The organism is Amycolatopsis xylanica (assembly GCF_900107045.1).
Lineage (GTDB): Bacteria > Actinomycetota > Actinomycetes > Mycobacteriales > Pseudonocardiaceae > Amycolatopsis > Amycolatopsis xylanica.
This window is the reverse complement of record NZ_FNON01000005.1, coordinates 401795-517137: the sequence shown is the minus strand read 5'-3', so window position 1 is coordinate 517137 and position 115343 is coordinate 401795. Positions and strand designations below refer to the sequence as shown.

The 115343-nt window shown below is 68.7% G+C and carries 100 protein-coding genes and 1 riboswitch (2 of these 101 running past the window's edge); of the genes, 47 read left to right on the top strand and 53 right to left on the bottom strand.

The features are described from left to right. The 4 genes in view from BLV57_RS25265 to BLV57_RS25250 are tightly spaced (at most 31 nt apart) and all read left to right on the top strand, a layout consistent with a single transcriptional unit that may run on beyond the window. Positions 1-309, top strand: partial view of a GNAT family N-acetyltransferase gene (locus BLV57_RS25265; protein WP_091292702.1) — the 3' portion only. The gene continues 216 nt to the left of window position 1, outside the view; only the last 309 of its 525 coding nucleotides appear in the window; the start codon falls outside the window, past its left edge; its stop codon occupies positions 307-309. A 31-nt stretch (positions 310-340) separates the two neighbouring features. Beyond that, positions 341-976, top strand: coding sequence for a GNAT family N-acetyltransferase (locus BLV57_RS25260; RefSeq protein WP_091292701.1), 636 nt, complete (start codon positions 341-343; stop codon positions 974-976). A gap of 10 nt (positions 977-986) precedes the next feature. Beyond that, entirely contained in the window at positions 987-1430 is a 444-nt protein-coding gene (locus BLV57_RS25255) for a nucleoside deaminase (protein ID WP_091292699.1), read from the top strand. After that, positions 1427-2392, top strand: a complete 966-nt coding sequence (locus BLV57_RS25250) for an isopenicillin N synthase family dioxygenase (protein ID WP_091292698.1) — start codon at positions 1427-1429, stop codon at positions 2390-2392. Before BLV57_RS25255 ends, BLV57_RS25250 begins: the two co-directional genes overlap by 4 nt. An 11-nt stretch (positions 2393-2403) precedes the next feature. Here BLV57_RS25250 and BLV57_RS25245 read toward each other — a convergent pair whose 3' ends face one another. Together BLV57_RS25245 and BLV57_RS25240 are read right to left on the bottom strand one after the other, a co-directional pair. Continuing rightward, positions 2404-3723 carry a GGDEF domain-containing protein gene (locus BLV57_RS25245; RefSeq protein ID WP_245757509.1) on the bottom strand — a complete coding sequence of 440 codons (1320 nt, stop codon included), beginning with the start codon at positions 3721-3723 and terminating at the stop codon, positions 2404-2406. Positions 3724-3902: 179 nt separating this feature from the next. Further along, positions 3903-5129: an MFS transporter gene (locus tag BLV57_RS25240; protein ID WP_245757508.1), complete on the bottom strand. Its 1227-nt coding sequence runs from the start codon at positions 5127-5129 to the stop codon at positions 3903-3905. Between the two features lie 235 nt (positions 5130-5364). Here BLV57_RS25240 and BLV57_RS25235 point away from each other — a divergent pair, with 235 nt between their 5' ends. After that, positions 5365-6315 (top strand): chitinase, encoded by a 951-nt coding sequence (locus BLV57_RS25235; RefSeq protein WP_091292696.1) that lies wholly within the window; start codon positions 5365-5367, stop codon positions 6313-6315. Between the two features lie 123 nt (positions 6316-6438). Here the strand turns inward: BLV57_RS25235 and BLV57_RS25230 are convergent, their stop codons facing one another. Next, positions 6439-7437, bottom strand: a complete 999-nt coding sequence (locus BLV57_RS25230; RefSeq protein WP_091292694.1) for an NADP-dependent oxidoreductase — start codon at positions 7435-7437, stop codon at positions 6439-6441. Between the two features lie 97 nt (positions 7438-7534). Between BLV57_RS25230 and BLV57_RS25225 the strand changes: the two genes are divergently transcribed. Then, the gene (locus BLV57_RS25225; protein ID WP_176968799.1) at positions 7535-8893 is read left to right on the top strand and encodes a purine-cytosine permease family protein; all 1359 of its coding nucleotides are present in this window, start codon (positions 7535-7537) and stop codon (positions 8891-8893) included. 75 nt (positions 8894-8968) lie between these two features. Here BLV57_RS25225 and BLV57_RS25220 read toward each other — a convergent pair whose 3' ends face one another. The 9 genes from BLV57_RS25220 to BLV57_RS25180 all read right to left on the bottom strand — a co-directional run bounded on the left by BLV57_RS25220 (position 8969) and on the right by BLV57_RS25180 (position 19082). Further along, positions 8969-9229, bottom strand: coding sequence for a hypothetical protein (locus BLV57_RS25220; RefSeq protein WP_091292691.1), 261 nt, complete (start codon positions 9227-9229; stop codon positions 8969-8971). A gap of 86 nt (positions 9230-9315) precedes the next feature. Next, positions 9316-9921 carry a TetR/AcrR family transcriptional regulator gene (locus BLV57_RS25215; RefSeq protein WP_091292690.1) on the bottom strand — a complete coding sequence of 202 codons (606 nt, stop codon included), beginning with the start codon at positions 9919-9921 and terminating at the stop codon, positions 9316-9318. Then, a complete protein-coding gene (locus BLV57_RS25210) occupies positions 9918-10745 on the bottom strand; it encodes an SDR family oxidoreductase (RefSeq protein WP_091292688.1) in 828 nt (275 codons plus the stop codon). The genes BLV57_RS25215 and BLV57_RS25210 overlap by 4 nt, the downstream gene beginning before the upstream one ends. Positions 10746-10755: 10 nt before the next feature. Next, positions 10756-11913: an acyl-CoA dehydrogenase family protein gene (locus BLV57_RS25205; protein ID WP_091292687.1), complete on the bottom strand. Its 1158-nt coding sequence runs from the start codon at positions 11911-11913 to the stop codon at positions 10756-10758. A 2-nt stretch (positions 11914-11915) separates the two neighbouring features. Next, positions 11916-13850: an acetyl/propionyl/methylcrotonyl-CoA carboxylase subunit alpha gene (locus tag BLV57_RS25200; protein ID WP_091292685.1), complete on the bottom strand. Its 1935-nt coding sequence runs from the start codon at positions 13848-13850 to the stop codon at positions 11916-11918. Between the two features lie 7 nt (positions 13851-13857). Further along, complete coding sequence (locus tag BLV57_RS25195) at positions 13858-15456, bottom strand: acyl-CoA carboxylase subunit beta (RefSeq protein WP_176968798.1); 1599 nt, start codon at positions 15454-15456, stop codon at positions 13858-13860. Further along, positions 15453-16601 carry an acyl-CoA dehydrogenase family protein gene (locus tag BLV57_RS25190; protein WP_091292682.1) on the bottom strand — a complete coding sequence of 383 codons (1149 nt, stop codon included), beginning with the start codon at positions 16599-16601 and terminating at the stop codon, positions 15453-15455. Before BLV57_RS25190 ends, BLV57_RS25195 begins: the two co-directional genes overlap by 4 nt. Before the next feature lie 13 nt (positions 16602-16614). Next, complete coding sequence (locus tag BLV57_RS25185) at positions 16615-18297, bottom strand: acyclic terpene utilization AtuA family protein (protein ID WP_091292680.1); 1683 nt, start codon at positions 18295-18297, stop codon at positions 16615-16617. Beyond that, complete coding sequence (locus BLV57_RS25180) at positions 18294-19082, bottom strand: TIGR03084 family metal-binding protein (RefSeq protein WP_091292678.1); 789 nt, start codon at positions 19080-19082, stop codon at positions 18294-18296. The genes BLV57_RS25185 and BLV57_RS25180 overlap by 4 nt, the downstream gene beginning before the upstream one ends. An 89-nt stretch (positions 19083-19171) precedes the next feature. Here BLV57_RS25180 and BLV57_RS25175 point away from each other — a divergent pair, with 89 nt between their 5' ends. Further along, positions 19172-19546, top strand: a complete 375-nt coding sequence (locus tag BLV57_RS25175) for a PH domain-containing protein (protein ID WP_091292677.1) — start codon at positions 19172-19174, stop codon at positions 19544-19546. A gap of 516 nt (positions 19547-20062) precedes the next feature. Then, the gene (locus BLV57_RS42960) at positions 20063-23851 is read left to right on the top strand and encodes an AAA family ATPase (protein ID WP_342741221.1); all 3789 of its coding nucleotides are present in this window, start codon (positions 20063-20065) and stop codon (positions 23849-23851) included. A 269-nt stretch (positions 23852-24120) separates the two neighbouring features. On the opposite strand, the gene BLV57_RS25170 is transcribed toward BLV57_RS42960, so the two are convergent. Beyond that, complete coding sequence (locus BLV57_RS25170) at positions 24121-24432, bottom strand: hypothetical protein (protein WP_143047143.1); 312 nt, start codon at positions 24430-24432, stop codon at positions 24121-24123. Between the two features lie 177 nt (positions 24433-24609). Between BLV57_RS25170 and BLV57_RS25165 the strand changes: the two genes are divergently transcribed. The 3 genes from BLV57_RS25165 to BLV57_RS43410 all read left to right on the top strand — a co-directional run bounded on the left by BLV57_RS25165 (position 24610) and on the right by BLV57_RS43410 (position 26895). Beyond that, positions 24610-25260 (top strand): TetR/AcrR family transcriptional regulator, encoded by a 651-nt coding sequence (locus tag BLV57_RS25165; protein WP_091292673.1) that lies wholly within the window; start codon positions 24610-24612, stop codon positions 25258-25260. 10 nt (positions 25261-25270) lie between these two features. Then, positions 25271-26032, top strand: a complete 762-nt coding sequence (locus BLV57_RS25160) for a hypothetical protein (RefSeq protein ID WP_091292671.1) — start codon at positions 25271-25273, stop codon at positions 26030-26032. A 116-nt stretch (positions 26033-26148) separates the two neighbouring features. Further along, entirely contained in the window at positions 26149-26895 is a 747-nt protein-coding gene (locus BLV57_RS43410; protein WP_176968796.1) for a hypothetical protein, read from the top strand. Here BLV57_RS43410 and BLV57_RS25150 read toward each other — a convergent pair. Then, entirely contained in the window at positions 26880-27332 is a 453-nt protein-coding gene (locus BLV57_RS25150; protein ID WP_091292670.1) for an RICIN domain-containing protein, read from the bottom strand. The genes BLV57_RS43410 and BLV57_RS25150 overlap by 16 nt on opposite strands. A 100-nt stretch (positions 27333-27432) precedes the next feature. Between BLV57_RS25150 and BLV57_RS25145 the strand changes: the two genes are divergently transcribed. The 8 genes from BLV57_RS25145 (at position 27433) to BLV57_RS25110 (ending at position 40711) form a co-directional block, all read left to right on the top strand. Further along, complete coding sequence (locus BLV57_RS25145; RefSeq protein WP_091292668.1) at positions 27433-28272, top strand: enoyl-CoA hydratase-related protein; 840 nt, start codon at positions 27433-27435, stop codon at positions 28270-28272. Next, on the top strand, positions 28269-28874 hold the full coding sequence (locus tag BLV57_RS25140; protein WP_091292666.1) for an acetoacetate decarboxylase family protein: 606 nt from the start codon (positions 28269-28271) through the stop codon (positions 28872-28874). Before BLV57_RS25145 ends, BLV57_RS25140 begins: the two co-directional genes overlap by 4 nt. Positions 28875-29107: 233 nt before the next feature. Further along, positions 29108-32020 carry a ribonucleoside-diphosphate reductase subunit alpha gene (locus BLV57_RS25135; RefSeq protein WP_091292665.1) on the top strand — a complete coding sequence of 971 codons (2913 nt, stop codon included), beginning with the start codon at positions 29108-29110 and terminating at the stop codon, positions 32018-32020. Positions 32021-32097: 77 nt separating this feature from the next. Further along, on the top strand, positions 32098-33177 hold the full coding sequence (locus BLV57_RS25130) for a ribonucleotide-diphosphate reductase subunit beta (protein WP_091292663.1): 1080 nt from the start codon (positions 32098-32100) through the stop codon (positions 33175-33177). Between the two features lie 802 nt (positions 33178-33979). Further along, positions 33980-34199: riboswitch (cobalamin riboswitch) on the top strand. A 97-nt stretch (positions 34200-34296) separates the two neighbouring features. Next, entirely contained in the window at positions 34297-36546 is a 2250-nt protein-coding gene (gene metE / locus BLV57_RS25125; RefSeq protein WP_091292661.1) for a 5-methyltetrahydropteroyltriglutamate--homocysteine S-methyltransferase, read from the top strand. Between the two features lie 156 nt (positions 36547-36702). Continuing rightward, positions 36703-38136 carry a cytochrome P450 gene (locus BLV57_RS25120; protein ID WP_091292659.1) on the top strand — a complete coding sequence of 478 codons (1434 nt, stop codon included), beginning with the start codon at positions 36703-36705 and terminating at the stop codon, positions 38134-38136. 188 nt (positions 38137-38324) lie between these two features. Continuing rightward, on the top strand, positions 38325-40178 hold the full coding sequence (locus tag BLV57_RS25115; RefSeq protein ID WP_245757507.1) for a diguanylate cyclase domain-containing protein: 1854 nt from the start codon (positions 38325-38327) through the stop codon (positions 40176-40178). 71 nt (positions 40179-40249) lie between these two features. Further along, positions 40250-40711, top strand: coding sequence for a peroxiredoxin (locus BLV57_RS25110; protein ID WP_091292655.1), 462 nt, complete (start codon positions 40250-40252; stop codon positions 40709-40711). Here BLV57_RS25110 and BLV57_RS25105 read toward each other — a convergent pair. From BLV57_RS25105 to BLV57_RS25090, 4 genes are all read right to left on the bottom strand, one after another. After that, a complete protein-coding gene (locus tag BLV57_RS25105; protein WP_091292653.1) occupies positions 40680-41234 on the bottom strand; it encodes a GNAT family N-acetyltransferase in 555 nt (184 codons plus the stop codon). The genes BLV57_RS25110 and BLV57_RS25105 overlap by 32 nt on opposite strands. Before the next feature lie 51 nt (positions 41235-41285). Then, a complete protein-coding gene (locus BLV57_RS25100; protein WP_091292651.1) occupies positions 41286-42467 on the bottom strand; it encodes an LCP family protein in 1182 nt (393 codons plus the stop codon). Between the two features lie 99 nt (positions 42468-42566). Then, complete coding sequence (locus BLV57_RS25095; protein WP_176968795.1) at positions 42567-43808, bottom strand: SAM-dependent methyltransferase; 1242 nt, start codon at positions 43806-43808, stop codon at positions 42567-42569. Between the two features lie 56 nt (positions 43809-43864). Further along, entirely contained in the window at positions 43865-44560 is a 696-nt protein-coding gene (locus tag BLV57_RS25090) for an alpha/beta hydrolase (protein WP_091292647.1), read from the bottom strand. Positions 44561-44683: 123 nt separating this feature from the next. Here BLV57_RS25090 and BLV57_RS25085 point away from each other — a divergent pair, with 123 nt between their 5' ends. The 3 genes from BLV57_RS25085 (at position 44684) to BLV57_RS44425 (ending at position 47132) form a co-directional block, all read left to right on the top strand. Further along, a complete protein-coding gene (locus BLV57_RS25085; RefSeq protein ID WP_091292645.1) occupies positions 44684-45412 on the top strand; it encodes an SIS domain-containing protein in 729 nt (242 codons plus the stop codon). Between the two features lie 112 nt (positions 45413-45524). Beyond that, positions 45525-46685, top strand: coding sequence for a serine hydrolase domain-containing protein (locus tag BLV57_RS25080; RefSeq protein WP_091292644.1), 1161 nt, complete (start codon positions 45525-45527; stop codon positions 46683-46685). 132 nt (positions 46686-46817) lie between these two features. Further along, positions 46818-47132, top strand: a complete 315-nt coding sequence (locus BLV57_RS44425) for a pentapeptide repeat-containing protein (RefSeq protein ID WP_143047142.1) — start codon at positions 46818-46820, stop codon at positions 47130-47132. Positions 47133-47630: 498 nt separating this feature from the next. Here the strand turns inward: BLV57_RS44425 and BLV57_RS25070 are convergent, their stop codons facing one another. After that, positions 47631-49490 carry an ABC transporter ATP-binding protein gene (locus BLV57_RS25070; protein WP_091292640.1) on the bottom strand — a complete coding sequence of 620 codons (1860 nt, stop codon included), beginning with the start codon at positions 49488-49490 and terminating at the stop codon, positions 47631-47633. 180 nt (positions 49491-49670) lie between these two features. On the opposite strand from BLV57_RS25070, the gene BLV57_RS25065 reads away from it, so the two are divergent. Then, complete coding sequence (locus BLV57_RS25065) at positions 49671-50951, top strand: glycosyltransferase family 87 protein (protein WP_091292639.1); 1281 nt, start codon at positions 49671-49673, stop codon at positions 50949-50951. On the opposite strand, the gene BLV57_RS25060 is transcribed toward BLV57_RS25065, so the two are convergent. The 3 genes from BLV57_RS25060 to BLV57_RS25050 all read right to left on the bottom strand — a co-directional run bounded on the left by BLV57_RS25060 (position 50938) and on the right by BLV57_RS25050 (position 53992). Further along, the gene (locus tag BLV57_RS25060; RefSeq protein WP_003071237.1) at positions 50938-51147 is read right to left on the bottom strand and encodes a helix-turn-helix domain-containing protein; all 210 of its coding nucleotides are present in this window, start codon (positions 51145-51147) and stop codon (positions 50938-50940) included. The two genes, BLV57_RS25065 and BLV57_RS25060, sit on opposite strands and share 14 nt — an antisense overlap. A 178-nt stretch (positions 51148-51325) precedes the next feature. Then, positions 51326-52954 carry an ABC-F family ATP-binding cassette domain-containing protein gene (locus tag BLV57_RS25055; RefSeq protein ID WP_091292637.1) on the bottom strand — a complete coding sequence of 543 codons (1629 nt, stop codon included), beginning with the start codon at positions 52952-52954 and terminating at the stop codon, positions 51326-51328. A gap of 141 nt (positions 52955-53095) precedes the next feature. Then, positions 53096-53992, bottom strand: a complete 897-nt coding sequence (locus tag BLV57_RS25050) for an SMP-30/gluconolactonase/LRE family protein (RefSeq protein WP_091292635.1) — start codon at positions 53990-53992, stop codon at positions 53096-53098. A gap of 65 nt (positions 53993-54057) precedes the next feature. On the opposite strand from BLV57_RS25050, the gene BLV57_RS25045 reads away from it, so the two are divergent. Then, positions 54058-54507 carry an Lrp/AsnC family transcriptional regulator gene (locus BLV57_RS25045; RefSeq protein ID WP_091292633.1) on the top strand — a complete coding sequence of 150 codons (450 nt, stop codon included), beginning with the start codon at positions 54058-54060 and terminating at the stop codon, positions 54505-54507. 49 nt (positions 54508-54556) lie between these two features. Here the strand turns inward: BLV57_RS25045 and BLV57_RS25040 are convergent, their stop codons facing one another. Together BLV57_RS25040 and BLV57_RS25035 are read right to left on the bottom strand one after the other, a co-directional pair. Next, the gene (locus BLV57_RS25040; RefSeq protein WP_091293234.1) at positions 54557-56821 is read right to left on the bottom strand and encodes a helix-turn-helix domain-containing protein; all 2265 of its coding nucleotides are present in this window, start codon (positions 56819-56821) and stop codon (positions 54557-54559) included. Then, positions 56814-57992, bottom strand: a complete 1179-nt coding sequence (locus BLV57_RS25035) for an Hsp70 family protein (protein WP_091292631.1) — start codon at positions 57990-57992, stop codon at positions 56814-56816. The genes BLV57_RS25040 and BLV57_RS25035 overlap by 8 nt, the downstream gene beginning before the upstream one ends. A gap of 193 nt (positions 57993-58185) precedes the next feature. Here BLV57_RS25035 and BLV57_RS44260 point away from each other — a divergent pair, with 193 nt between their 5' ends. From BLV57_RS44260 to BLV57_RS25010, 3 genes are all read left to right on the top strand, one after another. Then, positions 58186-59274 (top strand): IniB N-terminal domain-containing protein, encoded by a 1089-nt coding sequence (locus BLV57_RS44260; protein ID WP_176968794.1) that lies wholly within the window; start codon positions 58186-58188, stop codon positions 59272-59274. 90 nt (positions 59275-59364) lie between these two features. Then, positions 59365-61158: a dynamin family protein gene (locus BLV57_RS25015; RefSeq protein WP_091292623.1), complete on the top strand. Its 1794-nt coding sequence runs from the start codon at positions 59365-59367 to the stop codon at positions 61156-61158. Next, entirely contained in the window at positions 61155-62288 is a 1134-nt protein-coding gene (locus BLV57_RS25010) for a GTPase family protein (RefSeq protein ID WP_091292620.1), read from the top strand. Before BLV57_RS25015 ends, BLV57_RS25010 begins: the two co-directional genes overlap by 4 nt. Before the next feature lie 27 nt (positions 62289-62315). On the opposite strand, the gene BLV57_RS25005 is transcribed toward BLV57_RS25010, so the two are convergent. The 4 genes from BLV57_RS25005 to BLV57_RS24990 all read right to left on the bottom strand — a co-directional run bounded on the left by BLV57_RS25005 (position 62316) and on the right by BLV57_RS24990 (position 68094). Beyond that, entirely contained in the window at positions 62316-62708 is a 393-nt protein-coding gene (locus BLV57_RS25005) for a hypothetical protein (protein WP_245757506.1), read from the bottom strand. Positions 62709-62758: 50 nt separating this feature from the next. Further along, the gene (locus BLV57_RS25000; RefSeq protein WP_091292617.1) at positions 62759-63424 is read right to left on the bottom strand and encodes an acVLRF1 family peptidyl-tRNA hydrolase; all 666 of its coding nucleotides are present in this window, start codon (positions 63422-63424) and stop codon (positions 62759-62761) included. A 15-nt stretch (positions 63425-63439) separates the two neighbouring features. Next, positions 63440-66325: a S8 family serine peptidase gene (locus BLV57_RS24995; RefSeq protein ID WP_245757505.1), complete on the bottom strand. Its 2886-nt coding sequence runs from the start codon at positions 66323-66325 to the stop codon at positions 63440-63442. A gap of 209 nt (positions 66326-66534) precedes the next feature. After that, complete coding sequence (locus BLV57_RS24990) at positions 66535-68094, bottom strand: deoxyguanosinetriphosphate triphosphohydrolase family protein (RefSeq protein WP_091293232.1); 1560 nt, start codon at positions 68092-68094, stop codon at positions 66535-66537. Positions 68095-68136: 42 nt separating this feature from the next. On the opposite strand from BLV57_RS24990, the gene BLV57_RS24985 reads away from it, so the two are divergent. After that, on the top strand, positions 68137-69234 hold the full coding sequence (locus BLV57_RS24985; protein ID WP_091293230.1) for a lycopene cyclase family protein: 1098 nt from the start codon (positions 68137-68139) through the stop codon (positions 69232-69234). A gap of 73 nt (positions 69235-69307) precedes the next feature. Then, positions 69308-71014: a GGDEF domain-containing protein gene (locus BLV57_RS24980; RefSeq protein WP_245757504.1), complete on the top strand. Its 1707-nt coding sequence runs from the start codon at positions 69308-69310 to the stop codon at positions 71012-71014. Here the strand turns inward: BLV57_RS24980 and BLV57_RS24975 are convergent. The 3 genes from BLV57_RS24975 to BLV57_RS24965 are packed head-to-tail and all read right to left on the bottom strand — an operon-like array spanning position 70998 to position 73438. Next, positions 70998-71654 carry a response regulator transcription factor gene (locus BLV57_RS24975; protein ID WP_091292614.1) on the bottom strand — a complete coding sequence of 219 codons (657 nt, stop codon included), beginning with the start codon at positions 71652-71654 and terminating at the stop codon, positions 70998-71000. The two genes, BLV57_RS24980 and BLV57_RS24975, sit on opposite strands and share 17 nt — an antisense overlap. After that, positions 71648-72865 carry a sensor histidine kinase gene (locus tag BLV57_RS24970; RefSeq protein ID WP_091292612.1) on the bottom strand — a complete coding sequence of 406 codons (1218 nt, stop codon included), beginning with the start codon at positions 72863-72865 and terminating at the stop codon, positions 71648-71650. The genes BLV57_RS24975 and BLV57_RS24970 overlap by 7 nt, the downstream gene beginning before the upstream one ends. 51 nt (positions 72866-72916) lie before the next feature. Then, positions 72917-73438, bottom strand: a complete 522-nt coding sequence (locus BLV57_RS24965) for a snapalysin family zinc-dependent metalloprotease (protein WP_091292611.1) — start codon at positions 73436-73438, stop codon at positions 72917-72919. A 228-nt stretch (positions 73439-73666) separates the two neighbouring features. On the opposite strand from BLV57_RS24965, the gene BLV57_RS24960 reads away from it, so the two are divergent. Then, positions 73667-75583 carry an ABC1 kinase family protein gene (locus tag BLV57_RS24960; RefSeq protein ID WP_091293227.1) on the top strand — a complete coding sequence of 639 codons (1917 nt, stop codon included), beginning with the start codon at positions 73667-73669 and terminating at the stop codon, positions 75581-75583. A 4-nt stretch (positions 75584-75587) separates the two neighbouring features. Here BLV57_RS24960 and BLV57_RS24955 read toward each other — a convergent pair whose 3' ends face one another. Beyond that, positions 75588-76049 carry a hypothetical protein gene (locus BLV57_RS24955; protein ID WP_091292610.1) on the bottom strand — a complete coding sequence of 154 codons (462 nt, stop codon included), beginning with the start codon at positions 76047-76049 and terminating at the stop codon, positions 75588-75590. 79 nt (positions 76050-76128) lie between these two features. Between BLV57_RS24955 and BLV57_RS24950 the strand changes: the two genes are divergently transcribed. Together BLV57_RS24950 and BLV57_RS24945 are read left to right on the top strand one after the other, a co-directional pair. Then, positions 76129-77334 (top strand): HNH endonuclease signature motif containing protein, encoded by a 1206-nt coding sequence (locus tag BLV57_RS24950; protein WP_091292608.1) that lies wholly within the window; start codon positions 76129-76131, stop codon positions 77332-77334. Between the two features lie 46 nt (positions 77335-77380). Continuing rightward, a complete protein-coding gene (locus BLV57_RS24945; protein ID WP_091292606.1) occupies positions 77381-77824 on the top strand; it encodes a VOC family protein in 444 nt (147 codons plus the stop codon). Positions 77825-77860: 36 nt separating this feature from the next. Here the strand turns inward: BLV57_RS24945 and menC are convergent, their stop codons facing one another. Further along, positions 77861-78970 carry an o-succinylbenzoate synthase gene (gene menC / locus BLV57_RS24940; protein ID WP_091292604.1) on the bottom strand — a complete coding sequence of 370 codons (1110 nt, stop codon included), beginning with the start codon at positions 78968-78970 and terminating at the stop codon, positions 77861-77863. Then, positions 78967-79755 carry a chorismate synthase gene (locus BLV57_RS24935; RefSeq protein ID WP_091292602.1) on the bottom strand — a complete coding sequence of 263 codons (789 nt, stop codon included), beginning with the start codon at positions 79753-79755 and terminating at the stop codon, positions 78967-78969. Before BLV57_RS24935 ends, menC begins: the two co-directional genes overlap by 4 nt. 108 nt (positions 79756-79863) lie before the next feature. On the opposite strand from BLV57_RS24935, the gene BLV57_RS24930 reads away from it, so the two are divergent. Continuing rightward, positions 79864-81426 (top strand): PucR family transcriptional regulator, encoded by a 1563-nt coding sequence (locus BLV57_RS24930; protein WP_218134873.1) that lies wholly within the window; start codon positions 79864-79866, stop codon positions 81424-81426. On the opposite strand, the gene BLV57_RS24925 is transcribed toward BLV57_RS24930, so the two are convergent. Both BLV57_RS24925 and BLV57_RS24920 read right to left on the bottom strand, forming a co-directional pair. Beyond that, a complete protein-coding gene (locus tag BLV57_RS24925; protein WP_425426038.1) occupies positions 81407-82765 on the bottom strand; it encodes an amino acid permease in 1359 nt (452 codons plus the stop codon). The two genes, BLV57_RS24930 and BLV57_RS24925, sit on opposite strands and share 20 nt — an antisense overlap. 251 nt (positions 82766-83016) lie before the next feature. Further along, entirely contained in the window at positions 83017-83550 is a 534-nt protein-coding gene (locus BLV57_RS24920; protein WP_091292600.1) for an RNA polymerase sigma factor, read from the bottom strand. Between BLV57_RS24920 and BLV57_RS43695 the strand changes: the two genes are divergently transcribed. Together BLV57_RS43695 and BLV57_RS24910 are read left to right on the top strand one after the other, a co-directional pair. Then, complete coding sequence (locus BLV57_RS43695; RefSeq protein ID WP_342741220.1) at positions 83442-85031, top strand: serine/threonine-protein kinase; 1590 nt, start codon at positions 83442-83444, stop codon at positions 85029-85031. The genes BLV57_RS24920 and BLV57_RS43695 overlap by 109 nt on opposite strands. Positions 85032-85111: 80 nt before the next feature. Beyond that, positions 85112-85603 (top strand): hypothetical protein, encoded by a 492-nt coding sequence (locus BLV57_RS24910; protein WP_091292597.1) that lies wholly within the window; start codon positions 85112-85114, stop codon positions 85601-85603. A gap of 64 nt (positions 85604-85667) precedes the next feature. On the opposite strand, the gene BLV57_RS24905 is transcribed toward BLV57_RS24910, so the two are convergent. The 7 genes from BLV57_RS24905 to BLV57_RS24875 are packed head-to-tail and all read right to left on the bottom strand — an operon-like array spanning position 85668 to position 91988. Then, on the bottom strand, positions 85668-86075 hold the full coding sequence (locus BLV57_RS24905) for a metal-sulfur cluster assembly factor (protein ID WP_091292595.1): 408 nt from the start codon (positions 86073-86075) through the stop codon (positions 85668-85670). Then, entirely contained in the window at positions 86072-86521 is a 450-nt protein-coding gene (gene sufU / locus BLV57_RS24900) for a Fe-S cluster assembly sulfur transfer protein SufU (RefSeq protein ID WP_091292593.1), read from the bottom strand. The genes BLV57_RS24905 and sufU overlap by 4 nt, the downstream gene beginning before the upstream one ends. Next, positions 86522-87808: a cysteine desulfurase gene (locus BLV57_RS24895; protein ID WP_091292592.1), complete on the bottom strand. Its 1287-nt coding sequence runs from the start codon at positions 87806-87808 to the stop codon at positions 86522-86524. A gap of 39 nt (positions 87809-87847) precedes the next feature. Further along, positions 87848-88618 carry a Fe-S cluster assembly ATPase SufC gene (gene sufC / locus BLV57_RS24890; protein ID WP_091292590.1) on the bottom strand — a complete coding sequence of 257 codons (771 nt, stop codon included), beginning with the start codon at positions 88616-88618 and terminating at the stop codon, positions 87848-87850. Positions 88619-88654: 36 nt separating this feature from the next. After that, entirely contained in the window at positions 88655-89821 is a 1167-nt protein-coding gene (gene sufD / locus BLV57_RS24885; protein WP_091292588.1) for a Fe-S cluster assembly protein SufD, read from the bottom strand. Continuing rightward, positions 89821-91269, bottom strand: a complete 1449-nt coding sequence (gene sufB / locus BLV57_RS24880) for a Fe-S cluster assembly protein SufB (RefSeq protein WP_091292587.1) — start codon at positions 91267-91269, stop codon at positions 89821-89823. The genes sufD and sufB overlap by 1 nt, the downstream gene beginning before the upstream one ends. After that, complete coding sequence (locus tag BLV57_RS24875; RefSeq protein ID WP_091293222.1) at positions 91266-91988, bottom strand: helix-turn-helix transcriptional regulator; 723 nt, start codon at positions 91986-91988, stop codon at positions 91266-91268. The genes sufB and BLV57_RS24875 overlap by 4 nt, the downstream gene beginning before the upstream one ends. Before the next feature lie 122 nt (positions 91989-92110). Here BLV57_RS24875 and mptB point away from each other — a divergent pair, with 122 nt between their 5' ends. Genes mptB through BLV57_RS24860 form a run of 3 tightly spaced genes read left to right on the top strand, consistent with a single transcriptional unit; the run spans position 92111 to position 95451 of the window. After that, positions 92111-93742 (top strand): polyprenol phosphomannose-dependent alpha 1,6 mannosyltransferase MptB, encoded by a 1632-nt coding sequence (mptB, locus tag BLV57_RS24870; RefSeq protein ID WP_425426032.1) that lies wholly within the window; start codon positions 92111-92113, stop codon positions 93740-93742. Positions 93743-93760: 18 nt separating this feature from the next. Continuing rightward, positions 93761-94681: an ABC transporter ATP-binding protein gene (locus BLV57_RS24865; protein WP_091292585.1), complete on the top strand. Its 921-nt coding sequence runs from the start codon at positions 93761-93763 to the stop codon at positions 94679-94681. Continuing rightward, complete coding sequence (locus BLV57_RS24860) at positions 94678-95451, top strand: ABC transporter permease (RefSeq protein WP_091292583.1); 774 nt, start codon at positions 94678-94680, stop codon at positions 95449-95451. Before BLV57_RS24865 ends, BLV57_RS24860 begins: the two co-directional genes overlap by 4 nt. On the opposite strand, the gene BLV57_RS24855 is transcribed toward BLV57_RS24860, so the two are convergent. Then, on the bottom strand, positions 95444-96472 hold the full coding sequence (locus BLV57_RS24855; protein ID WP_245757503.1) for a hypothetical protein: 1029 nt from the start codon (positions 96470-96472) through the stop codon (positions 95444-95446). The genes BLV57_RS24860 and BLV57_RS24855 overlap by 8 nt on opposite strands. Before the next feature lie 90 nt (positions 96473-96562). Here BLV57_RS24855 and BLV57_RS24850 point away from each other — a divergent pair, with 90 nt between their 5' ends. Next, positions 96563-97567: a COX15/CtaA family protein gene (locus tag BLV57_RS24850; RefSeq protein WP_091292581.1), complete on the top strand. Its 1005-nt coding sequence runs from the start codon at positions 96563-96565 to the stop codon at positions 97565-97567. 92 nt (positions 97568-97659) lie between these two features. Next, positions 97660-98592, top strand: coding sequence for an acyl-CoA desaturase (locus tag BLV57_RS24845; protein WP_091292580.1), 933 nt, complete (start codon positions 97660-97662; stop codon positions 98590-98592). Here the strand turns inward: BLV57_RS24845 and BLV57_RS24840 are convergent. Together BLV57_RS24840 and BLV57_RS24835 are read right to left on the bottom strand one after the other, a co-directional pair. Further along, the gene (locus BLV57_RS24840; RefSeq protein ID WP_091292578.1) at positions 98579-99160 is read right to left on the bottom strand and encodes a TetR/AcrR family transcriptional regulator; all 582 of its coding nucleotides are present in this window, start codon (positions 99158-99160) and stop codon (positions 98579-98581) included. The two genes, BLV57_RS24845 and BLV57_RS24840, sit on opposite strands and share 14 nt — an antisense overlap. A 64-nt stretch (positions 99161-99224) precedes the next feature. Then, positions 99225-99539, bottom strand: coding sequence for a hypothetical protein (locus BLV57_RS24835; protein WP_091292576.1), 315 nt, complete (start codon positions 99537-99539; stop codon positions 99225-99227). Positions 99540-99632: 93 nt separating this feature from the next. Between BLV57_RS24835 and BLV57_RS24830 the strand changes: the two genes are divergently transcribed. Continuing rightward, positions 99633-100604, top strand: a complete 972-nt coding sequence (locus BLV57_RS24830; RefSeq protein ID WP_091292575.1) for a quinone oxidoreductase family protein — start codon at positions 99633-99635, stop codon at positions 100602-100604. Beyond that, the gene (locus BLV57_RS24825; protein WP_091292573.1) at positions 100601-101134 is read left to right on the top strand and encodes a GNAT family N-acetyltransferase; all 534 of its coding nucleotides are present in this window, start codon (positions 100601-100603) and stop codon (positions 101132-101134) included. The genes BLV57_RS24830 and BLV57_RS24825 overlap by 4 nt, the downstream gene beginning before the upstream one ends. Before the next feature lie 3 nt (positions 101135-101137). Here the strand turns inward: BLV57_RS24825 and BLV57_RS24820 are convergent, their stop codons facing one another. The 5 genes from BLV57_RS24820 to BLV57_RS24800 all read right to left on the bottom strand — a co-directional run bounded on the left by BLV57_RS24820 (position 101138) and on the right by BLV57_RS24800 (position 107605). After that, a complete protein-coding gene (locus BLV57_RS24820; protein WP_091292571.1) occupies positions 101138-103420 on the bottom strand; it encodes an ABC transporter permease in 2283 nt (760 codons plus the stop codon). Further along, the gene (locus tag BLV57_RS24815; RefSeq protein ID WP_091292570.1) at positions 103417-104106 is read right to left on the bottom strand and encodes an ABC transporter ATP-binding protein; all 690 of its coding nucleotides are present in this window, start codon (positions 104104-104106) and stop codon (positions 103417-103419) included. The genes BLV57_RS24820 and BLV57_RS24815 overlap by 4 nt, the downstream gene beginning before the upstream one ends. Beyond that, a complete protein-coding gene (locus BLV57_RS24810) occupies positions 104103-104627 on the bottom strand; it encodes a PadR family transcriptional regulator (protein ID WP_091292568.1) in 525 nt (174 codons plus the stop codon). The genes BLV57_RS24815 and BLV57_RS24810 overlap by 4 nt, the downstream gene beginning before the upstream one ends. A 127-nt stretch (positions 104628-104754) precedes the next feature. After that, on the bottom strand, positions 104755-105336 hold the full coding sequence (locus tag BLV57_RS24805; RefSeq protein ID WP_091292566.1) for an FKBP-type peptidyl-prolyl cis-trans isomerase: 582 nt from the start codon (positions 105334-105336) through the stop codon (positions 104755-104757). Positions 105337-105346: 10 nt separating this feature from the next. Beyond that, the gene (locus tag BLV57_RS24800; protein WP_091292564.1) at positions 105347-107605 is read right to left on the bottom strand and encodes a HelD family protein; all 2259 of its coding nucleotides are present in this window, start codon (positions 107603-107605) and stop codon (positions 105347-105349) included. A gap of 181 nt (positions 107606-107786) precedes the next feature. On the opposite strand from BLV57_RS24800, the gene BLV57_RS24795 reads away from it, so the two are divergent. After that, positions 107787-108623 carry a peptidoglycan-binding domain-containing protein gene (locus tag BLV57_RS24795; RefSeq protein ID WP_091292563.1) on the top strand — a complete coding sequence of 279 codons (837 nt, stop codon included), beginning with the start codon at positions 107787-107789 and terminating at the stop codon, positions 108621-108623. A 59-nt stretch (positions 108624-108682) separates the two neighbouring features. On the opposite strand, the gene BLV57_RS24790 is transcribed toward BLV57_RS24795, so the two are convergent. Continuing rightward, positions 108683-109132 carry a hypothetical protein gene (locus BLV57_RS24790; RefSeq protein ID WP_091292561.1) on the bottom strand — a complete coding sequence of 150 codons (450 nt, stop codon included), beginning with the start codon at positions 109130-109132 and terminating at the stop codon, positions 108683-108685. 86 nt (positions 109133-109218) lie between these two features. Beyond that, positions 109219-110196 (bottom strand): heme o synthase, encoded by a 978-nt coding sequence (locus tag BLV57_RS24785; RefSeq protein ID WP_091292559.1) that lies wholly within the window; start codon positions 110194-110196, stop codon positions 109219-109221. A 273-nt stretch (positions 110197-110469) separates the two neighbouring features. On the opposite strand from BLV57_RS24785, the gene tkt reads away from it, so the two are divergent. The 4 genes in view from tkt to zwf are tightly spaced (at most 27 nt apart) and all read left to right on the top strand, a layout consistent with a single transcriptional unit that may run on beyond the window. Continuing rightward, entirely contained in the window at positions 110470-112572 is a 2103-nt protein-coding gene (gene tkt / locus BLV57_RS24780) for a transketolase (RefSeq protein WP_091292558.1), read from the top strand. 27 nt (positions 112573-112599) lie between these two features. Next, complete coding sequence (gene tal / locus BLV57_RS24775; protein WP_091292556.1) at positions 112600-113715, top strand: transaldolase; 1116 nt, start codon at positions 112600-112602, stop codon at positions 113713-113715. A 6-nt stretch (positions 113716-113721) separates the two neighbouring features. Continuing rightward, positions 113722-115341, top strand: a complete 1620-nt coding sequence (locus BLV57_RS24770; protein WP_091292554.1) for a glucose-6-phosphate isomerase — start codon at positions 113722-113724, stop codon at positions 115339-115341. Continuing rightward, on the top strand, positions 115338-115343 hold the 5' end (the start) of the coding sequence (zwf, locus tag BLV57_RS24765; protein ID WP_091292552.1) for a glucose-6-phosphate dehydrogenase. Its footprint extends 1521 nt past the window's final position; the window shows 6 of its 1527 coding nt (coding positions 1-6); the start codon lies at positions 115338-115340; the stop codon falls past the right edge of the window. The genes BLV57_RS24770 and zwf overlap by 4 nt, the downstream gene beginning before the upstream one ends.

The window sequence follows — 115343 nt, the reverse complement described above, 5'->3', positions numbered from 1 at the left end:
CTGTCGCAAAGCCGTCCCGGCGAGAGCTACGTCCACTTTTCCGGCGTCTCACCGGACTATCGCGGGCGCGGCATCGCCCAGCACCTGTACACGAGGTTCTTCGCCTACAGTGTCCGCAATGGACGGTCGGTGGTGCGCGCCGTGACACCGGCAGGCAACGCCGGGTCCTACGCGTTCCACACCGGCATCGGCTTCGTGGCGGAACCCGGGCCCGCCGAACTCGACGGCAGGCCTTACCAGCCGGACTACGACGGCCCCGGGTTCGACCGCGTCACGTTCCTCCGGCGGCTGGACGATTTAACCGCCTGAAGTTGTCGGTGGCCCGTGTCAGGATGACTTCATGGAAGATCACCTGGTGCGGGCCTGGGTGCATGGCTGGGCGGCGTCCCGGCAGACCAGCGCCCCCGTGACGGAGCCCGACGGCTGGCGCATCGACGTCGGCCTGCCCGACCACCGCGTGCGGTACATCCTGCCCTCCGCCGACCCGGATCTGGTGCGGGCCAGGGTGGCCGGGCTGAGCGAGCAGGGCACGTGGCTCAAGGTCTTCGGGAACGTGCAGGCCACGCTCATGCCCGGCTGGACGAACGACGAGCCCGGCTACCTCATGACCATCGGACTCGGCCACGTCGAACAGGCCGCCTTGCCGGACGGCTACCGGCTGGAGGTGAAGGACGGCGGCGACCGGGCCGAGGCTGTCGTCTACGCCGCCGACGGCGAGATCGCGGCACGCGCGCAGACCGGGCTCGCCGGCGACGCCGCCGTGCTCGACCAGGTGGTGACCGAGCAGGCGCACCGCAGGCGTGGGCTCGGCCGGGTCGTGATGGGCGCGCTGAGCGGGTTCGCCCATGACGCGGGCGCGAGGACGGCCGTGCTGGCGGCCACCGACGACGGGAGGGCGTTGTATCTGGCACTCGGCTGGACGGAGGTCCGGCCGCTGACCGGGGCGTGGCTTGCCAAAGCGAGGGGCGGGCACTAACAGTGGACCCATGAACGAGTCACTGCTCGCCGTCGCCCGTGAGGAGGCGCTGCTCGGCAAGGCCGAAGGCGGCGTCCCGATCGGCGCCGCGCTGTTCACCCTGGACGGCAGGCTGCTCGGCCGCGGCCACAACCGGCGGGTCCAGGACGGCGATCCGTCGCTGCACGCGGAGACGGCCGCGTTCCGCGACGCCGGGCGGCGGCCGCACTACCGCGACACGATCATGGTCACCACGCTCTCGCCGTGCTGGTACTGCAGTGGCCTGGTGCGGCAGTTCGGGATCCCGCGGGTGCTGATCGGCGAGGCGCGCACGTTCCACGGTGGCCACGACTGGCTCGCGGAGAACGGCGTCGGCGTGACCGTGCTCGAGGACGAGGTGTGCGTCGGCCTGATGACCGAGTTCATCAAGACGCGCCCGGAACTGTGGTTCGAAGACATCGGGGAGGAACTGTGAGCGAGGCCGTTCCGCTGGTCGACCTGACCCCGTGGTTCGAGGGAAGCGCCGACGGCAAACGGGAGGTGGCCGCCAGGATCGACGAAGCGCTGCGTGAGTCCGGGTTCCTGATGATCACCGGCCACGGTGTCTCGTCCGAAGAGCGCGCCACGACCAGGAAACTCGCGCGGGCGTTCTTCGGCCTGCCCGCCGAAACCAAGGCGCCGTACGCCGTCTCGGTCGGCGGCCGGGGCTGGCTGCCGCCCGGCGTCGAGGCGAACGGGTACGCCGAGGGCACGCCCACTCCCCCGGACCTCAAGGAGTCCTACTCGGTCGGCGCCTCCGACCAGGTCGGTGTCCCCGAGATCGACGCGTTCTGGTTCCAGCCCAACGTCTGGCCGTCCGAAGTGCCCGGCTTCGCCGACGCGGCCACCGGCTACATGCGACGGATGCGCGCGCTTTCCGACGAGCTCCTGACCATCTTCGCGGCCGCATTGGACCTGCCTGCCGACCATTTCACCCGGCACACCGGACACCCGACGTACACGTTCAACATCAACTGGTACCCGCCGATGACCCACGTCGGCACCCCGGAGCCCGACCAGTTCCGCATCGGCCCGCACACCGACTTCGGCACGGTCACCATCCTCGACCGCCAGGCAGGCGTCGGCGGACTGCAGGTCTACACCTCCGACGGCCGCTGGGTCGACGCCCCCTTCGACCCCGACGCCTTCACGGTCAACATCGGCGACCTGATGGCCCGCTGGACCGGCGACCGCTGGCGCTCGACCCGGCACCGCGTCCTCCCGCCCGACGCCTCGGCCCCCGACGAAGACCTGGTCTCGCTGATCTTCTTCTACGAGACCGATCACGACGCGCGGATCTCTTCACTGGGACCGCCCTTGGGCCACACGGCCTACCCGGAGGTCGTCGCTTCCGAATACCTGCACGAAAAACTGGCGGCCATCACGGTCTCGGACTGATCCCGGTCCGCTCAGGCGACGTCTTCGCGGATCGACGGCTCGTGCCTGTCGTAGCCGACCGTGCGGTTGCGGCCCGCGGTTTTGGCTTGGTACAAGGCTTTGTCGGTGACCTTGATCAGCCCGTCCAAAGTGCCCGCGTCGCGCGGGTGCGCGGCGACGCCGATCGACACCGTCACGCCCACCTTGTGCGGATCGCCCGCCGCGACCGAAACCGTGGTCGCCGCGACCCGGCACCGGATCCGTTCCGCGATCGCCAAGGCGTCGAACCGGCTCGTGTCCGGCAAGAGCACGACGAACTCTTCGCCGCCGAAGCGCCCGACGAGATCGCCCGCCCGCAACTCGGCGCGCAAGGTGTCCGCGACCGCCCTCAAGACACTGTCCCCGACCAAATGTCCATGCCGGTCGTTCACCAGCTTGAAATGGTCGAGGTCCAGCATGAGCACACTCGTGGTCCCGCCGGGACGCCGTGGCCGGGAAAGCTCCACAGCGGCGGCCTCGGCCCACGAGGAAGCGTTGAGCAGACCCGTTTTGGCGTCGGCGCGGGCCTGGTCTCGCAATTGCCTGATCAGCACACTCCGGTGCAGCACCAGCGTGATCCCCAAGATGAGCAGCAGCGCGACCGGCCAGTCCACGAGCGCCCAGGCGAGCACGATGCCGAGCGCGATGGTCGCCGACTCGAGCGCGTAGTCGGCGGGGGTGCCCATCGCCTCACGCAAGCGCACTTCGGGAGTCGTGCCGAACACCGCGAGCGTGATCAGGATCGTGTTGCTCACCAAGAAGATCGCGCCCGCGCCGACCAGGCGCAGGAAGGTGCCCAGGTCGTGCGGCCAGACCTCGGCGAAGGCGTGCCCGCCTGTCGACACCAGGAACCAATCCGCCAGAATGGCCGCGACCACCGCGGCGGCGGTGCTGAACATCCGGCGGTGCAAGGGATTGTGCTGGACCCTCGTCCACCGGTAGAAGTACGAGGTGCTGATCACGACTGCGGCGAGGCCGGGGTGCAGCAGCACCACGGCGGCGAACATCCAGACGGAGTTCAGGTCGATATGAGGCGTAGCGGCATAACGTTCTCGGATTCTTTCGATCGGCCTGGACATTTCGGTATAGACCAGGCTGCAAGTCATCAGCACCATGAAGGGCAGCAGGTTGCCCACACCGACTGGAGACGAGGAGAACGCGAAACCGGTCGCCACCACGGCCAGCACGTCGATGGCGAGGACATACCCCAGCACCACGCGGCCCGGTAGCTCCCACAGCGCCCATCGGCGTACGCGGAACGGCATCAGCCGTCCCGTGAACCCCTGTCCGCCACGGAGTCCGTGCGCGGTCATGACCTTTGGCTCCCCGCCATTCGAGCAACGTAGCCGAACGTATATCAACTGTCACTCGGTCATCCGGGGGCTTGCCAGACCGGTACACGGGAACGCTCCGTGAGCCATGAAAGGAGGTGAAGTGCCATGCGTGGACAGAACTGGTGAGCGCCGCCGATTACAGTGAGTCAAAGAGGCAGCTAGGGAAAGGTGCGGCGGGCTCGTCGCCAAGCGGCCGCCACCGGGAGCGCGACGAGCACTCCCACGGCCGCGACGACAGCCACCGTGAGCGCGGGTGAGCGCAGCACGGCGGCCAGCAGACCGCCCACCACCAAACCGACTCCCTGTGCCGCGATCAGGCCTGATCCGGCCAGCCCGAACGCCTGACCGCGTTCGGCGTCCGGCACCAGGCGCATGAAGGTGGCGGCCGCGGTGACCTGATACGCCGCACAGGCACCGGACGCCAGCAGCAGGCCGATCGCGGGCAGCAGACCCGGACGCAATGCGTAACCGACCAGCGGGACGATGGCCAAGACGGCCAGTACGCCGATCAGGCGTTGCCGCGTGCCGGGTGCGACCAGACGGCCGAACAGGAACACCCCGACGACGATCCCGGCGGGGTGCGCGGCGAGTAACAATCCGGCAGTGGCGGCCGTTCCGCCGATCTCGGCGGCATAGGGGACGGCCAGTCCTTCCGGGACGATGACGAAACCGGCGAGCCACGCCAGCATCACCAGCGACCGCAGCCGGGAGTCGCGCCAGATCGTGCGCGCGCCCGCCACCAGGCCCGCGAACAGCGAAATCCTTGTCCCGTCGGCGTTCGCTCCCGCCGCCGGGCGCGACCGGACCCCGAAGCGGATCACCAGCGCGGACACCGCGAACGTCACCGCGTCCACGGCAAGACCTTTACCCGGCCCGATGGCGGCGATGACCGCGCCGCCGAGCGCGAAGCCCGCGAGCTGTCCGGTTTGGCCGGTCATCTGCCGGATGGATTGCCCGGCGACGTACAGGTCGCCGCTGAGCACCGTCGGCATGATGGCCGCCTGCGCGGCGGTGAACGGCGCGTTGAGCAGCTGCGTCAGCACGAGCAGCGTCGCGAGCAGCCACAGCGGCAGCCCCGGGATCGCCATCAGCCCGACCAGCACCGCGCGCCCGGCGTCGGCGTTGACCATGACCGCCTTGCGGGGAAAGCGATCCGCGAGCCCGGACAGCAGCGGGCCGCCGATCAGGTCGGGCAGATAGGTCAGCGCGTACGTCAGCGCGGGCCAGGCCGCCGAGCCGGTACGGGTATAGACCAGCACCGACAGCGCGACGCGCGCCAGCTGGTCGCCGAAGACGGATTGCAGCTCGGCCAGCCAGATCGCCCGGAATTCGGGCACGGCCAGCACCGACCCGAAGCTCGCCGGTCGTTCCACCCCATCGGCCATGCACGTCTCCCAAGCACCGTGCCCACCCGGAACTCCCACGCATGGTACGCAACCGGACGCGCTAAGTGAACCTCCTTTAGTACGGTCAGCGCATTCGTTAAGAGCCTTGACATTAGATATTGGTCCAGTCCACTGTTAGGGCGCTCGCTTCGTTTGATACCGCCGGATCAAGCAACGAGGGCTTCCAACTGATGCACGTCGACGCTGACGTGCCGTTACTTTCCTTGGAGGACCGTTGAAGAAAGCACGCCGTCTGCTGACCGTCGCGAGTGCGGCTGCCGCCGCGATCGCCACCACCGTCGGCCTCGCGCCGTCGGCTTCGGCAGCACCGGACCCCATTCTCGCGTCTCCCTATCTGTACCAGTGGGAGGGACAGACGAGCCCCACCGCGGCGATGGACGCGACCGGCGTCAAGACGTTCACGCTCGCGTTCATGCTGTCCGACGGCGGCTGCAACCCCAAGTGGGACGGCAGCCGCTCGCTCACCGGCTCGGACAAGACGATGATCGACAACATCCGCGCCAAGGGCGGCGACGTGGTGCCGTCGTTCGGCGGCTGGTCGGGCACCAAGCTCGGCGCCAAGTGCACCTCGGCCTCGGCGCTGGCCGGCGCGTACCAGAAGGTCATCGACGCCTACAAGCTCAAGGCCATCGACCTCGACATCGAGAACACCGACGAGTTCGAGAACAACACCGTGCAGGACCGGATCCTCAACGCGGTCAAGCTGACCAAGGCCAAGAACCCGGGCCTGCGCGTGGTCATCACCATCCCGACCGAGGTCAACGGCCTGTCGGCGACCGGCAAGCGGCTGGTCAACCAGTCCAAGGTGATCGGCGCGAACATCGACGCGTGGTCGGTCATGCCGTTCGACTTCTCCAGCGGCGGCGACATGGTCGGCAAGACCAAGAGCGCGGTGGACGGACTGAAGAACCACCTCAAGTCCACGTTCGGCCTGTCCGACGACGCGGCCTACCGCAAGAGCGGCCTGTCCTCGATGAACGGCAAGACCGACAACGCGGGCGAGGTCGTCAGCGTCGCGAACTTCAAGTCGATCAGGGACTACGCGACCAGTCACCACCTGGCGCGCTTCACCTTCTGGGCGACCAACCGCGACTGCAACAACTGCGCGGGCATCTCCCAGGGCAAGTACGACTTCACCAAGGTCGTCGCCGGCTACACCGGCTGACCCCGGCTAAAAAAATCCCAATGTGGCATTGGTCAGTTTTCTGGCCGCCAATGTGGCTTTCGTCAGCTCGAAGCTGACGAAAGCCACATTGGGATTTTTTTCCGCGTCCGGGTGGGTGGGGCGTCAGAGGCGGACGATCATCTTGCCGGTGTTGGCGCCGTCCAGCATGTCGATGAACGCCTGCGGCGCGTTCCGGATACCGTCCACAAAGGTCTCGGTGTACTTGAGCCTGCCCGACCGCACGAGCGGGCCGACCTCGTCGAGGAACCGCGGCCGCAGTCCGAAGTGGTCGAGCACCAGCACGCCCCGCAGGGTCAGCCGTTTGCCCGTGATCATCCGGTAGTTGCGCAGCCCGTCCGGCTCGGCCGAGTTGTACTGCGAAATCGCGCCGCACAACACGATCCGGCCGTGCAGGTTCATCGTCTCGATCGCGGCTTCGAGGTGATCGCCGCCGACGTTGTCGAAGTACAGGTCGATCCCGTCCGGCGCGGCTTCGGCCAACTGGTCGAGCACGGGTGCGTCCTTGTAGTTGAACGCGGCGTCGAAACCCAGGTCCTCGACGAGATGGCGGACCTTCTCGGCCGAGCCCGCGCTGCCGATGACCCGCTTGGCGCCGCGCAGTTTCGCGAGCTGGCCCGCGACCGAGCCGACGGCGCCCGCCGCGCCGGACACGAACACCGTGTCGCCCTGCGCGAACCCGCCGACCTCGAACAGGCCCGAGTACGCGGTCAGCCCCGGCATGCCCAGCACGCCGAGATAGGCGCTCAACGGCGCGGCGTCACCGTCCACACTGGTCGCTTCGGACGCGTCGAGCACCGAATGGGTACGCCATCCGGCCCAATGCTGGACGAAATCACCGGCCGCGAACTCCGGGTGGTTTGAAACCACCACCTCGCCGACGGCACCGCCCTGGTACATCACGACACCGAGCTCATACGGCTCGGCATAGCTCTTGGCCGTGCTCATCCGGCCCCGCATGTACGGATCCACGCTCAGCACGTGGTTGCGCACGAGCACCTGACCGGGCCCGGCGACCGGGACATCCGTGTCCACAATGGAGAAATCGGACGGCACCGGTTTGCCATCCGGCCGCCTTACCAGACGGACCTCTGTTGCCACCACCGCAAAACCCCCAACCAGTTCGTGAAGCTCTCACCAGCGATAACATTCCTGCTGCGGCATGCTATTCCCGTACTCTTCGTCACCTATCATGTGCCGAATGTCGACCACCCCACCGGCTGAGGCCGAATACGGCGAAAAGATCGTCGCCGTCGAACCGGGCGGAATCGAGCAGGTCGATGCCGCCGACCGGCACGGCTCCCCCCGCCAGCTGTTCTGGACCTGGGCCTCCCCCAACCTCGAGTTCGCCACGATCTTCGTCGGCGTGCTGGCCGTTTCGGTCTTCGGGCTCACCTTCTGGCAGGCGGTGCTGGCCGTCGTGCTCGGCAACGCGCTCGGCTCGGTCACGCACGCCGTGCTCTCGGCCCGCGGTCCGGACCACGGTGTCCCGCAGATGGTGCTCGGCCGCATCGCCTTCGGCTATCGCGGGAACATCCTGCCCGCGGCGCTGATGTCGGTGATGGCCGGGATCGGCTGGTTCTCGGTCAACAGCGTGAGCGGCGCGTTCGCGCTGAACTCGCTGACCGGGCTGCCGGTGCTGAGCTGCCTCGTGCTGGTGGTCGCGCTGCAGGTGGTGATCGCCTTCTTCGGCCACAATCTGGTGCAGGCCTACGAGAAGTACGTTTTCGTGCTGCTCGCGGTCGTCTTCGCGGTGACCTCGGTCGTCATCTTCGTCAAGGCCGAGCCGAGTGCCGCGGCGGGCGGCGGTGGCATCGGCGGATTCCTGCTCACGCTGGGCGCCGCGTTCGGCTACACGGCGGGCTGGAACCCGTACGCCGCCGACTACACCCGCTACCTTCCGTCCACTGTGAACAGACGAGCCGTCGGCCTGTACGCCTCGCTCGGCCTGTTCCTGTCGACGACCATCCTGATGATCGTCGGCGCCGCGTCGGCCACCATCGGCGAAGGCGGCGAGGCGAACCCGACCACGGCGTTCACCCACCACCTGCCCGCCTTCCTGGCCGCGGCGACGCTGCTTTCGGTCACCCTCGGCGCGGTCGCCGCGAACGTGATCAACGTGTACTCGGGCGCGCTGTCCTTCCTCGCGCTCGGCATCAAGCTGCCGTTGAACTGGCGGCGCGCCGTCGTCTCGGTCGGCTACGGCGCCATCGGCTTCGCGCTCGCGTGGGCCGGGCTCGCCGACGCCGGGCACGCCTACGAGAGCTTCCTGCTCGTGGTCGCCTATTGGGTGAGCCCGTGGCTGGCCGTGCTGCTCGTCGACCAATACCTGCGGCGAGGCCAGGACGTCAGCGGGCTGTTCGCGGACCCGCGGCACAGCAACTGGCCGGGGTTCATCGCGTTCGTGGCCGGGCTGGTCGTGTCGATCGGGCTCTTCGCGAACCAGACGCTCTACACCGCGCCGATCCCCAAGGCGGTGCCCGCGATCGGCGACCTGACGTTCCTGGTCGGCTTCGTCATCTCGGGCGGGCTCTACGCCCTGCTTCGCCGCTCCCGCTAGCCGGGAAAGGCACAAGGGTGGCCCTTGTAACGCTCAGGGTTACAAGGGCCACCCTTGTGTGGTCCAGCCGCTCGGTCAGGCGGCGGTGGTGACGGCCAGCGCGGCGCGGCCTGCTTCGGTGAGCTCGGCGGGGACGCGGCCGGACACGGTCGTGGTGTCGGCGGGCTTGATGTAGCCGGCGCGGGCGAGGTCGTGCGCGGTGATCTGGTCGCAGCAGGCGAATCCGTCGATGAACAGGTCGGGCTCGCAGCTGCACGACATCTGCGCTCGGTGTGCGGCCACCGCCCTCAGCATCGCCATGGCACGGTGGGAAAGCTCGACTGCTGAACCGGACACCGGACTGAACCCTTCTCGTTCACCTAGCTACTTACAACGAGTTATCGCTCGCTGCGCCGAAAGTGTTAACGAGAATACGACGTTGTCTAGACCGAGGTGGTTCCGGCTACGTTCTGTTCCAACATGCGGGCCCACTGGCGCACGATCTGCTGACGTCTTTTCGTGTCGTCCGTAAGGAGATTAGCCAGGCCTAGGCCCCTGGCAAGATCCAGAGTGGCCTGAACCATTTCGCGGACGCCGTCGTGGGACTCGTCGACGCCCAGCAGGTCAACGGCCACTCTGTGTGCTTCCCGGCCGACCCGCGCCTCCAACGGCACGAGCGTGTCCCGCAGCGCCTGGTCAGTGGACCCGGCCACCCAGAGATGCAGTGCCGCGCGGAACATCGGGCCCGCGTAAAGGTTCAGCAACACCGAAGCCACGGTCTCGATACGGGACGGGCCCTCGGGCAGATCGGCCACCTGCGACCTGAGTTCCGACAGCTGGACCTCGCCGACGAGCTCGACGGCCGCGACCAGAAGGTCCTCGCGGGTGGGGAAATGATGCTGTGCCGCTCCCCGGGACACCCCGGCGCGCTCGGCGATGACCGCCACCGTCGTGCCGGTCCAGCCCAGCTCGCCGATGCACTCGACGGCGGCCTCGATCAGCCGCCGCCGCGTGGTCCGGCTGCGTTCCTGCTGCGGTTCGCGGATCATTCGACCCAGAAGTCCTTCTGCAGGTCCTCTTCGCGCTCGCAGAGGCGGTACTTCGCGAAGTCGGTGACGCCCTCGGCGGCGAGCACCTCGTCGTCGATGAAGAAGTGGCCGGTGACCTCGCGGCTGGGTTTCGTGAGGATCACGTGCGCGGCGTCGGCCATGATCTCCGGCGTCCGCGACCGGTCGGCCAGCTCGGCGCCGACCACGTTGCGGATCGCCGCCGTGTCGATGGTCGTGCGCGGCCACAGCGAGTTCGCCGCGATGCCGTCGCCTGCCAGTTCCGCCGAGAGGCCGACGGTCACCAGGCTCATCGAGTACTTCGCGATGCTGTACGCGAGGTGCCCGGCGGTGAACCACTTCGGGTCGAGGCTGATCGGCGGCGACAGCGTCAGGATGTGCGCGTTCGCCGACTTCTTCAGGTGCGGGATCGCCAGCTTCGACAGCAGGAACGAGCCGCGCGCGTTGATGTCCTGCATGAGGTCGTAGCGCTTCATGCTGACGTGTTCGGTCGGCGTCAGGTCGATGGCGCTCGCGTTGTTCACCACGATGTCGAGCCCGCCGAACTGCTCGACGGCCTTCGCGACCGCGGCGGCGACGCCCTCGTCGTCGCGGACGTCGCCGACGATCGGCAGCGCCTGGCCACCCGCCTCCTCGATGGCCTTGGCGGCGGTGTAGATCGTGCCGGGCAGCTTCGGGTGCGGCTCGGTGGTCTTGGCGAGCAGCACGACGTTCGCGCCGTCGCGGGCCGCGCGCAGCGCGATGGCCTCGCCGATCCCTCGGCTGCCGCCGGACATGATGAGCGTCTTGCCTGCGAGCGTGGTCAAAGCGGTCTCCTCAGTAGGACTTGGGCAGGCCGAGGCTGTGCTGGCCGACGAAGTTGAGCACCATCTCGCGGCTCACCGGCGCGATGCGGCCGAGCCGGACCGCGCCGACCAGCGTCCCCAGCCCGTACTCGGACGCGAGGCCGTTGCCGCCGTGGGTCTGCACGGCCTGGTCGACGGCGTGGATCGCGACCTCGGCGGCCGCGTACTTGGCCATGTTCGCGGCCTCGCCTGCGTTGAAGTCGTCGCCGGAGTCGTAGAGCGAACCGGCCTTCTGCGTCATCAGCTTCGCGAGTTCCAGCTCGATCTTGACCGCGGCGAGCGGATGCGCGAGCCCCTGGTGCGTGGCGATCGGGGCGCCCCACACTTGGCGTTCCTTGGCGTAGTTCACACCCTTGTCGAGCGCGTACCTGGCGATGCCGAGCGAGAACGACGCGCCCATGATCCGCTCGGGGTTGAGCCCGGCGAACAGCTGCGCGATGGCCGCGTCCTCGTCACCGACCAGCGCCTCGGCGGGCAGGTGCACGTCGTCGATGAACAGCGAGAACTGCTTCTCCGGCGAGACGAGATCCATCTCGATCTGCCGGTACTCGAAGCCGGGGCTGTCGGTCGGCACGATGAACAGCGCGGGCTTGAGCTTGCCGGTCTTGGCGTCCTCGGTGCGGCTGACGACCAGCACGGCGTCCGCCTCGTCGACCCCGGAGATGTAGACCTTCCGTCCATTGAGGACCCACTCGGAGCCGTCGCGCTGGGCGGTGGTGGTGATCTTGTGCGAGTTCGAGCCCGCGTCGGGCTCGGTGATCGCGAAGACCATCTTCGTGGTGCCGTCGGCGATCCCCGGCAGCCAGTGCTTCTTCTGGCTCTCCGTGCCGAACCGCGAGATCACCGTGCCGCAGATGGCGGGCGAGACGACCATGAGCAGCAGCGGCGCGCCCGCGGCGGCGAACTCTTCGAGCACCGCCGCGAGGTCCGCGATGCCCGCGCCACCGCCGCCGTACTCCTCGGGCAGGTTGACACCGAGGTAGCCGAGCCGCCCGGCCTCGTCCCACAGCTCGTTCGTCTTGCCGCCCGAGCGCGCCTGCTTGAGGTAGTACTCGTGGCCGAAGCTGGAGGCGAGCTCGAACGCCGCCTTGCGAAGCTCGGCCCGCTCGACCGGCTCATGGAAGTTCATCGTCATTGCTTCTCCTCGACCACTACGAGAACCGTGCCCACTTCTACCTGCTGTCCGGTTTGGACGCTCAACGCACTGACCACGCCGTCGGCGGGTGCGGAGATCCGGTGTTCCATCTTCATGGCTTCCAGCCACAGCAACGGGTCGCCCGCCTTCACCGCGTCCCCTGTGGACACCGCGACGCGCACGACCGTGCCCGGCATCGGCGCGACCAGCGACCCGGCGGCGAGCGCCGCGTCCGGGTCGGCGAACCGCGGCTCGGCCCGCAGCGTGACCGGCCCGAGCGCGGAGTCGACGTAGACCGTGTCGCCGTACTTCGCGACCTCGAACACCCGGCGCACACCGGCCACGTCGAGCACGACCCGGCCCGGCTCGGCACTGACGAGCGCGACGTCGTCGAATCCTTCCGCGCGCAGCCCGTCGCGGGTGAGCGCGTAGCCGATCTCGATGTCACCGAACCGCTTGCGCTGCAAGGCCGACCGCACGTTGCGCCAGCCGCTCGGCAATCGCCCGAGTGTCTTCGCCTCTGCCCGGTTGGCCGCCGAGTCCGCCAGCGCGGCGGCGAGCGCGGACAGTTTAGGGTCACTGTTCAGCGGCTGGGCGAGCGTGTCCAGGCCGTGCCGGTCGAAGAACGCCGTGTCGGTCTCTCCGGCCAGGAAAGAGTTGTGCCGCAGGATGTTCACGAGCAGGTCACGGTTGGTGACCAGGCCGTGGATCTTGGCGCCCGCGAGTGCCTTGGCGAGCCTGCGTGCGGCCTCGTTCCGGGTCGGCGCCCAGGCGATGACCTTGGCGAGCATGGGGTCGTAGTGCACGCCGACCACCGAGCCGTCGACGAAGCCCGAGTCGAGCCGGAGCCCGGGTCCGTGCTCGAACTCCAAGTCGACATCCGGCACCGCGAACCTGTGCAGCGTGCCGCTCTGCGGCTGCCAGCCTTCGGCCGGATCCTCGGCGTAGAGCCGGACTTCGATCGCGTGACCTGTCGACTGTGGAGGGTCGGCCGCGAGCTTCAGGCCTTCGGCGACCTGCAGCTGCAGCGAGACCAGGTCCACGCCGGTGGTGCACTCGGTCACCGGGTGTTCAACCTGCAGGCGGGTGTTCATCTCCAGGAAGTAGAAGCGGCCGTCCGGCCCGGCGAGGAACTCGACCGTCCCGGCGCCGACGTAGTCGATCGCCTTGGCCGCCTTGCGTGCCGCGTCGAACAGCTCTTCCCGCATCGCCGGGTCGACAAGCGGGGATGGCGCTTCCTCGACGACCTTCTGGTGCCGCCGCTGGATAGAGCATTCCCGCTCCCCCAGCGCCCACACGGTGCCGTGCTGGTCCGCGAGGATCTGGACCTCGATGTGCCGTCCGGCTTCCAGGTACGGCTCGCAGAACACGGTCGAGTCGCCGAACGCGGAACCGGCCTCGGCCCGCGCTCCCTCGACGGCTTCGGTCAGCTCGGCGAGCGCGCGGACCACGCGCATGCCGCGGCCGCCACCCCCGGCGGAGGCCTTGACCAGCAAGGGAAGATCGCGCTCGGTGACCTCGGCCGGGTCCAATTCGGACAGCACGGGCACGCCCGCGGCTGCCATCAGGCGTTTGGACTCCACTTTGGAGCCCATCGTCTCGATGGCCTCCGGCGGCGGGCCGACCCAGGTCAGGCCCGCGTCGAGCACGGCACGGGCGAACCCGGCGTTCTCCGACAGGAACCCGTAGCCGGGGTGGACCGCGTCGGCGCCTGCGTCGGCGGCCGCCTTGATCAGCAGGTCCGACCGCAGGTACGTCTCGGACGGCGCGTTGCCCGGCAGGCGCACGGCCGTGTCGGCCTCGTTCGCGTGCGGCAGCCCGGCGTCGGCGTCGGAGAACACGGCGACCGTGCCGATCCCGGCGTCGCGGCAGGTCCGGAAGACGCGGCGCGCGATCTCGCCGCGGTTGGCGACCAAGAGGTTCTGGATCACTGCGCCCTCACATCCGGAAGACGCCGAAACCGTCGGCGCCCTTCACTGGTCCATTGTGGATCACGGACAGGCTGAGCCCGAGCACCGTGCGGGTGTCACGCGGGTCGATGATGCCGTCGTCGTAGAGCATCCCCGACAGGAACATCGGCATGGACTCGGCTTCGATCTGGCCCTCGACCATGGCTCGCATGGCGGCGTCGTGCTCCTCGTTGTACTCCTGGCCCCGCGACGCGGCCGCCTGCCTGGCCACAATGGACAGCACGCCGGCGAGCTGAGCCGGGCCCATCACCGCGGACTTGGCGCTGGGCCACGCGAACAGGAACCGGGGATCGAAGGCGCGGCCGCACATCCCGTAGTGCCCGGCGCCGTACGACGCTCCCATGAGGACGGACAGGTGCGGCACCTTCGAGTTCGACACCGCGTTGATCATCATCGCGCCGTGCTTGATGATGCCGCTCTGCTCGTACTCCTTGCCGACCATGTAGCCGGTCGTGTTGTGCAGGAACACCAGCGGCGTGTCGATCTGGTTGGCCAGCTGGATGAACTGCGCCGCCTTCTGCGACTCCTCGCCGAACAGCACGCCCTGCGCGTTGGCGAGGACGCCGACCGGATACCCGTGGATGGTCGCCCAGCCGGTGGCCAGGCTCGACCCGTACAGCGGCTTGAACTCGTCGAAGTCGGAGCCGTCGACGACCCTGGCGATCACCTCGCGCGGGTCGAACGGCACCTTGAGATCCGTCGGCACGATGCCGAGCAGATCCTCGGGGTCGAACAGCGGCTCGGCGTAGTCGAGCGCCGGGGTCTGCCCCTGCTTGCGCCAGTTCAGGCGCTTGATGATGCTGCGGCCGAGCCGGATCGCGTCCTGCTCATCGTGGGCGAGGTAGTCGGCGAGACCCGAGGTGCGCGCGTGCATCTCCGCGCCACCCAAGGATTCGTCGTCGGACTCCTCGCCGGTCGCCATCTTGACCAGCGGCGGCCCGCCGAGGAACACCTTCGCGCGTTCCTTGACCATCACGACGTAGTCCGACATGCCCGGCAGGTACGCGCCGCCCGCGGTCGAGTTGCCGAACACCAGCGCGACGGTCGGCACCTTGGCCGCCGACGACCGCGTGATGTCGCGGAAGATCCGGCCGCCGGGGATGAAGATCTCCTTCTGCGTGGGGAGATCCGCGCCGCCGGACTCGACCAGGTTGATCACCGGGAGCCGGTTCTGCGCGGCGATGTCGGCCGCGCGGTAGCTCTTCTTGGCCGTCCACGGGTTGCTCGCGCCGCCCTTGACCGTCGGGTCGCTGGCCGAGATCAGGCATTCGACGCCTTCGACCACGCCGATGCCGGTGATCACGCTCGCGCCCACCTGGTAGTTCGAGCCCCACGCCGCCAGCGGCGACAGCTCGAGGAACGGCGAGTCCTCGTCGATAAGCAGCTCGATGCGTTCGCGGGCAAGGAGTTTGCCGCGTTTGCGATGCCGCTCGACGTATTTCTCGCCACCGCCCGCGATGGCCTTCGCGTGCTCGCCGTCGATCTCCGCGAGCTTACCGAGCATGGCCTCACGGTTCGCGGCGAACTCCGCGCTCCGAGAGTCCACAGTGGACCTGATAGCAGTCATGCCGTGTATCCCAATCGCTTGGCGGCCAGGCCGGTCAAGATCTCGTTGGTGCCGCCGCCGATGCCGAGGATCCGGACATCGCGGTAGTGCCGTTCCACTTCGGACTCCCGCATGTAGCCGAGCCCGCCGTGCAGCTGGACCGCCTCGTTGACCACCCATTCGGCGGCCTCCACGGCGGTGTTCTTCGCGAAGCAGGCCTCGGCGATGACCTCTTCGCCCGCGACGTGCCGCAGCGCGACATCACGGGTGTACGTCCGCGCGACGTCGATCTTGCGCGCCATCTCGGTCAGCTTGTGCTGCACCAGCTGCCGCGAGATCAGCGGGCGGCCGAACGTCTCCCGAGCCCGGCACCAGTCCAGCGTGAGGTCGAGCGCGCGCTGCGCGTGCGCGTAGCCCTGGATGGCCAGCGAGACCCGCTCGGTGACGAACTGGGTGGCCACCTGCGCGAACCCGCTGTTCTCGGCGCCGACCAGGTTCTCCACCGGCACCCGCACGTCCACGTAGGACAGCTCGGCCGTGTCGGAGCACAGCCAGCCCATCTTCTCCAGCTTCCGCGTCACAGTGAACCCGGGCGTCCCACGCTCGACGACGATCAGCGAGATCCCGTGCGCGCCTTTGTCGCCGGTCCTGACCACCGTGGTCACGAAATCGGCACGGCAGCCCGAGGTGATGAACGTCTTGGCGCCGTTGATGACGTACTCGTCACCCTCGCGCACGGCCGTGGTGCGGATCCCCGCGACGTCCGAGCCGCCGTCGGGCTCGGTCACCGCGAGCGAGCCGATCTTGGCGCCCTCCAGCGTCGGCCGGACCCAGCGTTCGATCTGCACCGGGTCACCGGCGGCGGCGATATGCGGCACGGCGATCCCGCAGGTGAACAACGACGCGAACAGCCCGCCCGAGCCGCCCGCGTAGTGCATCTCCTCGGCGACGACCAGGGCGTCGAGGAAGTTGCCGTCCCCGCCGCCGACCTCCTCGGGGAAGCCGACCCCGAGCAGCCCGATCTCTCCCGCCTTGCGATGCAGGTCGCGCGGCAGCTCGCCCTCGCGCTCCCAGTCGTCGAGATGCGGCAGCACCTCGGTCTCGACGAACCGCCGCACGGTCTTGCGCAGCTCATTCCGTTCGGGAGTCTCGAAGATCTCTTTCACAGCACGATCTCTTTCACAGCAGGCTCTCCGGAACGTCGATTTCCCTGGACCGCAGCCATTCGCCGAGCGCCTTGGCCTGCGGGTCGAACCGCGCCTGCGACGCGACGCCCTCGCCGAGGATGCCCTCGACCACGAAGTTCATCGCCCAGAGGTTCGGCAGCAGGTGCCGGGTGACCTTCAGGCTCGCGGTCTCCGGCAGCAGCAGCTGGAACTCGGCCACGGTGAGCCGGTGCGCCAGCCACTTCCAGGCGTCCTCCGAGCGCACCCAGACCCCGAGATTCGCGTTGCCGCCCTTGTCACCACTGCGTGCGCCGATCACGCGTCCCAGCGGAACCCGTGTCATCGCACCGGCGAACCGCGGCTCCGGCAACTCCGGCTCATCCACTTCGGACAATTCGAGGGTCTCGGACGCCTGCGCGATGTCCACTCGGGAGCCATCGGGCAGCACCGCGATGTGCGGTACCTGCTGAGCGTCCACAAAGGCCGCTTCGTAGACCCCGTACGGCGACGCGGCCGAAGGCGGCGCGGTGACGTGGAAACCGGGGTAGCTCGCCAGCGCGAGTTCGATGGCCGCGCCGCTGAACGCCCGCCCGGCGATGTTCGGGTCGGCGTCCTTGACCGCGCAGTGCAGCAGCGCGCTCGCGAGCTGCTCGCTGTCGGCGTCCGGGTGATCGGTGCGCGCGAGGGTCCAGCGGATCTCGGCGGGCGGCTTCTCCTTCAAAGCGCCTTCGAGTTGTTCCCTGACCAGCAAGGCTTTCCGCTCGATGTCGAGTCCGGTGAGGACGAACGTGGTCTCGTTGCGGAAGCCGCCGAGCCGGTTGAGGCAGACCTTGAGCGTCGGCGGTGGCGGCTCGCCTTTCGCGCCGGTGATCCGGACGCGGTCGGGCCCGTCCTGCGTCAGCGTCAGCGTGTCGAACCGGGTGGTCACGTCGGGTCCGGCGTAGCGCGCGCCGGTGATCTCGTACAGCAGCTGGGCGGTGACCGTGCCGACGTTGACCACGCCGCCGGTGCCCTCGTGCTTGGTGATCACGCTCGACCCGTCGGCCTCGAGCTCGGCGATCGGGAACCCGGGCACGCCGATCTCGTGCTCGGTGAAGAACGCGTAGTTCCCGCCGGTGGCCTGGGCCCCGCATTCGATCACGTGTCCCGCGACGACCGCGCCGGCGAGCGCGTCGTAGTCGTCACGCGCCCAGCCGTAGTGCGCGGCGGCCGGTCCGACGATCACCGAAGCGTCGGTGACGCGGCCGGTGACCACGACATCGGCCCCGGCGTTCAGGCATTCCGCGATCCCCCACGCGCCGAGATAAGCGTTGGCGGTCAACGGTTTTCCGAACTCCTCACCGCGACCGATGAGGTCGTCGCCCTCGACATGCGCGATGCTGACGTCGAGCCCGAGCTTCGCGACGAGCTCCCGCAGCGCTTCGGCCAGCCCTGCCGGGTTCAAGCCACCGGCGTTGGCGACGATCTTGACGCCCTTTTCCTTGGCCAGCCCGAGGTTTTCCTCCATCTGGCGCAGGAACGTCTTGGCGTATCCGCGCGCGGGGTCCTTCATCCGGTCCCTGCCGAGGATGAGCATGGTCAGCTCGGCCAGGTAGTCGCCGGTCAGGTAGTCGAGCGGCCCGCCGGTGAGCATCTCGCGCACGGCGGAGAACCGGTCGCCGTAGAACCCGGACGCGTTGCCGATCCGCACGGTCATGCGCGCTGCCCCGGCTCACGCCCGCCACCCGGCGCGCCCGCGAACGCCTGTGCGATGGTGAGCCATTCTTCGACACCCTCGCCCTTGGCGACGAGGTCGCTGTCCGACGGATGCAGCCGCTGCGTCACCACCAGGCAGAAGTCGAGCGCGCTGCCGGTGAGCCGCTGCTCGGCGTCCTCCGGCCCGAAAGCCCAGGTGGTGCCATCGGGCGCGGCGAGCTCGACCCGGAATTCCTCGGCAGGCGGCGCGAGCGAGTGCAGCTTGAAGGCGAAGTCCCGCGTCCGCGTGCCGATCCGCGCGACATGCCACAGCCGGGGCGTCGCGGGGTGCTCGAGCCCGAAGGTGTCGAAGATGTCCTGGCCGTGCGCCCAGGTCTCCATCAACCGCGCGGTCGCCATCGACGCGGCCCGCATCGGCGGCCCGTACCAAGGGATCTTCTCCCCCTCCGGCAGCGCGGCCAGCGCGTCCGCGAGCTGCGCGCGCCCTTCACGCCACTCGGCCAGCAGCACGCGAGGCGGCTTCTCGGCGCCCTCGGCGGCGCCGACGTCGACGAAGTTCTCGGTGGTCAGCGCCTTTTCGATCTCGGACTGCCAGTCACCTGGCCTGGTCACGGCGATCAGCGACTTCTGATCGGTCCAGGCCAGATGCGCGACCTGATGCGCGACCGTCCAGCCCGGCGCCGGTGTCGCCCTGGCCCAGTCCGACGCGGGCAACCCGGCCACGACGTCGTCGATCGTCTGTGTTTCGGCCGCGAGATCACCCAGGATCACGCCGAGGTCAGCCATACCCGCCTCCTTGCGTCGGTGACCACACTGGCACCGTCCGCAGTAAAAATCAAGCGCGCATGATTGTTTCTGCTCCGTACCCTGGCGAGGTGATCGACTTCGAGAAAGCCTCAGTCTTCAAGCTGTCGCCGTGCAAGCCGGACGCCATCGCTGCGACCGTCGCACCGCTGATCATCCCCGGCGAGGAGCTCGTCTCGGCCTTCAAGGGCGCCCGCGACTTCGTGGTCTTCACGAACAAGCGGCTGATCGCGGTGAACGTCCAGGGCATGACCGGCAAGAAGAAGGACTTCACTTCCCTGCCGTACAGCCGGATCCAGGCGTTCTCGATCGAGACGGCCGGGACGTTCGACCTCGACGCGGAGCTGGAGCTGTGGTTCAGCGGGCTCGGCAAGGTGCGGTTCGAGTTCAGGGGCGGCTCGGGGATCCGGCAGCTCGGTCACCTGATCGCTTCGTACGTGCTGTAGATCATCGGACACAAGCGAAGGTCGCGAACAATGTTCGCAATCCTCCTGAAGCTTGGTACAAACTCGCAGCTGAAGCGACCGACCCTCTCCATGGGTGAACTGCATCGGACCACTGACTAAGACGCAGAGTCTTACCCTATCTATCGCAGCTGCCTGCGGTGCCTGCGTACAGGCACCGCAGGTAGGATCACCCCTTGTTTCGTTTTTCCTGGCGACTCCGCCGAAATCGCACTGCTGCCTCGCCGAGCTTCACACTCAGGTTCAGACATGTGAGCAGCTGCGCCACGATGTCAAGCAGGTCACGAATTCCCATGACAGTCACATCCTTCATCCGGTTTGCGATAGGTCCGGTATAGGTCCGGCGCGCAGCGTTCGGGGAAGTCTGCGAACGATCGGCGAACGACGTTGATTTGACGGCGTGTTCGCCGTTCGTTCGACGTTCGGCGACGAACAGTCAAAGGGGTGTCGGTGGCAGGCAATAGACTTGAGCCGTTGGACCGTGCCACTCCTCCAGCAATGCGCGCGTTGGCCGAAGGCCTGCGTCGAGCGATGGTCGACGCCGACTACACCGTTCTGAGAACCCTGGCAGGCGACGCACAGCTAGCCGCCTCGACGGTGTCTAACGCTCTAAGCGGGAAGACTGTCCCTTCCTGGCGTACGACGCAGTTTCTATTGCAAACGTGTGGCATACAACCCAACGCACACTGGCGGAAAGTCTGGGAAGCCGCGAGGGATGCCGAGCAACCACCTGACGCCCTGCCCCAGGATGATGAGCCTCGACAGGAGCCAGACACAGTTAGGTCTCACCAACCTGGACTATTCTCAATTCGGCCACCAGTAGGGAGCCTTCCTGCCCGAGTCCGCGGCCGAGCCGCCATAGTCTCCCGACTAACAACTCTTGTGGCCAAGCCGCGGCCGATGCTCCAGGTACTGCACGGCCTCGGCGGCTGCGGCAAGACCACGATCGCGCTCGAGGTTGCTCGTCTAGTCCAGGAGTCTGGCCACCCGGTCTACTGGGTGTCAGCAGCTGAGCGAGGCGGATTCGTTGCCAGTATGCGTCAGGTAGCTCGTGAGATCGGGATACCCGCGGGTGACATCGAGCAGGCTTGGTCAGGACGATCAAGCGCGATGGACATGTTATGGAGGCATCTCGATAGCGCGCAGCAACCGTGGCTGCTCATAGTCGACAATGCAGATGTGCCGGAAGTGCTCGCCTCACCTGGTAGAATCGCCGGCGACGGCACGGGTTGGGTCAGGCCGAGCAGGTCAGGCACAACGATACTCACCTCACGAGTTGGAACGCCGGCCACCTGGGGCAGCCAGGCCGAGCGACACCATGTGGGCGTACTAGGCGAAAAAGACGCAGCAGATGTCCTTGTCGACCTTGCTGGCCACGCAGGTGACAAAGAAGAGGCAAATGCGCTAGCCGAACGTCTCGGGGGACTTCCCCTTGCACTTCGTTCAGCTGGGAGCTACCTCAGTCGCACAGCCCGGGGCGCAGGCCTGTTACGCCGACCTGCTCGTATTACCACATTCGACGCCTATCGGCTGGCCCTCGGCAACCTTGGCACAGAACTCCTCGATGAAGGTCAGCCATGGCCAAATGAGAGCGAGCGTCTCGAACGGCTACATCGTGGCCTTGTAGGACGCACCTGGGAGATGAGCCTCGACCTACTTGAAGCTCAGGGGATCGCTCAAGCACGCCCGCTTATGCGGCTTATCTCGTGCTTCGCCCCGGCGCCGTTGCCCGTTGAATTGATCGCCGAAGACGAATCCTACCTACCCTCACTAGAGCAGCTCGACCGCGCACTTGAGGCATTGGTAGATCTCGACATGCTGACGGTGACCCGAACCAGTCCAAGCGCGGATGACAGTGCCCAGTCCACCTGTTTGGTCGGCCATCGGCTAGTTCTTGAAGCAACCGCGAGCCGCCTGCGGGAGCTGCCCGCCGCAGAACAGGCAATCACTTGGCGGGCAGCAGCACGTCTAATCACTGTGGCGGGCGCACCCGCTCCTGAGGAACCGCAGAATTGGGACTGGTGGAGGCTTATCTTGCCTCACGTGGCCACCCTCGTTTCCGTGATACCTAGCAATGACTCGAGCGTACTTATTGAAGCACTTCACCAGGGCTTACGGGGTTACGCGTACATGTCGTTCTCCAGCACATTCGACGGCGCGACCACCTATAGCCAGATGCTTTTGGATCGATCTCTCACACTGCCAGATAGCCATCCGGTACGGCTCGCAGCCCGCCATCGCGAGCTCCTCGCCAGCTCCCGGCCGGCTGCAGATCTAGCTAGGGAATACGAGGACGTCTTGAGCCGACAAGTCACCGTGCTTGGCCCAGATCATCCTGACACCTTGATCACCGACCACCAACTGGCTACCGTCCTGGCAGAAACTCATGGCAAAATAGCGAGCCTCCGAGAGATACGCCGAGTGGCGGAGCGTCGCGCCATATTGTTTGGCCCAGCGAATCCCTACACACTCGTATCTCAAGACGAGCTTGTTGATCTACTAATTAGCCTAGACCACAAAGATGAAGCGGAGGCGTTGCTTCGAACAGTAGTCGAAGACTGCGAGCGGTTCCTCGGCCCAACCAACCACTACACACTCATGTGGACAATGAAGCTGACCCGAGAGCTCATAAACCAAGGACGGGTCGACGTTGATCTCGACGAAATGCTTCAAGGACACAATCGACAAGCGACACCGTTAGCCGCGCAAGTCGAGATCGCCCGCGTGTTAGCTTTACTCGAACGACATACTGAAGCAGAACTAGAATACAAGACAATTCTCGAACGACTCCAAGCGACAGGACAGGAGAGAACCGGCCGCTACCGGCAAGCCCTACGCTCCTTATGCTTCAGTTTACATGAACAAGGTCGACTCAAGGAAGCATTCGAACTACACTCGAACGCAATTCGCAACTGCGGCCATTCCGATGATCTTCGTATTTACAATTTACGACTACGCTTGGACCACGTCGAGCTACATACTTGGGCGAAACAATGGGACGAAGCCGAAGGTGAACTCCGAAAATTATTGAGCGACCTCACATTAACCGCTACCAGCGACCCAACTTTAGAACTCGACGTCCGCCGAAAACTTACTTTCGTGCTAGCAGCACAAGACAAAGACGCGGCGACAGAAAGGGAAGAAGCTGTACTCGCCGAACTCTGCGAACAAAGCTTTGGAGCTACGTACTGGCGAACCCGCCGAGCTCTTTGGAACCATGCACAAAGCCTTAAACTTTTGGGCCGGAACCGCGCCGCACTCAAGGTCTACCGCAAATGCTTACAGGTCGAGGAGATTATATTCCCCGCCAATCATGACGACATTACGGCAACCCGAACTCGCATTGTAGAGATGCGTCTCAAAATTGGTGAGATGAGCGCAGATCAAGCGGTATCTGAATTCTTTGCGATACCATGGAAAGACGCACAAACGCGCGATTCCCGATACCTGCAACTGGCTTCCGCGGTCGCCACCGCGCGGCGACTAAACGGCGACGCCGACGGCGCACTAGAAGCACTTACCGAACTGGAAGAGCAGTACCGCCAGCAAGATTCTCCTGGACACGAATCATTGCTGACAGTACTACGGAGCATTTCCTCATTGCTGATTGACCTAGAGCGCCCACGAGACGCACTCGACAAATGCTACGAATACCGCAAACTACTAGAAAATAAACACGAACAAGACGCATCTCGCAAATTGTTCGCAGCTCGACGCATAGTCAACCTCCAACTTATGCTCGGTGAGATTTCAAACGAAGAGGCGCTCGGTAAAATCGAATCTCTACTCTCCGAATACTCAGAGGAGTTTGCACCCTTTTCGGACCGCATCCTGCATCTTCGTCGCCGAATCGCATTACTACAGCACGCCATGGGCGAAATTGACCGCGCCGAGATTGAATTACGATATATTGTCACAGTTTGCCAAATGCGACGCGAGCCAGAAGATGCGATCCACCGAATTGCAACCTGGAACCTATCAGTGTTACTAATGGACCATGGACGTTTCGATGAAGCTTTACCACTACTGGAAGGCTGCCTGGCAGCCGAACGTGCAACCTACGAGGAAGCTGACAATCGGGACATCCTCAGGACACGAAGGCGCATCGCATGGTGTCGCCGCGAACTGAACGTCGCCAGTATCGTTGACACGATCGCGGAATACACGGATATACTCAAGGGGTTGATCCTTCACGATGGCGAAAACGGCACCTTGCCAACCGCAATTCGGAACGCATTACACGAGCTGAAGGGCACACCAAGCAAACATAGCCCGCTAACACATTGAAAGCCGTGCAAGCCTAAACATGCGCAAATGACCAACGTTTTGCATAACTTCACTCCGAGAGGAGGTCGACGAAGGGAATAGAGCAGGTCACGCACGCTTACCGTCACCTCGGTTGCAGCACTCACCGACGACAGGTTCGCCTGAACATGCACGATCGTCGCAGGCACCCGCAGTTGCCACCGGCGACGAGGTCCTGCCATCGCGACCAACCCGAGGCACCGCCGTCTCAGTTAGTCAGTGAGCGAGCTGAGAGCCACAACTCGCGACGGTCAGGAATCCACCCGCTGCGCGGTGATGAGGTCGAACACCTCGCTGTACTCGATCGACAGCCGGTCCACGACCTCGGACAGATCGGCCAGCCCCTCGGCGGCCGGGTCCTGCCGGTTCCACTGGTCGACGAGCCTGCGGTACTGCGGGATCTCGGCCGCCGTGTCCCGGTAGGTCCGCTCGACCTCGGCCAGCATGGCCGCGTCGAGGCCGCCGGGCACCGCGCGCAGCAGCCGCTGCTGGTCGAGTGTGGCGCCGAGCAGCTCCCTCGCCAGCGCGAGCAGGACCGGCGGTGTCGCCGTCTGCTTGTTCACCTTGCTCACCCTTTCGCCGCAGCCCCTACCGAAGGTATCGCCGAACGGCCGTGAAATGTGACCTCGCACAGGTCGCGAACCGATACCGAACGCCCCGATCCCCGACCCAGTCTTGAGCGGTCGCTCAATCTTGAGCTACGCTTCGTTTTGAGCGAGTGCTCAAAACCAGGAGGGCGCATGGGTGGCTCTACGGTGTCCGGCACGGCCAGTACCCGGCAGCGCCTTGTCGACGGCACGATCGAGACCATCCGCGAACACGGCCTGACGGGCACGTCGGCACGGAGCATCGCGGCCGCCGCCGGGGTGAACCAGGCACTCGTCTTCTACCACTTCGGCAGCGTCAACGACCTGATCAAGGCCGCCTGCCTGGCCGAGACCGAGTCGCGGGTCGCCCCGTTCGCCGCCCGCCTCGAGCAGGTCGCGGACCTGCGTCAACTGCTCGCGCTCGGCCGTGCGCTGCACACCGAGGAACGCGCGCGCGGCAACGTCCGGGTGCTGGCGCGCATGCTCGCCGCCGCTCAGTCGGACGCGGATCTGGCCGCGACCACGACGGCGGCGCTGCGACTGTGGATCACCCCGATCGAGCGGGCACTGACCAGGTTGCTGGCCGGCTCGCCGCTGTCGGGGTCCACCGACGTCGGCGGACTCGCCCGCGCGATCTGTGCCGGGTTCATCGGGTTGGAGCTGTTCGAAGGCGTCGATCCCGATGGCGCGCACGCGGCACTCGACGCGCTGGATCAGCTCGCCGTGCTCGTCGAGGTCGTGGAAGGCCTCGGGGTCGTCGCGCGCCGCGCCTTGCAGTCGAAGCTTCGCAAGACCAAGAGATAAGGACGGATCCATGGGGGAATACCGGAAATGGCTGCTCGGCGCACTCGCGCTGGCGGGGGTGATCGCCGTCGTGGTGGCGTTCAGTGGCGAACCCCCCGAGTGGACGACCTTCACCGCGGAGGTCGTCGGCGTGCACCGTACCGGCGAACGCACCGCGGCGATCGAGGTGAGCCTTCCGGCAGGCGACTCCCTGTGTGCCCGCGACCCGCACATCGAACTGCTCCAAGACCAGGAACCGGGACGGCCGGACATCATCTACGCCAACGTGGTGTACTCCTCGGCGCGGGCGAACGTCGTCGGCGGCTGCCCCACGACCGCCCCCGCGGAGGTCCCGTTGACCGTCGCCGCACCGCTGGGCGACCGGGTACTGATGTTCAACTCGCTCAACCCGCCGTGGACCGCCGACGGCGATCACTACCGCCGCTGCCACCCGCGCCTCGGCTGCCATCCGCCCGCCGACCGCTGCGATCAGGCCTGGATCACCCAGTTCACGTTCAGCCTCGACGTGCCGACCAGGCACGCGGACTCCATGACGACCACGCGCGGCTGCGACGGCCAGTGGCTGGTTCTCGACTTCAACCGTGCCGCGGGCGAATGTCCGGCACTCGACGGCGCACCGACCTGCCGGTCGGACGCACACCCGGTCCGGTTGTTCCTGCGGTCCGCTCCCGCCGGCTGGGAAACGGTTGCCAGCACTCGAGAAGCGGGCTGCGCGGAGGTACCCGCGGAATTCCCGCGCACGCTGTGCCAAAACCTGCCCGCCCCGGCCTGAGCTGCCCGTTCGGGCGGCCTTTTGCGCGGCAAGCCGAGCCCTCAAGCCGGTGTCGCGCCGAGCCGGAAACTGATCTCCTTGACCATCAAGAATTGTCATGGCCGGAGGAGGAAGTCATGGGCTGGCGGGTCGCCCGATCACTCGATGTCCTATTAGGACAGCTCAACACCTTGGCGCCCCAGCGCTCCAAGGCCTCCGACGGCTCCATCGGCGACGCGGCGCACGCCAGCAGGGACTCCGACCACAATCCCTGGTACGGCCCCGGAATCGTCACCGCGCGGGACTTCACCCACGACCCGGCGGGCGGGCTCGACGGGAACTGGCTCGCCGAGAAGCTCGTCGCGTCGCGGGATCCGCGGATCAAGTACGTGATCTGGAACCGGCGGATCGTCGACTCGCGGCCCGGCAACAACCCGTGGCGCTGGGTTCCCTACAACGGGACGAACCCGCACACGAAACACGTGCACGTCTCGGTCATGCCGAACGCGAGCGCCGAAGACCAGCGCGCGTGGGCGCTCGGCGGTGACGCGAACGTGCAGCACATCGAAGACGAGGAGGTGCTGACCGGACCGCTCGACCACGCCTACGAGGCGAGCGGGGAACGGCAGTACCACCATCGCACGATCGAGACGCGGTCGATCTCGTCGGTCGTCGGTGACGTGTGGTTCTCGGTGTCCGCTGGCTACGCGGACATGGAGAACCTGTTCCTGTTCTTCAACGGGGTCCAGGCGCCGATCCACGTGCCCAAGGTCCCCAGTGACACCCGCCAGGTGTGGGCCGTGCCGGACGGCTGCGGCTCGATCTCGTGGGAGTACGACTGCGCGGGACCGTCGAGCTCCGCGGTGATCTACGGCAACCGCTGAATCCCGAACACCTGCCGCGGCTGCCCGTCCGCGCACAGCTGGACGCGCACGAGGCCGCTGTCGGCGACGGACCAGCACCAGGGCGCGAAACCGCCGGACGAGATCTGCCCCGTGTGCACCCAAGGCTCGGCGGGACACCCGCCGAGCAGCAGTATCGTGCCCCGGTTGGCGACGTCGGCAGTGCGAGCACACTGGCCGCTGCCGGCGTTGCGGAGCACGCGGGTGGCCGGGTCCCAGCGCCACCACTGGGCCCGGCCGCCCGAGCACGCCGTCACCTGCACGGTCGCGAACCCGTCGAGCGGATGCGGACCGCCGGCACAGCGCTCCCCCGCCTTGATCAGGAACGGTCCCGCGCCGGGGAAAGCGGCCTCCGCCGGAGCCCCGGCGAGGCCCATGGCCAGCACCGATGCCACCACGCCGAGCCGCCGCAAGATCATGGGTCGACGGTAGTACCGGCCCGGCCGCGCACCTGTCACACGAACGGGTACCGCTATTGACACCTTGCCAGTAGCGCGGGGCGTGCCCTAACGTCGAACCATGGCCGACTATGCCGAGATCACCTACGCGGTCGACGAGCGCGTCGCGACGATCACGCTCAACCGCCCGGAAGCCCGCAACGGCTACACGATCCGGATGTCCGACGAGCTCGGCGCCGCGATGGACCGCGCCGACCGGGACGAGGACGTGCGGGTCGTGGTGCTGACCGGCGAGGGCAAGGACTTCTGCGTCGGCGCGGATCTCAGCCAGGGCGGTTTCGACTTCGACCCGGCGCGCGGGCCGGACCCCGAATGGCAGGAACCGGCCGGGCGCTGCGCGAAGCGCGTCTACACGATGAACAAGCCGGTCATCGCCGCGCTGCGGGGCGCCGCGGTCGGCGGCGGCATCACCATCACGCTCCCTTGCGACTACCGGCTCGCGTCGACCGACTCGAAGTTCGGCTTCGTCTTCACCCGCCGAGGCATCTACCCCGAGGGCGCGTCCGCGTGGTTCCTGCCGCGGCTCGTCGGCATGGGCACCGCACTCGACTGGATGATCAGCGGCCGCGTCTTCACCGCTGACGAAGCGCTTGAGAAAGGCCTCGTGCACAGCGTCCACGAACCGGACGAAGTGCTTAATAAGGCCTACGAGCTGGCGCGCGAGATCATCGCGACCACGTCGCCGGTGTCGGTGGCGGTCACCCGGCAGCTGCTCTATCGCATGGCCAGCGCCGAAACCCCGTTCCCGGTGCACGCGCTCGACTCGAAGCTCATCGGCGGCCTCGGCACGAGCCCGGACGCGATCGAGGGCGTCATGTCCTTCCTGCAGAAGCGCCCGCCCGAGTTCGGGATGCGCGTCGACAAGGATCTGCCACCCTATTTGCCGTGGCTGAGCGAATGACGTACCCGCCCGAACCCTGGAACCTCGCGGGCCAGGCGTACCTGTCGATCTGGCGGGTGCCCGCCGATCGCCTGCCCGAACTGCCCGAAGGCGTCAAGCCGGTGCTGCTCGGCGGCCGCGCGCAGGTCTTCACCGCCTGGGTCGACTACCAGCCACCGGGGCAGCTCTCCTATCACGAGCTGCTGGCGACGGTCGCCGTGCACGGGCCCCGGGTGTCCAGCTCGATCACCGACATCTGGGTCGACAGCGAGATCTCACTCGCGGGCGGGCGCGAGCTGTGGGGCATCCCGAAGGATCTCGCCACGCTCGCCTTCACCCACGGCAAGACCTTCACCGCCTCTGCGGCCCTCGAAGACGGCTGGATCGCCACCGCCGCCTTCACCCCGCGGCTCGGGCTGCCGGTCGCCGCGCCCGCCGCGTTCGATGTCGTCCAAACCCTCAAGGGTGACTTGAAGCGGAGTCCGGTCCGGGCGAAGGCGCGTCCGCATCTGGCGTCGGCGGACTGGTCGGTCAACCCGGACGGGCCGCTCGGCTACTTAGCCGGTCACCGACCGGCACTGAGCCTCCACGTTCGGGATTTCTCGCTGCGCTTCGGCGGCTGAACGACCGCCTGATCAGCTTCTCTGTGTGATCGTGTAACCCGCCGGGGTGAGAACGACACGCCATCCCTTGGGTCGCGTGCGAGCTTCCACCCCTACATGTAGTCTCTGTGGACCGGCAGCGCCCAGCGACGGGAGACCGCTGAGGAGCGGGGCCGGCCAACACTTTGATGTAGCAGCAGCACACGGTCCGACGGGTCCCTGTGCCGATCGAACGCGCCCTTTTGGAGACACGCATGTCAGTGGAAACGAACCAGCGGCCACCCTCTTCGCCGGACTCCGCGCCCGCCTCGGTGCGGGTCATCCGGCGTGACGGCAGCGTGTCGCCCTTCGACGCGAACAAGATCTCCGTGGCGATGACGAAGGCGTTCCTCGCGGTCGAGGGCGGCGACGCGGCCGTGTCCTCCCGCATCCACCACGTCGTGTCCGAGCTGACCCAGCAGGTCGAGGCCGCGCTGCTGCGCCACGCCGGTCCCGAGACCGCGCTGCACATCGAGCAGATCCAGGACATGGTCGAGCTCTCGCTCATGCGCGGCGAGCACCACAAGGTCGCCCGCGCCTACGTGCTCTACCGCGACGAGCGCGCGAAGGCCCGCAAGGCCACCACGCCGGTCCCGGCCGAGCTGGCGATCAGCGTCAAGGGCGTCGACGGCAAGCTCCGCCCGCTCGACTGGGCGCGCGTGTCCCACGTCGTGGGCGAGGCCGTCGCCGGGCTCGACGACGTCAACGCCGAGGCCGTGCTCGCCGAGGCCAAGCGCAACCTCTACGACGGCATCTCCGCCGACGAGCTCGCGCTCGCGCAGATCATGGCCGCCCGCGTGCTGGTCGAGCAGGAGCCGAACTACTCCTACGTCAGCGCCCGGCTGCTCGCCGACAAGCTGCGCTCGGAAGCGCTGTCCTACCTCGCCGGCGCGCCGCGCCTGGCCAGCCAGGACGAGATGGAGACGCTGTACGCGCCGTACTTCCGCGACTACCTGCGCCGCGCCGTCGAGCTGGAGCTGGTCGACGCCGAGCTGCTGAGCTTCGACCTCGACAAGATCACCGCGGCCATCAAGCCCGACCGCGACCTCGACTTCGGCTTCCTCGGCCTGCAGACCCTGTACGACCGGTACTTCCAGCACCACAACGGTGTCCGGTTCGAGCTGCCGCAGGCGTTCTTCATGCGCGTCGCCATGGGCCTGGCCATCCGCGAGGACAACCGCGAAGCCCGCGCGATCGAGTTCTACGAGCTGCTGTCGTCGTTCCACTTCATGGCTTCGACGCCGACGCTGTTCAACTCGGGCACCACGCGCCCGCAGCTCTCGTCCTGCTTCCTGACCACTGTGGACGACGACCTGGACTCGATCTTCCAGGCGTACAAGAACAACGCGCTGCTCGCCAAGTACTCCGGCGGCCTCGGCAACGACTGGACCCCGGTCCGCGGCCTCGGCGCGCACATCAAGGGCACCAACGGCCAGTCGCAGGGTGTCGTGCCGTTCCTCAAGATCGCCAACGACACCGCGGTCGCGGTGAACCAGGGCGGCAAGCGCAAGGGCGCGGCCTGCGCGTACCTCGAGACCTGGCACGTGGACATCGAGGAGTTCCTCGACCTGCGCAAGAACACCGGTGACGACCGCCGCCGCACCCACGACATGAACACCGCCAACTGGGTGCCCGACGAGTTCCTCCGCCGCGTCGAGGCCGACGCCCAGTGGACCCTGTTCTCCCCGAACGAGACCCCCGACCTGCACGACCTCTACGGCACCGCGTTCGCCGAGCGCTACCGTGAGTACGAGGCCGCCGCCGAGCGCGGCGAGATGAAGGTCTTCCGCCGGGTCCGCGCCGTGGAGCTGTGGCGCCGGATGCTGACCATGCTGTTCGAGACCGGCCACCCGTGGATCACCTTCAAGGACCCGTGCAACCTGCGCTCGCCGCAGCAGCACACCGGCGTCGTGCACTCGTCCAACCTGTGCACCGAGATCACGCTGAACACCAGCGTCGACGAGGTCGCGGTCTGCAACCTGGGCTCGGTCAACCTGCTCAAGCACGTCACGCCCGATGGCCTCGACACCCAGCGTCTCGAGAAGACCGTGCGCACCGCGGTCCGCATGCTCGACAACGTCATCGACATCAACTTCTACACGATCCCGGAAGCGCGCCGGTCCAACCTGCGCCACCGCCCCATCGGCCTCGGCCTGATGGGCTTCCAGGACGCGCTGTTCGAGCTCGGCCTGCCGCTCTCGTCCGACGCGGCCGTGCAGTTCGCCGACCAGAGCATGGAGCACATCTCCTACTACGCGATCTCGGCGTCGACCGACCTCGCCGAGGAGCGCGGCCAGTACCAGACCTTCGAGGGTTCGCTGTGGAGCCGCGGCATCCTGCCGATCGACTCGCTGCAGCTGCTCATCGACGCCCGCCAGGGTGACGCGCTCGACGTCGACACCTCGTCCACTTTGGACTGGGCGCCGCTGCGCGAGCGCGTCAAGACCGTGGGTATGCGCAACTCCAACGTGATGGCGATCGCGCCGACCGCGACGATCTCCAACATCTGCGGGGTCGGGCAGTCGATCGAGCCGCTGTTCCAGAACCTGTTCGTCAAGTCGAACATGTCCGGCGACTTCACCGTGGTCAACCCGCACCTGGTCAAGAGCCTCAAGGAGCGCGGGCTCTGGGACGAGGTCATGGTCTCGGACCTGAAGTACTTCGACGGCAGCCTCGGCCAGATCGACCGCGTGCCCGACGACCTGAAGGCCTTGTACGCCACCGCGTTCGAGGTGGAGAGCCGCTGGCTGATCGACGCGGGCTCGCGTCGCCAGAAGTGGATCGACCAGGCGCAGTCGCTCAACCTCTACATCGCGGCGCCGAGCGGCCGCAAGCTCGACGAGCTGTACCGTTACGCGTGGCACAAGGGTCTCAAGACGACCTACTACCTGCGCGCCCAGTCGGCCACGCACGTCGAGAAGTCGACCCTGCGCGGCACCGACGGCAAGCTGAACGCCGTCTCGGCCACCCCGGCCCCCGCCGCCGCTCCGCCCGCCGTGGTCCCGGTCGCGGCCCCCGCGGTGAAGGCGGAGCCGAAGGAGATGCCCGCGGTGTCCGATGTGGACTTCGTGGCTGCCGAAGGCGCCGCCTGCCGCATCGACGACCCCGACTGCGAAGCCTGCCAGTAACAACTGCTCGTGAGTGATGCCGACGGTCAGAACCGTCGGCATCACTCACGACCCTCAACGCCTTCTGGAGCCTATTCATGACCACAGTGGACCCCCAGCTCGCCGACGCGACGGGCCTCGGCGAGATCGAGGTCGGCGCCGCGCGCATCAACGTCGACGACAAGCGCATGATCAACGCCCGCGCCGACGTCAACCAGCTCCTGCCGATGAAGTACACCTGGGCCTGGGAGAAGTACCTCGCCGGCTGCAACAACCACTGGATGCCGACCGAGGTCGCCATGCAGGCGGACATCGCGCTCTGGAAGTCCAAGGACGGCCTGACCGACGACGAGCGCCAGATGCTCAAGCGCAACCTCGGCTTCTTCGCGACCGCGGAGTCCTTGGTGGCCAACAACATCGTGCTCGCGGTGTACCGCCAGATCACCAACCCCGAGTGCCGCCAGTACCTGCTGCGCCAGGCGTTCGAGGAGGCCGTGCACACGCACACCTTCCAGTACATCTGCGAGAGCCTCGGCCTGGTCGAGGGCGAGCTGTTCAACATGTACCGCGAGGTCCCGTCGATCTCCGCCAAGGACGCCTGGGCGCTCAAGCACACCCAGAACCTGGAGAACCCGGACTTCGAGACCGGCACCCCGGAGGCCGACCAGGCCTTCCTGCGTGACCTCGTCGCGTTCTACGTGATCTTCGAGGGCATGTGGTTCTACACCGGCTTCGCCCAGATCCTCTCGCTGGGCCGCCGCAACAAGATGATCGGCATCGCCGAGCAGTACCAGTACATCCTGCGTGATGAGTCGATCCACCTGAACTTCGGCATCGACTGCATCAACCAGATCAAGATCGAGAACCCGCACCTGTGGACCCCGGAGTTCCAGGCCGAGATCCGCGACATGCTCACCGAGGCCTGCGAGCTCGAGGTCGCCTACGCCCGCGACACCATGCCCCGCGGCATGCTCGGCCTCTCGGCGGAGCTGTGCGAGCAGTACATGCACTTCATCACCGACCGCCGCGCCCAGCAGATCGGCCTCGCGCCGATCTTCGGCCAGGAGGAGAACCCCTTCCCCTGGATGTCCGAGGCGATGGACCTGAAGAAGGAGAAGAACTTCTTCGAGACCCGCGTCATCGAGTACCAGTCGGGCGGCGCCCTCGACTGGGACTGAGCCTGACGGACTCGTGAGCGTTGCGGGCGGTTCTATTGAGGGGGAACGCAAAGGTGGCGTGACTGTCGGCTTGGGCTCGGGGGTCGTGAGTGGTACGGCCGGTTCTAACCGGCCTAAACACTCACGACCCCCGAGGGACCCGCCTCGCAGTCGGTGGGCTTGGGTCAGGGCCTCCCTCACCCGAACCCACCGAGTCAGGGCCTCCCTCACCCGAAATGTCGGGTGAGGGAGGCCCTGACCACCTGCAACCGGGTGAGGAAGGCCCTCACCCAGCCGCATCGGGCACGCCACATTTGCCCTTCCCCTCAACAACCGCCCGCAACGCGCACGACCCCCTGTGAACTGCCAGGCGCGGAAACGAACGCCACGTTCGCCATGGTCACCGTGACGAACGTGGCGTTCGTTTTTGGTGACGTGTCGTCCATCTGTGCACGCGTGTCGTCCGTCCATGCACGCGTGTCGTCCATCTGTGTACGGGTCCCGTCCGTCCGCGTACGTCGGCTCGGCTGGAAGCTCACTACGGTCGAGGGTCGTGAGTGTTCCGGCCGGTTCCACTTGCAGGCAAGGCAACTGTGGCGCGGCGGATGAGTTGATCTTCGCGAGTGGTGGAATCTGGACGTTGAGCGGCCAGATTCGTCCATTGGCTGCGGTTGATCACCTCGTGTGCTCCGCCAGGGCGAGGTGACTGAGGGGGTCGTGAGTGTTTTCGCCGGTTAGAACCGGCCGCAACACTCACGACCCTGGACCTGACGGATCCTTCCACGGACTGGGAGTGATCAAGACCCAGGCGGCGAGAACCGCTACGCTCGGCTACGCCACTGGTTCCCCTTGGCGTGGCAAGTCGTGCCAAGGGGAGGCAACAGGGAACCCGGTGTGAATCCGGGACTGCCCCGCAGCGGTATGTGGGAACGAAAGCCGTCACCGAGAGGTCAAGCACTGGACGCGAGTCCGGGAAGCGACGGCGAGTAGGACCGAGCGTGACGCCCACGAGTCCGAAGACCTGCCCGTGGTGCGTGTGCCGACGGCATGCGCGAGTCCGGGCCTCGCGGGAGGGCACGACACGTCATGGTGTCTTTCCGCGCGCACGGGCTCCTTCGACGAGCTCGCGAGGAGAGAGCTGTGACCACACGCATCGGCACGACCGTGCTGGGCTACCCCCGGATCGGTCCCGACCGGGAACTCAAGAAGGCCGTCGAGGCCTACTGGGCGGGCCGGATCGACGAGACCACACTCCAAGAAACAGCCGCGAGGCTGCGCACCACCACGGTCGACGAGCTGCGGGCGGCCGGGCTGGACACGGTCCCGTCGAACACCTTCTCCTTCTACGACCAGATGCTCGACACGACCGTGCTGTTCGGCGCGCTGCCGAAGCGGTTCACCGACCTCGGGCTTTCGCCGCTGGACACCTACTTCGCCGCCGCGCGCGGTGTCCAGGAAGCGCCCGCGCTGGAGATGACGAAGTGGTTCGACACCAACTACCACTACCTAGTGCCCGAACTGGGCCCGGACACCTGCTTCGCGCTCAGCGGCACCAAGCCGCTCGACGAGTATCGCGAGGCGAACAGCGAGACCCGGCCGGTGCTCGTCGGCCCGCTCACCTACCTGCTGCTCTCCAAGCCGACGACCGAGGGCTTCGATCCGCTGCGGCTGCTGGACCAGCTGCTCGTCGCCTACACCGAGCTGTTCGCCCAGCTGCACCAAGCGGGCGTGCAGTGGGTCCAGCTCGACGAGCCCGCCTTCGCGGGTGACCGCACGGACCGGGAGCTTCAGCTGCTGTCGTACGCCTACCGCGTGCTCGGCGGGCTGACGCTGCGGCCGAAGGTGCTGGTCGCGGGATACTTCGGCAAGCTGGGTAAGGCGCTGGGAGTGCTGGCGCGCTCGCCCATCGAGGCGCTGGCCGTCGATCTGGTGACCGATCCGTCCGAAGTGGACGCTGTCGCGGCCGAAGGTGCGCTCAGGGACAAGGAAGTCGTCGCGGGTGTTGTCGACGGGCGCAACATCTGGCGCGTCGACATCGACGCCGCGCTGAGCAAGGCGGCGACGCTGCTCGGGACGGCCGGGCAGGTCGGCGTGTCGACTTCGTGTTCGCTGCTGCATGTTCCCTACGACGTCGAGCGCGAGGACCTCGGCCGGGTCAGCGAGTGGCTGGCGTTCGCGCGGCAGAAGGTCGGTGAGGTCGTGCTGATCGGGCGCGCGCTGCGCGAGGACGTCGACCTCACCCAAGCGCGCGCGGCCACGAAAAGCCGTGCCACGGCGAAGGATCTGGTCGACGACCGCGTCCGCGCGCGGTTGCGGGCGCTGCGTCCCGAGCACACGCGGAGGCCGCCGTACGCCCAGCGCGCGGCCGCCCAGCAGAAGACGCTGCGACTGCCCGCGCTGCCGTCCACGACCATCGGCTCCTTCCCCCAGACCGCCGAGGTCCGCAAGGCCCGTGCCGCGCACCGGGCGGGCAAGCTCGGCGACGACGACTACCGCGCCGCGATGCACGCCGAGATCGACAAAGTGGTGCGGCTGCAGGAAGATCTCGGCCTCGACGTGCTCGTGCACGGCGAGCCCGAGCGCAACGACATGGTCCAGTACTTCGCCGAGCAGCTGACCGGGTTCGCCGCGACGGAGTTCGGCTGGGTCCAGTCCTACGGCTCGCGCTGCGTCCGGCCGCCGATCCTGTACGGCGACGTCTCGCGCCCGGCGCCGATGACCGTCGAGTGGGCGCGCTACGCCCAGGCGCTGACCGGCAAGCCGGTGAAGGGCATGCTCACCGGCCCTGCGACGATCCTCGCGTGGTCGTTCGTCCGCGACGACCAGCCGCTGGGCGAGACCGCGCGCCAGGTCGCGCTGGCCATCCGCGACGAGGTGCACGACCTGGAGTCGGCGGGCATCCGGATCATCCAGGTCGACGAGCCCGCGCTGCGTGAGCTGCTGCCCCTGCGTGCGGCCGAGCACGAGGCGTACTTCGCGTGGGCGGTCGACTCGTTCCGGCTCGCCACCTCGGGCATCTCGGACTCCACCCAGATCCACACGCACATGTGCTACTCGGAGTTCGGCGAGGTGCTGCCCGCGATCGACGCCCTCGACGCCGACGTGACCAGCATCGAGGCCACCCGCTCGAAGATGGAGGTGCTCGCCGACCTGAGCTCGGCCGGCTTCGGCCGCGGCGTCGGGCCGGGTGTCTACGACATCCACTCACCGCGCGTCCCGACCATCGACGAGGTCACCGGCCTCCTGCGGACCGCGATCGGCGCCGTGCCGCCCGAGCGGGTCTGGGTCAACCCCGACTGCGGCCTCAAGACCCGGGGCTACGCGGAGGTCGAACCCGCGCTGCGCAACCTGGTCGCGGCCGCGCACCACGTCCGCGCCGAGCTGACGTAGCCGGGATAAAGCGGGCTTTATGCCACCCCGGGATAAAGCCCGCTTTATCCCGGGGTGGCCGGGGTGGCCTACGACTTGATCGAACGCGCTGTTGACGTTGCGCCAACAGAGGAGGATGGTAGGAGGCTGGGCTTCTCGGCGAGGAGAGGTGCGCAGATGACGAGTGCCGTCGGCAAACTGCTCGATCGGGTACCACCGCTGACCTCACTGCCCTTGCCCCGCTCGGTCGACCGCCGCTGGCTCACCAGTCACGGCCCGGTCAGCGAACTCGCGCCGGCCCCCGAGGGCCTCAAGCCGATACTCGGCGACCCCGGCGCGCCCGTCATCGGGCACTCGCTCAGCTTCATGCGGTTCGGCCAGGAGTTCGGCCTGCAGCGCTTCGCCGAGTTCGGCCCCGTCTCCTGGATGGGCGCGTTCGGCAACCGCATCATCACGGTCAGCGGCGCGGACGCCACGCAGGCCGTGCTGACCAACAAGGACAAGGCGTTCTCCCAGGAGGCGTGGCAGTTCTTCATCGGCAAGTTCTTCCCGCGCGGGCTGATGCTGCTGGACTTCGCCGAGCACCACATGCATCGCCGGATCATGCAGCAGGCGTTCACCCGCGACCGGCTCACCGGCTACGTCGCGCAGATGGGCCCGACGGTCCGCGACGGCGTCCGCGCGCTCGCCGCCGATCCGCACCCCCGGCTCTACCGGGCGCTCAAGCAGCTCACGCTCGACATCGCGAGCCGCGTGTTCATGGACATGCCCAGCGGCCACGACGCCGACGCGATCAACCGCGCGTTCGTGGACGCCGTCCGCGCTGGCACGGCGATCGTCCGTTACCCCGTGCCAGGCGGGCGCTGGGCGGCCGGGCTGCGCGGACGCAGGACGCTGGAGGCCTACTTCGGCCGCAACCTCGCGGCCAAGCGCCGCCACGACGGCGGCGACCTGTTCTCCGCGCTGTGCCACGCGTCCACAGAGGACGGTGAGCGGTACACCGACGAGGACGTCGTCAACCAGATGATCTTCCTGATGATGGCCGCGCACGACACGAGCACCATCACCAGCACCACCGCCGCCTACTACCTGGCGAAATACCCGCACTGGCAGGAAAAAGCCCGCGAGGAGTCGCTGCGGCTCGGCGACGGCATCCCGGACATCGAAGCACTCGAAAGCCTTCAGACGCTCGAACTGGTCATCAAGGAGTCACTGCGGCTCGTGCCGCCGGTGCCGACCATGGCCAGGCAGACCGTCAAGGACACCGAACTGCTCGGCTTCCACCTGCCCCGGGGCATGATGGTCAGCGTTTCGCCCACGGCCAACCATTTCGACACCGCGCACTGGACGAACCCGCACGAGTTCGACCCGGAACGCTTCGCCGAGCCGCGCCGCGAGGACAAGGCGCACCGGTTCGCCTGGATGCCGTTCGGCGGCGGCGCGCACAAGTGCATCGGGCTGCATTTCGGGATGCTGGAAGTGAAAGCGCTGCTCCACGAGATGCTGCGCCACTACGAGTGGCATGTGCCCGCGGCTTACACCGCACGCTGGGACTATGTATCCTTACCGGTGCCCGTCGACGGTCTGCCGGTGCACTTGGTCAAGCGTTAACACGGTTGGAAGAGCCCATTCGGGACACGTCACGCAGAGTAGTCAATTCCTGCGCGATGATCACTCTTTCAGCCGGTAGACACCCCCCATTGCACATGATGGCGTGGCATGACTCTCCGCCAGTATTGGGCTTGTGCCGACCGCACATGCCTTGACCTGGCGTTAATCCCCGTGTGAAGAGGTGGAGTGTGCCGGAACCTGGTGCCGCGCCAGGGTTGGTGGACGTCGCCCGCGAGTGGGCGGCGGCGTTGGCCGACACTAAAGGAGTATCCCTTCCCCCGGAGGAGCTCGAAGGCATCCTGCTGAAAGTCGCGAACGACGCGCTCGCCAGCGCCAAGGCCGCGCAGTCCGCCGCGCTCCAGCGGTTCGCGGCGCTGTACTCCGCCTCCCCGACCGGCATCGCGCTCGCCGACCGCGACGGGGTCATCGTCGAGGCGAACGACGCGCTCGGCGAACTGCTCGGCTGCGCGCCGGAATCGTTGCGCGGCAGGACGATCAGCGGCCTCGCCGCCACCGAGCGCGACGCCACGACGCTCCGCATCGGACTCGAAGACCTCAACTCCCCCACCCTCGCCCGGTTCCGCGAGCGCGTGCTGCTGCAGCACGCCGAGGACGGCCAGCTCTGGACCGACGTCACGCTCGCCTACCTGCCCGGCGACGCGCCCGGCGCGCAGTACCCGATGCTCATGGTGTCCGACGCCAACGAGGTGCACCTGCTGCAGGAAACGCTGCGGCACCAGAACATCCACGACGCGCTGACCGGCCTGCCCAACGCGTCGCGCTTCAAGACGAAGCTCGAATCCGCGCTCGGCACCAGGGCCGGCGGCCAGATCGCGCTGATCTACCTGGACATCGACGGCTTCAAGGTGATCAACGACGGGCTCGGCGCCGGCGTCGGCGACCAGGTGCTGCGCGGGGTCGCGAGCAAACTGTCCGCGGTGTTCACGCCGGTGCACGACGGCTTCGTCTCCCGGCTCTCCGGTGACGGCTTCGGCATCCTGCTGCACGGCGCCGACATCGCGCCGACCGAGGTGATCGGGCTCGTCGAGCGCGCGCTCGAGGACCTCGCGGAGCCGATCTACCTGGGCGGCCACGGCATCGGCGTCAGCGCGAGCGCGGGCATCGTCGTCCGCTCGGTCACCGACGGCGGGCCGGAGGAGCTGCTGCGCGCGGCCGAAATCGCGCTGCACCGCGCGAAAGAGGCGGGCAAGGCGCAGTGGATGCTGTTCGATCCCGAGCTCGACGCCCGTGACCGGGCGCGCTACCAGCTCGGCGCCGTGATCGCGGGCGCGCTGGAGAACGGCGAGTTCTCGCTCATCTACCAGCCGACGGTCAAGCTCGCCAAGCCCGACGAACTCGCCGCGGTCAACGCGGGCCTGCGCTGGAACCACCCCGAGCTCGGCGAGCTCGACTCCGACGAGTTCTACCCGCTCGCCCAGACCACCGGCATGACCATCCCACTCGGGCGCTGGCTGCTGGCCGAGTCGCTCGCGGCGACCTCGCGCTGGCGGTCCAGATTCGGCCCGGCGGCGCCGGACGTCTGCATCCGGCTGCCGAACCGGCTCGCCATCGACCCCGACCTGGTGCTGCTCGTCAAGGAGCAGCTGGACCGCCACAACCTGCCCGCGCAGGCGCTGCGGCTCTGCACGGACCGCGAGTCCGTGCTCGACACCCGCGGCGAGGTGCTCGACTCGTTCGCGGTCCTCGCCGACCTCGGCGCCAAGCTGGTGCTGACGGTCACCGGCAGCGCCGACCTGGAACTGATCCCGCAGCACCGGTTGCCGGTGCAGCACGTGATCCTGTCCGGCGCGGTCATCGACGCGCTCGCCGACACCCCCGGCGACGCCGCCGACCGTCACCTTGGCCAGCTCGTCACCCGTGCCCGCGAACTGGGCCTGCGCATCGGCGCCGAGGGCGTCCGCCACGACGAGCAGGCCGCCAAGCTCAAGTCGCTCGGCGTCCTCGCCGCGCGCGGCGCGTTCGTCGCGGAGACCGCCACCGGGGACGAGGTCGACGAGCTGATCGAGCGGCACGCGGACTAAGTTGGGGCAATCCCGGGCGGCAGCGGCGCCGAATACCGGTGAGAACCGCCGTCGACCCCGAAAGGACCTCCATGGACCAGGGAGACCTCGCCCCGGACTTCACCCTGCTCGACGACCAGGGTGAGGAGCGCACACTGTCGGAGTTCCTCACGAAGGGGCCGGTGGTCCTGTTCTTCTACCCGGCCGCGATGACCGGCGGCTGCACGGCGGAGAGCTGCCACTTCCGCGACCTGGCCGCCGAGTTCGCCGAGGTCGGCGCGCAGCGGGTCGGCATCAGCCCCGACTCGGTCGCGAAGCAGCGGATGTTCTCCGACGCCAACGGCTTCGACTACCCGCTTCTGTCCGATGAGGACGGTGAGGTCGCCAAGAAGTTCGGAGTCTGGCGCCGCTTCAACCCGCTGCTGCACGCGAAACGGCACACGTTCGTCATCGACACCGACCGCAAGGTCCTCGAGGTCATCAAGAGCGAGCTGAACTTCACGATCCACGCGGACACCGCGCTCAAGGTGCTGCGGGACCGCCAGGATTCGTGAGCCGCCACACGATGTGAACGCCGTTGCAGGCCCAGCCGCCGGGTTCGTCGGCCTCGTGCCGCTCGACCTCGGTGAACCCGAGCCTGCGCGGGATCGCGCCGCTGCGGACGTTCTTCTCGTCGTGCATGATCTCGACCCGGGTGGCGCCGACGCGGAACGCTTCGTCGACGAGCACGGCGCTGACCCGCGTCATCAGGCCGCGGCCGGTGTGCCCGGGCGTGAGCCAGTACCCGATCTCCAGGCCGCCGTGCCCGCGCCGGGTCATCAGCCCGCACGCGCCCGCCAGCTCGCCGCCGACGAGGATCTTGTAGTCGAAGGTCTTCCCGGCTTCCCAGGTCTCGCGGGCGCGGGTGACGAACTCGGTCCCGTCGGCCATCGAGTAGCCGTTGGCGACCCAGCCGACCCAGGGTTCGAGGTGGCTCAGCGAGCTGTTGACCGCGCTGTGCACCAGCCCGGCGTCGGACGCTCGCCAGCGCCGCAGTTCGAAGTCCGGACCGGGCAGGGTTTCCGCGGGTCGCTCCATCGGAGCATGGTCCCGCGGAAACCCTGGCCGTGCCAGCTAATTCACGAGCACTTAATTCACGATCACGTTGTCCGGGATGGCCGTGTCGTCGCGCATCGCGTCGAACAGCGCCTTGGACTTGACCTTGTCCCACCGCTCCGCGGACGCGTCCGTGATCGGCACGGTGGTGGTGACGACGCCGCCGGTGGAGATGCCGCGCATCGCCATCGCCAGGCCCACCAGGTTGTGCAGGTGGTCGCCGGAGTCGATGGTCAGCGCGTCCGGCGCGGTGGCCAGCAGCGGGAACAGGTCGAACGGGTTGAGCAGCGTGCCGGGGCTGGCGATCTCGCTGACCATGGCGCCGATGAACTTGCGCTGGTTGGCCACCCGGTCGAGGTCCGAGCGCGGGGTCGCCGAGCTGTGCCGCATCCGGACGAAGCCGAGCGCCTGCGCGCCGTCGAGGTCCTGGCACCCCGGCTGGAGCTTGACCCCGGTCATGGTGTCGTCCATTTCCTTGTCCAGGCACATGTTCACGCCGCCGATCGCGTCGACGATCTTCGCGAACCCGCCGAAGCCGATCTCGGCGTAGTGGTCCATGCGCAGCCCGGTCGCGCCTTCGACGGTCTCCAGCAGCAGCGGGGCGCCGCCGAGTGAGAACGCGGCGTTGATCTTGTTGGTGCCGTGGCCGGGAATCTTGACCTGTGAGTCACGCGGCAGGCTCAGCAGCGTCGGCGTGGTGGAGTTGTCGGGGATGTGCGCGACCATGATCGTGTCGGTGCGCTTGCCGCCACCGGCCGCCTTGCTGTCCCCTGTGGACAGTCGCTCGATGTCGGCCTCGGTCAGGCCGTCGCGGCTGTCGGAGCCCACGATGAGCCAGTTGGTGCCCGAAGCGGCCGCCGGCCGGCCCGAGTAATCGTGTACCGCGTCGGTGCGGTTGATCGAGAACTCGAGGTACACCCACACACCCGCGAGGAACACCACGAACACGAGCAGGATCGTGAGCAGCACGCGCCCGAAGCCCCATTTACGCCGCCGAGGCGGACGCTGGCCGCCCATCGGCGGCTGCTCCTGAGGAGGCATCTGCCGGGGCGGAGGCGGCGGTGGCGGCGTGCGTACCGGTGAGTCGTCGTAGTAGTCGCTCCGGTCGGAGTGGCCCGGCAGCGGCATCATCCTGGTGTGCTGCCGTGGCCGCGGTGAGGACTGGCGAGGCCTCGCGGGCGGCCGGTAGCCGCCGTCGTTGCCGCCGTAACTCATCGCTCATCACCCGTTCTCATCGGCGTCTGGGGCCCCCAGTGAACCGCAGGCCCTCTGTGTAAGGACGCGCGGCACCCCGACAGGTTGGGTATTTGCCCGTTATCGGACGAACCCAAACTGGTGCACCTTGAGGTAACCGGAGCGAAAACCGGCCTCCGAGTAGGCGAGATAGAACTCCCACATGCGGCGGAACACCTCGTCGAAGCCATGATCGGCGACCTCGGCCCACCGCTGGGTGAACCGCTCGCGCCACATTTTCAGCGTGCGCGCGTAGTCCTGCCCGAACTCACGCAGTCCCTGTGAGGTGAGCTGAGCGTGTTCGGCCAGTCCCTGCTCGATCGAGACGACCGACGGGATCAGCCCGCCGGGGAAGATGTACTTGTGCACCCAGGTGTAGGAGGCCGCGCTCGCCAGCATCCGGTCGTGGTTCATGGTGATGGCCTGCAGCCCGAACCGCCCGCCCGGCCGTAGCCGCTGCCCGATCGTGGCGTAGAACGTCGGCCAGTAATCGGCGCCGACCGCCTCGATCATCTCGACGCTCACGACGGCGTCGTACTCGCCCTCGGAGTGACGGTAGTCGCACAACTGGACGTCGATGCGGTCGCTCAGCCCCGCTTCGGCGATCCGGCGGGTCGCCAGCGCCCGCTGCTCCTCCGAGATGGTCAGCGACGTCACCCGCGCGCCGCGCCGGGCAGCGCGGATGGCGAGCTCGCCCCAGCCGGTGCCGATCTCGAGCACGTCGCTGCCCTCGCGCACGCCCGCGTAGTCGAGCACGCTGTCGATCTTGCGGTGCTGTGCGGCGGAGAGGTCGTCGCCCGGGCCGAACAACGCCGACGAGTACATCATCGTTTCGTCGAGGAAGGTGGCGAACAGGTCGTTGGACAGGTCGTAGTGGCGGTGGATGTTCGCCCGCGCGCCCTCGATGGTGTTCCGCTCACTCGCCGGGTGCCGCCGGTCGACGAACCGGCGGAACCGTTGCAGCGCGGGCGGAATCAGCGTCGCCATCCGCGCGGCGAACGGGGTGAGCAGCTCCGCCAGGCGGTCGGAGCTCCAGTCACCGGCCATATAGGACTCACCGAAGCCGATCTTCGCGTCCACCCCGAGCCGGTGGAAGAACGCCGACGGCCGGTGCAGCCGCATCTCGGGCGCGCCTTCGCCACCCGAGCCCAGCACCTCGCCACCGGGAAAGACGACGCGCACGTCCAGCGGGCGCACGGCCCGGCGGAACAGGCTCTCGGCGATGCGAGCGCGCAGCGGCGAACGCGGCGCGTCCGCCAGTCCCGGCCAACGGTCCTCTTCGGACTCCCGGCGCGCGTTCCGGTCAACGCTCGACGTGGTCAAGGCAGTTCCTCCCAACCTCATTCCGCCGATACCCCATGGTATTCCAGCCCGGCGGTTCACACCGGGATTCGCAGCCGCTCCGCCGCCGGCTTGGTCCAGGCCGAGGCCAATGTCTCGTCGCCGGATTCACCCGATACGACGTCGAGCACGAACGCCACCACCAGCCGGGTCCAGACCCCGGCCCGGCGCAGCATCGCGTGCCCCTCCTCGGCCACCTCGAACCGGGCGAGCCTGGTCGCGCCCGGCTGCGCGCGGCCCGCGTAGAAGAAGGACTCGGCCGGATCGGTCATCCGGTCGCTGGTGCCGTGCACGATGAGCACGGTCCGCCCGTCCAGCGCCCCTACCGGCTCCCGCGCCGGTGTCCACGGCGCGAGCCCGCAGACGGCCACCACGGCCGGGTCGTCGGCGACGCGGAACGCCACCCGTCCGCCCATCGAGTGGCCGATGAGGATGATCGGCACCCCGGGGTGCTCGGCGTGGATCCGCTCCAGCGCCCAGCGGGCGTCCTTGACCGGATCGAGGTCGGGGGCGTTCCAGCCGCGGACGCGGTTGCGCAGCTGCCAGACCTCGACCCCGCGCCCGCGCGCCGCCCGGTGCACCGCCTTCGCCAGCGGCACCATCCGCAGATACGCCAGCCGCCACGGCTTGGTCGGGCTCAGCCCGCGCTCGGCGCCGCCGTGCAGCACCAGTACCACCGCCCGCACCGGTCCGGCCGCCCGCCGGACCGTCACCACCGGAAGCCCGTCACTCACCCGTGTACTCCTCCCGTCAGCTGGGACCGGCGCGTCCAACCAGCCCAACCCGGCCATTCTGTCCCGCTATTCCCGGTCCTCGCGCGATAGATTCGCCGCTGATCGTCAACTGGAAGGGCGGGTGTGGTGAGCACCACTCAACTGTGGGACCAAGCCTCGGAGATCCTGACCGAAGCGCAACGGACGAACGAGAAGCAGATCGACGAGGCCGCCGGGCTGATCCTGGACACCATCCGCGCCGACGCGCTGGTGTTCAGCGCGGGCGCCGGGCACTCGCTGGCCGCGGTCGCGGAGACCTTCTACCGCGCGGGCGGGCTGGCCAACGTGTACCCGCTCTACCACCCGGAGCTGCTGCCGCTGCACGGCGCGCAGCACAGCACCGCCACCGAGCGCCGCAGCGGGCTGGCCGACGAGGTGCTCGACCAGAAGCCGCCGGGCCCCGGCGACGTGCTGGTCGTGTTCTCCACCTCGGGCGTCAACCCGTACCCGGTCGAGCTGGCCATCAGCGCCAAGAAGCGCGGCGCGTCGGTGATCTCGGTGACCTCGCGCGCGTGCATCGCGGCGGCGCCGAAGCGCTCGTCCTCGACGCTGGCCGCCGAGGGCACGGTCGTGATCGACACCGGCATCAGGGTCGGCGACTCCAGCTACCCCGCCGAGGCGCCGGTCACCGCGCCGCTGTCCACTGTGGTCAACGCCTACCTGTGGAACCTCGTGCTGACGCGCGTGCTGGACCTCGGTACGGCGGCAGGCGTCGACGTGCCACTGTGGCGAAGCTCCAACGTCGAAGGCGGCGATGCCGCCAACGCTTCACTGCTTTCACGTTACGTACCAAGGATTCCCGCCTTAGCGTAGCCGCGCGGCTCCGGCTGGTAGTGCTCCTTGACTTCGGTCACGACGGCTCACATGCTACGACATACCGACCAGTCGGTGTCCTCGCGTCAACGCTGACCAAGGGAGCGCCCCCATGGCGAACCAGACCCTCACAGTCCAGATACACGGCGAGTGCGCGGCAGGCTTCGAGCCGGTTCGCCGGGCCTTCGAGGAGAACTTCCACGCCAGGGGGGAACTGGGCGCCGCGTTCGCGGTGACCCATAACGGTGCGACGGTCGTCGACCTGTGGGCGGGGTGGGCGGACGCGGACAAGACCAGGCCGTGGGCGGCGGACACGCTGACCAACGTCTGGTCCACCACGAAGGGCGCGGTCGCGGTCTGCGCGCACCAGCTCGCCGAGCGCGGGCTGCTGGACCTCGACGCGCCCGTCGCCCGCTACTGGCCGGAGTTCGCGGCAGCGGGCAAGCAGGACATCCCGGTGCGGTGGCTGCTTTCCCACCGCTCCGGGGTGACCGGCGTCGGCCTCGACCATCCGATCGGCCTCGAGACCGTGCTCGACTGGGACGCGATGACCGCGCTGCTGGCCGCCCAGGCCCCGCATTTCGAGCCGGGCACCGCGAGCGGCTACCAGGCGATGTCGTACGGCTTCATGGTCGGCGAGGTCATCCGCCGGATCACCGGCCAGCCGGTCGGCACGTACTTCCAGGAGAACGTCGCCGGCCCGCTCGGCCTCGACTTCCACATCGGACTCCCCGCGTCCGAGCACGGACGCTGCTCCGAGATGGTCGAGCCGGTGATGACCTCCGAAGCCGCCAGCGCGCTCGCGACGGCCTTCGCCAACGCCGGCCCGGTCGCGCTCGCCGCACTGGTCAACCCCCGGATCGAAGGCCACCACGCGAACGACCCGGCCTGGCGCTCCGCCCAGATCCCCGCGGCCAACGGCCACGCCACCGCCCGCGCGATCGCCTCGCTGTACGGCGCGCTGCTCGACGGCTCGCTTTTGTCTGCGCAGACGGTGGAAACCGCGCGCACGGGCCAAGGCCGTGAAGTCGACCTCGTCGGCGGCCTCGGCAACGAGTGGGCGCTCGGGTTCTATCTCGGCAGCGAGGAGAAGGCCTTTGGTCCCAACCCGCGCGCGTTCGGCCATGACGGTTTCGGCGGGTCCACCGGCGGCGCGGATCCCGAGGCCGGGATCGCCTTCGGCTACACGATGAACCAGATGGGCCCGCTCCTGCGCGACGACCCGCGCAAGATGGCGCTCGTGAACGCGGTCTTCGCCTCGCTGCGGTCGTGAGTGTTGCGGCCGGTTCTAACCGGCCGGAACACTCACGACCCTGGGATCGGCCTGGGTCACGCGGGGTTGTATGAGGGCTCCCTTCATCACACCCACGCCGTATGAAGGCTCCTTTCATCCGACCCACGCTGTATGAAGGCTCCCCTCATCACGCATGGCTGGATGAAGGCTCCCCTCATACAGGCTCGCGCAGTGAGGGCCTCCCTCACCCGAGCCTGCGCGGTGGGGGCCTCCCTCACCCGAGCCCGCGCAGTGAGGGCCTCCCTCACCCGAGCCCGCGCAGTGAGGGCCTCCCTCACCCGAGCCCGCGCAGTGAGGGCCTCCCTCACCCGAGCCCGCGCAGTGAGGGCCTCCCTCACCAAGCTATTGAGGGCAGGTCAGATATGGCGTGTTCCGGGGCTGGCGGCGCGGATTTCCTTGGCCGGGTTCGAGGTGGGTGCTCTGTGAAGCGAGGGTGCCCTTGAGCGCGTAGTAAGCACTCGGGGGTGCCCTCGCTGCGTGACCAGGCTCGGATCAGGGTGGGTGTCGGCGCGAGTGGTACCTCTGCTGCGTCCAACGGAGCAGAGGTACCACTCGCGCAAGCCGTGTCCGGCTGGCGCGAGGGGATCCCGTCGCCGGGGGTCGTGAGTGTTTTGGCCGGTTATTGAGGGGGAGGGCAAATGTGGCGTGCCCGATGCGGCTGGGTGAGGGCCTTCCTCACCCGGTTGCAGGTGGTCAGGGCCTCCCTCACCCGATATTTCGGGTGAGGGAGGCCCTGACTCGGTGGGTTCGGGTGAGGGAGGCCCTGACCCAAGCCCACCGACTGCGAGCCGGGTCCCCCGGGGGTCGTGAGTGTTTAGGCCGGTTAGAACCGGCCGTACCACTCACGACCCCCGAGCCCAAGCCGACAGTCACGCCACCTTTGCGTTCCCCCTCAATAGAACCGCCCGCAACGCGCACGAGCCCTTAGGCCGCGGCGGGTTCCTCGTCGAACTGGGTGTGGTAGAGCGCGGCGTACCGGCCTTCCAGTGCGAGCAGTTCGTCGTGGGTGCCGCGTTCGACGATCTCACCGTGCTCCAGGACCAGGATCTGGTCGGCGGCGCGGATCGTGGACAGCCGGTGCGCGATCACCAGCGCGGTCCGACCCTCCAAAGCGGACGAAAGCGCTTCGCCCACAGCGGCTTCCGACTCGGAGTCGAGGTGCGCCGTGGCCTCGTCGAGCACGATCACGCGGGGCTGCGCGAGCAGGAGGCGCGCGATCGTCAGGCGCTGACGCTCACCTCCCGACAACCGGTAACCCCGCTCCCCCACCAAGGTTTCCAGGCCATCCGGCAGGCCGCGGATGAGGTCGGCGAGCCGTGCACGGCCGAGCGCGTCCCAGATCTCGGCTTGCGTGGCTTCGGGGCGGGCGTAGGCCAGGTTCGCGCGGATGGTGTCGTGGAAGAGGTGGCCGTCCTGGGTCACCACGCCCACGGTCTCGCGGAGCGACTCGAAGCTCAGGTCGCGGACATCCACATCGGACAGCCGGACCGAGCCGGAGTCCACATCGTACAGCCGCGGCAGCAGCGAGCCGATCGTCGACTTGCCCGCTCCCGACGACCCGACGAGCGCGACCAGCTGGCCCGCCTCGGCGCGGAAGCTGATGCCGTGCAGCACCTCTTCGCCGCCGCGGTGGTCCAAGGTGGACACGTCCTCCAGCGAGGCGAGCGAGTACTTGTCCGCCGACGGGTAACCGAACCGGACGTCGGTGAACTCGACCGAGACACCGCCCGCGGGCACGCGCACCGGGTCCGGCTTCTCCTTGATCATCGGGTCGAGGTCGAGCACCTCGAAGACGCGCTCGAACGACACCAGCGCGGTCATCACGTCCACCCGGACGTTCGCCAGCGCGGTGAGCGGGGAGTAAAGCCGGGTCAACAGCAGGGCAAGCGCCACAACGGTTCCCGGCGCGAGCTCACCCTTCAGCGCGAGCCAGCCGCCGAGCCCGTACACCAGTGCCTGCGCCAGCGCGGACACCAGTGTCAAGCTGCTGAGGAACCAGCGGGTGAGCATCGCGGTGCGCACGCCGATGTCGCGGACGCGACCGGCGCGCGCGGCGAAGTCGTCGGCTTCCGCGACCGGGCGCCCGAAGAGCTTGACCAGTGTCGCGCCCGGTGCGGAGAAGCGTTCGGTCATCTGGGTGGTCATGCCCGCGTTGAGGTTCGCGGATTCCCGCTGCAGCGCGGCCATCCGGCGGCCCATCCGTCGGGCGGGCAGCACGAAGACCGGCAGCAGCACCAGCGCGAGCGCGGTCACCTGCCACGACAGCGTCATCATCACCGCGAGCGAGAGCGCCAGCTGGATCACGTTGGTCACCAGGCCGGACAGCGTCGCGGTGAAGGTGCGCTGCGCGCCGATCACGTCGTTGTTCAGCCTGCTGACCAGCGCGCCGGTGCGGGTCCTGGTGAAGAACGCGACCGGCATCTTCTGCACGTGCTCGAACACCGCGCGCCGCAGGTCGAGGATCAGCCCCTCGCCGATCCGGGCCGACTGCCAGCGTTCGGCGAGTCCCAGGCCGGTGTCGGCGACCGCGAGCGCCGCGATCACCAGCGCGAGGCCGATCACCAGCCCGGTGTCGTGCCCGGCGATGATCCCGTCGACGACCTTGCCCGCCAGCACCGGCGCGGTGACCGCGAGCACCGCGGAGATCACGGTGAGGATCAGGAACACCGCGAGCCTGCGCCAGTGCGGCTTGGCGAAGCGCGCGACGCGGCGCGTGGTGCCGCGCGCCAGCGCCTTCGGCTTCTCCTTCATCGCCGAGTACATCAGCGACCAGGTGTTGTCCATACCATCCCCAAATCTCTACTAAGCTCTAGCTTTTTTCCGCATATTGCCTGGACAACGCGGGGCGCTACCGAAATCTTCCCGAACCGTACGCCTCTTTCCCGCACCGAGGCGACCTGGTTCCGGCGCGCTCGGTAACCTGCTGGTCAGCGGGTTGACGGCGAAAACACGGAGGTACGGGACATGCGGACGCTGACCGCGGGCGTCGGCACGGACCGCCGGGCGCTGGGCATCGACCTCGCGTTCTACCTGGGTTGTTTTGCCTTCGCCTTACCTACCGCGCTCGTTTCGGAGTTCTACGGCTATCGCGTGTGGGGAAATTTCGCCTCCGTCGGCTACGGCATCGCCGCCGTCTACACGGGATGGCTGCTTGCGAAGCCTATGCAAGAAAAGGCTTGGTCCCGCTGGGTCGGGATCGGCTCGATCGGCTTGTTCGCCATGGTGATCCCGCTCGGCGTGCTCGTCGTGCGGCGGCTCACCGGCGTGGACTGGCTGATCACGCCGGTCTCCTGGGCGGCGCAGCCCGAGGTGTGGGTGATCGAGCGCTCCGCGCGGCTGCTGCTCGACCACGGCACGCCGTACGTCGACATCACCGCGCTCGGCCGCGCGCCCGAGGTCAACGACTACACGCCCTACGAGCCGGTGATGGCGTTGTTCGGCCTGCCGAGGGCGTTGTTCGGCGGCACCCCGCTCACCAACGCGCTCACCGACGCGCGGCTGGTGTTCGCGCTGGTAGCCGTTCTTTGTGTGCTGGCAACGCTTCGGCTGCTCAAGTGGCCGAAGATCCCCGTGCGCGCCGCCCAGCTGGCGCTCGCCTGCCCTCTGACGGCACTGACGTGGGCGGTCGCCGGTCCCGACCTCGCGATCGCGGGGATGCTGATACTGGCCTGCGCGCTCGCGGCGCGCGACAAACCTGTCCTATCCGGACTGGTGCTCGCGCTTGTGGTCAGTGCCAAGGTGATCGTCGCGCCGGCGCTCGTGGTGCTGGCGTTCCTTGTTCTCAAACGCTTGGGAAAACGGTCACTCGGCGCATTTTTGAGCACCTTCACGGCCGTGACGGCGGTGGCGAACGTCCCCGTGTTCCTGGTCGACCCGCGTGCCTTCATCGAGCACACGATCCGGTTCCCGTTCGGGTTCGGTGCGGTGACTTCGCCTGCGGCAAGCCCCCTGCCAGGGCATTTGATCGCCAACCTAGGCCAAGTAGGCAAGGCGATGAGCTTCCTGCTGCTCGCCGCGGCGGCTGCCGCGATCCTCGTGTGGTTGGTACGCCGGCCCCCCGCGGTCGGCTGGGACGCATTGCTGCGCATCGCCGCCGGACTCGGCGCCTTCACACTTCTCACGCCTGCGACACGGTACGGGTACCTCGTCTACCCGCTCGTGCTGCTGGGCGCCATGCTTGTGTTTCGCGAGATGGAAGAGCCCCCCGCTCCCCTCCCGCAAGCAGCCTCAGCTACTTCTTCTTGACCCGGGTGGCGCCACCTCGCCCACGCAACTGGACGCCGGACTCCGAGAGCACGCGGTGCACGAAACCGTAGGAACGGCCGGTCGACTCGGCGAGAGCCCGGATGCTTGACCCTTTTTCGTACTTCTTCTTCAGGTCAGCGGCCAGTTTGTCGCGAGTGTTGCCGGTGATCCGTGCGCCTTTCTTCAGATCGGCCACGTCGATCCGCCTTCCGCCTGAGAGTGTTCTGGGCCACAATCAGCCCCTGCCGGGGCAATGATCGAACACTGAGCGCCGGAATGCCATACGACAGGCATAAAACTGCCGGAATTGCGATCACATTGGGCCATTCCAGTGCTTCTGGCGGCATCGGCAAGCACCCGAATGGCCGTATCGATCACGCAAGCTGGACAAGTTCGAGGTATTCGTCCGACCAATGATCTTCGGTGCCGTCCGGCAAGAGGATCACTCGCTCCGGTTCGAGTGCTTGCACCGCACCGGGGTCGTGCGTGACGAGCACCACGGCGCCGGTGAAGCTCCGCAGCGCGTCGAGAACCTGTTCGCGGCTGGCGGGATCGAGGTTGTTGGTCGGTTCGTCGAGCAGCAACACGTTGGCAGCGCTGGAGACCAGACCGGCGAGCGCGAGCCTGGTCTTCTCGCCGCCGGAGAGCGTCCCGGCGGGCTGCTCGAGCTGCTCGCCGGTGAACATGAACGAGCCGAGCAGGTTCCGCAATTCCTGCGCGCCGGTGTCGGGCGCGGCATGGCGGATGTTCTCCCACACACTCGCGTCGTGGTCGAGCGTTTCGTGCTCCTGTGCGTAATAACCCAACCGCATACCGTGACCCGGAACGATGCCACCGGTATCGGGCGTTTCCATTCCGCCGAGCAACCGCAAGAGCGTGGTCTTGCCCGCGCCGTTCAATCCCAGAACGACGACCTTCGAACCGCGGTCGATCGCAAGATCGACTCCGGTGAAAATTTCCAACGAACCATAGGATTTCGAAAGGCCTTCGGCGGTGAGCGGCGTTTTCCCGCACGGGGCCGGGTCGGGGAAGCGGATACGGGCGACCTTGTCGGCCACGCGCTGCTCGTCGAGGTTCGCCAGCATCTGGTTCGCCCGGCGCGCCATGTTCTTCGCGGCCACGGCCTTCGTCGCCTTCGCGCCGAGCTTCGCGGCCTGCTGCTGCAACGCCGACGCCTTCTTTTCGGCGTTGGCGCGCTCGCGGCGCCTGCGCTTCTCGTCGGTGGCGCGCGCGTCGAGGTAGCGCTGCCAGGACATGTTGTAGTTGTCCAGTTCCCCGCGCGTGGCGTCGAGGAACCAGACCTTGTTGACGACATCGGCGAGCAGGTCGACGTCGTGGCTGATCACGACCAGGCCACCGTCATGCGACTTGAGGAACCCGCGCAGCCAGGTGATGGAGTCGGCGTCGAGGTGGTTGGTCGGCTCGTCGAGCAGCAGGATCGTCTCCGACTTGCCGCCCGCGCCCGCTTCCGCCGCGGCGAACAGGATCCGCGCCAGCTCCACGCGGCGGCGCTGGCCACCCGAGAGCGTCTGCAAGGTCTGCGAAAGAATCCGGTCGGCGAGGCCGAGATTCGAGCAGATCCGCGCGGCCTCGCTCTCGGCCGCGTACCCGCCGAGCGCGGCGAAGCGCTCTTCGAGGCGGCTGTACTTGCGGACGACCTTGTCCCGCTGCGCCTCGTCGACGAGCTCGGACATGGCGGTCTGCGCCTTTTCCATGTCCCGCACCAAGACGTCGAGCCCGCGCGCGGAGAGCACGCGGTCCTTCGCGGTGACCGAAAGATCACCTTCGCGAGGATCCTGCGGCAGGTAGCCGAGTTCGCCGGTGCGCCGGACCTCGCCTGCGTGCGGCTCGCCTTCGCCGGCGAGCACCTTCAGCGAGGTGGTCTTGCCGGCGCCGTTGCGGCCGACGAGGCCGATGCGGTCGCCCTGCTGGATGCGGAGTGTGGTGTCGGACAGGAGGATGCGCGAGCCAGCACGCAGCTCAAGGCCCGTGGCCGTGATCAAGGGAACTCCCAGAAGTGGGGGTGGAGGTGGACAGCTTCGACATGCCGATCGCCCGCGACCGGCACGGAGCTACTCCAAGAGGATGTCCACACGATCAGTGTACGGGGCCGCGTCCACGGGTTTTCCGGTTGGTGTCCGGTCTCACGGATACCGGGCGCCGTTCACCGTCACCCGCAGCGTGTACAGCGAGCTCGAGGCGGTGATGAAGAGCTCGTTGCGCCGGGCTCCACCAAAGGTGAAGTTCGAGCAGATCTCGGGCATCCGCAGCTTGCCGATCAACGTCCCATCGGGCGCGAAACAGTGCAGCCCATCGTGCGCGGCCGCCCACACGTCGCCCTTCGAGTCGACGCGCACGCCGTCGAAGCGCCCGTTGTCGCAGGTCCCGAAGATCGCGCCGCCGGCAAGACGCGCGCCCTTGACGTCGAAAACCCTGATGTGGCTGGGATCCTGCCGGGTGTCGGCGATGTACAGCTTGCTCTCGTCCGCCGAGAAGGCGAGCCCGTTCGGCCTGCTGAAGTCGTCGGCGACCAGGGTCACGGAGCCGTCGGGGTCCGCACGGTAGACGTTGCAGGCGCCGATCTCGCTTTCCGCCTGGTAGCCCTCGTAGTCGCTGTCGATGCCGTAGCTCGGGTCGGTGAACCAGATCGAGCCGTCGGAGTGCTCGACGACATCGTTGGGGCTGTTGAATTTCTTGCCGTTCCAAGCGTCGGCGATGACGGTGATCGAGCCGTCGTGCTCGGTGCGGGTCACGCGGCGGTTGCCCTGCTCGCAGCTGATCAGCCTGCCGCGGCGGTCGGCGGTGTGCCCGTTCGCGTAGCCCGACGGCTGCCGGAACACGCCGACCTGGCCGGTCGTCTCGTCCCAGCGCAGGGTGCGGTCGTTGGGGATGTCGCTGAACACCAGGTAGCGCCCGGCCGGGAAGTACACCGGGCCTTCGGTCCAGCGGCAGCCGGTGTGCAGCCGCTGCATCCACTCGTCGCCGTTGATCCGGGCGAAGCGCTCGTCGAGCAGCTGGAAGTCGGCTTTGACCATGTCCATGATGACTCTCCCCTGAATGGCGTTCTGTACTCAGAGTGCATTGCCGAACCTGATATGGTCAAGCGATGGATGAGGTAGATCGCACTCTGCTCGCCGAGTTGCAGCGCGACGCGACCCAGGCGTATGCGGCGCTCGGGCAGGCCGTGGGCTTGTCGGCGGGCGCCACCCATGAGCGCGTCCGGAAACTGCGCGAGCAGGGCGTGATCCGGCGTACGACGGTCGACGTCGACCCGGCCGCCGTGGGGCGCGGGGTGATGGCCTTCGTGCTCGTCGAAGCCAACGCGTGGATGGGCGACTCCCCCACGAAAACGGCACTCGAGGAGTTGCCCGAGGTGGTGGAGGCGCACGTGATCGCGGGCCCCGCGTCGCTTCTGGTGAAGGTGCGCACGTCCACGACCGAGGAACTCCAGGCCTCCCTGCGACGTCTCTTCGCGATCGAAGGCGTCACGGGTACGCAGACGATCGTGGTGCTGGAGTCCTTCTTCGAGCGCCCCGTGGACGTGAGACCGGGATAAAGCGGGCTTTATCCCGCTGCGGAGTAAAGCCCGCTTTATCCCGGGTTTCTCAGCGCGTCAGCAGCTCGCGCAGGTGGGACAGCAGGTCGCTGCGGGTGGAAGCGCCGAGGCGCTGGCGCATGCGGGCCATGTGGTGCTCGACCGTCTTGGCCGAGATGAACAAGCGCTCGCCGACCTGCTTGTACGTCAAGCCGTCCAGCACCAGCTCCGCGACCTCGACCTCCCGGTCGCTCAGCTTCGGCGCGACGGCGTCCTCTGTGGACTCGGGCTCCGGATCGCCGCGCAGCGCACGCGCGCAGTCCAGCAGCGACACCATCGCCTTGCGGTCCGAGGTCCGGATGGCCGCCTGGCCAGCCAGGCGCGCGCCGTCCCACCACAGGCCCGCCGCGTGCAGGCCGCGCGCGGCCGCCTCGACCTCCACGGCGTCGACGTCGCCGCGCAGGACCCGGAGCCAGCTGCGGGCCGCGGCCGACAAGGCGGGCGGGAAGTCGCCGAGCGCGGCCACGTGCTGCTCGGCTTCGGCGGGATGCTCGGCGAGGATCGCCGCGTGCAGGCCGCTCCAGTGCAACGGCGCCGACCACAGTGGAGGGTCGCCGAGTGCGGTCACCAAATCCCTGGCCTGCTTCAAATGCGGCGCGATGCGGGCTTCGTCGCCAAGCCGAGCCGCCGCGACCTCGAACTCGCCGAACGCGAGCAAAGTGAACAGGTCGACGCGGTGCCGGATGACGGCTTCACAGGCCTGGCCCCAGATCCGGCGCAACGCGGTGAGGTCGCTGCGGCGGCGGGCGAGGCCGACCTCCAGCGCGACCGACATGAGCCAGTCACGCGGTTCCAAAGCAGACCCCGCCGCGGCGAGGCGTTCTTCGGCGAGCGTCAGGTCACCGCGGACCATCGCGATCCACGCCAGCAGCAGCCGATGGCGCGCCGCGAGGATCACCCCGCCGGAACCGGAGGCGAGCGCCCTCGACAGGACCGGCTCGGCGATCGACAACTCTCCACTGTGGAGCGCGACGATCGCGGCCAGCGCGGCCGGGGTATCGGGTAGCAGCACCGAGTCGCCAACGGGCTCCAGCAGCTCGGCCGCGGAGACCAAAGTAGACAAAGCGACGGCGGGTGATCCGGTGACCGACTCGGCGATTCCCCTTGCCATGGCGTCGATCGCACCGGAGAGCAGGGTGGGCGGAGCGTCCTCATCGGACCCGCCGAGCTGCGCGAGCGCCTCGGTCAGCCTGCCGGTGCCGAAGAACCCGATAGCGGCGAACGAGCCCGCGCGAGCCCAGCGGTGCAATTCCGCGCTGCGGTCGAGACTTCCCCGGTGTGCCAGCGCGACAGCCGCGACACCGGCGGCGTCGCGGCGTTCCTCGGCTTCGCGGTTCGCGACGGTCTGGTCAGCCAGGCGCAACGCCGTGTCGAGGTCGCCCGAGCGGGCCGCGGCCTCCGCCCAGCGTGCGCCGATCTCCCCCGCCGGAGTGCCCGCGTCGACGGCCGCGCTGTACAACCGTGCCGCCAAAGCCGGTTCCGCGGCGAGCGCCTCACCGGCGGCCGAGGTGAAGAACCCAGCGCAGTAAGTGCCGGAAAGCCCTTCGCCCAGCCAATTCCGGGCCATCGGCAGCAGCGGGCCACCGCGCAGCAGGCTCAGCTCGGCCAGTCTTCGGCGGACGGCGTCGCGTTGTTCGACCGGCACGACCGTCCGCAGCGCGCTGACCGCGACCGGCAGCAGTGTGCCGTCCTGGCCCAGCAGCCCGGTCGCCCTGGCCAGTTCGATCTGCCCGGCGACGTCGTCGAAATCCTCGGCGAGCAACTCGAAATCGGCGCCGGCCTCGATCGCGGTCAGCAGGCGCAGGGTGGCCGGATCGGAGTGATCGAGGCTGTGCCCCAGCTCCGCGATGTCCCGGCGCGTCACCAGGCCCGGCACCCCGCCGGTCCGCGCGTGCACGGCGGCCGCGCGCTCGGCGCCGACCACCTGCTCGACCTGGCGCAGGTCGAACGGCCGCAGCACGATCTGGCCGCGCATCCGGCCGAGCAGCTCGGTCAGCCCCGCCGGGCGTGGCCGTGGCCTGGCCGCGACGACAAGGCCCATGTTCTCATCGGAAGCCAGCTCGCCCAGCGCGGACAACTCGTCCTCGCCGAGCAGATGCGCGTCGTCGACGAGCCGGATTTTCGTGCTGTCGCACAGACTTCCGAGGTGGTCGAGCAACGCGGTCTTGCCGTACTCCCCCGGCGCGACGACCGCGAGGCGGACCGGCGCGAGCGAGCCGTCGGCGATCGCCGCGCACAGCCGCCTGGTCGGTTCATCGAGGATCAGCTCAGTCATCCCGGCCACCGGATTTCCGGCCGGGCAGCACGAAACGCTTCGGCGGCTCGAGCGGCGTGATCTCGACCGGCGGGCGCGGCGGCGGTTCGGGCTCGTCGTCGAACACGGCCACCTCCTCACGGACGGGCGGCGGCACGAACTCCGGCTGCGGCGCCATCCGGGGCCGCGCGGCGAGCGCGGCGCCCCGGCAGACGGCCGTGCCGGGATCGGGGTCGACGATCACCGGGCAGCCGAACTTGTCCTGCGCCAGATCGGTGACCAGCGGCACGCGCGCGCTGCCGCCGACCAGCGCGACCGCGGCGGGCACCGGGGTGGCGACGCGGCACAGCCGTTCGATCGCGGTGGCCAGCACCGGCCGCGCGAGATGTTCGAACTCCGCACGGGTCAGCGGCATCTCGCCGAGCGCGCCCAGTGAAACCGAAACCTCCGGTGCCAGTGACAACCGTTCCTTCGCCTCCCGGCAGGCGGCCCGCAGGCCGACGGTCTCGGTGGCCTCGACTCCGGCCGTCTCGAGAACATAGTCGAACAGCAGGTCGTCGAGCCGCGCGCCCGCACCGGAGGCGGAACCGTCGACATGCGTCAGGATTTCAAAGCCCGCCGGATTCCGCCGCAGGATCGCCGATTCGACGTGCTCACCGCCGAGACGGCAGGCCGCGAGCACCGAGCCGACGCCGACCGCCTCGCGCACGAGCGGGCTTTCGGCGGCCGCGATCGGGCTCGGCAGCAGCAAGACCCCGGGCAGGCCCGCCGCCTCCAAGGACCCGTGCAGCACGGCGCGCCGATGCGGGCCCCAGCCGGGCGGGTGGGTCAGCACGATCCGGTCGGCCGGTCCGCCTTCGAGCTCGGCGACCTCGTCGACCACCCAGCCAGCGAGCGTCGCGGCCAGCAGCTCGGCCGGATACCGCGCCCCGCCGACGAGCATCGGGACGTCGTCGCCGACCCGGCTCATGAAGCCCCTGGCGAGGCCGTCCGGTTCCGCGACCGCGCGGCGCAGCGCGTCCTGCCCGATCAGCGAAGACCCATCGCGCCCGACGTGCAGCACGGACTCGAACCAGCGCGCGCCGCCTTCGAAGGCCACGACGTCCGGCTCACCCCAGGTGCCCTGCGCGCGCCTGCACACCGCCGCGGTGGTGCGGGTGTGGCCGAGATCGATCCCGACGACATAGGGCACGCGCGAATCCTCCGAATGGGCGAGTAGAAGGTTCCCCTTCCTACCAAAGTCATTCCCCGGGGGTGAATCCCCTAATCCCCTAACGGAGCAATCCCCCACCGGCCGGAGCGATACGGGGACGTTCCCCGATGCCACCCCCGGTCAAGATCCCTAACGTTGCGTCAAGCTCAAAGACGACCAAGGAGATACACCGGTGATTCAGCAGCCGACCACCCTGCACGACTTCGTGTTCAACCTGCTCACGGACGACGTGGCCCGGTCCGCCTTCGGCGCCGACCCGTCCGCCGCGCTCGCCGGCGCCGGCCTGCACGACGTCACCCCGCAGGATGTCCAGGAGGTCGTCCCGCTGGTCCTCGACTACGCCCCGGCCGGCGTGAACCTGCCCGTCGGCACCGACAGCGGCTCGGTCATCGACCAGCTCACCGCGGTCGCCAAGGCGGGCTCGCTGCCCCAGATCGACACCCCCGATGCCGGTTCCTTCGGCGGCGGCGTGCACGGCACCTCGCCCCTCGGCGACTACGAGGGCAGCCTCGTCGCCGACACCACCGGGTACGCCGCCGGCGGCTCGATCACCAACCCGGCCGGTGACTTCGGCCTGGAGACCGGCGGCAACTTCGCCGACTTCGGCATCCCGGCCGTTCCCGCCGTGCCCGGCCTCCCGGCCGTTCCGGGTCTCCCCGCGGTCCCGGGTGTCCCGGCCGTGCCCGCCATCCCGGCCGTCCCGGCCGACCCCCGCTTCGACCTGCCCGCCGACCCGGCCGGTCAGCTCGACGGCGCGCTGGACAAGGTCTCGGCGGGCACCATCGCCAGCTACGTCGCGGGCGGCGGCGACGCCTTCGCGGACATCGCGGGCTACGACGCCACCACCCTCGGCGAGTACCTGACCCGCACCGGCGTCCCCGGCGCGGACCACATCGCCCCGGCCGGTGGCCAGGTCGAGCACCAGATCCACGAGGGCACCCACACGGTGACCGACCAGATCGCCAACGCCCCGATCCCCGACGCCGGCACCCTGCCGACCGTCCCGGGCGTGCCGGGTGTCGGCGGTGGCCTGCCCACCGACCTGCCGCAGGTCCCGCACCTGCCGGTCGACCTGCCCCAGGTCCCGCACCTGCCCGTCGAGCTGCCGCACCTGCCGGTCGCCAACCCGCTCCCCCACGCCGACGTCACGCACACCGTGACCGACGCGGTTTCGCACAGCCCCCTCGGTGACGTGGCCGCTCCCGCCCACGACGCCCTGCCGCACGCGGTCGACGCGCCCACTGACCTCCTTGGTCACTGATTTACGACCGCGTGAGCGGGGCGGGTCCATCAACGTCGATGGACCCGCCCCGCTTCATTTACTGAGAGCAACAGGGCACACTGCTTGGCGATGAACGCACCAGCCTGGTTGCACCTAGTGGACGACACCATCCGCGTCTGCGCGGAGCATCGCCGTGCGGATCTGGCGCAGCGCCTGCTGGACCGAAGAAGCGCGCTGCTCGACCCGAAACTGCGCATCCTGGTCGTCGGCGGCCCGGGACAGGGCAAGAGCCAGCTGATCAACGCGCTGGTCAACGCGCCGGTCTGCGCGGTCGGCGACGACATCACCACGCTCGCGCCCGCGATCGTCGAGCACGCCGCCCAGCCCGTGGCGACGATCGTGCTCGACGAGACGCGCAAAGCCATCGAAGCCGGTGACAGCGCGAGCGTCCCGGTGGAATCCGCGACGCGGCAAGCGAATCAGCAGGCAGCGAGCGCGCGAGGCGCCGTCGTCCGCACGCAAATCGGGCTCCCCAGGGAACTTCTGGCCGCCGGCCTCGTCCTCGTCGACACCCCTGCCAGCGGCGATTACACGCTGGCCGAGATCTGGCGAGCGGACGCGGTGCTCATGGTGTCGGACTGCACGCACGAGCTGACCGCGCAAGAACTCGACCTGCTCACCAAGCTGACCCAGCTGTGTCCGACGGTGGCGATCGCGCTCACGAAGATCGACCTGGTGCCGGACTGGCGGGAAGTCGCGGAGCGTAACCGGACCCGGCTCGCGCGGGCGGGGCTTTCCGCGACGCTGATCCCGGTTTCCGCCACACTGCGGCTGGTCGCCGCGAAGACCGGCGACCGCGACCTCAACGCCGAATCCGGCTTCGGCGAGCTCGTCAAATGCCTGCACCAGGACTGGCTCGGCCAGTCACAGCTGCTGACCCTGCGCTCGGCCGCCGCGCTGGCCGCGATCACCGTCGAACAGGTCGCCGCGCCACTGCACGAGGAATACGCCGCGACGCAGCAGCCGGAGACCGGCGACGCCGTCGCGCGCTGGCACGCCGCGGGCAAGCGCATGGAGGACCTCAACCGGGATTCCGCGCGCTGGCAGACGATGCTGACCGACGAGGTCTCGGACCTGTTGTCCGACCTCGAATTCGACCTGCGCGACCGGACCAGGCGGATTCTGCGCGAGGTCGACGAGTACTTCGACGCGGCGGACCCGATCCGCACCTGGGACGGGTTCGAGGAGTGGCTGCGCGGTCATCTCACCGAGGTCGCCGAGACCAACTTCGGCTGGCTGCTCGACCGGTTCGGCCACATCGCCGAGAAGATCGTCCGCCAGGTCGCGCCGGACCGGCCCGATCTGCTGCGTGACGCGCTCGCCGTCGGCGACCTCGCCGAGCAGGACCTGGGCCTGCGGATGCCGAGCGTCGAGAAGTTCGGCATCGGGCAGAAGCTGTTCGTCGGCATGCGCGGGTCCTACAGCGGCCTGCTGATGTTCGGTCTCGCGACGACGCTGGCCGGTTTCCCGCTGATCAACCCGATCTCGCTCGGCGCGGGCGCGGCGTTCGGCGCGAAGAGCGTGTTCGAGGAGCGCGGGCATCGGCTCAAGCGGCGCCAGGCCAGCGCGAAGACGGCGGCGCAGCGGCACGTCGACGATTTCTTCCTCACCTACGGCAAGGAAAGCAAGGACACGGCGCGGGTGCTGCATCGCGCGCTGCGTGACCGTTTCACGGCTTTCGCGGCGGCGCAGCGTGCCGAGATCAACGAGTCGGCGCGTGCGTTGAAGCAGGTGATCGACGAAGACGTCGCCAGGCGGACCAAGCGCGCCCAGGAGATCAAGGCGGGCATGGACGAGCTCGCCGCGCTGCGCAAGCGGGTGCGTGACATGGGCATGGCACGGCCGCGGGGTCTCATCGCGTGACGGTGGCGGACAAGACGTGGGCGCTGCTCAACCAGGCGCTCGACGTGTACCAGGACAATCCGCGCGCGGTCGGCTGGCTGCAGACGCAATGCGCGCGTTTCGCCGAGCCGCTGCGGATCGCGGTAGCCGGCGCGGAAGGAAGCGGTAAATCGACATTGGTGTCCGCGCTCGTCGGCGCGCCGGTCACGTCGCCGATCGTCAGCTGGCCGAGCCGCGGGCTGGGCGACCTGATCCTGGTCGACGAGCCCAGCCAGGACGCCGACGCGGTGCTGTTCCTCCTGCGGCACCCGGCGGACACCGTCCCGATGGACGGCGGCATGCACACGATCGCGGTCCTGTCGCACGCCGACGAACTCGGCGGCGGCCGCGTCGACGCGCTCATCTCGGCCAGGCAGATCGCCCGCCGTCGCCGCCGTGAGCCGGAGATCGGCGAAGTCTGCGATCTGATCGCGGTCGCGGGTCTGGCCGCGGCGGCGGGCCGGATGGTCGACGAGGCGCAGTTCGACGCGCTCGCGTTGCTCGCGGGCTGCAGCCGTGAGGACCTGGAGCCGTGGCTGCTCTCGGCCGACCGGTTCGTCCGCCCGGAATGCCCGGCGCCGGTCCAGCCCGAGGTGCGCGCGGAGCTGGTGCGCCGGTTCGGGTTGTTCGGGGTCCGCCTCGCGGTGACGTTGCTGCGGCAGGGGTGTGACACGGCGCCGAAGCTGTCCGCTCAGTTCCAGCAACGCAGTGGGCTGACCGAGCTGCGCGACGCGATCGGGCAGTGTTTCACCGAGCACGCCCCGATTTTGAAGTCGCGGACGGCGTTGCTGGCGCTGGAAGCGTTGCTGCGGCGGGAACTTCAGCCGGGCGCGGGTGCGCTGGGCGTCGAGCTGGACCGGGTTTTGGCTGGTGCGCACGAATTCCGGGCGCTGCGCGCACTGTCCTCTTTGCGCACCGGGCGGACGGTCTTGACGCCCGAGCTGGCCGACGAGGCCCGACTCCTGCTCAGCGGGGCGCAGGCCGGGCCGGACGCGCTGGGGCGGTGGAAGGAAGTCTCCGAGGATTCGCTGCTGAGCTCGACCGATCGCGCGACCGCCAGGGTCGTCGTGCGCGCCTGCGAGGAAGGACTCGTGAGTGGCACAGCCGGTTAGAACCGGCCATACCACTCACGACCCCGCTCAGGGGATGAACCACTCCTTCACGGCGGGGTTGCTGAGGCTGAACAGGATGCCGATCGCGATGCCGATGCCGATCAGGAGGGTGACGGCGCCGCCGCTGACCAAGCCGATCACGCCGGCGACCAAGGTGATGCCCTCGAGCGTCATGATCGTGGTGCGGACCCACGGCGCGTGACCCGAGATCATCACCGCGCAGACGGCGAGCACCACCGCGATGATCAGCGAGATGATGCCGATCACCAGCGGCAGCGCGCCGTCTTCGTCACCGTGGTCGAGTGCGTTGAGCGCGAGCATGATCACCAGGAAACCGGCGAGGATGTTGGAAATCGCCTGGAACCACAGGAGAATACGGACGTTCTTGAGTGGTCTGGGCATGATGGTCGCTTCGGTCATGCCGGACATTCTCCGGCGACCGGCCCTCGCCGCTGACGGTATTTACGACGTCACGGGCCCTTGACCACGATGACCACACCCAGCACCCACTCGGCCGCGTCGTCCAGCACCGTCCGCCGAGGCTCGGGGATGTCGAGCACTCGGGATTCCGCGAGCGCGAACAGCGGCGCGAGTCGTCTGTCCTCGCGAAGCTCATCCAGAGCGCGACGATCACCGCCGAGAACCAGACCGTCCATTTCGGACAGACGAGGAACCAGCACCTCGTAGGCGTCATCGGCCGCCGCACGCAAAGCCTGGCGTGCCTGGCCTTCCCGCCGTCGCGCGAACCGCTGCTGCGACCACCCGCCCGCCGCCGACCGGCCGTGCACCAGATGCCGGTCGGTACGGGACAGCACGATCGACCCCGCACGGGCAAGCCCGAGCGAGTGCCCGCCGAGCCGCACCAGCAGCAGCCCCACGGTCCGCGGCACGGCGAGATGCTCGGCCAGCGCGTCCACCCGCAGGCCTTCGAAAACCCCGGAAACGGAAAGCGGAGGGAACGGGACGGCCACCTCGGCCGTTGTCCCGTTCCCTCCGCGCACGATCACTTCCGTTGGCCGCACCTCCGTCGAGGTGACGCCGGAGTTGCGTCGCGCGAAGCGGGCGAACCAGCCGTCGAGCCTGTCCGGGGACACCTCGACGGCCAGTCCGCCACCTGCTACTTCACGCGCCTTCACAAACCCACAGTACGGCTACTGCGGCTTGACCGGCCCGGTGTGCACACCGCCGGGACGCCCGGTGGCCGGGCGCTGGGTCGCGCCCGCCTCTGTCGGCGTCACGAACCCGTTGACGTGCAAGGAAACCGAGCGGATGAACCCGGTGTCGCCGCCCGCGGCGTCGACCACGGCGAAGGTCCAGGTGCCGTCGGCGACCCCGACCAGGCCGGACAGCGGCTGGGTGCCGCGCCAGGTGCCGGTGAACGGGTTGTCGCCCGCGGCCACCGAGCTGAACGGGCGGGCCGCGTCGTCCGCGAAGACGACCTTGCACAGGTTGTTGCCGCCACCGCCGTTGCGCTGGAAGACCGTGGCCTTCTTGCCCGACGGCGAGGTCAGCGTGCCGACCAGGTCACCGATGTACGAGTGGTTCAGGCCCACCGTCGTCGAGTTCTGGTCGGTGCTGCACTCGGTGCCGTCGACCGAAAGCGTCAGCTTCGACGCGCGGCCGACCCCGGCCACCGTGATCGGCACCGAGGCGCCGAGCGGGCTGTTGTCCGGGATCGCCACCGGCGCGCCGGCGTAGGCGAAGTCCTTCGCGACCGGCGACGGCTGGCCGACCGGGATCGAGAAGGTCTGCGTCGTCGGCGAAAGCGACCCGGCGAAGGTCACCCGCGCGTTCAGCACCACCGGGTCGCCCAGCTGCTGCGTGGCGGGCACGGTGAGGGTGAAGTCGTTGACGCCGGTCTGTCCCGGGCTGATGGTGCCGTAGCTCTTCGCGCGCGGCGCCACCGTGACACCCGGGGTCGGGCTGGTCAGCACCACGCTGACCGACGAGGCGACACCGTCACCGTCGTTGGTCACCGGCAGCGTCACCTTGGCCGAGTCGCCCGGGTCGAGGAACGCGCCACCGTCGGTCGGGGTGACCGTCGGCTTCGCCGCGACGGCACGCGGCTGGGGGCTGGCGCCGGTGTACTGCAGCACCTTGTCGGCGAGGATGACGCCCGCGCCGGTCAGGTTGTCGACGCCGGGAGCCTCGATGTCGACCGCGGTGTTGATCAGCGCGCTGCGGACCTCCGCGGGCGGCAGGCCCGGGTTGCCGGACAGCACGAGCGCCGCGATAGCCGCCGCGTGCGGGGCCGCCGCCGAGGTGCCGTAGAACGGGTTGAAGCCGCCGACGCTGGTGGACACGCCGTCCGCCGCCGCGATCTCGGGCTTCTGCCGCACCTCACCACCGGTCGCGCTCACGTTCCCAGGCGTGATCGGCGTGCCGTCGGCCTGGTAGAACACGCGGCGCGGGCCGTCGGAGCTGAACCGCTCCGCCTTGCTGCCCGGTCCATAGGCGGCCGGGTACGGGCCCGCCGGGTTCGCCGGGTCGCCCGGTTCCAGCGCACGCGGGAACGCCTTCGCCGCGGGCACCGCCGCGACGCTGAAGGCGGCCCGAGCGGCCGAGTGACCGAGGGTCACGCCGGGGGTGGCGTACGCCTTGAGGCCGTCGGCCGAGTCCTTGAACCGGCCACGCAGCGCGGACAGCGACAGGTAGCGGTTCTCGCCGGAGAACTTCACGATCGCCAGGCGCAGGCCGGCGCCACCGGTGGTGTTGACCCGCTCGTACGGATCCTCGGTGCCGGTCTGGTTGTTCTGGCTGAAGCTGACGACGTTGCCCGCCGAGTTGATCAGGTACAGGTCGTAGTCGTTGCTGGAGTGACCCAGCGGGTCGGACCAGTGCAGGATCACCGGGACGCCGGAGCCCGAGGCGTCCGACAGCGGGTTGTAGATCTGCAGCCCGGTGCCCGGCGCGAAGTTGTGCGCGGTGCCCGCGTACTTGCCGATCGGCTTGTGCGAGTCGTTGAAGTCGCCTTCCCAGTGACCCGAGGTGCCGTTGGCGACGCTGCCCTCGTTACCGGCCGAGGAGAAGTACAGCGCGCCGGCGGCGGTCACGTCGTTGACGGCCTGCGCGATGATCCAGTCCTGGAACGGGGATTCCTTGAAGTACAGGACGTCGTCCACGATGATGTCGCAGTGCGCGTCGAAGCGCAGCTTGCGGATGTTGTCCGCGAAGCTGGCGTCGGAGTTGAACGCGGTCGCGAAACCGAGCGCCGCGTTGGGCGCGAGGTCGTGGATGATCTCCAGCATCGCGGTGCCTTCGTCGCCCGAGCCCTCCTGGCCGGGGATGACGTCGACGTTCGCCGGGAGTTCGCCCTTGGCCTGTGAGGCGGCGAGCGAGTTGACACCGTCGGACAGCGCGCAGACCTTCACGCCGATGCCCGAGATGCCGAACTGCTGGCGGGCGAGGTCGGCGTTGTGCGCCCGGTCGCCCTCGCTGGTGATGACCGCGGCGGCGTCGGCGCTGGTGCGCGCCGACTTGGCCGCGGTGGCCTTCTGGATCTCGGCGGTCAGCCGCTTCGAGAGGTCTTCCTTGGACTCCGGGACACTGCCCGGGTTCGCCTGGTTCGGACCACCGGGGTTGGCGAGCTGCGAGGCGGTCATCGCACCGTCAGCGACCTCGACCCGGCGGACGTCACTCCGCTGGCTGATCTGCGTCACCGCGTCGAGTGAGAGCTCGGCACGGATGCTTCCGACCTTTTCGGACACCGCGCGGACGCCGGCGCCGAGTTTGACCAGGGTGTCGAGCAGGTCCTGCGAGACCTTGTCGACCCGGATGTCGACGAGCGTGGTGCCCGCCGGAGAGATTTCGGCCCCAGACTGAAGCTGCGGCACCGCCTGTGCGGACAGCGCGTGCTTCTGGATCTTCTGCTGAACGAGCAGCTTGCTGTCCACTTTGGACTCAGCCGCGGTCAGGTTCTTCTTCATCGCTTGCAGCGCACCGATTTGCTGCGCGGTGTTCTCCGCGATCGCGTCGGGCGCGAGGCCCGTCTCCGCCGCCGCGGCCACGGGTGTGACCAGCCCCAGAGCGGCGATCAACGCCGCTGCCCCGGCCGTGGTTCTTCCCCTAATCGTACGACTTGGACGCACGTACGCCTCCGGTTCTCCAGGCGCGTGCCCCGACTCACGCTCACTGATGCCGATGGTTACCGACTGGATCAACCTAGGTACACGGCGTTCACGGTGGCAGCACCCGTTAGAGTGACACCCACTCAGTGGGAGGAACGTTTTTTACGGGATTAGCCCGTTCAGAGCACGAAAGAGTCCGACCAAGGCTGGGAAGCCCGCCCCGACAACGCATCCAGCAGCGTCACCGCCTGCTTGTCGGTCAGCGAAGCCACGAAGTCGACCACCGCGCGGCCCCGCGCGAGCCCCCGCACGGCGTCGGCGCCTTCCACCCGGTCACCGGTCGCGCCGACGAGCAATTCCGGGGCCGTGCGGGCGAGTTCGCGATATTCGCCATGGGCGAGTTCCACCAAGTCGTGCAACCGGCGCGGCAATCGGAAGACCTCGTCGCGGTCGCCGAGCCACGCTTCGAGCGCGTCGACCAGAGTGGACACCAGCGCCGCCTGCCCGCGCTGGTGCAGCGCGAGATCGGGGCGCAGCAGCACGAACCGGCGATGCACGAACTTCAGCACCTGGACCTCGTGCCACTGCGCGGTGTTCAACGTGACGTGCCCCGACCGCGGCGGCGGTGAGGCGATCAGCGAAACGCCTTCGACGAGCCTCGACGTCCACCGCGCGGAGAACGCGGCCGTCGCCTGCTCGGCCTCGAGCGAGCCGTCGAAAGCACTGCCGAGCAGGCCTTCCACCAACGCTTCGCGCACTCGTGCCACTGCTTCGCCGAACGCGTCGTCGTCGACGATCCACGAGTCCTTCAGCTGCAGGCGGCGGCGCAGCCGTTCGAGCGAGAACCCGGGGCGGCGGCTCCGTTCGGACACGGTCGCGTCGTCCAATCGGGACAGTTCGCTGCGATGTTCGGCCCACTCGCCGAGCTCGGCGGCCACCGTCGCGTGCTGCAGCACCCCGATGCGGTGGAAGTCCTGCAGGTCGTGGATGGCGTACGCGATGTCGTCGGCGGTGTCCATCACGGACGCCTCGACCGTCTGCTGCCAGTACTCGACCCTGGCCGCGAACGGCGCGCGTGCCTGCGCGAAGTCGTCGAGCTCGGTCACATAGGCGGAGAACTTGCTCGACCCGGTGCCCGGCGCGTCGTCCGGCTCGGCGGCGCCGCGCGGCGGAACCTCCATCGTGGACGGATGCGGCACCGGCACGTGCAGCCGCGCCCACGGGTACTTCAGCACCGCGGCGCGCACGGCGGCCGTCAGGTCCAGCCCGGCGGCGGACGGGCCGCGCACGTCGGTGGTGGTGATGATCCGGAACGTCTGCGCGTTGCCCTCGAAGCCGTCGGCGAGCCCGAACCGGTTGCGCGCGATGCGGTCCAGCGTCCGCTCGCCCAGATGCCCGAACGGCGGATGCCCGAGATCGTGCGCGAGCGACGCGGCCTCGACGACATCGGGGTCGAGCCCGCCGAGCTTCTGCGCCAGGTCGGCGTCGGCCGAGGCGTTGATCCGCTCGGCGATGGCACGCGCGACCTGGGCGACCTTGATGCTGTGCGTCAGCCGGTTGTGCAGCAGGCCGGAGCCGCCCGCGCTGACCACCTGGGTGACCCCGCCGAGCCTGGCGAAGAACGGCGAGACGGCGATGCGGTCCCGGTCCGCGCGCGACGGGCTGCCCGCCAGGTCGGCGAACCCGGCGGTCTCGCCGTCGGGGTCGCGCCGATGATCACGCGGGTCGAGTGCGGCCATGCGCATCACCGTATCCCTCGCGGGCATGATTCGATCGGCGGCGTGCCTGATGTCGTGATCGCCGGAGCGGGACCCGCGGGCTGGGCGCTGGCGTCGGCCTGCGCGCGCCTGGGCCTGGCCACCACCCTTGTCGACCCTGAGCCTCTTAAGCCTTGGCAAGCCACTTACGGGCTCTGGGCCGACGAGTTCCCGGGCATCCCGGCGGCCGCGTCCCCGTCGGTCACCCTCGCCCACGGGACCACCGAGCACCGGCTCGACCGGCGCTACCTGGTGGTCGACAACGCCGCACTGCGTGAATCGCTCACCGACGAGAGGGTGGATGTCCGGATCGGGCACGTCACGGGCGCGGCCGTCGGCCCGCGCGGGGCGACGGTGACCCTGCGCGAAGGCGGCCCGATCGCCACCGGAGTGGCCGTCGACGCGACGAGTCATCGCCGAGCGCTGTCCGGCGGGCCGGTCCGCTGCACCGAGCAGACCGCGTACGGCGTGAAACTGACGGCCGAGGAGGCTTCCCGGCTGGTCCCCGATGACACCACCGTCTTCATGGACTGGGGCTCGAACGGCACCTTTCTCTACGCGCTCCCCCTCGGCGACGGCCGCGTCCTCGTCGAAGAGACCTGCCTCGCGCGCCGCCCTGGCCTGCCGGTCGAAGTGCTCGCCGGACGCCTGCACGCCAGGCTGGCCGCGGCGGGGATCGCCGTGCCGGACGAGGTGGAGCGCGTGCGCATCCCGCTGGACCTGCCGCGCCCGCGCGGTCTCGCGTTCGGCGTCGCGGCCGGGCTCGTCCACCCGGCGACCGGATACAGCCTGGCGACCTCGCTCCAGCTCGCCCCTCGGGTCGCCTCGGCGCTCGCCCGCGGACTCGGCGTCGGTCCGGTGACCGCCGTGCGTGCCGCGCGCGACGCGATCTGGTCACCGCGCGCCCGTGCCGTCCACGCGCTTCGCGGATACGGCCTGCGTGCGCTGCTCAGGATGCCGCCCGAGCGCCTTGCCGAGTTCTTCGAATTGTTCTTCCGGCTGCCGATCGAGAGCCAGCGGGCGTTCACTTCGGGTCGCGAAGATCTGACCGGTACCGCCGGAATGATGACGGAACTTTTCCGAATGGCCCCCTGGGCGGTCCGGAAGCTGCTGATCGGGTGAACGTCGGTGCCAACGAAATGAACATCAGCCGACTTTGATTTCCAATTCGCACAGCAGCGGCGACCATCGGAGTGTGGGTATCGCCGCGAGTGTCGAGAACACGGTCCGGTTCACCTTCCAGCCGCTGTACAGCCTGCATTCCGGTGGCGTCGTCGCACTGGAAGCGCTGGCACGCCCCGACAAGGGGACGGCACGCGGCCTGCTGGCCACCGCCAGCCGCGAGGGCAGGCTCACCGAGACCGACATCGCGCTGGCCGCCGAAGCGGTCAAGCAGGAAGCCGAGCACCACACGCTCCTTCCGCTGCACATCAACCTGACCGCGCCCTCGCTCGCCGCGCCCAAGCACGAGTTCGAGCCGCTGCTGGACGCGCTGCTCACCGCGGGCAGGCGCACCCGCGAGGTGGTGCTCGAGATCGGGCCGCCGTTCTCCTATCTCCGGGCCGACAAGGCGCTCGCCGGCATGCAGCGGCTCGGCGAGCTCGGCTTCCGCCTCGCGCTCGACGGCCTCGGCCAGGGCGACCTCCCGCTCGGCCTGCTCTCCACCGCCCCGATCGACCTGCTCAAACTCGACCGCAGCGTGCTGCGCAGGCTGCCGGACGACCCGTCGGCCATCGCCGTGGTCGAGGCGCTGCTGCACTTCACCTCCCGCACGCACACCCGGCTCGTCGCCACCGGCATCGAGACCGAGGAGCAGCTCGACGCCGCCGGCAAACTCGGCGTCCGCATCGCACAGGGCCATCTCTTCGCACCGGCGGGTCCCGAGCTCGAACTCGCCGGACTGACCGGCTCGGCCATGCCCGAGCCCGACCAGCGGTTCGCGCCAGGCCCGCACACCGCGCCCCGCGTCCGCGACTTCCTGCGCCCGGCGAGCACGCTGCCGTCGACGGCGACCTGTGAGGACGTGCGCGCGGTGCTCGCGGCGGCCGACGGGCCGTCCGGCATCGTCGGCGTCGACGAGCACTACCGTCCACAATGGTCGATCAACCGCACCCGTTTCCTTTTGGCCGTAACAGGTCCGTACGGTCACGCGCTCCACGCCAAGCGCGGAGCCGAGCGGCTCGCGGACGCGCCGCACACGATTCACGCCGAGGCGAGCGCGCTGGAGTTCCTGGAGCTGGTGACCGACGCCGACTGGAGCCGCACCGGCGACGACGTGATCGTGGTCGACGACACCGGCCGCTGCCTCGGTGTCGTGCTGGTGACCGAGGTCGTGCGCGGGGTCGCCGAGGTCAAGGTCGAGGAGGCCGCCGCGCTGAGCCCGCTCACCCGGCTGCCCGGCAGCGACACGGTGGCGCGCGACGTCGACCGCCGCATCGCGCAGGGCGAGCCGTTCGTGGCGGCCTGGCTCGACGTCGACTCGTTCAAGACGGTCAACGACACCATGGGGTTCGCGGCGGGCGACGACCTGATCCGCGCGCTCGGCCGCACGCTCACCGAGCTGGCCTCGCGGATGCGCCGGATGACCGTGAGCCACGTCGGCGGCGACGATTTCCTGGTCGCCTGCGACGTCGACGAGATCGGCACCGTGGCCGGCACGCTGCTCGACACCCCGTGGTCGGCGGAGGGCATGCCGGTGACCGTGTCGCTGGCGACGCTCGTGTGCGGCAGCCGCACGATCGGTTCGTATCGCGAAGTATCCCGTCTGCTCGCGCCACTGAAGAAGCGCGCCAAGGCCGTGCCGGGGTCGAGCTGGGTGCTGGGCAGGCCGGGCGCCGAGCGCATCGAGGTCATGCGCGGCATCGGCAAGCAGCGCGACCGGCGCCTCACTCAGCCGGCTTGACGAACCCCGACTCGTAGGCCTTGATCACGGCCTGCGTCCGATCGCGCGCGCCGAGCTTCGCGAGCACGTTGCCGACATGGGTCTTGACCGTTTGCACGCCAAGGAAAAGCGCGCTCGCGATCTCCCCATTGGACAGTCCACTCGCGACCAGCCGGAGCACTTCCCGCTCGCGCTCGGTCAGGTTCGCCCGGACCAGCCCGTCACCGGTCACCTGCCCGTTGCGCGCCGCCAGCCGCCGGATCGCCGCGGGGAAGAGCAGCGACTCCCCCGCGTGCACGGTCCTGATCGCGCCGACGATCTCCTCGCCCCGCGCGCGCTTGAGCACGAACCCGCTCGCGCCGACCCGCAGCGCGTCGTAGACGTAGTCGTCGTTCTCGAAGGTGGTCACCACGATCACCTTCGGCGGTTTTTCGGTGGCGGACAGCAGATGCGCGGTCGCGGTGATGCCGTCCACATCGGCCATCCGGACGTCCATCAGCACCACGTCCGGCCGCAGTTTCGCCACCAGGCCCGGCACTTCGGCGCCGTCGGCCGCCTCGCCGACCACCGCCAGATCCGGCTCGGAGTCGACGATCGCCCGCAGCCCGGCCCTGATCAGCTGCTCGTCGTCGACCAGGAGCACCCCGATCGTGCTCACCATGCCAGCCTCACCCGCACCTCCCAGCGCTCGCCTTCGCGTCCGGCCGTGAACTCCCCGCGCAGCACCTCGACCCGTTCCGCGATCCCCCGCAGCCCACGGCCGCCGGAGCGCCGCGCACCGGGTTCGGCCGCGCCCAGCGGGTTGCCGACCGTGATCTCCAGCCGTCCAGGCGCGGCGTCGACGACCAGCCCCACCGGGACCTTACCGGCGTGCCGCAGCACATTGGTCAGGCATTCCTGCACGATCCGGTAGGCCTCCCGCGACACCACCGGCGGCACCGCGGTCAGCTCGCCACGGAGATCGGCCTCGACGTCCAGCCCGGCGAGCCCGGTGGCCTGCAGCAACGACGGCAGCTCCGCGAGCCCGGCCTGCGGCGTCCGCGTCTGCCGCGCTTCCTCCCGCAGCAGCCCGAGCACGTGATCGAGATCGTCGAGCGCGGACCGTGCCGACTCTTCGATGGCCTCCAACGCCTTCTCGGTGAACTCGAGATCGGTGCGCAGCGTCCGCCGCGCGGCGCCTGCCTGGATGGTGACCACGCTCAGCGCGTGCCCGACGGAATCGTGCAGCTCACGCGCGAGCCGGTTGCGCTCGGCGAGCTGCCCGGCGCGGCGTTCCAGCTGCGCGATCCGTTCGGCGGCGGTCACGTCGAACAGCCGCCGCGCGGCCTTGGCGAGCGCGCCGCCCGCCGCCCACACGAGATAGATCAGCGCGATGAGCGAGACGAAAAGCAGCGCGGGCAGCCAGGCGCCCGACCATCCTTTTTGGACTTTGGTGGTGTCGGGCCCGGTGCCGATCGAGAGTTCGCCGGTGAACAGGCCTGCGATGGAAAACGCCAGCAGCACGGGCAAAGTGAGGCTCAGCAGGCTGATGACACCGCCGACGAGCACGTGTGCCATGAACATCGCGGCCAGGCGCGCCCGGCCGGTGTTCTTGCCGAAGCTCGCGTCCGGCACCGGATCGTCGAGCAGTTCCCGGATCGCGGCGCCTTCGAGCACCCGCACGGCGGGGATCAGCGACGACCCGGCCATCACCACGAGCGCCAGCCCGCCCCCGATCGGGAGCGCGTACCCGAAGCTCGTGACGATCGGCAGCAGCGAGGGCGCCAGCACGGACGCGAACAGCAGATACGGCACCAGCAACGCACCGCCGAGGATGAAGTACACCCACCGGCGGTACGTCGCCCGGTCGAGCACCGGCCCCAGTATCCGCACGCCATGATCGTCGCAGACACGGGAACCGGACGCCTCACTCCCGGGAGGGAACTAAGAGACGGTCTTGAACTCCTGGACGGCGGCGAGGCCGTTGATGAAGTTCTGCTTCACCTGCGCGGCTTCGCGCGCGTCCGGCTTGGCGTTCAGGCACGACGTGCCGGGGCCGTGGCCGGACATGAGCTCCGAGCAGGGGCCGGTGTAGTGGTCCGGCAGGCCCAGGTTGTGCCCGATCTCGTGCGCGATGATCCGGGTCGGGCTGTACTGGCCCGCCTGTACGGTGTCGATCACGATCGTGCCGCGCCCGTGGCCGTTGGTGTTCGTGTACGAGCCGCCGCCGCTGACCTGGCGGAAGGTGATGGTGCCGGTGCTGCGCTTCACCAGCTTCACGTTCGGCACCGCGGCGTTCCAGTTGGCGATGGACTGGTCGAGCTGCGCCTGGTACCCCGGCAGGCCCGCCGGGTTGAGGTAGATGGTGGTGGTGACCGCCGCTTCCGCGCCGGGTGCGGAGACCAGCACCGGCGCCGCGATGGCCATGGCCACCCCGAAGGCGCGCGCGAACCCGCGTCCGTTCATTGTTTTCTCCCTTTCACTGCCTGGGCGGAATGTGGGAAAGAAAGCAACCGCGCTCGACGACGTTAGGGCTCGGTTCACGACGACGGCCACGTCCGAAAGTAGGGGACTCACCCTCGAGAGGGAGACGAGCCCACCTCGGGTACCGGGCCCGCGCGGAGATTCGTGTGGTCTGATCTTGCGGTGACCTCGCTGCTGCTCGGGCTGTTGACCCTGCCGACCTACCTGCTGATGCTGTGGCCGCTGGTAGTCGCTTCCCGGCGGGTGCTCGGCGTGCACATCCGCGCGTCGCGCGCGCTGCTCGGCGCCGGCTTCGGCTGGCTGACCGCCGGCGGGGTGCTGGCCGCGATGCCACAGGACGCCATCCGGAACCCGAAACTCTTCGCCGCGTTGCTGATTCCCGTTGCAGGCAGCGCTTTTCTCGCGACACTACTGTTCCTCTTCGTCGCCGAGTTCGCGGCGCCGAGCGGTGAGGGCATCGGCCTGCTCGGCCGTCTGCGGTCGGTCCGCAACCGCATCGGCCGCGCGCGGCGCTACTCGCAGATCAGCCGGATCGCGGTCCGCCACGGCCTCGGGCCCTACCTGACCGGCCGCCGCGATCCCGGCGCCGCGCGTTACGCGAAATTGGCCCGTTCCCTGCGTCAGGCTCTCGAGGAAAGCGGCGTCACCTTTGTCAAACTTGGGCAATTGCTGTCGACTCGTCCTGATTTGCTGCCGCCGGTATTCATCGAAGAATTGAGCAGACTGCAGGATCAGGTCGCCCAAGCGCCCGCGGCCGAGGTCCAGCAGCTCCTGCGCGACGAACTCGGCGCGCCGCCCGAAGAGGTCTTCGCCGAATTCGACCCCATCCCGCTCGCGGCCGCCTCCATCGCCCAGGTCTACCGCGCGAAACTGCGCTCAGGCGAGGACGTGGTCGTGAAGGTCCAGCGGCCGGGTGTCCAGCAGATCGTCGACCGCGACCTCGACATCGTCCGCCGCGTCGCGGCCTCCCTCGACCAGCGCGCGAAGTGGGCCAGCGCGCTCGGCGTCGTCGACCTCGCCGAAGGTTTCGCCGAGGCGCTGGCCGAAGAGCTCGACTTCCGCGTCGAGGCCCGCAACATCGCGGCCGTGTCGGCGGCCTACGACTCCGCCGAGATCGGCCTCCCCACCGTCCACAAAGCACTGTCCACCGACCGCGTCCTGGTCATGCGCAGGCTCGACGGCGTCCCACTCGCCGCCGCGAAGAACACCGTTCCCGCCGAAAAGCGCTCAGCGCTGGCGAAGTCCCTTTTGGACTGCCTGTTGCGCCAGGTGATGCTGCACGGCGTGTTCCACGCGGACCCCCACCCCGGCAACGTGCTCCTGCTCGCCGACGGCAGGCTCGGCCTCCTCGACTTCGGCTCGGTCGGCAGGATCGACTCGAGCCTGCGCGGAGGTCTCCAGAACCTCCTGCTCGCACTCGACCGAGGCGACGCCGCCGCCCTGCGCGACGGCCTGCTCGAGATCGTCGACCGCCCCGACGAGATCGACGAGCGCCGCCTCGAGCGCGCGCTCGGCGCGTTGGTGGCCAAACACTTCCACCACGGCCAGGCCCCGGACGTCGAGATGTTCACCGACCTGTTCCGCGTGGTCGCCGAGTTCAGGCTCGCCGTGCCCGCCCCGGTCGCGGCGGTGTTCCGGGCGCTCGCCACCATGGAAGGCACCCTCGCGCTCCTCTCGCCTGGCTTCGACATCGTCGTCGAGTCCCGCGCCTTCGCGACCGCGCAGATCGGCGCGGGCCTGCGCCCGGATTCCCTGCGCCGCACGGTTTCCGACGAGCTGATGACCCTGCTCCCAGTCATCCGCCGCCTCCCCCGCCGCCTGGACCGCATCGGCAGCGCACTCGAGGAAGGCAGGCTTTCGCTCAACGTCCGCCTGTTCTCGGACGAGCGCGACCGCAAGGTGATCACCGGCCTCGTGCACGAGGTCCTGCTCGCGTTCGTCGGAGCCGCGACGGGACTCATGGCGGTGCTGCTGCTGACGAGCACCGGCGGGCCGCGCGTGACCGCCGACCTCACGCTCAACCAGGCGTTCGGCTACAACCTGCTGGTGATCAGCGCGCTGGTGGGCCTGCGGCTGCTCTTCGTCGTCTTCCGGCAGCATGGACCGCGGACACGATCACCCCGATGACGGTTCAGGCCAGCCGCACACGCTCGTCGATCAGGTGCGTGGGCTTGCCGAGAAAGAGATCGCCCGCGGTCGCGGCCGCGACGACGTTGAGCGTGTCGAGCCGATAGCTCCAGGAGCCGTCACAGAATCCGACGAAACGGTAGTTGATCCGCCAGCGCAACCACTCGCCCTTCGCCAGCCGCACCGGCGGCGGTCGGTATCGCCGAAACGGCTGGCCTAGCGCGGAGGCCAAGAGTTGCACATGCAGCAGACCGTCTTCTTCTTGCAGCATCACATCCGCGGGCAGGGTCGCGCCCATACTCATGCGCGGTTCGAACCCGTCCCGCTCATTCATCAGCACTTCGTGCGCCGGTTGCCCGCCGGGCACGGGAAACGCGACCGGAACGGCATTCCGCCGCGCGGCACCCGCGCCACCTCGTGACGCCTTGGTCCACGACGTGCGTACCCACTGAAGCTGTGACTCCATCGGGTGATTTCACACCTTTGTGCGGCATGCGCACAGATTTTTGTGGCGGACAGTGTCTCATGCCTCTATATTCGAACATATGAACGAACAACGAAGACATAGCCCCTATACAGGTCAGCCGCCCTCGGCGCTGCTCACGGCAGACCTGTCCCCACTCAGCGCCGACAAACGCCTCGACGTGATCGCGGCAGCCGACGAGGCCCGGTCCCAGGCCGAAGCCGCCTACCTGCGCAGCGTCGACGGCTTCGCCGAGGCGGTCAAGGATCCACGGGAGGCCGTGGATCTCCTGGCGGTCGAGCGCAAGATCTCCACGGTGCGCGCGGACCGGGACATCGCGCTGGCCCGCAAGCTGCTGCACCTGCTACCCGCCACCTTCGCCGCACTGGCGGAAGGCAGGCTCAACCGCGCCCGCGTCGACATGATCGACCGCGCCACCACGGGCTTGTCCGACGAGACCGCCCGCGCCGTCGACGCTGCGATCAGCGAGCTGGCCTGGCTCAAGAACCCGCAACAGCTCGGCTATCTCCTGCGCCGCACCATCCTCGCGATCGATCCCGACGGCGCGGCCCACCGCCGAGCCACGGCGAAAAAGAATCGCCGGGTGTCCGTGGAGAACGACTACGACGGAATGGCCACCCAGCACTGGCATGACACGGCCGAGAACATCAACGCGGTCCAAGACCGCATCGACACCATCGCCCGCGAACTCCGCCGCAAACGCGATCCCCGCACCATGAACGAACTCCGGGCCGACATCATGCGAGACCTGTTGCTGGGCAAGTACTCCAGCAAGACCGTCGCTCATGTCTACGTCACCGGCAACGCCTCGACCATCCTCGGCCTGGACGACCTCCCCGGCACCCTCCGCGGTTACGGCGCCATCACCGCCGACCAGCTCCGCGAGATCGCCTTCAGCCTGAAGGCCACCTGGACCGGCGTCCTGGTCGACGACGGCGGCTACCCCAAGAAGATGGCCGAGAAGAAGTACCGCCCCAGCGCGGCGCTCAAGGAATTCGTCCAGCTACGCGACAACACCTGCACCTTCCCGGCCTGCTACCGCGTAGCCGACAAGACCGACTACGACCACCTGCGGCCCTGGAACCTCAACGGCCCCACCGACAGCGAGAACGGCCGATGCGAATGCCGCCGCCATCACCTGGCCAAACATTCCGGCCGCTGGAAGGTCGAGGTCGGAGCTGACGGCGAGAACATCTGGACCTCAGCCACCACCTTGCGCAGCTACTCCAAGACCCGCGAGCCCCTGGTCTCCCCGATGCCAAGCTAGGTCCGCGAACCACGTCTCCATCCTGAACGCCACGAAAGGAATCTCGATGTCCGTCCGCTATCAGTTGGTGATCGACTGCGCCGATCCTAACCGCCAAGCCAACTTCTGGGCTGCAGCACTGGGCTACGAGTTGGCCCCGCCCCCGGCCGGTTTCGCTACCTGGGACGACTATTACCGCGACCTGGGGCTGCCGGAAGAAGCGTTGACCGGCGGCGCGGATCGGATCAGTGACCCGCAGGGCGGAGGACCAGCCATTTGGTTCAATGCGGTCCAGGACGCGAAGACGGTGAAGAACCGGCTGCACATCGACATCCACGCCAGCGGCGACCGGGCAGACCCGATCCAGACGCGGAAGAAGCGAGTGGACGCCGAAGCCGACCGCCTGGTGGGCTTGGGCGCGACCATCACTGTTGTCATGTACCAGGAAGGAATCGACCATTACGCGGTCGGGATGAAGGACCCTGAAGGGAACGAGTTCGACATCAACTGACCGACGGGAGGAACCACCAACGTAAGTGTTCGGGAGCTAGCGCGAGTACAGCACCCGCCGAGAAGTCGTGAACCGCTTCACCGCATCAGGCAACGGCTCAATCCCGATCCCCACCCCGGTAGGCACCCGGACATGCCCATCCTCGACAACGAACGGCTCAGTCAAGTCTTCAGCGAAATACCGGCTCGAAGCAGAAAGGTCACCCGGCAGCACAAACCCCGGCAAAGCCGCCAAAGCCAGATTCGGCGCACGCCCGATCCCCGTCTCCAGCATTCCGCCGCACCACACCGCGACCCCGTTGGCCATCGCGACATCATGGATCCGCCGAGCCTCCAGGTACCCACCGACCCGTGCGGGCTTCACGTTGATGATCTGGCAAGCGTCCATGGCGAGAGCCGTGGCCGCGTCCCGCGCCGAAGTGATCGACTCATCAAGGCAGATCGGTGTCCGCATCCGCTGGGCCAGCACCGCGTGCCCACGCATGTCGTCCTCGGGCAGCGGCTGCTCGATCAGCAGCAGATCGAACTCGTCGAGCCGCCGCAGATGTGCGGCGTCCGCCAGCGAGTAGGCCGTATTCGCGTCCACTTGCAACGGAAGCTCATACCCGAACCGCTCACGAACCGCACGCACCGGCGCGACATCCCAGCCAGGCTCGATCTTGAGCTTGATCCGGACGTAACCCTCGCTCAGATACCGCTCGACATCATCCAGCAGCTCAGGCAAAGACGCTTTGATGCCAACGGAAACCCCAGCCGGAACCCGCGACGCGGTCGCGCCGAGATACCCGCCGATCGTCATACCGAAAGCACGAAGCTCAGCGTCCAGCACGGCAGTCTCGAGAGCCGCCTTCGCCAAGTGATGCCCTTTGACGAAAGCCATCGCCGGCCCCACCCGAGAGGCGGAAACCTCGGGCAGCGCGACGACACTAGGCACCAGGCAGGTGGCGAGCACGATCTCGGCACCCGCCACGAATTCCGAGCAGTACAACGGTTCCGGGTCGGCCGCGAACTCCGACCAGCCCTCCGCACCGTCGGCGACGACACGCAGCAGGAACGTGTCCTTGCTCGTCATCGTGCCGAATGAGGTCCGGAACGGCGAGACCAGCGGGATCTCGACGTGCAGCAGTTCGACCAGGTCGATTTTCACGAGTCCGCTCCTCTGAGGGTGTACCAGCCGTCCCGGGACATCCCGACCACGCGATAACCGCGGTCGAACGCGCCGATGAACACATCGCGGACCGCCTTGCGCCAAGCGATGGCGGCTTCCGGGTCACGGCCACGCAGCTCCACGATGTCCGCGGGGACGCGGCAGAAGAGCAGGTCGTCGCGGTGCGCCGTGAGCGGCTTGCCATCCGGCGCGGTCAGGTCGGACAACGCGCCTTCCCGATCGTGTTCGAGCGCGGGCGCGGCCGCGGACAGGTCCCAGCGGGCGGTCACGCGGTCGCTTTCGTCGCCGGCGTTGAGGCCGTCGTTCATCGGGCCGTAGAAGTCGACCAGGTACTCAGTGCCGACCGCGCCGAGCTTCGCCATGTTGAACCTGGCGTTCCGGCCGACCAGCGGGTCGAAGGTCCACGACATGACCTGCGCGCCTTCACGCAACGCCCAAACCCGCTGCGCCTGCTTCAACGCGAACCCGACTCCACGATCAGACGAAGACGTCCCGGCCAGCAAGGAGTAGACCGCGCGCTCACGAGGTGGCTCGAAGACGGCCACCGCCGCACCCGCGAGCCGGCCGTCGGCGTAAGCGCCGATGATCGAGCCGCCCGCGTGCACCAGGCTGCGCAACGTCTCGGCGGGCAATGGCTCCTCGGACGTTCGCCAGACCTGCGCGAAGAACCCAGCGACCCGCGCGATCCCGTCGACGTCCTCGACCAGCCGGATCTGGACACCGGCCGAGGCCGCAGCTTGCTGAGCCACCGTTTCCGCGTTCACCCGTCTGAGTCTGGCCAAGGACACCACCCCGTCGAACTGGCCGGTCCGCCAACAGCGGTACTCGCTCGTTGGCGTTCCGGCCAACGATGCGGGGTACCGTGAACAACCGTGACCCTCGAATCGGATCGGCCGAGCACACTCGCCGCGCTGGTCGACGTGCTCGGCGAAGCGGTGATCCGGCTGGTCACCGCCATGGATCGCGAAGTGCGTGAGGCGATCCTGTTCGACACGCAGGCGCCGCTGCCCGAAACCCGCGACGGCCTGCTGCTGGCCGTCGGCGTCACCCAGCGCGCGGCACGGGCGGTGATCCGCGACGCCGCGAAGGCGGGGTTCGCCGGTGTCGTGGTCAAGGACTACGGCGAGCCCGTCGGCGACCTCGCGGCCACCGCCGAACGGGCGGGGATCGGGCTGCTCGTCGTCGGCGACGAGGTGCCGTGGCACAGCGCCCACCTGCTGATCTCGTCGACATTGAGTACCGGAGCGACCGGCGGCGCGACCGGACCGGCGCTCGGGGACCTTTTCGCGCTCGCCAACGCGATCGCGGCCGCGGCAGGCGGGGCGACCGCGATCGAGGACCCGCACCAGCGCATCCTCGCCTACTCGACGCTGCGCGGCCAGGACGTCGACGACGACCGCAGGCAGGGCATTCTCGGCAGGCAGGTGCCCGGCGGCGAGGCCAACACCGAGCAGTACCGGATCCTGTTCCACGGCAACGAGGTCAAGCACTTCCCCGCGCTCGGTGACGGCCTCCCGAGGCTGGCCGTGCCGGTGCGCGCCGGCGGCGAGGCGCTGGGCTCGATCTGGGTGGTCGACAGCGGTTCGCTGGCGCCGAACGCCGAAGAGGTGCTCGGCGGATCGGCCGCGACGGCCGCGCTGCACCTGCTGCGGATCCGCGCCACCGAGGAACTCGCCCGCCGCCAACAGGGACGGCAGCTACGGAGGCTGCTCGAAGGTGAAGCCGGTCCGTCCGATGTGGATGAAGAGGTTCCCGTCCGGGTGGCGGCCTTCGCGATCACCGGCTCGGAGACCGGGCCGGGACGCGAACAGGCGACGCTCAGGTTGCTCGATCTCGTCGCGTTGCGCTGCGAAGCCCGCTATGGACGCCAGTCGTGTGTCCTCATCGGACGGACGGTCTACGCGCTGCTCCCCGGCAAGGACGATCAGCGCAAAATCGCCGAAGACATCGTCGCGCAAGCGTTTTCGTCTTTGCGTGTCCCCGTCGTCGCGGGTCTCGGCGGTGTCGTCGCGACGCCCGCCGACGCGGTCCAGTCCCGCGAGGACGCCGACTTGGTGCTGCGCGTCCTGTCCTTAGGAGTCACCGTTCAGTCAGGAGTCGCCGCGGTCGAGGACGTCAGCGGCCAAGTCGCCGTGCTGCGCCTGAGAGCAGTGCTCTCGACCGACACCCGGCTGCGGCAGGGACTGTGGCAGCGGCTGGTCGACCACGACGAGCGCCACGGCACCGAACACGCCAGGACCGTGCTCTGCTACCTCGACTCGGCATGCGACGTGGCCGCCACCGCGCAGCGGCTCGCCGTGCACCCGAACACCTGCCGCTACCGGCTGCGCCAGATGCAGGAGCAGCTCGGGTTCGACCTGGCCGATCCCGACGAACGGCTCGTGCTCTGGCTTCAGCTGAGAACGCTGGCCGGGATCACGCTGCCTGGTCGTTGAGCCGTGACCGCCTGATGCCGTAGCCGAAGTACAGCGCCAGCCCGCCCACCATCCACAGCCCGAACGCGACCCAGGTGATCGCGCCGAGGCTGAACATCATGTACACGCAGAACCCGACCCCGAGCAGCGGCGTCACCGGCGAGAACGGCACCCGGAACGTGCGCCGCGCGTCCGGATTGCGCCGGCGCAGCAGGATCACGGCGAGGTTCACCAACCCGAACGCGAACAGCGTGCCGATGCTGGTCGCGTCGGCCAGGCTGCCGAGCGGGACGAACGCGGCGAGCACCGCGATGAACAGCGACACCAGCACGGTGTTCGACGCCGGCACGCCTTTGCGGTTGACCTTGGCGAACACACCGGGCATCAATCCGTCGCGCGACATGGCGAACAGGATCCTCGTCTGTCCATACAGGACCGTGAGCACCACGCTGGAGGTCGCCACGACCGCGCCGACCGAGAGCAGCAGCGGCCAGATCGAGCCGCCGCCGGTGGCGTCCGAGAGCACCTGGCTCAACGCCGCTTCGGCGCCCTCGAACCGGCCCCACGGCATCGCGCCGACGGCCGCGAGCGCGACCAGGCAGTACAGCGCGGTGATGATCACCAGCGAGAGCACGATGGCGCGCGGCAGGTCCCGCTGCGGGTTCTTCGCCTCCTCGCCCGCGGTCGAAGCGGCGTCGAAACCGATGTAGGAGAAGAAGAGTTTCGCGCCGCCCGCGCTCATCCCGGCCAGCCCCAGCGGGAAGAACGGGGTGAGGTTCCCGGCCCGCAACGCGGTGAACGCGACCGCGCAGAACATCAGCAGCGCGCCGATCTTGATGGCGACCATGATCGCGTTGACCCGCGCGCTCTCCTTCGCGCCGCCGAGCAGCACGACCATCGCGAGCACCACGACCGCGACCGCGGGCACGTTGACCACGCCGCCGGCGCCCGGCGGCTGGCTAAGCGCGTCGGGGATCGCGAACCCGAACAGCAGCCGCAAAAGCTCGTTGAGGTACTGGCCCCAGCCAACGGCGACGGCCGCGACGGACACCCCGTATTCGAGGACCAGGCACCAGCCGCAGACCCAGGCGATGAGCTCGCCGAGCGTGGCGTAAGTGTACGAATAGGACGATCCGGAGGCCGGGATCATGCCCGCGAGTTCCGCATAGGACAGTGCGGAGAACAAGGCGGTGATACCGGCCAGTATGAAGGAGACCACGATCGCCGGGCCCGCGACGGGCACCGCCTCGCCCAGCACCACGAAGATCCCGGTGCCGAGCGTCGCGCCGATGCTGATCATCGTGAGGTGCCCGAGGCCGAGCGAACGCTTGAGCCCGCCCGCGTGCTCGGGTTCGGCCATCAGGTCTTCGAGCGGCTTGCGGCGCACGAGCCGGCTACGCAGCCTGATTCCCACCTGCTCCACCACACCGGGTCCCTTCGTCAGTGTTCAGAGCAGCGTGCGCCACCTCACCCGATCGAGTAAGTGGCCGAATCGCCAAGACAACGGCCTCGGCATTGACCGATCGGCCAACGACCGCCGCCTCGCGTGACACGACCAGGACAGCGATGACAGCAGCTCGAGCAGTCCAACGCGTGCTGCCCGCCCGGGTCTCAGCCGAGCAGCTGCTGGATCGCCTGCCGCGCGTCGTGGACCTGCGACTTCACCGTGCCGAGCGGGCTATCCAGTTCCTCAGCGATCTCGGCGTAGGTCAGCTGGGAGATGTCACGCAGGATGAAGGGCCGCACCACCTGCGGTTTGCTCGCGTCGAGTTTCTCCAGCGCGTCGAGCAGGTCGAGCCGCGAGCCCGCGATGACGCTGGTGGTGCGCGGATCAGGCCGCAGCTCGAGTGCCTCATCTCCGGAGAGCCGTTCCGACCGGCGCTTCAACGAGCGGTAGGTGCTGAGCGCGCTGTTGGACACGATCGTGTGCAGCCAGGTGCTGAACTTGCTGCGCCACTGGAAGCCGGCGAGGTTGGCCGAGACTTTGAGCAACGCGTCCTGGCAGGCTTCCTCGGCGTCCTCGCGGCACGGCAAGAATCGGCCACAGCGACGCAGGACCTCCGGTTCGATGCGGCGCAGCAGCCGGTCCATCGCCGCCGGGTCGGTCGCGGCTTCGGCCGCCAGCGCCTCGACGTCGGCGTCCATCCCGTGCCCCCTCGGAAACGTTTACCATCGAGCCGGGGGATCTTATCCGGGGGTGCATCATCGAGCAGATCGGGCGCTATCCCGTCGAGCGCCTGCTGGGGGCGGGCGCGTTCGCGTCGGTGTGGCTGGCGCGTGACGACGAACTGGGTTCACCGGTGGCCATCAAGGTGCTGGCGGACAATTGGGCTTCGCGGCTCGACGTGCGCGAGCGGTTTCTCGCCGAGGCACGGCTGTTGCGGCAAGCCGACTCCGAGCGTGTCCTGCGTGTGCTCGACATCGGAGAGCTGCCCGACGGCAGGCCGTACTTCGTCACGAGCTTCGCCGACGGCGGCAGCCTCGAAGATCGCCTCGACGGGCCCATGCCCGCCGAGGAAGCGTTGCCCATCCTCGTCGACGTGGCCGAGTCCGTCTGTGTGCTGCACGCGATGGACGTGGTCCACCGCGACCTCAAACCGTCGAATGTGCTCTTCCAGGGCGACCGGCTGGTCTTGGCGGATCTCGGCCTCGCGAAAGCGCTCGCGCACGGCTCCGGCCTGACGCAGATGGCGGGTTCACCCGGGTACATGGCGCCGGAACAGGCACGCCAGGCGGGCATCGTCGACGAGCGCACCGACGTCTACGGGCTCGGCGCGCTCGCCCACCGGCTGCTCACCGGCGCGACCGTCGGCGACCCCGGCGCGCCGCCGATCCCGAAACCACTCGGCGACGTCGTGAAGAAGGCACTCCAGCCCGACCCTGCGAAACGCTGGCCGACCATGCGCGCGCTCGCCGACGAGCTGCGCGGCGATCTGCCGCGCAAGCGGTCGAAGAGAGCACTGGTGATCTCGCTGTGCGCGACACTCGTGATCGCTGGGGCGGCTGCGGTGTGGTGGTTCGTTCCGCGCGACACCAAGGCGAATACGGCCGCGGTGAACACCCCGGCGCCCGCACAGACCCCGCCGCCGTCTCCACCGTCCACAAGCGACGCACCCGCCTCGTCCGCCGCCGCCCCGAGCTCGAGTTCGAGCACACCGCCGCCGACCTCGACGAAGCCCCCGGTCGACCCCAAGCTCTGCAAGGCCGAAGAAATCAAGGTGGACCACAACGAGGCGGGACGCGGCAACGGCAACGACATCCGCTGGGGCGCCGGCCTGTTCTTCCACACCAAGACGCGGGCGTGCGACGTCGACGGCTACCTGACCGACTTCCGGCTGGTGACGGCGGACGGCAAGGTGCTGCCTCGTAAATTCGGCGATGGCACGGGATCACCGCAGCGCGTCACCCTCACCCCCGACCCGCCCGGTTCGGCGGGCTACTGGGCCGAGGTATCCCTCACCTGGTCCGCCGAAACCAACAAGGACGGCTCCGCGCCACAGACCCCGGCCCGCGCCGAGTTCCGGCTGCCGGGATCGAGCACGTGGATCAAGGTTCCGTGGGGCATGGGCCCGGTCAGTGACCAGATACCCGTCGAGGTCGGACCCATCGGGCCCGCCGTGAACTAGGTCACAGAACTCGGCCCAACTTTGTGCGCTCCGGCGGCATCTCACCAGAGGTAAAGCACCAACACCTTGGGGAGAAGACCATGGGGATCAAGACGAAACTCACCGCACTGCTGCTCGCGGGCATCGGCGCCGCGGCCGTCATCACGGGTGTGGCCTCCGCGGACACGACGGTCAAGAAATGCGACTGGACGGACATCGAGCTGTCCGCGAACGGCCCGGGCAGTCCCCACGACGGCATCAAGGGGTCCGGGCTGTTCTTCGCCACGGTCGCACCGATCTCGGAGTGCTCGATCACCGGTCACGTCTATGACGTGCGGCTGCTGAACGAGGACTGGGAGCCGATTCCCGCCATCGCGACTCGCGATACCTACTGGCCGACGGAGAAGATCATCGTCGACGGCCCCGGTGGCGCCGAGGTCGACCTGCACTGGACCGACGGCGACACGGTCCCGGCCTACTTGGAGATCCGCTTGGAGGGCGCCGAGGAGACGAACGCGGTGCGCTGGGAGGGCGGCGGTATCGACACGAGCAAGCCGCTCTTCCACGCCGCCATCCACGACCGGATGCAGTGACCGCGAAAATGAAGGGAGCCTTCATCCAGCCGGGCTGGATGAAGGCTCCCTTCATACGAAAAAGCTAAACCGTGAAGCCCAGGGCCCGCAGCTGCTCGCGCCCGTCCTCGGTGATCTTCTCCGGCCCCCACGGCGGCATCCAGACCCAGTTGATCCGGAAGTCGCTCACCAGGCCGCCGGAGCCGCCGCCGGTCAGCGCGGCCGCGGTCTGGTCCTCGATGACGTCGGTCAGCGGGCAGGCCGCCGAGGTCAGCGTCATGTCGATGGTCGCCGAGTTGTCCGGCTCGACGCGGATGTCGTAGATCAGGCCGAGGTCGACGACGTTGATACCCAGCTCGGGGTCGACGACGTCGCGCAACGCCTCTTCGACGTCTTCGAGCTTGGCCAGCTCGACCGCGGGCTCGACCTGGTCCGGCAGGTCGGCGGCGGTGCGCCCCTCGCGGTGTTCAGGAGTGGTCTCAGTCTCACTCATGCGGTTTCAACTCCACTGTCGGTTCGGGCTACCGCGTCCTTGAAGGCCATCCAGCCGAGCAGCGCGCACTTGACGCGCGCCGGGTACTTCGCGACGCCCGCGAAGGCGATGCCGTCTTCCAGCACGTCCTCGTCGGGCTCGACCTGTCCCCTGCCCTGCATCAGCTCGACGAACGCGTCCATGGTGGCGAACGCCTCTTCGACGGTGTGCCCGACGACGAGCTCGGTCAGCACCGAGGTCGAGGCCTGGCTGATGGAACAGCCCTGGCCGTCGTAGGACACGTCCGCGACCTTGCCGTCGTCGACCTTCACTCGCAGCGTCACCTCGTCGCCACAGGTCGGGTTGACCTGGAACGACTCGGCGTCGAACGGCTCGCGCAGGCCGCGGCCGTGCGGGTTCTTGTAGTGGTCCAGGATGATCTCCTGGTACATGCTCTCCAGGTTCACTTACGCCACCCCGAAAAAGCGCTGCGCCTCGCGAACACCCCGGACCAGGGCGTCCACTTCGGACAGTTCGTTGTAGACGTAGAACGAGGCGCGCACGGTGGACGCGACACCGCAGGCGCGGTGCAGCGGCCAGGCGCAGTGGTGCCCGACGCGCACGGCGATGCCGAGGCTGTCCAGCACCTGCCCGGAGTCGTGCGGGTGCACGCCGTCGATGACGAACGAGACCAGCCCGCCGCGGTCTTTCATGTCGGTCGGGCCGACGACCCGGACGCCGGGGATCTCGCCGAGCCCGGCGAGCGCGGCTTCGGTGAGCACGTGCTCGTGCGCGGCGACCCTTTCCATGCCCAGCACGGAAAGGTAGTCGACGGCCGCTCCGAGGCCGACCGCCTCGGAGGTCATCGGGGTGCCCGCCTCGAACCGCTGCGGCGGCGCGGCGAACGTGGTGCCCTCCATCCGGACCAGCTCGATCATCGAGCCACCGGTCAGGAACGGCGGCATGGCCTCGAGCAGCTCGCGGCGTCCATAAAGGACACCGATGCCGTACGGGGCCAGCATCTTGTGGCCTGCGAAGGCCGCGAAGTCGACGCCGAGCTCGTGGAAGTTCACCGGGAAGTGCGGCACCGACTGGCACGCGTCGAGCACGACGAGCGCGCCGACCTTGTGCGCGGCGTCGACCAAGACCCTGACCGGGTTGATCGTGCCGAGCACATTGGACTGGTGCGTGAACGCGACCACCTTCGTGCGCTCGGTGATCAGTTCGTCCAGGTTGGACAGATCGAGACGGCCGTCCGCGGTGACGCCGAACCACTTCAGGGTGGCGCCGGTGCGCTGGCACAACTGCTGCCACGGCACGAGGTTCGCGTGGTGCTCCATCTCGGTGATGACGATCTCGTCACCGGGGCCGACCACGAAACGCGAAGCCTCGGGGCCGGCGGTGGCGGCGTTGCTCATCGCGTACGCCACCAGGTTGATGCCTTCGGTGGCGTTCTTGGTGAACACCAGCTCGTCCGGGGAGGCGCCGACGAACTCGGCGGTACGGGCGCGGCCGTACTCGTAGGCGTCGGTGGCCTCTTCGGCGAGCTGGTGCGCACCGCGGTGCACGGCCGCGTTGGAGGTCTCCAGGAACCGGCGCTCGGCCTCGAGCACCTGCGTCGGTTTCTGGGAGGTCGCTCCGGAATCCAAGTACACCAAGGGTTTCCCGTCCCGCACCGTGCGGGACAGGATGGGGAAGTCGGCCCGGATGGCCGCTACGTCTAACGGCACAGAGTTAGCCGTGGTGGTGGTCATCGGGCCAACTCCTCTCGGTGTAGTAGTCGCGAAGAATGATCAGACAGCGGCGGGTTCGGCCTTGCCGGTGTACTTCACGTACCCGTTCTCCTCGAGCTCGTCGGCGAGCTCCTTGCCACCGGACTCGACGATGCGGCCGTCGGCGAAGACGTGCACGAAGTCGGGGGTGATGTGGCGCAGGATGCGGGTGTAGTGCGTGATCAGCATGACGCCGGCTTCGTTGTTCGCCTTGAACTCGTTGACGCCCTCGGAGACGACGCGCAGCGCGTCGACGTCCAGCCCGGAGTCGGTCTCGTCGAGGATGGCGATCTTCGGCTTGAGCAGCGCCAGCTGCAGGATCTCGTGGCGCTTCTTCTCGCCGCCGGAGAAGCCCTCGTTGACCGAGCGCTCGGCGAACTCCTGCGAGATCTCGAGCTTGTTCATCTCGTCCTTGACCTCCTTGACCCAGTGGCGCAGCTTGGGGGCCTCGCCACGGACCGCGGTGGCCGCGGTGCGGAGGAAGTTGGACATGGACACGCCCGGCACCTCGACGGGGTACTGCATGGCGAGGAAGACGCCCGCGCGGGCGCGCTCGTCGACGCTCATCTCGAGCACGTTCTCGCCGTCGAGGAGGACCTCGCCGGAGGTGACTTCGTACTTGGGGTGACCGGCGATGGCGTAGGACAAAGTGGACTTGCCGGAGCCGTTGGGGCCCATGATCGCGTGCGTCTCGCCCGACTTGATGGTCAGGTTGACACCCTTGAGGATCTCCTTGGGGCCCTCCTCGGTGGTGACCGAGGCGTGCAGGTCCTTGATTTCCAGCGTTGGCATATCTCTGTTTCCTAAAAGTCTGTTGTGGACTGACGCTCAGGCGCCAACGGCTTCGAGCTCGGCTTCGATCGCGGCCTCCAGGCGCTCGCGCACCTCGGGAACGTCGATCTTGACCAGGATCTCGTGGAAGAACCCGCGCACGACCAGCCGCCGCGCGGCCTCCTCGCCGATTCCGCGCGACTGAAGGTAGAACAACTGCTCGTCGTCAAACCTTCCCGTGGCGCTCGCGTGCCCGGCGCCTTCGATCTCACCGGTCTCGATCTCCAGGTTGGGGATCGAGTCGGCACGCGCGCCCGGCGTCAGCACCAGGTTGCGGTTGAGCTCGTAGGTGTCGGTCGCCTCGGCGGCCGCGCGGATCAGCACGTCGCCGACCCACACGGTGTGCGCGTCGTCGCCCTGCAGCGCGCCCTTGTACATCACGCGGGACCGGCAGTTCGGCACGGCGTGGTCGACGAAGAGGCGGTGCTCCTGGTGCTGGCCGGAGTCGGCGAAGTACAGCCCGAGCATCTCGACGTCGCCGCCGCGGTCGGCGAAGGTGGCGGTCGGCGAGACGCGGACCAGGTCACCGCCGAGCGTGATGACGATGTGCTTGAGCTTGGCGTCGCGGCCGAGCTTGAGGTGCTGCTCGGACACGTGCACCGCGTCGTCGGCCCAGTCCTGGACGCTGACCACGGTGATGTTCGCCGAGTCGCCGATGACGAACTCGACGTTGTCCGCGTAGGTGCCGGAGCCGACGTGGTCGAGCACGATGGTGGCCTTGGAGAAGGCCTCCGCCCGCACCTGCAGGTGCCCGTAGGCGACCTTGCCCTCGCCGGGGCCGTTGGTGCGCAGCACCGCGGGCTTGGCGGCGCTGGTCTCCTTCGGCACGGTCACGATGGTGGCCTTGGCGAACGCGGAGTACGCCTGCGCGGCGATCCGGTCGCTCGGCACACCGGCGACACCGAGCCGCGAGTCGTCACGGCCGACGGTCTCGACGACCAGCTCTTCGGCGGCCTCGATCTCGACGGTCGCTTCGCCGGAAGCGACCGCGGTGCCGTCGTGCAGGCCACGCAGCCGCTTCATCGGGGTGAAACGCCAGTTCTCCTCACGGCCACGCGGCGCCTCGAAGGCCTCCACGTCGTACGAGGTGAACCGCTCCGCGCGGGAGGCCGCCGGGATGACGGCCCCCTCACGCAGAGCTTCGGCAACGTTGTTCTCAGCCACTAGCCGACTGACCCTTCCATCTGAAGCTCGATCAGCCGGTTCAGCTCGAGCGCGTACTCCATCGGCAGCTCGCGCGCGATGGGCTCGACGAACCCGCGCACGATCATCGCCATGGCCTCGGCCTCGTCGAGACCGCGGGACATCAGGTAGAACAGCTGCTCTTCGCTGACCTTCGAGACCGTGGCCTCGTGGCCCATCGACACCTCGTCGTTGCGGATGTCCACGTACGGGTACGTGTCCGAGCGCGAGATGGTGTCGACCAGCAGCGCGTCACAGACGACGCTGGAGCGCGAGTGGTGCGCCCGCTTCGCGACCTTGACCAGGCCGCGGTACGAGGTGCGGCCACCGCCGCGCGCCACCGACTTCGACACGATGGTCGAGGAGGTGTGCGGCGCGAGGTGCTCCATCTTGGCGCCGGCGTCCTGGTGCTGGCCCTCGCCGGCGAACGCGACCGAGAGGACCTCGCCCTTGGCGTGCTCGCCCATGAGGAACACCGACGGGTACTTCATGGTCACCTTGGAGCCGATGTTGCCGTCGATCCACTCCATGGTCGCGCCCTCTTCGCACTTGGCGCGCTTGGTGACCAGGTTGTAGACGTTGTTCGACCAGTTCTGGATGGTCGTGTAGCGGCAGCGGGCGCCCTTCTTCACGATGATCTCCACGACCGCCGAGTGCAGCGAGTCGGACTGGTAGATCGGCGCGGTGCAGCCCTCGACGTAGTGCACGTAGGCGTCTTCGTCGACGATGATCAGGGTCCGCTCGAACTGGCCCATGTTCTCGGTGTTGATCCGGAAGTAGGCCTGCAGCGGGATGTCCACCTTGACGCCCTTGGGCACGTAGATGAACGAGCCGCCGGACCACACGGCCGTGTTCAGCGCGGAGAACTTGTTGTCACCGGCCGGGATCACGGAGCCGAAGTACTCCTGGAACAGCTCCGGCTGCTCCTTGAGCGCGGTGTCCGTGTCGAGGAAGAGCACGCCCTGCTTCTCGAGGTCCTCGCGGATCGAGTGGTAGACGACCTCGGACTCGTACTGGGCCGCGACGCCGGCGACGAGGCGCTGCTTCTCCGCCTCGGGGATGCCGAGCTTGTCGTAGGTGTTCTTGATGTCCTCGGGCAGGTCTTCCCAGGAGGTCGCCTGCTTCTCACTGGACCGCACGAAGTACTTGATGTTGTCGAAATCGATCCCGGAGAGGTCCGCACCCCAGTTGGGCATCGGCTTCAGGTCGAAGAGCTTGAGCGCCTTGAGTCGCGCTTCGCGCATCCACTCCGGCTCGGACTTCTTCTCGGAGATGTCGACGACGACATCCTCGTTGAGTCCGCGACGGGCGCTGGCGCCCGCCTCGTCGGAGTCGCTCCAGCCGAACGCGTACTTGCCAAGGGACTCGATGGTCTCTTCCTGGCTCAGCGGCGTCGTGGTGGGAGTGCGCTGCTCGGCAGCGGCAGTCATGCGGGTTTCCCTCCATCCGGGATCCGTGCTTCTTGTGCAATACCCGCCTTAGCGGCAGGTACGTGTGTGGTGCACACGTTGTCTCCGTGTGCGATGGTCGCCAGCCGCTGCACGTGCGTGCCGAGCAGCTTCGCGAAAGCCTCTGTCTCGGCTTCGCACAGCTGCGGGAACTCCGCGGCGACATGGGCGACCGGGCAATGGTGCTGGCAGAGCTGCTCGCCATGCCCGACCTCGCGGGTCGAGGCAGCGTAGCCCTCCTTGGTCAACGCGGCGGCAAGCGCCTCCGCGCGCTCGGTGGGCTCTTCGGCCCTGGTAATGGCCTCGCGGTGCGGCTCGACGAGCGCGGCGACGCGACTCTCGGCGAAGGCGCGGACGGCGTCCTCGCCTGCGTGCTCCGACAGGAACCGGATCGCGGAGACGGCGAGGTCGTCGTAGGCGTGACCGAAACGGGCGCGGCCCGACTCGGTGAGCAGGAAGAGCTTGGCCGGGCGGCCACGGCCGCGGGGGCCGCGGCGGGGCGCGTCCTTGGTCTCGGCCTGGCCGTCGGCCACCAGCGTGTCGAGGTGACGGCGCACGGCCGTGGGGCTGATGCCGAGGTGCTCGGCGACCACGACGGCGCTCATGGGACCCTGCTCGAGCAGCAACCTGGCGACTTCGTGCCGGGTGCGGCCCTCAGCACCGACCTGCGCGGGCACGGACGGGGACATGGCTGTTCCCATCTGCTCCTCGGCGCCGGTCTTTTTCACAACACAAGTGTGTCGTATTTCCGTTCGAAGAGCAAAGGCGGGGTGCTAACCCAGTGACCGGTATCACCGCGGGGGCGAGTCGATACCCTTCCGGCGTGGCAGTGCAGGACGAAACAGCCGAGACGGCGGCGGTGGCCGTGTCTGACCCCGTCACGCCCCCGCGCCCGCACGACACGGCTCCGCTGAACGCCGAGGAGACGCGCGCGCTCACGGTCGTGCGCAGGCTCGGCACGGTCGGCACGCTGTTCCTGGCGTTCGGCTCGCTCGGCGCGGGCGCGGCCCCGATCGCGAACCCGGTGATGGACATCCCGGTGCTGCGCCTGTTCGCGCGCATCCCGACGGTGTCGCTGGCGATCGCGTTCACCGGCGTCGGCCTGCTGGTCTTCGCGTGGGTGCTGCTCGGCCGGTTCGCGAAGCCGTCACGCGAACGGCTGGCCTCGCGCGGTCAGCTCTCCCGCACGCTGGCCATGTGGGTGGCGCCGCTGCTGTTCATCCCGCCGCTGTTCTCCCGCGACGTGTACTCGTATTTGGCACAAAGCGAGATCGTGCGGCGCGGCATGGACCCCTACGCGCTCGGCCCGGCCATCGCACTGGGCCAGGCGGACCCGTTCACCAACAATGTCTCCGGCATGTGGCAGCAGACGCCCGCGCCGTACGGACCGGTGTTCCTGCGGATCGGCGGCTGGCTCAACGAGCTGGCGGGCAACCACGTGGCGACCGGCGTGCTGCTGCAGCGCGCGCTGGAGCTGGTCGGCCTGGCGCTGATCGTGTGGGCGCTGCCGCGGCTGGCGACCCGGTTCGGCGTGCAGCCGGCGACCGCGATGTGGCTCGGCGCGCTGAACCCGCTGGTGATCTTCCACCTGGTCGCGGGCACGCACAACGAGGCACTGGGCATCGGGCTGATGATGGCCGGGCTGGAGATCGGCATCCGCAGGCTGCCGGTCCGGGTCAAGGGCGACATCCCGCCGCCGCTGGCCAAGGGCGAGCTGCTGTTCATCGTGCTCGGCGCGGCGGTGATCACCCTCGGCGCGATGGTCAAGATCAACGCGTTCCTCGGCCTGCCGTTCTTCGGCGTGATGATCGCGCGGCGCTGGCACGGCAAGATCGCCGACCTGCTGCGCGCGGCCGCGCTGATGCTGGCGGTGTTCGCCGTGGTCACGGTGGCGCTGTGCCTGGGCAGCGGGCTCGGCTTCGGCTGGATCGGCGCGCTCGGCACGCCGGGCATCGTGCGGTCGTGGATCTCGCCGGTCAACGAGCTGGCGAGCCTGTCCGGTGTACTGGGCATCACGCTGGGGCTCGGCAACCACACGGACTCGCTGGTCTCGATCATCGGGCTGATCGGGTACGCGGTCGCGGCGGCGATCACCGTCAAGTTCCTCTGGGACAGCTTCCGCTGGCGCTACCGGCCGATCATCGGGCTCGGCGTGTCCATGGGCGCGTTCATGATGCTGCACATCGCGATGCAGCCGTGGTGGCTGCTGTGGGCGGTGATCCCGCTGGCCGCGGCCGCCGGGACCTCGCGGTTCCGGCACGCGGCGATGGTGGTCAGCGTGGTGCTGCCGTTCCTGACGCCGACCACCGGGAGCACGTTCACCGGGCGGACGTACGTGGTGCCGTTCGCGTACCTGGCCGGGATCGTCGTGATCATCCTGGCGGCGCTGCTCGTGCGGCACCTGGCGCCGATGCTGTTCAAGCGGTCCGCCCCGGAAACGCCGGTGGCGGCCTAAGCCGTATCGTTGCCTGTCGTGAGCACCCCCGCCGTCGAGATCACCGGGCTGGTGAAGCGATACGGATCCACCACCGCCGTCGACGGTCTCGACCTGCGGATGGAGCGTGGACGGCTGCTGGCGTTGCTCGGTCCCAACGGGGCGGGCAAGACCACGACCGTCGAGATCTGCGAAGGCTTCTTAAAGGCTGACAAGGGCGAAGTGCGTGTGCTCGGCCTCGACCCGGTGCGCGAAGGCGCTTCGCTGCGCCCGCGGATCGGCGTCATGCCGCAGGGCGGTGGCGCTTATCCCGGCGTGCGCGCTTCGGAAATGCTGTCGCTCGTCGCGGCCTGCGCGGCTTCGCCGCTGGATCCGGCTTGGCTGCTTGACGTGCTCGGGCTTTCTTCAGTGCGGCGGACGCCGTTTAAGCGCTTGTCAGGCGGGCAACAGCAGCGGCTTTCGCTGGCGTGCGCCATCGTCGGCAGGCCTGAGCTGGTGTTCCTCGACGAGCCGACCGCGGGCATGGACCCCGCCGCGCGGCGCGTGGTCTGGGACCTGCTCGGCGCGCTGCGCGCGGACGGCGTGAGCGTGCTGCTGACCACCCACCTGATGGAAGAGGCCGAGGCGCTGGCGGACGACGTGGTGATCGTCGACCACGGCCGCGTCATCGCGTCCGGCTCGCCGGCCGACCTGACGTCCGAAGAGACCGGCCAACTGCGCTTCAAGGCCAGGTCACGGCTGGACACCGAGCTGCTCGCGGCCGCGCTGCCGGAGGGGTACCTGGTGCGCGAGCTGTCACCGGGCTCGTACGAGATCGAAGGCCACGTCAGCCCCCAGGTCGTGTCGGCCGTGACGGCCTGGTGCGCGCAGCAGGGCGTGCTGGCGGAGGAGCTCCACGTCGGCAGGCGCGGGCTCGAAGAGGTCTTCCTGGAGCTGACCGGACGGGAACTGCGCTCATGACGGTCTTCGAGCCGGGAACGTTCAAGCCGGCGCCGGGCCGCGGCCGCCTCGGCCGCATGCTCCTCGCGCACGCCCGCGTCGAAGCGAGCCTGACGCTACGCCACGGCGAGCAGATCCTGCTCACTTTGCTGATCCCGCTGGCACTTCTGCTTGGCCTGTCCCTGCTGAACATCCTGCCCGCCGAGGACGGACTGTCCCGTGTGGACTCGGTGACGCCGCGGATCTTGGCGCTGGCGGTGATGTCGTCCGCGTTCACGGGCCAGGCGATCGCACTCGGCTTCGACCGGCGTTACGGGGTTTTGAAGCGTCTCTCGGCGACCGCGTTGCCTCGGTGGCTTCTGGTCGCGGGACGTCTTGTCGCGGCTCTGGTCGTGGTGGCGCTGCAGGCTCTGGTTCTCGGCGTCGTCGCGGCTTTCCTGGGCTGGTCGCCGTCCGGTGTGGCCGGTGCGGTGGTGTTCCTGGTCTTGGGAACGCTGAGCTTCGGAGCGCTGGGCGTTCTGCTCGGCGGGGCTTTGCGCGCCGAGGCGGTGCTCGCGCTGGCGAACATCGTCTGGTTCGTGCTGCTGCTGGCGGGCGGCATCCTGCTCGCGCCCGCGTCGCTGCCGTCCGGGGTGGCCGCCGTCGTGGAGCTCATCCCGTCCGGCGCACTCGCCCAAGGCCTACACGCGGCCACGGTCGACGGAACCTTCGCGTGGCAACCCGCGCTCGTGCTCACCCTCTGGGCCGCGGCCGCCGCCGCCCTCGCCAGCAAAACCACCCGCCTCACGTAGTGGGGGTCGTGAGCGTTGCCGACGGTTCTAACCGTCGGCAACACTCACGAGCCCCTGGAATCGGTCGCCAGCCGAACCTGGCCAACACCTCGGTCACTTCGCGCGCCACCCCGCATGGGTCGCCGTGCACGTCGTGCCAGCCATAGACGAGCCGCGACCGTCCAGCCAGTTCCGCGGCATTGTCACGGCGTCGGTCGCGGAAAGCCACGCCCGCCATGCTGTGAGTGGCTCTGCCGTCGAGGCGCACCGTGAGCGGAGCACCGGCACCGTCATAGGTGACGTCCTCCCAAAGCGTCTTGCCGTCCACCACGAACGGCGTCTGCCGGTCACCCGCCGGGAGATCATGAGCTGCCTCCACCCGCTCTTGGTATTCGACTTCCAGCGCCGACATCAGGCCTCGCCGGACGAGATCCAAACCTTGAGCGATCGCTGAGCGATAGCGCCGTGGTGGACGGCATTCCACGCATGCGAGCATTTCCGGCACCGAAACGGCGTGGCGGCTCACCATGTCGACGACGAGATACAACGCCGCCTGCGGCGTCTCAGCCGCCACAGCGAGATCGACGATGGTGTCGGTTCGCCGCGTTCGTGGCGGATTCGTCGCCAACGTGATGTGGCGCAACGCACGCGACCGATGCACTGTGACGAGTGGCGGCTGCGAAGTCGCGGAACTGGTGTACGGCACGGTGATTTCCACCGGTCCGTCCTTGATCCGCGCCATCCCCCATTCCTCGGCGGCAGTGCTGTGACTGAGCGTTGAGTGAGCTCCGCCATACAAAATCGCGGCGAACATTTTCGCCGACTGGCCGGGCTCTCCGGTGAAGGTCGCATAAGTGCGCGGAAGTATCCGCTGCCAGCGGCCGGCCTCGACGTTCGCCTTGATGTCGTGATGACTGTGGCCGTAGCTTCGCAACTGCGCGAGCGAAACGACACCATGCTGTTCTCGCAGCAAAGATTGCCAGCCACCGAGCTGGTCGGGTGGGATTCTGGTCGGCTCGGACCAGCGTTGATTCGAAGGCACTCACCCAGCTTGCGGCTCTGGGCGGCCACCGGAACCGCCCTCGCGAAATCTGTGGATGGATGAAGTCGATGTGGATAACTGTCGTGAGTGATGCCGCCGGTTAGAACCGCCCGCAACGCTCACGAGTATTATTCGCGCGTGCTCCGGAACCTTGTCGCTCGCTTGCCCCTTCCTTCGCGGCGCGTGCAGCGCGCGGTGGCCATCGCGGCCGTGGTGGCGCAAGGGGGGATCGGGGTCACCGGGTCGGTCGTGCGGGTCACCGGGTCGGGGCTCGGGTGCCCGACGTGGCCGCAGTGCGTCGGCGGGAGCATCGTGCCCGAGGCGCATCCCGAGTACGCCGCGCTGAACCAGTGGATCGAGTTCAGCAACCGGATGCTGACCGGGGTCGTCATCCTGGTCGCCGCGCTGTGCGTGATCACCGCGTGGCGGGTGCAGATCGACCAGCCGCGGCGGACACGTCTCGTCAAGCTCGCGTGGGCGATGCCGGGCGGGGTCGTGCTGCAGGCCGTCGTCGGCGGCATGACCGTGCTCGCGAAGCTCGAGTGGTGGACGGTCGCGATCCACTTCTTGGTCTCCACTCCCCTGGTTTGGATGGCCGTCCTGCTCTTGCACGCCTTCAACGAGGGTGACGAGGAACCGCGCTGGCTCGCGCCGAAGGCGACGCTCACCGCGCTGGTCGTCACGATGTGGGCCGTGCTCGTCGCGGGCACGACCGTCACCGGGGCGGGACCGCACGGCGGCGGGCCCGACACGCACCGGCTCGACGCGCCGATCCAGACGCTGGTCCAGGTGCACGGCGGGCTGCTCGTGGCCTACCTGATCGTCCTGGCCGTCTTCGGCATGCAGCTGATGCGCCAGGACACGCCCAAGACGCTCTGGCAGCGCTACGTACTCGTTTGGGTGATCGCGGTCGCGCAGGGCGGGCTCGGGTCGCTGCAGTACGCGCTCGGGGTGCCCGAGGCGCTCGTGTCGTTCCATGTGCTGGGCTCGGCGCTGGTCATCATCGCGACCGCCGCGCTGTGGTGCGCCGCGCGGGACCGGGGGCCGGTCACGGTGAATACGCCTGCCGCACCCGAGGTCGCCACCATTCCGTAACTCGGTCGGCCGGCGGGACAGTTTAGGCTGCCCTTGCCCCGGGTGTTTCATACTGAACACCCGATTCCCCCGCCTGACCCCGAGGTGCACCTATGACAGCCGTGCCCGCGTCCGATCCCAAGCCACTAGTGCAGGGACAGCGTTCGACGCTCGAGATGATCGTGCTGAAGGCGTTCCTGCTGATCCCGTTCGCCGCGCTGGTCGCGGCCGTGCCGATCATGTGGGGCTGGGGGCTCGGCTGGGTCGACCTGGCGCTGGCCGCGGTGTTCTACACGCTCGGGACGCTGGGCGTGACCGTCGGCTACCACCGCTACTTCACCCACGGCGCGTTCAAGGCGGGACGGCCGTTGCGGGTGGCGCTGGCCGTCGCGGGCGGGATGGCCGTGCAGGGGTCGGTGATCTTCTGGGTGGCCAGCCACCGGCGTCACCACGCGTTCGCCGACCGCGAGGGCGACCCGCACTCGCCGTGGCTGTTCGGCACGTCCGCTTCGGCGCTTATCAAGGGCTTCTGGCACTCGCACATGGGCTGGATGTTCAAGCGCGAGGTGACGAACTATGAGCGTTTCGCGCCGGATCTGCTGGCCGACGATGACCTCAAGGTCGTCAACCGCTACTTCTGGCTGTGGACCACGCTGAGCCTGGCGCTGCCCGCACTGCTCGGCGGCCTGCTGACCTGGTCGCTGTGGGGTGTGGTGACCGCGTTCTTCTGGGCGGGACTGGTGCGCATCGCGTTCCTGCACCACGTGACCTGGTCGGTCAACTCGATCTGTCACCTGTTCGGCGAGCGCCCGTTCGCCAGCCGCGACAAGGCGGCGAACTTCTGGCCGCTGGCGATCCTGTCGATGGGCGAGTCGTGGCACAACTCCCACCACGCCGACCCGACCTGCGCCCGCCACGGCGTGCTGCGCGGTCAGATCGACGTGTCCGCGCGGGTGATCTGGATGTTCGAGAAGCTCGGGTGGGCGAGCAATGTGCGCTGGCCCAAGCCCGAGCGTCTCGCGGCGAAGCGGGTCACGGCGAGCTAGCGGGGAATCGCCGGTCCAGATAGGTCTCGAGCGCTTTTTCGAGCGCCCGTTTGCCGGTCTCGCCCGGCGCGCTGACCGCGCCGAGGCCGAGGCCGTCGACCATGCCGAGCACGAGCAGCGCGTCGGTCTCCGGATCGGGCGCGCCCGCGTCGGAGAAGATCTTGGTGAAGCCGCCACGGATCTGTTTCAGCGTCTCGGCCTGGACTTCGGCGAGCGCGGGCGAGGTCGCCGCGCGGGCCGAGAACGCCAGGTAGACGGTCGCCTCGGCACGGCGGACGTCATCCAGCGGCAGCAGCTCGCGCAGGATCCTGGAGAGCCGGACCCGCACGTCGGGTTCGGGCTCGACGGCCGTCACCCGTTCCATCGTCCGATCGACGATGCGGGTGAAGGCGAACGACAGCATTTCGTCCTTGGTGGAGAAATAGTGCTGCACGGTGCCGATGGCGACGCCAGCCTCGTTGGCCACCTCGCGGACACTCGCCTGTTCGAGGCCGCGGGTGGAGGCGATGCGGATGACGGCATCGGCCAGCGCGGTGCGCCGGTCTCCGAACGTTGACATCTCAGCCATGAGCGGAACGTACACTCGTATGGGTGACTTATACAAGCGTACGGGCCAGCTTGTTACACGGTGTTCAACGCTTGGCCCTCGGCCCGGCCATTTTGCGGCGGTGAGCTGCGCCGATCCGGGTGGCGTTGATGGTGGCGGCGTCCCACTCAGCGGGCTCCAGGTCCTGGACCGCCTCGACGAGCGCCTCACCGGTCGCGACGGCCGGGACGATCACGTCGCCCATCGCGCCGTCGGCGCCGACGAGCACGACGCGCGCGCCCGCGTTGCCGATGTTCTCCACCACGGCCTTGGACGGCTTCCCGTGCTGCGCCACGAAATCGCGGGCGGCCGCGAGCTGGCGGGCGGTCGGGGCGATGGTCTTTTCGGTTTCTTCAGCCACGGGCGGAGCTTAACGTCCCAGTAGGCGGACCGCGGAACATGACGACTAGCTTCACAGTTACTTCTGGAAAACGAGTGCTCACGAGGAGGACGCATGCCCACAGCGATCCAGGTACGCCAGACCGGCGGCCCGGAGGTACTCGAAGTCGCCGAGGTCGAGATCGGCGCACCCGGTCCGCGCGAGATCCTGGTCGACGTGGCCGCGGCGGGCGTCAACTACATCGACACCTACCACCGCGCGGGCATCTACCCGATCCCGACGCCGTTCGGGCTGGGCCTGGAGGGCGCGGGCACGGTCAGCGCCGTCGGTGCCGAGGTGACCGAGTTCGCGCCGGGCGACCAGGTCGCCTGGCAGGGCACGTTCGGCAGCTACGCGCAGCAGGTGCTGGTCTCCGCCGACGTCGCGGTCAAGGTGCCGGACGGCGTCTCGCTGGACGTCGCCGCCGCGACGCTGCTGCAGGGCATCACCGCGCACTATCTCGTCCGCTCGACCTACGAGGTGAAGGTCGGCGACTCGGTACTCGTGCACGCGGCCGCCGGCGGTGTCGGGCTGCTGCTCACCCAGCTCGCGAAGGCGCAGGGCGCACGCGTGATCGGCACGGTTTCGACCGAGGAGAAGGAAAAACTGGCCCGCGAGGCGGGCGCGGACGAGGTGATCCGCTACGACCAGGTCGATTTCGCCGAAGAGGTCAAGAAACTGACCGGCGGCGAAGGTGTGCACGTCGTGTACGACGGGGTCGGCAAGTCCACTGTGGACGGAAGCCTGGCCAGCCTGCGCGTGCGCGGCTACTTCGTCTTGTTCGGCGCCGCGAGCGGTCCCGTTCCGCCGCTCGACCCGCAGCGCCTCAACGCGGGCGGCTCGCTCTACCTGACCAGGCCGACGTCGGCGCACTACACCCGCACCCGCGAGGAACTCGACTGGCGCGCGTCCGAGCTGTTCTCGGCCATCCAGGACGGTTCGCTCTCGATCCGGATCGGCGGCCGCTACCCGCTCACCGAAGCCGCCCGCGCGCACGAAGACCTCCAGGGCCGTCGCACCACTGGCAAGCTCCTGCTGATCCCGTGAAGGTTCCCGACGAGGTCAGGCTGAGCGGCGAGAACCTGGTCCTGCGCGAGTGGACCGAAGCCGACCTGCCCACGATGGTCACGTTGTTCGACGACCCGGCCGTCGCCCGCTTCACGCCGCTGGCGTCCCCGTTCGACGACCAGGCGGCCGTGGCGTACCTGGCCAAGGCACGCCGCGGCCGCGCCGAGGGCAAGCGGCTGCACCTGGCGATCACCGAAGACGGCGGGACGGCGCTCGGTGAGGTGCTGATGTTCCACGGCAAGGACGGCGACGCGCCGGGCCTGGAACTCGGCTACTCGGTCGGATCCGCCTACCGAGGGCGCAAACTCGCCGCGCGGGCGCTGCGCGTGCTGACCGCGTACGCCAGGGAACTCGGCTTCGACGACCTGGAGCTGACCATCGAAGAGACGAACGCGGGCAGCCAGGGAGTCGCTCGCGCGGCGGGCTATCACCTCACGGACAGCCCGCCGGAGCGAGTGGTCGAGAAAGGCCGGGAAGCCACCCTGTACCGCTGGGCGCACCGGGCTTAGCGGCTACTCGGTCCGCACCGACGCCAGGCGGGCCGCGCCGCGCAGCGACGGCAGGGTCACCGCCGTCACCAGCAGCACGAGCGCGGCCGCCGAGGCGCTGAGCACGCCGACCGCGAGCCAGTCCACGGTGAACGCCGCGCCGGTCAGCCTGGCGCCGAGCGCGGACAGGCCGAGCCCGGTCGCGACCGCGATGACGATGCCCAGCGCGAGCGGGATCGCGTTCTGCCACACCATCGACCGGGCCAGCACCCGCACCGGGACCCCGGTCGCGGCGAGCATCCCGATGGTGCGGCTGCGTTCGCGCACCTGCTCCAGCCCGAGCACCAGCAGGCTCACCCCGGCCAGCAGCAACGTGAACACCGCCGCGGCCAGCAGACCGGCGCGGATCGCGAGATACGCCTGCTGCGTCGGGGAAAGCTGACGGAGCGGCGTCGGCAGATAGAGCGAGGTGTGCCAGGTGAACGGCGCGAGCGCGTTGCGCGCGTGCTCGGCGAAATCCGGATCGTCCGAGGTCACCCGCACGGTCGCCGATCCCCAGACCTGGCTCAGGTCCAGCCCGGTCATGGCGCCGGGTGTCGCCATCACGGACGAGTAGGACCCCTGACGGGTCGACGGCACCATGGCGGGCACCGTCCAGGTACCCGCCTCGCGCTCCTGCTCGTCGAAGTACGTGGCCACATAGGACTGTCCAGAGTGGATCGTCGAACCGGCACTCCGGTCTTGGTAGACGGCGCCGTCCACGCAGTCCTCGATCCCGGCCACCGCGCGCCAGGTGGCGCAGTCGGCGATGCTGACCGATTCCATCCGGCCCGGATCCGCGCCGCGCAGGTGCACCTGGCGGATGAGATACGGCGTGGCGAGTCCCGGCAGCTTCGCGAGCGCGGCCACCGCCGCCGGGCCCGCCTGCGCGTCGGCGTTCAGCGAGAGGTCGGTGGTGGTCCTCGCGGGCGGCGGGCCCGGGTCGAGTGCCTGGGCCTGCCCGGTCAGCAGCGACTGCAGCGCGATCGCACCGGCGAGCACCACCGCGAGACCGGCGACGACCCGCGCCGGGGTCCCGCTGTCGAGCTGCAGGCGCCGCACCGCGAGCTGCAGCGGCGGCCGTCCGCCGTGGAACCGGGCGACCGCGCGTTCCAGCAGCCACGGCAGGATCGCGGGCACGCCGATGAGCAGGCAGGCCACACCCGTGGCGACGGCGACCGTGACCAGCTTCGAGCCGTCCCGCAAAGACAACGTGGCCAGCGGCAGCACGCCCAGCACGATCGGGAGCAGCCGCCACCACAGCCTGCGCCGCACCGGCTTCGCGCGCCGGACGACACCGAGCGGCTCGATCGCCGTGCCCCGCAACGCGGCGAGCGCGCTCAGCACGGACAACGCGGGCACCGCCAGCACGACCACGGCCACCAGCGGCCACGGCGGCGCGATGTCGGCGGCGAACAGGCTCCCGTCGCGGACGCGCACGGACGGCGTGAGCTGCCGCAGCGCCAGGAACGCGCCGGTGCCGAGCGCCAGTCCGCAGGCCGCGGTCACCAGCGACTCGGCGGCGGCGATCCGGCGCACCTGCGGCAGATCCGAGCCAGCCAGCCGGAGCGCGGCGAGCCGCTGGTCCCGCTCGGCGCCCGCCACCCGCGCGGACGTCGCCACGAAGACGAACACCGGCGCGAGCAGGGAGACGATCCCGATCAGCAGCAACGTGAGCAGGCCGGGGTCGAGCCCGTCCCGCGGCGACGGGGAACCGAAGGCGTACACCGGTTTCCCGATCAGCGACGCGTCGGCGCCGACGTACGCGCGCAGGTCGTCCGGGTTGACCAGGCCGGGAACACCGATGGTCCCGATCTCCGGCCCGGCGAACCTCGGCCGCAGCAGCGAGCCGTCTTCGGAGCGCAGCAAATCGGCGAGCGCCGGGGAAAGGACCATCTCCCCCGGTGCCGGGATCCGGTCCAAGCCCGGCGGCGTCGGCGAGGTCGGCCCGCCGGGATGGACATAGCGGACCGAGATCCGCTGGCCCCGGAAGGAAGTGCTCCCGTCGTGCAGCGTGAGCGGCGCGACGCCCGCGATCGGCGTGCTTTCCGGCACCCCGGCGAGTTTTCTGGCCTCACGCCCGGAAATCGCGTGGTCGGCCGAGGCCGCGAAGAGCAGCACGGTGACCGCGATGCCGATGCCGATCGTGCCGAGCAGCAGCCGGGTGATCCCGGTACCGGAGGTCCGGCCGCCCCCGACGGCCAGCCGGAACCCCAGTGCCAGGTCGCCGGCCCACCGGCCGAGGCGATGGCGGGGCAGCGCGGTCATCGGGCCGCTCCCGCGAGCCCGATCGGCCGCGATTTCCCGTCCCGCACCACGATTTCCCGGTCGGAGTAGGCGGCCACCCGCGCTTCGTGGGTGACCAGCAGCACGGCCGCGCCGGTCTGCTTCGCCGCGTCGACCAGCAGGCGCATCACCCGCTCGCCGTTGAGCGAGTCCAGCGCGCCGGTCGGCTCGTCGGCGAACACCACCTTCGGCCCGGTCACGAGCGCCCGCGCGACCGCGGCGCGCTGCCCCTGCCCGCCGGACACCTCACCGGGCCGCTTGGCCGCGATGTCCCCGACTTCGAGCTTGTCCAGCCACTCGCGGGCGAGGTCCTCGGCAGGCCGCCGCTTGACCCCGTCGAGCCGCAGCGGCAGCGCGACGTTCTCCAGGCAGGTCAGCTCGGGAACGAGCTGCCCGAACTGGAAGACGAAGCCGAACTCGGTGCGCCGCAACGCACTGCGCTCGCGATCCCCCATCGCCGAGAGCAGCTCGCCCGCGTACCGGACCTCGCCCTCGTCCGGCTGGATGATGCCGGCGAGACAGTGCAGCAGCGTCGACTTCCCGGATCCGGACGGCCCCATCACGGCGACCACCTCGCCCGCGCGCAGGTCCATCCCGGCGCCGTCGAGCGCCTTGGTCTGCCCGAACGACTTGTGCAGGCCGATGCCGGCCAGTAGCGCCTCGGTCATGACTTCAACCGTCCCGCCAGCTCGGTCAGCCTGGCCGCGGTCAGCTCCAGCCAGCGCAGGTCGGCCTCGAGGTGGAACAGCGCGTGGTCGCAGATGAGCTGATCGGCCAGATCACCGTCGGCCTTGCGGGCGGTCAGCTCCCGCATCGCGCGCAGGTGCGCGCCGCGCTGCGCGTCGAGCACGTCGGTGGCGCTTCGGTCGGACATCAGCGCGAGAACGACCTTGGTGTACAAGGTGTTCTGCAGGTAGAGCGACGGGTTCTCCGGGGTGCTCAGCCAGTCCTCGACGTTGGTCACGCCCGCGTCGGTGATGGCGTACCGCTTGCGGTCGGGGCCGTCGCCCGGCTCGATCCCCTTCTCCTCGACGAGCCCGTTGCGCAGCAGCCGGGACAGCGTCGAATAGACCTGCCCGTAGTGCAGCGGGCGGTCCTGCTGGAAGCGCTCGTCGTAGAGCCGCTTGAGGTCGTAGCCGTATTTCGGCCCGCTTTCGAGCAGGCCGAGCAACGTGTTGGTGATCGACATGCCACCAGAGTACACGGGGTGTATACACCAGGTGTGTACACCCCGTGCATAGCGCGGCCTGCTCGTGGGTCGTGAGTGTTTAGACCGGTTCTAACCGGCCGGAACACTCACGACCCCAGACGAGGGTTTACGGGGCGGTGGGGTCGCCGACCTTGACCGCGTCGACGACGAAGACCAGCGTCTCGTTCGGCTGGATGCCCTGGCCGCCCTGGCCGTAGCCGAGGTCGGGCGGGATCACCAGCAGCTGGCGGGTGCCCTGCTTGATGCCGACCAGGCCCTGGTCCCAGCCCTTGATGACCCGGCCCTGGCCGAGCACCAGCTTGAACGTCTCGCCGCGGTCGAAGGAGCTGTCCAGCTTCTTCTTGTCCGACCAGGTGACGAGCGAGTAGTTCATCTCCAGCTGGCTGCCCGCCTTGGCGGCGGGGCCGTCACCCTTGGTCAGGTCGACCGCGAGCAGCTTCTTCGGCGGGTCGCAGCTGTCGGGGATGGTGATCGTCGGCACCTCGCCGAACTTCCCGGTCGTCTTGATGTCCTCGGCCGTGCACTCCTTGCCCTTGCTCGGGGCCTGACCGGCGGGCACGCCGACGCTCGGCGGCGCGGGGGTCTTGGTCGGAGTGGGCTGGGCGGCCACGTCCTGGCCCTTGTCACCGCAGGCGGCGAGGGCCAGGACGCCCGCGACGGCGACCGTGATCTTGGCGAATGTGCGCATGCCGCGCAGATTATCCGAGCGGTTGTAATGCCGGTACAAGATCACCTGTCTGTACCACGCCGAGGCGCTGGGTCGCCCTGGTCAGGGCCACGTAGAGGTCGTTCAGGCCCCTCGGCGACTCCGCGACGACCTCGTCCGGCGACAGCACCACGACCGAGTCGAACTCGAGCCCCTTGGCCGTCTCGACGGTCAGCACCGACACCCGCTCGTCGACGTCCGCCAGCGCCGCGCGCACGTCCGCGATCCGCTCGGCCGGGCTGAGCACGGCGACCGTTCCACCGTCCACAGCGGACAACTCCTTGTCCACAAGCGACGGCAGCTCGGCGAGCATCTCGTTGGGCGACAAGCGCTTCAGCCATGGCGCGACACCGGTCTCTCGCACCGAGACCGGCGCTTCGAGCTCCGGGTTGACCTCGGCGAGCACGCGAGCGGCGACCGCCATGATCTCGGCGGGCGTGCGGTAGTTGACGGTCAGCTCCTCCAGCCGCCAGCGGTCCTCGACGTACGGCGAGAGCACCTCGCCCCAGGACCGCGCGCCGCCGGGCGCCCCGGTCTGCGCGACGTCGCCGACCAGCGTCATCGACCGGTTCGGGGTGCGGCGCATCAGCAGCCGCCAGTCCATCGCGGACAGTTCCTGCGCCTCGTCGATGATCACGTGCCCGAAAGTCCACGTCCGGTCGAGCGCCGCGCGCTGCGCCGCGGTCAGCTGGCTGCGGCGCTCCTGGCGCTCGGCGAACAGCTCGGCGTCGAGGACGTCGCTGACCCGCAGCAGTTCCTCGTCGATGATCTCCTCGTCCTGCTCCAGGATGTCGAGCACACCCTCCGCGTACGCGCGGTCCTCGCGCTCGCGGCGGGCTTCCTCGGCGCGCGCCTCGGTGTCGTCCTCGCCGATCAGCTCGGCGAGCTCGTCCAGCAACGGGACGTCCGCTGGCGTCCACTTCGCGTCGCGACCGCTTTCCAGGTGCGCGCGATCGGCTTCGCTGAGCAGTTTCCCGGCCGCGCTGCGCAACCGTTCGCGGTCGGCGAACAGGTCGTCGAGCAGGCCTTCCGGGGTCAGCTCCGGCCACAGTGAGTCCAGCGCGGCCGCGACACCGCGGTCGGCGGACAGCTCCTCGCGCATGTCCTCGATGTCACGCGGGTCGAGCAGTTCGGCGCCGAGCTTGCGCGCGGCCTGCCGGGTGAGCGCGTCGAGCAGCTCCGACCGGAAGACGCGCCGCGCCTGGTTGTGCGGGCGCCGCGAACGGCGGGCCCTGGCACGCGCGTCGGACGCGGTCTTGCGGTCGAGGCGCAGGATGTCGCGCTCGTATTCGATCTCCAGCACCGGCTCGGGCACCCGCTGGCGGTCCTTGACCGCGTTGGCCAGCACCTCGGCCATCACGAGCCGCCCCTTGACCTCGGCGGCCTCCCGGGTGTCGACGCCCGTGGCCTCGACACCCGGGTACAGCTGGCCGACGGTGGACAGCAGCACGCCCGTCTCACCCAGCGACGGCAGTACCTGGCCGATGTAGCGCAGGAACGTGCTGTTCGGCCCGACCACCAGCACGCCACGCGTGGTGAGCTGCTGGCGGAAGGTGTACAGCAGGTATGCCGCGCGATGCAGCGCGACCGCGGTCTTGCCGGTGCCGGGACCGCCCTGGACGACCATGACGCCGTTGAGCCCCGAGCGGATGATGCGGTCCTGCTCGGCCTGGATGGTCGCGACGATGTCGCTCATCTCACCGGTGCGCTTGCGCTCGAGCGCGGCGAGCAGCGCCGCCTCCCCCGCCAGCCCGAGGTCCTGCCCTTGGTCTGCGGCGTGCAGATCGAGGATCTCGTCGTCGAACCCGGTGACCTTGCGGCTCAGCGAGCGGATGTGACGGCGCCGCCGCACGCCTTCCGGCGAGGCGGCGGTCGCCAGGTAGAACGGCCGCGCGACCGGCGCGCGCCAGTCGATCAGCAGCGGCCGGTAGTCGTCGTCCTCGTCGAACAGCCCGAGCCGCCCGATATAGGCGGTCTCCTCCTCGCTGTCCGGCGTGAAGTCCAGCCTGCCGAAGACCAGCCCCTGCTCGACGGAGCCGAGCTGGGCCAGCCTGTCGCTGTACAAGGTCGTCGCGACGTCGCGCTCCGTGCGGGCCTGCGGCGTGCCGCCGGTCAGCCGGAGCGTTTCGGTCAACCTGCGCTGCGCGGTCTTCCGCTCGGCGTCGAGCTTGTCGTACACCGTGGAGACGTAAGCCTGTTCGCGGGCGATTTCTTCGGTTCTGTCTAGTTCCCGTTCCGGGGACACGGACAACTGCAGCCCACTTTCAAGGTCGGGGGACAAGGCACCGGGAAGGGTCAACGACTCGGGCCGCCGCGGAATTCCCCGGCGGCGGCAGGTCCCATGATCCCATGACGGCCGTTTGTACGTCGCTTGTATCGCCCGTGGCCACGCTGAGCCGAACGTACCAACGCCGAGCAAGGAGAAACCGAACATGAAGGTGTGGCCGAAACTACTGGTGAAGGTCGGCCTGCTGACCGCGACCGCGGCGACGTCGTTCGCGGTGGCGGCCCCGCTGCAGGCCGTGGCGCTGCCCGCGGTCAACATGGAGGCGGTGCTGAAGGCCGCCCAGATCGACCCCCGCCGCGCTGACAGCGCGATCACGCCGGGCGCCAAGGACAGCGTCCTCGCGGTCGAGCAGGCGCTGAACGCGAAGGGCCTGCTGGACTCGCAGTACGTCGACGGTCACTTCGGCACGACGACCATCACGGCCTACTCGCAGTACCAGAAGTCCTTGGGCTACACCGGAATCGACGCCTCCGGCTTCCCTGGCAAGACCTCGCTGGAGAAGCTCGGCGCCTCGCGCTACACGGTGACCAACCCGGTCAGCGCGGGCGCGCGCCTGACCTACCACGGCCAGACGCTGAACACCCGCACCAAGGCGATGCTCGTCGAGGCGGAGCGCCTGCTCGGCTTCCAGGTCACCCTCTCGCAGGGCTCGTACAACCCGGGCGGCGTCGGCGCTTCGGCGGGCACGCACGACGGCGGCGGCGCGATGGACATCGCCGCGGCCAACCTGAGCGGCACGACCAGGACGAACATCGTCCGCACACTGCGCAACGTGGGCTTCGCGGCCTGGCTGCGCACGCCGGACCAGGCGGACTGGGGCTACCACATCCACGCGATCGCGCTGGCCGACCCGGACCAGTCCTCGGGCGCCCAGCACCAGTCCGGTGACTACTACCTGGGCATGAACGGCCTCGCGCACCGCGACCCCGACGACGGCCCCGCCGTCCCCAAGGTCACCTGGGAGGAATACCAGCGCGCCTGATCACCCAGGGGTCGTGAGTGTTCCGGCCGGTTCTAACCAGTCAAAACACTCACGACCCCTTAGGCGTCGGAGCGGTGGCGATAGGCGGCGCTCTGCTTGGACTCGGGCGACGCGAAGTACGGGCTCGAGACCCGGTAGACGTCGCCGACCTTGAGCTTCCCCGCGCAGTAGTACTCGCCGGACGTGACGTACACGACGGTGTACGAATCGGGCTGCCAGAACTCGCGCATGTCGGAGTCGGAGCTGGGCAGCTCCTCCATCACCACACCGCGCTTGTCCAACTCGGCCGCCAGTTCCACATAGGACATAGGCGCGCCCAAGCGCCCATAGCGCTCTTGGATCACAGGGTTCACGTAGTCGTCGTCCAAGCTCAGCCGATGCGCCTGCACCGAGAAATGCGCGCCCGACCACGGCCGATCCGAAGCCGAGCGATCCCAGTGGAACTCGACCAGGCCATGGTCGACAAAGCACGTTTTCCGCCACTCGTTGACGCAGCCTTCGCCGAACAACGCGGCGACGTCCTCGCGGCTCCAGAACAGATCGGCCCCGAGGACCGTGCCCGACTCGACGACGTCGGCGTAGAACGCGACCCGACTCAGAACGGCAGGCCCAGCACCGGCAGCCCGATCGCCGAGTCCACGGCCAGCGCCACGAACACGATCATCAGGTACGTGTTGGACCGGTGGAACAACGACATCGGCTTGTAGGTCTCGCCACGCTTCACCGAGGCGTAGAGCGAGTGCGCGTAGAAGAGGAACCAGCCGCCGGCCACGAGCGCGAACGACGTGTACAGCCACGAAGTCGCCGGGGCCAGCAGGAGCGTCCAGGCGACCATCACCCACGAGTAGATGACGATCTGCTTGGCCACGTGCTCGGCGGTCGCGACCACCGGGAGCATCGGGACGCCGGCGCGCTCGTAGTCCTCGCGGTACTTCATGGCCAGCGCCCAGGTGTGCGGCGGGGTCCAGAAGAAGATCACGCCGAACATGACGAAGGCGGGCCACTGCACCGTCTCGGTCACCGCGGCCCAGCCGATCACGACCGGCATGCAGCCCGCGGCGCCGCCCCAGACCACGTTCTGCGAGGTGCGGCGCTTCAAGACCAGCGTGTACACGAAGATGTAGAACAGGATCGTCGCGATCGCGAGGATCGCCGAGAGCAGGTTCACCGTGAAATAGAGCACGGCGAACGAGGCGACGCCGAGCGTCAAGCCGAAGATCAGCGCGCCGCGGCGGGGCACCGAGTCGCGGACCAGCGGCCGCCGCTTGGTGCGGTTCATCACCTTGTCGATGTCGGCGTCGATGACGCAGTTCAGCGCGTTGGCGCTGCCCGCGGCCATCGTGCCGCCGACCAGCGTCGCCAGCACCAGCCACGGCGACGGGATACCGCGCCCGGCCAGGAACATCGCCGGGATGGTCGTGACGAGCAGCAGCTCGATGACGCGGGGCTTCGCAAGGGCGGCGTACGCGCCGGCCACCTGGCGGATGGTTCGCCGGCCAGCGTGCGGTCGTTCGCCCGTTGGATGCACGGCGCTGGTTTCACCGCGTCCGTGCGCGGCGTTCACCAACGACATTTCACTCCCTGCGTCAGATGACGGGCCGTTGCCTCGTGGTGGATCCGCAAGGCCCGAACCGATGTTAGACGTGGTGATCGCACGGCGTTGCTTGGGGTACTGCGTCATCCCGGGTCCGCGCGTGTCGGCGGCGGGTCCACCGGGTAGCCCAACCACTAGGCTGACCGTGAACGGTGCGCGCAGATCATGCGTACTACCCACAGCAGGAATATCGTCCCATCGGGATCGATTGAGAACAGTAGTACCGACCAGATGACGGGGAGTTCGAGTTCAGTGTCCGAAACCGCCTCTACCAGCGAGAACAACCCACTCCTGCGGCGCGTCACGCCCGATGACTGGACCGCGACGGACACCAGGGCCGTCGACACGGCCCGTGTTCTCGCCGCGGACGCCGTCGAGAACTGCGGTAGCGGGCACCCCGGCACGGCGATGAGCCTCGCGCCGCTGGCCTACACCCTCTTCCAGCGCACGATGCGCCACGACCCGGCCGACCCGGAGTGGAGCGGCCGCGACCGCTTCGTCCTGTCCGCGGGGCACAGCAGCCTGACCCTCTACATCGAGCTGTACCTGGCCGGGTTCGGCCTGGAGCTCGACGACCTGAAGTCGCTGCGCAAGTGGGGTTCGCTGACCCCCGGCCACCCCGAGTACCACCACACCAAGGGTGTCGAGACCACCACCGGCCCGCTCGGCCAGGGCCTGGCCAACGCGGTCGGCATGGCGATGGCCGCCCGGCGTGAGCGCGGCCTGTTCGACCCGGACGCCGCCGCCGGCGAGAGTGTTTTCGACCACCATGTCTACGTCATCGCCTCCGACGGCGACATCGAAGAGGGCGTCACCGCCGAGGCCTCCTCGATCGCGGGCCGCCAGGAGCTCGGGAACCTGATCGTCTTCTGGGACGACAACAAGATCTCGATCGAGGACGACACGAACATCGCGTTGTCCGAGGACGTCGTCAAGCGCTACGAGGCGTACGGCTGGCACACCCAGATCGTCGAAGGCGGCGAGGACGTCGTCGCGATCGAGGCCGCCATCGCCGCAGCGAAGGCCGAGACGACCCGCCCGTCGTTCATCGCGCTGAAGACCGTCATCGGTTACCCGGCGCCGACGAAGATGAACACCGGCAAGGCGCACGGCGCCGCGCTGGGCGCCGAAGAGGTCGCCGGGGTCAAGAAGATCCTGGGCTTCGACCCGGAGCGGGACTTCCAGGTCGACGACGAGGTCATCGCGCACACCCGCCAGGCGCTCGACCGCGGCAAGGTCGCGCACGCGCAGTGGCAGGAGCGCTTCGACGCCTGGGCCGCCGCCAACCCCGAGCGCAAGGCGCTGTTCGACCGCCTGTCCACCCGCTCGCTGCCCGAGGGCTGGGCCGCGAACCTGCCGAGCTGGGACGTCGACCCCAAGGGCGTCGCCACCCGCAAGGCGTCCGGTGAGGTGCTGAACTCGCTCGCCGACGTGCTGCCCGAGCTGTGGGGCGGCTCCGCGGACCTCGCGGAGAGCAACAACACCACCATGAAGGGCGCCGACTCGTTCGGCCCGCCGTCGGCCGCGACCGACATGTGGAAGACCAGCCCGTACGGCCGGACGCTGCACTTCGGCATCCGCGAGCACGCGATGGGCTCGATCCTCAACGGCATCGCGCTGCACGGCGGCACCCGTCCCTACGGCGCGACGTTCCTCATCTTCTCCGACTACATGCGCCCGCCGGTCCGGCTCGCCGCGCTGATGGGCCTGCCCACGATCTACGTGTGGACGCACGACTCGATCGGGCTCGGCGAGGACGGCCCGACGCACCAGCCGGTCGAGCAGCTCTCCGCGCTGCGCGCGATCCCGGGTCTCAACGTCGTCCGCCCGGCGGACGCCAACGAGACCGCGTACGCGTGGAAGGCGGTCATCGAGGACGTCAAGCACCCGTCCGGCATCGCGCTGACCCGCCAGAACGTGCCGGTGCTCGAGGGCACCAGCGCGGAAGGCGTCGCCAAGGGTGGCTACATCCTGGCCGACTCGGACGGCACGCCGGACGTCATCTTCATCGCGACCGGCTCCGAGGTCCAGCTGGCCGTCGCGGCGAAGAAGGCGCTCGCCGAGGAAGGCGTCCAGGCCCGCGTCGTCTCCATGCCCTGCCAGGAATGGTTCGACGCGCAGGACGCCGAGTACCGCGAGTCGGTGCTCCCGGCCGCGGTGAAGGCCCGTGTGTCCGTCGAGGCCGGTGTCGCCCAGTCGTGGCACCGCTTCACGGGTGACGCAGGTGCCAATGTTTCGCTGGAGCACTTTGGCGCGTCAGCCGACGCTGGCACGCTGTTCCGTGAGTTCGGTTTCACTCCGGAGAACGTCGCCGACGCCGCGCGCCGCTCCATCGCCCAAGCCAAGAACGCCTGACGACCATCCGAAGGGGATGACACAGTCATGAGCACCACCAATCGGCTCGCCCAGCTGTCCGACGCCGGTGTCTCGATCTGGCTCGACGACCTGTCGCGCGAGCGGCTCGACTCCGGCAACCTCGCCGCGCTCGTGCGCGACAAGCACGTCGTCGGCGTCACCACGAACCCGACGATCTTCGCGAACGCGCTGGCCAAGGGCGACGCCTACGACGCGCAGGTCCGCGAGCTCGCCGCCCGCGGCGCGAGCCTCGACGCGGCGGTCCGCGAGCTGACCACCACCGACGTGCGCAACGCCGCGGACCTGTTCCGCGACGTCTACACCGCCACGAACGGCGTCGACGGCCGCGTGTCCATCGAGGTGGACCCGCGCCTGGCCAAGGACACCGACAAGACGGTGGCCGAGGCGCAGGACCTGTGGAAGACCGTCGACCGGCCGAACGTGCTGATCAAGATCCCGGCCACCGAAGAGGGCCTGCCCGCGATCACCCGCACCCTCGCCGAGGGCATCAGCGTCAACGTCACGCTGATCTTCTCGGTCGAGCGCTACAAGGCGGTCATCGAGGCGTTCTTCGCCGGTCTGGAGCAGGCGAAGGCCAACGGCCACGACCTGCGCGGCATCCACTCGGTCGCCTCGTTCTTCGTGTCCCGTGTGGACACCGAGATCGACAAGCGGCTCGACGCGATCGGCACCGAGGCCGCGACCGCGCTGCGCGGCGAGGCCGCCATCGCCAACGCGCGGCTCGCCTACGCGGCGTTCGAGGAGCTCACGGCCACCGACCGCTGGAAGGCGCTCGCGGCCGAAGGCGCCAACGCGCAGCGTCCGCTGTGGGCCTCGACCGGCGTGAAGGACCCGAACTACTCCCCCACCCGGTACGTCGACCAGCTCGTGGTCGCCGGCACGGTCAACACCATGCCGGAGAAGACCCTCGACGCCACCGCCGAGCAGGCCGAGATCACCGGCGACACGGTGACCGGCAAGGGCCCGGACGCGCAGATCGTCTTTGACAAGCTGCGAGTGGTCGGTATCGACATCGAAGACGTCTTCAAGGTTTTGGAGACCGAGGGTGTCGAGAAGTTCGAGAAGTCTTGGGAAGAGCTTCTGGAATCCGTGACCGGCCAGCTTGAGAAGGCTAAGGGCTGATCGCCGGTGGCAGGGGAATCTCTGGGCGTCGAGATCGTCGATGCCGCATTGGCCGAAAAGGCCGCGCCGCTGGCGGAGAAGCTGGTCGCCGACCAGGTCGCTTCGAAGCTGACGGCGCAGGACCCGACGCTGTGGGGGCCGGACGCCGAGTCCGAGTCGGCGATCAGGCTGTCGTGGACGACGCTGCACAAGTCGTCCCGGCCGCTGATCGGTGAGATCGCGGCGCTGCGGGCGGAACTGCACGCCGAGGGCGTCGACCGGGTGGTGCTCGCGGGCATGGGCGGCTCGTCGCTCGCGCCCGAGGTGATCACCGGGACCGACGACGTCGCGCTCACCGTGCTCGACACCACCGACCCCGGCCAGGTCGCCGACGCGCTCGCCGGCGACCTGTCGCGGACGGTGCTCGTCGTGTCGTCGAAGTCCGGCGGCACGGTCGAGACCGACAGCCACCGCCGGATCTTCGCGAAGGCGTTCGCCGCGTCGGGCATCGACGCGGCGCGGCGGATCGTGGTCGTCACCGACCCGGGCTCGCCGTTCTCGAAGCTCGCCGAGGAAGAGGGCTACCGCAAGACCTTCCTGGCCGACCCGAACGTCGGCGGGCGGTACTCGGCGCTGACCGCTTTCGGCCTGGTGCCTTCGGGTCTGGCCGGTGCGGACATCGCGCGCCTGCTCGACCAGGCGGCCGCCGCGTCGGACGTGCTCAGCGCGGACTCCGCCGACAACCCGGCGATCCAGCTGGCCGCGGCGCTCGGCGCGGCGCACGCGGAAGGCGCCGAGAAGGTCGTCTTCGCCGACACGGGCTCCGGTATCAAGGGTTTCGGTGACTGGGCCGAGCAGCTGATCGCGGAGTCGACCGGCAAGCTCGGCACCGGTCTGCTGCCGGTGGTCGTCGAAGGGCCCGGCGCGCCCGGGTTCGCCGACGCCAAGTCCGACGCCACCGCGGTCGCGATCGGCAGTGCGATCGAACCGGCGAAGATCTCGGTCACCGGTTCGCTCGGCGGGCAGTTCCTGCTGTGGGAGTACGCGACGGCGATCGCCGGGCGCCTGCTCGGGATCAACCCGTTCGACCAGCCGGACGTCGAGGCCGCGAAGAAGGCCGCCCGTGCGCTGCTGGACAACCCGGACGCGCTCAAGGGCGGCGAACAACCGTCCAATGTGGACGGAACCGTGCAGATCTTCGGTTCCGAAGGTGTTGCCACCGAAGGAAAACTCGCCGACGTGCTGCGCGCGTTCCTCGCGTCCGCGCCGGAGAACGGCTACGTCTCGGTGCAGGCGTACCTCGACCGGCTCGACGACGCTTCGGCGGCGCTGCTGCGGCCCGAGGTCGCCAAGCGGTCCGGGCTGCAGACGACGTTCGGCTGGGGACCGCGGTTCCTGCACTCGACCGGGCAGTACCACAAGGGCGGGCACCAGAACGGCGTCTTCCTGCAGCTGACCGGCGCGGTCGAGCACGACCTCGAGGTGCCGGACCGGCCGTACACGCTCGGCGTGCTGCAGCACGCGCAGGCGCTCGGCGACGGGCAGGTGCTCGCCGAGCACGGCCGTCCCGTGCTGCGGCTGCACCTGACCGACCGGGCCGCGGGCCTGGCGGAACTGGTCCGTGCCCTACAGGAGGTGGACGCGTGACC

Coding starts and splice junctions, on each gene's coding strand:
- BLV57_RS25255 (WP_091292699.1), top strand. CDS start 987: ATGAACGAGTCACTGCTCGCCGTCGCCCGTGAGGAGGCGCTGCTCGGC.
- BLV57_RS24830 (WP_091292575.1), top strand. CDS start 99,633: ATGCCCACAGCGATCCAGGTACGCCAGACCGGCGGCCCGGAGGTACTC.
- BLV57_RS25215 (WP_091292690.1), bottom strand. CDS start 9,921: ATGATCCGCGAACCGCAGCAGGAACGCAGCCGGACCACGCGGCGGCGG.
- BLV57_RS44425 (WP_143047142.1), top strand. CDS start 46,818: ATGAAGGCTCCCCTCATCACGCATGGCTGGATGAAGGCTCCCCTCATA.
- BLV57_RS25185 (WP_091292680.1), bottom strand. CDS start 18,297: ATGACCGTGCGGATCGGCAACGCGTCCGGGTTCTACGGCGACCGGTTC.
- BLV57_RS25040 (WP_091293234.1), bottom strand. CDS start 56,821: ATGACTGAGCTGATCCTCGATGAACCGACCAGGCGGCTGTGCGCGGCG.
- sufC (WP_091292590.1), bottom strand. CDS start 88,618: ATGCCAACGCTGGAAATCAAGGACCTGCACGCCTCGGTCACCACCGAG.
- tal (WP_091292556.1), top strand. CDS start 112,600: ATGAGCACCACCAATCGGCTCGCCCAGCTGTCCGACGCCGGTGTCTCG.
- BLV57_RS24810 (WP_091292568.1), bottom strand. CDS start 104,627: ATGTCGATCACCAACACGTTGCTCGGCCTGCTCGAAAGCGGGCCGAAA.
- BLV57_RS24815 (WP_091292570.1), bottom strand. CDS start 104,106: ATGACCGAGGCGCTACTGGCCGGCATCGGCCTGCACAAGTCGTTCGGG.
- BLV57_RS25240 (WP_245757508.1), bottom strand. CDS start 5,129: ATGGCCGATGGGGTGGAACGACCGGCGAGCTTCGGGTCGGTGCTGGCC.
- BLV57_RS24910 (WP_091292597.1), top strand. CDS start 85,112: ATGGGGATCAAGACGAAACTCACCGCACTGCTGCTCGCGGGCATCGGC.
- BLV57_RS24965 (WP_091292611.1), bottom strand. CDS start 73,438: ATGAACGGACGCGGGTTCGCGCGCGCCTTCGGGGTGGCCATGGCCATC.
- BLV57_RS25205 (WP_091292687.1), bottom strand. CDS start 11,913: ATGAACTTCCATGAGCCGGTCGAGCGGGCCGAGCTTCGCAAGGCGGCG.
- BLV57_RS24990 (WP_091293232.1), bottom strand. CDS start 68,094: ATGGCCGCACTCGACCCGCGTGATCATCGGCGCGACCCCGACGGCGAG.
- BLV57_RS24955 (WP_091292610.1), bottom strand. CDS start 76,049: ATGGAGTCACAGCTTCAGTGGGTACGCACGTCGTGGACCAAGGCGTCA.
- BLV57_RS25110 (WP_091292655.1), top strand. CDS start 40,250: ATGGACCAGGGAGACCTCGCCCCGGACTTCACCCTGCTCGACGACCAG.
- BLV57_RS25135 (WP_091292665.1), top strand. CDS start 29,108: ATGTCAGTGGAAACGAACCAGCGGCCACCCTCTTCGCCGGACTCCGCG.
- BLV57_RS24960 (WP_091293227.1), top strand. CDS start 73,667: ATGCTGTGGCCGCTGGTAGTCGCTTCCCGGCGGGTGCTCGGCGTGCAC.
- BLV57_RS24975 (WP_091292614.1), bottom strand. CDS start 71,654: ATGGTGAGCACGATCGGGGTGCTCCTGGTCGACGACGAGCAGCTGATC.
- BLV57_RS24795 (WP_091292563.1), top strand. CDS start 107,787: ATGAAGGTGTGGCCGAAACTACTGGTGAAGGTCGGCCTGCTGACCGCG.
- BLV57_RS25160 (WP_091292671.1), top strand. CDS start 25,271: ATGGGGGAATACCGGAAATGGCTGCTCGGCGCACTCGCGCTGGCGGGG.
- BLV57_RS24945 (WP_091292606.1), top strand. CDS start 77,381: ATGTCCGTCCGCTATCAGTTGGTGATCGACTGCGCCGATCCTAACCGC.
- BLV57_RS25130 (WP_091292663.1), top strand. CDS start 32,098: ATGACCACAGTGGACCCCCAGCTCGCCGACGCGACGGGCCTCGGCGAG.
- sufB (WP_091292587.1), bottom strand. CDS start 91,269: ATGACTGCCGCTGCCGAGCAGCGCACTCCCACCACGACGCCGCTGAGC.
- BLV57_RS25140 (WP_091292666.1), top strand. CDS start 28,269: ATGACGTACCCGCCCGAACCCTGGAACCTCGCGGGCCAGGCGTACCTG.
- BLV57_RS24905 (WP_091292595.1), bottom strand. CDS start 86,075: ATGAGTGAGACTGAGACCACTCCTGAACACCGCGAGGGGCGCACCGCC.
- BLV57_RS25100 (WP_091292651.1), bottom strand. CDS start 42,467: ATGAGTTACGGCGGCAACGACGGCGGCTACCGGCCGCCCGCGAGGCCT.
- BLV57_RS24785 (WP_091292559.1), bottom strand. CDS start 110,196: ATGTCGTTGGTGAACGCCGCGCACGGACGCGGTGAAACCAGCGCCGTG.
- BLV57_RS25005 (WP_245757506.1), bottom strand. CDS start 62,708: ATGACCGAAGCGACCATCATGCCCAGACCACTCAAGAACGTCCGTATT.
- BLV57_RS25080 (WP_091292644.1), top strand. CDS start 45,525: ATGGCGAACCAGACCCTCACAGTCCAGATACACGGCGAGTGCGCGGCA.
- BLV57_RS25150 (WP_091292670.1), bottom strand. CDS start 27,332: ATGATCTTGCGGCGGCTCGGCGTGGTGGCATCGGTGCTGGCCATGGGC.
- BLV57_RS25260 (WP_091292701.1), top strand. CDS start 341: ATGGAAGATCACCTGGTGCGGGCCTGGGTGCATGGCTGGGCGGCGTCC.
- BLV57_RS25245 (WP_245757509.1), bottom strand. CDS start 3,723: ATGACCGCGCACGGACTCCGTGGCGGACAGGGGTTCACGGGACGGCTG.
- BLV57_RS42960 (WP_342741221.1), top strand. CDS start 20,063: ATGCGCGCGTTGGCCGAAGGCCTGCGTCGAGCGATGGTCGACGCCGAC.
- BLV57_RS43410 (WP_176968796.1), top strand. CDS start 26,149: ATGGGCTGGCGGGTCGCCCGATCACTCGATGTCCTATTAGGACAGCTC.
- BLV57_RS24875 (WP_091293222.1), bottom strand. CDS start 91,988: ATGGGAACAGCCATGTCCCCGTCCGTGCCCGCGCAGGTCGGTGCTGAG.
- BLV57_RS24925 (WP_425426038.1), bottom strand. CDS start 82,765: ATGGCCGAACCCGAGCACGCGGGCGGGCTCAAGCGTTCGCTCGGCCTC.
- BLV57_RS24820 (WP_091292571.1), bottom strand. CDS start 103,420: ATGACCGCGCTGCCCCGCCATCGCCTCGGCCGGTGGGCCGGCGACCTG.
- BLV57_RS25065 (WP_091292639.1), top strand. CDS start 49,671: ATGCGGACGCTGACCGCGGGCGTCGGCACGGACCGCCGGGCGCTGGGC.
- BLV57_RS25120 (WP_091292659.1), top strand. CDS start 36,703: ATGACGAGTGCCGTCGGCAAACTGCTCGATCGGGTACCACCGCTGACC.
- BLV57_RS24950 (WP_091292608.1), top strand. CDS start 76,129: ATGAACGAACAACGAAGACATAGCCCCTATACAGGTCAGCCGCCCTCG.
- BLV57_RS25225 (WP_176968799.1), top strand. CDS start 7,535: ATGTCGACCACCCCACCGGCTGAGGCCGAATACGGCGAAAAGATCGTC.
- BLV57_RS25165 (WP_091292673.1), top strand. CDS start 24,610: ATGGGTGGCTCTACGGTGTCCGGCACGGCCAGTACCCGGCAGCGCCTT.
- BLV57_RS25015 (WP_091292623.1), top strand. CDS start 59,365: ATGAACGCACCAGCCTGGTTGCACCTAGTGGACGACACCATCCGCGTC.
- BLV57_RS24860 (WP_091292583.1), top strand. CDS start 94,678: ATGACGGTCTTCGAGCCGGGAACGTTCAAGCCGGCGCCGGGCCGCGGC.
- BLV57_RS25050 (WP_091292635.1), bottom strand. CDS start 53,992: ATGGACATGGTCAAAGCCGACTTCCAGCTGCTCGACGAGCGCTTCGCC.
- BLV57_RS24895 (WP_091292592.1), bottom strand. CDS start 87,808: ATGACCACCACCACGGCTAACTCTGTGCCGTTAGACGTAGCGGCCATC.
- BLV57_RS25195 (WP_176968798.1), bottom strand. CDS start 15,456: ATGACTGCTATCAGGTCCACTGTGGACTCTCGGAGCGCGGAGTTCGCC.
- BLV57_RS25105 (WP_091292653.1), bottom strand. CDS start 41,234: ATGGAGCGACCCGCGGAAACCCTGCCCGGTCCGGACTTCGAACTGCGG.
- BLV57_RS24805 (WP_091292566.1), bottom strand. CDS start 105,336: ATGCGCACATTCGCCAAGATCACGGTCGCCGTCGCGGGCGTCCTGGCC.
- BLV57_RS24920 (WP_091292600.1), bottom strand. CDS start 83,550: ATGGACGCCGACGTCGAGGCGCTGGCGGCCGAAGCCGCGACCGACCCG.
- BLV57_RS25180 (WP_091292678.1), bottom strand. CDS start 19,082: ATGGCTGACCTCGGCGTGATCCTGGGTGATCTCGCGGCCGAAACACAG.
- BLV57_RS25145 (WP_091292668.1), top strand. CDS start 27,433: ATGGCCGACTATGCCGAGATCACCTACGCGGTCGACGAGCGCGTCGCG.
- BLV57_RS24845 (WP_091292580.1), top strand. CDS start 97,660: ATGACAGCCGTGCCCGCGTCCGATCCCAAGCCACTAGTGCAGGGACAG.
- BLV57_RS25045 (WP_091292633.1), top strand. CDS start 54,058: ATGGATGAGGTAGATCGCACTCTGCTCGCCGAGTTGCAGCGCGACGCG.
- BLV57_RS25070 (WP_091292640.1), bottom strand. CDS start 49,490: ATGGACAACACCTGGTCGCTGATGTACTCGGCGATGAAGGAGAAGCCG.
- BLV57_RS24850 (WP_091292581.1), top strand. CDS start 96,563: ATGCCGCCGGTTAGAACCGCCCGCAACGCTCACGAGTATTATTCGCGC.
- BLV57_RS24840 (WP_091292578.1), bottom strand. CDS start 99,160: ATGGCTGAGATGTCAACGTTCGGAGACCGGCGCACCGCGCTGGCCGAT.